Below are 114,490 nucleotides of genomic sequence, written 5' to 3' on the forward strand. Positions count from 1 at the left end.
GTACCAGCTGCCCATCGACATGATCGCCAGGATGGCCAGCACGGCCTTGGCGACCAGGTCACTCTGCGCCCACAGGGCGCCGATGCCGTAGGGGTTGTCGACCTTGGTTGTCGCGGCGGCTGCTGCTGCAGCCGGCACAGCGGCCGGCGCCGTGGGTGCCGGGGCCGCGACGCTGCCAGCCGACGGGTCCGCTGCCGGTGCGGTGGCGGCGGGTGCAACGGCGGGCGCGGGCTCCGGCGTGGCCTGGGCGTTGGCGGCGTGCGGCGCGGCGGTCAGGGACAGCGCCAGGACGAGCGGAGCGGCCACGGCCATCAGCTTCGCGAAAAAGGTCTTCATCATGAGGGTCTCCAAAAAACAAAACAGGGGCGACTCGAAGCGCCCGTCAGGCCGCACGCCAGCCGAGGGCCTTGCCCCATACGGCGTGCACGCTCGCGCCGGTGCCGCGCACCACGTGGTAGCGGTCGTAGGGGGCCGCGGTCATGCAGGCGTGGTGCGGAAGAATGCGCACGCGGCTGCCGATCGGCAGTGCGTCGAACATGGCCCGCAGGTCATCGTCGCCATCGCCATCGCCATCGCCATCGCCTTCGCAGGCAATCAGGCCGTGCTCCTGGTGCAGCTCGGCCACGCGCAATCCGGGCAGCGGCGTCGTGCCGTCCGCGCGACACACCAGCCCGAAGCCCAGGCCACCCCGAAACTCGGCGGCCGATTCATCCTTCGACAACGCGAGCGCGCCGGCATCGATGAGCACGCGGCGCGAACGCGGGTTGTGGCCGATCACGGTGGCCAGCACCGACAGCGCGATGTCCTCGATGCCGCAGATGCCGCGCGCGGCCTGGTCGAGGTCGAAGAAGGTGTAGACGCCGGGGCGCATCTCGGTCACACCGTCCAGCCGCTCGGCGCACACCGCCGTCGGCGTGGCGCCCACGCTGACGACGTCCACCGTGAAGCCGGCCGCGCGCAGGCACTCGGCCGCGCGCACCGCGCCGGCGCGCTCGGCTTCGGCGATGGCGCGGATCGAATCCAGCCCTTCGGCGTGGTAGCTGTGGCCGGCGTGGGTCAGCACGCCGGCCAGCGTCAGCGATCCGCTGCGCTGCACTTCGGCCGCGAGGGCGAGCAGTGCTTCTTCATCGTCGGGCGCAACGCCGCCCCGGCCGCCGCCGGTGTCGATCTCGATCAGCAGGCCGAAGCTCGCGCCGATGGCCCGCGCACGCGCGGCCGCTGCCTGCACCGCTTCGATGCAGTCCGCGAGCAGGGTCACGCGGGCACCGTGCACGCGCTGGATGCGATGCAGCGCATCGATCTTGCCGGCGCTGATGCCCACCGCGTAGGTCAGGTCCAGGAAATCGTAGCGCGCGAAGTAATCGGCCTCGGCCACGGTGGACACGGTGATGGCACCGCTGTGCCCGCGAGTGGCCAGGCGCGCCACCTCGGCCGACTTGGAGGTCTTCAGGTGCGGACGCAGTGCCACGCCGTGCCGCGCCGCGCGTTGCGCCATCGCCTCGCAGTTGCGTTCGAGAACCGTGCTGTCGAGCAGCAGTGCCGGCGTGGTGAGTTCGCCCAACGCCGTGTGCGCGAGTTGCGTCATCGGGTGCATCCAAGCTCCGCCATGATCCAGTCGACTTCTTCGGCGATGCGGTTCACGAAGGGCGGCAGCAGCACCAGCGTCATGTGCTCGGCACCTGCAACGGGGTGCAGGCGGCTTCGCGTCGACAGCGCCGCATACGCCTCTTGGTACTCGGGCCAGCGCCGCTGCACTTCGGCGCCTTCCTCGGCACCGGGCGGCAGCTTCTGCATGACCGTGGCCGACAGCACCACGAGCGGACGCGCGCCCAGGTCGGGCGACGCACCGGCCTGCCGGGCGACGTGCGGAAGCGCCACGACTTCCTTGACCATCGTGTCGATGGATTGCGGCGTGTAGTTCGCGGCCATCTGCCGCAGCACATGCGGCATGTCGGCAAAGATGGCCTGCGCCGGCGCAAACTCCGGCGGCGGCGGGCCACCGGCCTGGTACTCGGCGCGCTTGTTGCGCTCGGCCGCCAGGTGTTCCGGCGGCAGGCCCTTGAACAGCTCGAACTGGTCCCAGTGGCTGGCGTCGAGCATGACGGCACCGGCCACCTGTTCGGGGTACAGGCCGGTGTAGATGCGGTTGAGCAGGCCGCCGAGCGAATGGCCGATCAGCACGATCGGACCGGTGACCTCGGCCGCGGCCAGCAGGCCGTGCAGTTGCTGCGCGTTGCGCTTGCCGTCGAAGGGCGCGTCGTCGGCCTCGCTCCAGCCCATGCCCGCGCGGTCGTAGCTGATGACCGGGTATTTCGCCGACAGCACCTGCTGCAGGCGCGCGTAGATCGGCGAGGCGCAACCGCCGCCGGCTTCAATCACCAGCGTGGGCTGCTGCGCATTGGCCGGCGCGGGGCCGCTGCGCTGCAGGTGCATCTTGCGGCCGTCGACGGTGTACAGCTCGCCGGGCGCGGGCATCTGCCGCGATTCGCCTACGGGCTTGCTGCCGCGTCGGGGTTCTTCCACGCGCGGCCAGTAGTCGAGGTCGCGCACGCGGTACGGCAGGTTGGCGAAGTCGGTGCTCAGCGCAGCCGGCGTCGACACATAAAGCACCGACTTGGCGATCGGGCCGAACTCCGCATGAAAGTGCTGCGCCGACTTCACCACCACCAGCTTCTTGGCCGCCAGGTCGATGCCCAGGCCGGTGAAGAGATCGGTCCCGATGACCTGGTTGCGCTTGCTGATGAGCACGATGTCCACGCCGTTCGCCGCCTGCACCCACACGCAGGGGCCCATGGGCGTGTGGTTGCCCACGGCCAGGCCGCGCTGCGTGTGCGCGTCGTTCACGGCCTTGACGGTCACGTGCAGGTCGATGGGGTCGCCCGAGGCCGGGCCGCACTTGCCGCCCAGCCGCAGCTCGAAGCTGGCGCCGACGCCCGCGTCGCGGCAAAGCTGCACCGCGCCCAGGTCCCAGACGCCGCCGAAGGCCACGTCGGCGATACCGCGCTCGACGATCGCGCGCAGCACGAAGGTGCTGTCGCTGGTGGCGCCGCCGCCGGCGTTGTCGGCCGTGTCGGCAATGACCACCGGGCCGCCCGGCGTGGCCATGGCCCGGTCGAGCGTCTCGTCCAGAGGGAGCGAAGGCACGCCGGTCTGATGGCGCAGGTCCCAGAACTCGCGGCCCAGTTCATCGGCCAGCTTCGCGGCCAGCACGGGGTCGTTGTCCGTCACCACCCACAGCTTGGCGCCGGACTCGGGCACGTCGGCCCACGGGAAGCCATGGCCCAGCGACACCGAGAGCACGCCCGGCAGCTTCTCGCAGGCCTGCATGCGGCGCACGAAGCCGGCCATGGGTTCGCGCGTGGTGTGCCACTTGCCCACCATGCGGCAGTCGTGCACGGCGGTTACCGGCCGCACGCGGCCCTGCGCGGTGTCCACCACGATGCGCACCAGCTCCTGCAGGCGGTCGAGCGCGTCGGTGTGCGGATATTCCTTGTAGCAAATGATCGCGTCCGCTTCGTCCAGCATCTGCTGCGTGAAGTGGCAGTGCAGGTCGAGCGACACGCCGATGGTCACCTTCGGGCCGACCAGTGCGCGCACGCGCGCGATCAGGTCGCCTTCGCAATCGTCGTAGCCGTCGGCCACCATGGCGCCGTGCAGCACCAGGATCACGCCATCGACTGGGCCGGCGTCGCGCAGGTCGGCCAGGATCTCGTCGCGCAGGCTCTCGTACACCGGGCGCACGGTGCGCCCCAGCGGCTGCGCGAAGGCCAGCAGGCTCTCGACCATCTCGTGGCCTTCGGCGGCCAGTTGCTTGCGCACTTCCACCGCGAACATGCCGTAGCCGCTCGCGTCGCGCGTGCTGGAGTCGCCGCGGAAGATGCCGTATTCGTTGTAGCTGCCCCAGCCGGTGGGGGCGGAGACGAAGGTGTTGGTTTCGGTGGCGAACAGGGTGGTGAAGAACTTCATGCGCGTGACTCCTCGCGGGCAAGGTGAATGTTTCGGGTGCGCAAGGTGTCCAGCCGCAGTCCCACGACCCGGCCTGCCTTGCGCTCCACGTTGAGAACCGACTTGCCCATGCGGGCCAGCACCGGATTGGCGGAGGTGAGCACCATCACGTCGGCCGACAGCGGCGTGAGCGCGCACACGTGCTGGCCGTGGCGGCCTTGCACCGTGAGCAGCAGCGTGCCGTCGACCAGCGTCATCCGCGCGGTGGCGTCGAGGTCGGCGCTGGTGTAGTCGCCACAGAGCTGTTCGGCCAGCGACGCGGCATCGGGCGCGGTTGCGGGCAGGCGCTCGAAGCGGCGCGGCAGGCCGCCTTCATGCAGCACCAGCGTGTCGGGCGTGCGTTGCGGATCGATGTCGCTGGCGTCGATCACGAGGTCGTTGATCGGCAGGTCCTGCAGGCCCAGCCACAGCTTGCCTTCGCCGTGGTGCATCAGTTGCGGACCCGAGGCCTGCCACGACATGGCGAGCTTGCCGCCGGCGTCCGAAAAGCCGAGCACGCTGCCGGTGGACGGTGCGTGGTAGCGCTGGCCGACGAGCGCGGGGAAGTCGCTGGCCAGCGGGCGCACTTCACGCGGCGCGAGCGCGTCGGGCAGCAGCAGCTCGATCGCCTGCAGGGCCAGCGCCGACGGATTCACCGCGGCGCCGTTCGCCATGACGATGATGTCCAGCCCGTGGGCCGGCACGCTGATCATCTGCGACTGCGCACCGAGCACCGCGCCCGCGTGATGAATGATCTCGACCCCGCGGTAAGGGTGGCGCGCCAGCCCGTAGCCGTAGGTCACCTTCGAGCCTGAAGACAGCGTGGTGGGTTCGCTCAGCAGCGCCCAGCTTTTGGCGCTGCCCACGGTCTTCTCGCTGCCGCGCATGTGCGCGAGCCAGCGCAGCATGTCGTCCAGCGTCGACACCAGCGAGCCGCCGCCGTCGAGTTCGCACGGGTACACGCCGCGTTGCCATCCGCCGCCGGACGTGGGCATGTACAGGCCGGCCAGGCCGGGCACCACCTCGTGGTCGGTCGCCACCGAGGCGGTGTCGGGCATGCCGAGCGGCCCGAAGATGCGGGCCTTCAGGAAGTCGTTGAAGCTCTGTCCGCTCACGCGCTCGACGATCTTCGCCAGCAGGTGGTAGCCGCCGTTGCTGTAGACCATCTGCGTGCCGGGCTCGAAGTTCAGCTCGCTCTGGCGCGCCATGGCGGGCAGCCCCGGGCCAGGCTCGGTGAAGGTGAGGCCGTGCGCAATGGCCCACAGCTCGTCGTGGCCGCGCCAGCCGCTCGTGTGCGTCAGCAGGTGGCGCAGCGTGGGGCCGTTGGCGCTGAGCACCGGCATTTCGGGCAGGTGCTTGTGCAGGGCGTCCTCGACGTCGAGCAGGCCGTCTTCGGCCAGCAGCAGCACGGCCAGTGCGGTGAAGTGCTTGCTCGTCGATGCGATGCGCATGCGCGTGGTCGGCGTGTTGGCCACGCCCATTTCCAGGCTGGCCATGCCGACGGCGCGCCGGTACAGCAGGCGGCCGTGGCGTGCAATGCCGAGCACCATGCCGGGCGCATCGCCGCGGTTGAAGGGCGCCACCAGCGCGTCGATGGCGGCCAGCGCGGCCGCCTCGGCGGCAGCGGCGTCAGGTAAAGGGGGCGAAGGTTGTTGTGACATGAAAGGACAACGAAAGAGGGAGGGAGATGAACGAGGGAAAGATCAGGTGGGCCGCGCCGCGCGCATGAGGCGCACGAACGGGCCTTCGGTGATGCGCAGCACCATGGCGCCCATGACGCCGCCGATCAGCGTCGTGGCGACGATGGCCACCGCCAGTCCGTTGGGCACCGACTTGAGCGCGTCCGACAACATGCCGACCACCAGCGGGCCCAGCACGCCGAACGGCAGGCCGGCCACGGAGAGCAGTGCGATGGTGCGGGCGCGCAGGTGCGGCGGCGCCGCGTCCTGCAGCACGTTGGGCAGCAGCACCGCGCCGCTGATGAGCGGAATGACCAGCAGCGCCAGCAAGGTGAACGCGTCGGTCGCCGAACGCGTGAACAGCAGCAGCGACGACAGCAGCGCGGCCGTGAGGTTGCCCAGCATGATGATGCGCAGCGCGGCGGCCGGGCCCATGCGGGGCTGCACGTAGCGCATCGCCGCCACGCCCAGCAGGCCGCCGATCACCGTGCCGCAGAGAAAGGCGATCCCCATGCCTTGCCCCATCTGTGCCGGCGTGACGCCGTATTGGCGCGCCGCCATGATCGGCAGCCAGGTGCCGATCGAGCTCATGCCGATGCTTGCCAGGCCCGCGCCGACGACCAGGCCCGCGAAGGTGCGCCAGTGCAGGCGGATGTGGTCGCGAAAGCTGACGGTGCTGGCCGCGTCGTCCGCGTCGGTTTGGCTCGCTGCGGGTGCCGCATGGTGTGTCACCGAAGCGGCTGAAGAAACGGGCTCCGTGCCCCCGCGCCGCGTCCGACGGATCGACAGCACCAGCAGCGCCACCGGCAGGCCCGCCGACGCCATCACGAAGAAGGTCAGCCGCCACGGCTCCAGGTGCTGCATCGACGCGGGCAGCCAGTGCCGCAGGTCGTCGGTCAGGTGCACGACGGTGCCGCCGAGCAAGGCGCCGAGCGCGCTGCCGAAGATGGCCGACAGCGCGAACACCGCGTTGGCCAGCACCCGCTGCGCGCGCGGGAACAGGTCGGGAATCATGCTGTTGGTGATGGGGCCCAGGCCCGCTTCGCCCACGCCCAGGCCGATGGAGGCGATGAACAGCACGCCGTAGTCCATGGCGGTGCCGCGCATGGCGGTGGCGGCGCTCCACAGCACCACGCAGGCGGCCAGCACCACGCGCCGGTCATAGCGGTCGCTCAGCCACCCCAAGGGCAGCGTGGCGATGCCGGTGAACAGCACGATGCCCGCGCCCTGCAGCAGGCCCAGTTGCGTGTCGGAGAGCGACAGCGTGATGCGCATCGGCTCCGTCAGCAGCGTGAGGATGACCTTGTCGATCGAACCCAGCACCGTCGCGATGACCAGCACCGCCAGCGCGTACCAGGCGCTGGACGGTGCCTTGCGTGCCGTTTCCTGCGCGGCGGGGCTCGCCGCGTCCGGCGGCAACGCGGCCGCCAGCGGATTGACGCTCGACATCTCAGAACGGAACGTTGACGTTCAGGCCGATGGTGCGCGAGGGCGCCAGCGCCGCCTGCACCAGGTTCGGGTTCGCCGACAGGCCGGTTTCGATCGACAGGAAGCCGCGCTTGTTGGCCAGGTTGCGCACATAGGCCGAGACGCTGAAGCGCGGGAAGTCGATGCCCGCCTGCAGGTCGACCAGCGTGTAGGCCGGCATCTTGATGCTCGGAATGACCGCGCTGCCGGCGTAGCCCGCATCGCGCTTGCCGGTGTAGCGTGCGCTGATGCCGACGTACGCCGGGTGCTCGGCGATGCTGAAGTTGCGCGTCACGCCCAGCGTGGTCGCAAAGCGTGGCGTCTGCGGCAGGCGGGTGCCGGCCTTGGCGTCCAGGCCCTTGGCGTCCTCGGTCAGGCGTGCATCGATGAGCGCGGCGTTGGCGGTGAAGCGCCACTCCTTGCTGGGCTTCCAGTTGAGCGTGAGTTCGCCGCCCTTGATGCGGGCGCCACCGGCGTTGGTGACGAACACGAAGCCGCCGTTCTTGGTGGGCTGCTGCACGTCGCGCCATTCGATGTCGTAGAGCGCGGCCTCCAGCGACAGCTTGCGGTCCAGCAAGTCGGCCTTGTAGCCCAGCTCGTAGCTCCACAGCGAGTCGGACTTGAACATCGGCTGCACGATGTTGCGGTCGGTGTCGGCCTTCAGCGCGTTCGGGCCGCCGGGACGGTAGCCGCTCGCCGCGCGGAAGTACACGTTGCTGGTTTCCGACAGCGTGTACTTGGCCGCGGCCAGGTAGGTGGTGGGGCTTTCCGACGAGGTGCCGACGGCGTTGGAATCGACCGGGCCGACCAGCGTGCCGGACTGCTTGGTGTTGTAGCTCTGCTTGTTGCGCGCCAGCCGCACGCCGCCGGTGAACGACAGCGCGGGCGTCACGTTCCAGGTGACGTCGCCATAGATGGCCTCCTCTTGGTAGCGAGAAGACTGCGTCGAGTTCAGGAAGGTCTTGTTGCCCAGGCCGCCGTTCAGGTTCGCACTGAGGGTGCCGTCGTTGCTGCCGCGTTCGCGGTTCAGGTAGATGCCGGCCAGCCACTCGATGGTGGTGCCCGAGCGCGAGGTCAGTCGAAACTCCTGGCTGACGCGGTGCTGCTCCACCGTGCTGGCCAGCGGCACCGAAGAAGCCGACAGGCGCATCGCGGTCAGTGACGGCCCGTACAGGGCCGTGAGGTCGGCGGAGTTGTTGATCTTCACGTCCTGCGCGGAGGTGATCGAGTTCAGGCGTGCCCAGCCGAAGTCGTACTCCACGTCCAGGCCGAACAGTTGCGAGCGGTTGCGGTAGGGCTCGTGGCCGGACAACTGGCGCGTGCGCTCCAGCCCCCACGGGCGAAGGGTCCGCTTGTCGATGTCTTCGAAGCCCAGGCCCTGGCGATTCACGTCCTGCACCATGCCCGTCAGGCGCACCGTGAGTTCCTTCGTGGGCGTCAGCAGCAGCGAGACCCGGCCGCCGTCGGTGTGGCCGCGATCGATGTTGCTGCCCCATGCGGGACCGACGGCGTTGTAGCTGCCGCCGACCCGGTCGGTGAAGGCGGCGATGCGCACCGCCGCCACGTCTTCCTTGATCGGCACATTGAGCACCACGTTGCTCGAGTAGCCCTGGCCGCCGCCCTGGGTCCACGTGGTGCCGAATTTCACCGAGCCCGCGAACTCCATCGTGTCGGGCTGGTTGGTCACGTACTTGAGCACGCCGCTCATGGCGCCGGCGCCGTACAGCGTGCCCTGCGGGCCGCGCAGCACCTCGATGTGGTTCAGGTCGAGCATGCCCATGTCCAGCGGCGTGAAGCCGGCGAGCGCGCCCGACGAGCTCAGGCCCGTGGCCACGTCGTCCACATACACGCCGACGGTGGCGATGCCCTGCACCGGGCCGGTGGTCAGCCCGCGCATGGTCAGAATGCCGCCCACGCTGCCGCTGCTCGTGAGGCTCACGCCCGGCTGCTCGGCCACGTAGTCCGACAGGTTCTTGGCGCCGGCGCGTTCCAGCGTCTCGGCCTTCATCACATTCACCTGCATCGGCACTTCGCGCAGCGGCTCGCGGCGGCGCGTGGCGGTGACGGTGACGCTGTCGAGCGACTGCAGCTCATCGTTCGCCGGCCTGGGCGCGACGGCCACCGGCGCGCCGGCGTAGATCACGATCGCGCCGTCGTCGCCGCGGCGCGTGAGCAGCGGCGTGCCTTCCAGAATGCGCGACAGCGCCTCCTGCGGCGACAGCGCGCCCTTCACGCCGCGCGTGGCCATGCCCTTCACGTCGTCGACCTTGTAGAGCAGCTGCACGCCGCCCTGCGCGATGTACGCATCGAGCGCGGTCTTCAGGTCGCCTGCGCCGACGTCGAAGACGACCTGCTGCGCCTGCACTTGCGCCTGCGCATGCGCCAGCACGGGCAGGCCGCTCATCAGCGCCCACGTGCCGCCGATGACCCAGTGGCGAATCGCCACCGGCAGCACCACCGATGCGCGTTTCTTCTTCTTCTTCTGCTTCTTCTTGGAGGGCTGGCCGAGGCCTTGCTCGATTCGATTCATGGGTGTCTCCAGAGTGGTATTTGTTTTGGTATCCACTGAGACGAATGCCCGGTCACATTCCGGTAATAACCTAGTTTGAAATTCTTATTTCGTTGCCGCTGTCCTGCGCCGCGAGGCCGAAGCCCTGCTTGAGCAAGGCCACGAAACCGCTCATGTTGTTGGCATCGAAGCTGCCGCCGATGCGGATGCGCGCGATGGCCGGATCGGCAATCACCAGCTTGCGCGTGTTGTAGCGATTGAACTGCGCGGCCGCCTCGCCCAGCGAGGTCTGGTCGAACACGAGCCGGCCCTGGCGCCAGCTCAGTTCGTCGTCGATCTGCTTGGGCGCCTTCGACATCACCAGCACGCTGCCGGCACTGGCAACCGCCCCCTGGTTGCGCGTGAGCACGGTCGGCGCCACTTCCTTCGCGCCTTGGGCGGACGCGATCTGCACGCGCCCTTCTTCCACCGTCACGTTCACCTGGTCGCCCTGGCGCCGCACCAGGAAGCGCGTGCCCAGCACGGTGATGCGGCGGTCGCCGGCGATGACGACGAAGGGGTGGGCCTTGTCGTGCGCAATGTCGAAATAAGCCTCGCCGTCTTCCAGCCACACCTTGCGGCTGTTGCCGTTCACCACGGCACGCACATGCGTGGCGGTGTTCAGCGTGAGCACGGAGCCGTCGGACAGCGCCACCGATTGGCGCGCGCCCACGGCCGTGGCGTAGTGCTCGCCCTTCCAGTCCTGCGTGTAGCGCCAGCCCAGCCAACTGCAGGCAGCGGCCACGACCAGCATGCCGGCCGCGATGCGTTGCGTGGAAAAGCGCGGCAGCCGGTACGCCGGTGCCGCCCGCGGCGCGGATGCGGGCGCGGCTTCGGGCAGAGGAATGCGGATGGGAATGGGCGCCGGCTTGGCCGTGGCCGCACCCGTCAGCGGTGGCGGCGCGCGCAAAACGCCCAGCCGGTCGCTGCGCTGCCAGACGCTGGCAAGCCGCAGCCACGCCACGCGGTGCGCGATCGACTCGGCGATCCAGGCCTCCAGCTTCTGCTCGTCGGCCTCGGTCCATGCGCCGCTGTCGCGGCGCGCCAGCCAGTCGGCGGCGGCGGATTCAATGCGTTCGGCTTCTGTCATGTCGAAAGCCTCTTTTCGTTCTGCGCCCGGCCGAAGGCCTTGGTGTCCAGCTGCACGCCATCGGAAAGCAGCGCGTCCGCCAGCGCCCTCACGCCGCGCGACACCTGCCGCTCGACCGTGTCTTCGGTGATGCCCAGTTGCGTGGCCACCTCGCGCTGCGACAGGCCTTCGATCTTGCGCATCTCCACGACGCGGCGGCACTTGGAAGGCAGGGCATCGAGCGCCGTCTGCAGCAGCCGCAGCTCGCCGCGGCCCGAGGCATGGCGCTCGGGCGTGAGTTCGTCGGCGGAAAAGTCGAGCGCATCGAGGTCGGCAATGATCTCGATCGACACGATCTGCGCCCGCCGCGCGCGGTCGATCAGCAGGTTGCGCGCCGTGGCGAAGACGAAGGGCTTCACCAGCTCGGGCACGGCCTTGGCCGCTGACTCATAGATGCGCATGTAGACGTCCTGACGCAAGTCAGGTATTTCGGCGTCGTCGCGCCAGTTGCGGCGAAGAAACCGCGTGAGTGCGGCCTCCATGGGCAGCACTTCCCTGACGAACCAGTTGTCCAAATCACTGAGAACCAAAAAAGCGCTCCTGGGAATGGCCGGATGGGGTGGCGGCTCGTCGCCGGGATTGGCGACAGACACTGAGACGAACGGCCAGAAGATTTCCGGTAACGCACGGTGAGGAGCACCACGAAATTCTAGGCGGCACTGAAATGGGGCACCCCGTTACCGGAAAGCGCTGCCGCACTCGTCTCATGGGGGTAACAAGAAAAACCATCTCGCTGGAAATACACCTACATGAATCGATTCCGGAGGCAGACCCCCCTCCTCCACAAGGGAGCAGGCCGGCGCGCTGCCATCGCGCTCGGATGCGTACTGATGACCGGCCTGTCCTTCGCCAATACCCGGGATTTCGATGTTCGCAGCGGCGAACTCAGGCCCGCGCTCGACGCCTTCATCGCACAGTCCGGCGTGCAGCTCATCTACAAGATGGAAGACGTCAAGGACCTGTCGACACGCGGCGTGAAGGGAAAGATCGCGCCCGATGCGGCGCTGGACAAGTTGCTGGACGGCACCCGCCTGCATATCCGCCGCGGGCAGGACGGGGCCATGGTGCTCATCGCGGCGCCTGCCGCGAAGCCTGTGGCCATTCCGGTTGTGACGGACAGGAAGCCTTGAGGTTCTGGCAGGCGCCCGTGTTGTAGCGGTTCATGCCGGCGTGAGGCTGCAACAGGGATGCCGTTGAGCGTTTTGAGCGCCTTGGTGCCCGACGCGTGCAGACGCACGCCTCAATGGAAAAGTCCTGTCGCCTGGACTGCACAGGACTTGTGCGAGGCGGATTTTCAAATCCAAAGCTTGGCAGCGTAAGCGTGAAAAAGTGCTGGCAAGTTTGGCACCACTTTTTCCATCGCGGCCCTAGCATGCAATCGGCTTCTGAAGAGTGATTGGCGAGGAAGATGGAAAGGACGGCGGGAGACACCACGTCAACCTGAAACCCGCCCAAAGCATCCATCCTTCCATCGCACAAACTCTCTTCCCAGAAAGAACAGCCAATACATCAGAGGGATAGAACGTCCCTCGATTGATATCACGAACTCCATAAGACTCACCCAAGGCGCTCAGGGCAGAAATTTCTCTGAGTACGGCCGCGGGATGCTGGAGTACCGTGACCATGTTTCCGCGCTACTGGAGAAATTTTGATCGTTGAAAAAATAGGTGCGGCCGTGGCATCGGCCTATGCCTCCCTGTGTCTTGGCCTGATGCTCATGATTCCGATGAACAAATTTGAATGGATGCTGGACGAGCCGAGCGCACATACCGAAGGGCTGAGTTTTTGCGGATTGCCTCTCGACGACGGCATCAACCCCAGATCTCTTTCCCTGCTTTTTTTAGTACCTCTTTTTATATTTGGCGTCCTGCTGTCCGTTCGGCAACACAAGATTCACTACTCCCTTTGGATTGCCTTTGCGCTGCTGGCCATTTGGGCGTGGCGCTTCTTTATTTACTACCCTTTGTGCTGAATTTTTGTGCGCAGCAAGATCAGGGCGGTTTTCTTCATAGGGCAGATCGCTCACTGAGAGCCGTCGCAGACGCCCTCAGGCGCTGACCCCATCGGCCGCGCGCAAAAGCACATCTTCAAAGAACGCACCAATGGGCCGCTCCAGGTCCCGCACCTGCACTTCCAGCACCCAGATTCCATCGGCCGGCATGAAATCGGCCTCGGCCAGGCGGTGCTTGCCGTAGAGCGCATGCGGAAAATCCGAGACGCGGTGCCCGGCCGTCTCGCGCACGAGCGAGCAGCCGTGTTCACGCGCCAGCCCTTCCGCGAAGTCGTAGAGCGCGCTGCCGCTCAGGCCCTGCGCCCATGCCAGTTGGGCCTGCTCGAAGATGTCCCGCGCGGCCTGGGTGCAGCGTCGATGGTCGGGGTCGTCGCCCATCACGAAGGTGTCGCCGTAGTCGCCCTCGTAGCCGTCCCAGACGGGGCCCAGGTCGATGGTGAACAGGTCGTCCGCGCGCAGCTTCCGGTGCCGGTCCACCGGCTGGCGGGACGTGCATTGCGTGTCGGGGCCGAAGCGCACGTAGGTGGGATGCCAGTTGTAGGCGGCGCCCATCGCGCGCAGGTGGTTGTCCGCGATGGCGATGGCCTCGCCGGTGGTCATGCCGGGCACCATCAGCGCCGCGATCTGCGGCAATGCCTCCATGGAGCGCCTGCGCGCATCGAGGATGCCGTCGAGCGAAAAAGCCGCACCCACCTTCTCCCAGGGATGGCGCACGATGTACGGCGCCTTGCCCTGCGCCGCCTGTGAGGCCGGCAGGAATGCTTCGGATTGGAAGCGGTCCTTCGGCAGGCCCGCCGCCGTCAGCACTTCGCGCGCGCCACGAACCATGGCGGGGTTGCCGCAGGCGTAGACCATGGTGCGTTGCCAGTCGTGGCCCGCTGCGAGTGCTGCTTCCTGCACGTGCCGTGGCACTTCGGCCTCGGTTCCCTCGGTGTCTGAAGCACGCGCCGTGGACACCACCCGCGTCCAATGGAAGCAGGCATGGGCATCCTGCAGTTCGTCGAGCAAGTCGGATGCATAGCAGTCCTCCTCTCGGCCCACCCCCCAGTACAAACTGACGGTACGGAACGCAGCGCCGGCCAATGCAGTGGTCAGGATGGCGCTGATGCCAGCGAAGCCCGTGCCCGTGGCCAGCAGCACCAAGTGCTCGACCGGGTCAGGAGGTGCCTGCCAGGTGCAGGCGCCGTAAGGCCCGTCGAGTTCCAGCAGATCGCCCGGCTGGAGTTGCGCGAGCCCGTGGTCGGTGAATGCGCCGCCCGGAATCCGCCGGATATGAAACTCCAGCTGGTTCGCGTCGCCGGTCTGCGCCGGCAGGTTCGCGATGGAGAAGCTGCGGCGCTCGCCGTTGTCCAGCAGCAGCTGCGCATGCTGCCCGGGCTCGCACTGAAAGCGCTGGGCGCTCTGCACCTCGATCACCAGCCGCGTCACGCCGGGTGCCAGTGCATCGAGCGCAACGATCTTCGCGCCGTAGCGGGCCGCCGGACGGGCTGGACTGCGCCAATGCGCAAAGCGCAGGCTCAGGTCGCTGGTGGCGCGGCATTGGCACATCAGCAGCTCGTCATCGGCCACCTGGTAGGCGGCCTCGGACGGCGCGGCGATGCGCTCAAAGCCGCCTTCGAGCACCTGCGCGCGGCAGGAACCGCATTCGCCGCGCTTGCAGGAGAACGGCACGGCGACACCTTCGGCCAGCGCCGAGTCGAGGATGCTGCCCGCGGCGCCGAGCGGAAACCGGGGGCCGTCCGGTGTGACGGTGCAAAAGTGGATGGGCGAATCTGGCATGCGTGGGAATCTCGTGGTTGGTCTTTTCCGAAGACGGAACTTACCTAGAATGCGGCCTCATCCATAGAGCCATATCTGCAAATATGACCAGGCCACTTTCTCGCGCCTCGCAGTCACGCCGCACGCTGTCGAGCCTCGACCTCGCGGCGGAGCCGCTGCAGGAAGGCGAGCTGAAGCAGGTGTGGATCTATCGCCAGATCCGCGCCCGCATCCTCGAAGGGGTGCTGGCCAAGGGCGCGCGGCTGCCCTCCACCCGGCACCTGGCCGAGCGCTGGCAGGTGTCGCGCGCCACCGTCGACCTGGCCTACGACCAGTTGCGCAGCGAGGGCTACCTGGTCAGCACGGCGGGCTCGGGCACCCATGTCGCGGCGAAGGTGCCCGATCAGTTCTTCGATGCCGGCGCACGCGCGAGCGATTCACCGCGACGCCGCGCGTCCGGCATCGATGATGTGGCACCGCTCATCGCCAGCGCGGCCGGCGAGCCCTTCGTGGCCCGCATTGCCGACCCCGCGCTCTTTCCGATCGACCAGTGGCGCAAGGCGCTGCAGGCGGCCACGCGGCGTATCACGGCCGAACAACTGGGCGACTACGAACCCCTCGGGCTCGGCGCGCTGCGCACGCAGATCGCCAGCTACCTGGGCGTTGCGCGCGGCATCTCCTGCAACGCGGAGCAGATCGTCGTGCTCTCGGGCATTCGCCAGGGACTGGAGATGTGCGCGCGGCTCCTGCTCTCGCCCGAAGACAAGGCCATGGTGGAAGACCCAGGCTACCTTCATGCGGCCCCGATATTCAGCCGGCATGCGCGCGAGGTCATTCACGTGCCGATCGATGCGCACGGTTTTTCGGTGGACCATGCACGCCACCGCGCCGGTGTGCGGCTCGTGCACGTCACGCCCGCGCACCAGGCGCCCACCGGCGTCATGATGCCGGTCTCGCGGCGCCTGGCGCTGCTGGCGTGGGCCGAAGAAGCGGACTGCTGGCTGATCGAAGACGACTACGACAGCGAGTTCAGCTACGACAGCGCACCGCTGCCCGCACTGAAGAGCCTGGACGCGGCCGACCGCGTCATTCATTGCGGCAGCTTCAACAAGACGATGTTCGCCGGGTTGCGCATCGGCTATGCCGTGCTGCCCGAAAAACTCGTGCCCGAATTCCGCAAGGCCCGACACATCTCCGGGCGCTCCACCGGCGTGATCGAGCAAATGGCCCTGGCGAATTTTTTAGAGAGCGGCGCCTTTGCGCGGCATGTGCGCCGTGCACGCCTGGCCTATGCGCAACGCCGGGACATCGTGCTGCAGGCCCTGCGCGATGCGCTCGGTGCCGAACGGCTGTACGTCACCGGGGAGCATTCAGGCTTTCATCTGGTGTGGTGGCCGCCGCCGGGGACCGACGTGGCCGCGTTGCAAGAGGCGGCGGCTGAACACGGGCTGCGCTTTCAGGCCGTCTCGGATTTCTGCAAACGGGCGGTCCTGCCGCCCGGGCTGGTGATCGGCTACGCGGCGCTGGACGACGAGGCCTTGCGCCGATACATGGGACAGCTGGGCGAGCTGATCTCCCGCTTCTGAAGCAGCGCGCCTCGCGTTGCCTTCATCGCTTGCTAAAGAAAGCATCGATCTCGCGCGCGCAGACTTCGGGCACTTCGCGGTGCACGAAATGCCCCGCGTCGGCAAAGTCGATGCTGAAGTCGTCGAAGTACTCACCCAGCCTGTCGGCCCACTCGGGCTTGATCAGCGGATCGCGCTTTCCCCACAGGAAGCGCGAAGGCACGGTGATCTTCGGTGGCTCGGCAAGCGTGCCCTTCAGCCACTTGATGCGGTTTTCGGCCGAGCTGACATACCAGTCGAAGCCGCCCTGGATGTTGTCGTTGCGCATGAACATGTCCGCATAAATCTCCAGCATGTCGCTGAACACGGCCGGGTTGTCGCCGGACCAGTGATCGAGGAAATGCGACATGTAGAGCTTGCAGCTTTCGCGCGATGCGCCGACCAGGCTCGCTGCCCACGGCAGTTGCTGGAAATACTGGTACCAGACCTCGATCAGATGGTCGGGCTCGGCGTACCGCGCACCGAGCCCCGGGTACGGCGTGCAGAAATAGAACGCGCCCTTCAGCCGCTCGCCGTACTTGTGGCTGAACGCCTGCAGCACGTAGGCACCGAGGTCGCCGCCGACCATCCCGAATTTTTTCAAACCCAGTTGCTGCGTGAATGCCGCGATGTCGTCGGCATGCGTCTCGGCGCCTGCATTGCGGTCCGGCAAGGGACTGGGCTTGCCGGTGAAGCCGCAGCCGCGCAGGTCCGGAACGATCAGCTCGTAGCGGTCTTTGAGCAACTCCATCAGCGGCCGGTAGACCATCCAGAACTCGGGCCACCCATGCAGCAGGACCAGCGGCTCGCCCTTTCCGACGTGGGCGAAGTGCATGCGCAAACCGTTGGCCGGAACGCGATCGAATTGAATGCCGGAGGCGGCGGCTTCGCGCATGGCGTCATCTAGTGCAGACATGGTGTTCCTGTAGGTTGTCTCTGGAAGCGCGCCGCGTCGAGGCGGCACGAAACAACTCTAGGAAAGTGCTGGCGCAGCGTCCAAGACGAAAGAGATACGCCGGCAGACGCCCGGCGTATGGGCGCAGCCGCTCAGGACGCCGGCGCGTCGAGCGACTCGACAACCCGCACGAAGTGGGTCAGCGCAACGCTCGATTGATGCCTGCGCCACACCATCGTCATGGGCGAGGTCAGCACCTGCGGCTCGATGCTCATGAAACGCACGCCGCTGCGCCCCTGCTGGCAGACGCTGGCCGGCACGAAGGTGATGCCGACGCCCGCGGCCACGAGGCCGAGCGCGGTTTGCATGTTGGGCGCCTCCTGCCTGATTTCGAGCGCGACGCCGTGTGCGCCGAGTTCCTGCAGGATCAGGTCGGTGAGGCTGGGTTTCGGATGCCGCGGGTAGAGGATCGCGACCTGGCCCTGCAGATCGGCAATCGGTACCGTGGCCGCCGCTGCGAGCGCGTGCCGCGTGGGCACCGCGGCCATCAACGGTTCGGTGACCAGCAGCCGCTGCTCGATGCTGTCGTCCGCCGCAAGGCCGGGGCGTGAGAAGCCCACGTCGATCACACGCCTGGACAAGGCATCGGCAATTTCAGCCGCCAGCATTTCGCTGAACGCGAGTTCGACGCCCGGGCAGGCGTCGCGATACGCGTTGAGGATGTCCGGCAGCACGCTGTACATCGCGGACCCGGCGAAGCCGATGCTCAGCTTGCCGCTCTGGCCCCGGCCGATGCGCCGCACGTCTTCGACCGATGCGTCGAGCTGCGACATCACGGCGACCGTGCGTTCGAGCAGAAGCGCCCCGGCTTCGGTCAATCGCAGCGGGCGATTGTCCCGGTCGATCAGGTGCACGCCCAGCTCTTCTTCGAGCTGCCGAATCTGCTGGCTCAGCGGCGGTTGCGCGATGTGAAGGCGATCCGCCGCGCGGGTGAAGCTCAGCTCCTCGGCCACGGCACGAAAGTAGCGCAGGTGCCGCAATTCCAGGCGGGCGGACGGACCGCCTGAATGCGCGGGCCGCGAATCGTCCATTGGCGGGGTTCCTGTCGAAGCGTCGTCGCGCAATCCACTCTCCTTGCCGGGCGCTTGCGGCAGTTCAGGCATCGAGCGGCCAGCCCCGGGTTTCGGGAACAGACAACCGGCACGACGCAGACCCCGCGCCCGCGATCCGCGCAGGGTAGCAAAGCCATCGAACACGCGTGGCCTGCTGTCTCACGCTCTTCGTTCTTCGATTCGTCATCGCCCGCCGGAGATCGCGACGATGGCGGACGTGACGTACGCAGCCGACGGCGAGACCAGCCACCGCACGCCCTCCGCCACTTCCTGCGCCGTGCCCGCGCGGCCCATCGGAATGCCGGCCGCAAGACGCGCCGTGCGATCGGGCTTGCCGGCCGCCGCATGGAGTTCGGTCTCGATCAGGCCGGCCGCGACGGCGTTGACGCGGATGCCTTCGAGCGCGACCTCGCGCGCCAGGCCCAGCGTCAGCGTGTCGAGCGCGCCTTTGGTGGCCGCGTAGTGAACCCATTCACCACCACCGCCGATCTGCGCCGCACGGGAAGACACGTTGACGATCACGCCGCCGAGTCCGCCATGACGGGTCGACATGCGCCGCACGGCCTCGCGGCAACACAGGAAGGCGCCGATGACGTTGACGCCGAAGACCTGCTCGAGCATTTGCGCACCGGCTTCATCGACGCGAGCAAAGCCGCCCGTGATGCCGCCGTTGTTGACCAGCACGGTCGGCGCGCCGAAGTGCGCGTCCGTCGCGCGAAACAGGCGCAGCACGTCGGCCTCCTTCGAGACTTCCGCCTGCAGCGCAAGCGCACGGCCGCCGCGCGCCGCGATATCGGCGGCCGTGCGTTCGGCGGCGGCCGCATTGCCGGCATAGTTGACGACGACGGCATGGCCGTCCTGCGCCAGAGCGTGCGAGATCGCGGCGCCGATCCCGCGGCCGCCGCCGGTCACGATGGCCACCTTGTTCGATGCGGGCATGTCCTTCTCCATTCCTGAGTTGCGTTGCGTTGCGTTGCCACAGGCATGAGACGACTTTCGGCGCGGCGCGTCCAATAGCTTTGGCGTCAGAAACCATATGCGCGGCCCGCACCTGACGCCCGATGCCAGATGCGCGCCGTTGCCGCTTGCTAGGGCAGCGCCGCCGATTGCGCCTCAGGATCGATGCCGTACCGCGCGATGGCCTGGGCCGCAAGCTCGCTCGACACGACACCATCGTCGGCCAGTGCCTTCAATGCAGCGAGCGCGATGTGATGGCGGTCGACTTCGAAGAAGCCGCGCAGCGCCTCGCGCGTATCGGAGCGGCCGAATCCATCGGTGCCCAATACCGCGTAGCGCCGCGAAGTCACGAACGGGCGGATCTGGTCGGGCACGGTCTTCATGTAGTCGGTGGTTGCCACGACCGGACCGCTGCGTCCCGCAAAGGACTGCTCGACATGGCTCGTTCGCGCAGGGGCCGTGGGATGCAGCCGGTTCCATCGCTCGACCTCCAGCCCTTCGCGGCGCAGCTCCGAATAGCTCGTCACGCTCCAGATGTCCGAAGTGACACCGAAGTCCTTCTCCAGCAACTCGGCGGCGGCCAGCACCTCCTTCAGGATCGATCCGCTGCCCAGAAGCTGCACGTGAGGCTTGTTCGCCGAACCGCCGCCCTCGCGCAGGCAATACATGCCCTTGATGATTCCGGCCTCGGCACCGGCATCGGTGGGCATTCCCGGGTGCGCGGTCTTTTCATTCACGAGCGTCAGGTAGTAGAAGACGTCTTCTTCCTCCTGGTACATGCGGCGCAGTCCGTCCTGCACGATCACGGCGATCTCGTGGGCGTAGGCCGGGTCATAGGACACGCACGACGGAATGACGGACGAGAGCACATGGCTGTGGCCATCGTCGTGCTGCAGGCCTTCGCCCTCCAGCGTGGTGCGTCCCGAAGTCGCGCCCAGCAGGAAGCCGCGCGCGCGAATGTCGCCCGCCGCCCATGCCAGGTCGCCCACGCGCTGGAAGCCGAACATCGAGTAGTAGATGTAGAACGGGATGGTCGCGTACCCGTGCGTGCTGTACGACGTGCCAGCCGCGATCCATGAAGACATCGCACCTGACTCGTTGATGCCTTCCTGAAGGATCTGCCCCTTGCGGTCTTCGCGATAGACGCTCAACTGGTCCGCATCCTGCGGCGTGTAGAGCTGACCGACATGCGAGTAGATGCCGACCTGGCGGAACATGCCGTCCATGCCGAAAGTGCGCGACTCGTCGGGAACGATCGGCACGACGCGCGGGCCCAGTTGGGGGTCCTTCAGGAGCTGCGAAAGAATCCGCACGAACGCCATCGTCGACGAGAACTCGCGCCCTTCGCTGCTCTTCATGTGCGCGGCAAAGGCGGAGAGCGGCGGCACCGCGAGGCTCCCGACCCCGGGGCTGCGGGAAGGAATGAACCCGCCTGCGCGCTTCAGGCCGGCCTCGAAGTAGGCGAGTTCGGCGCTGCCTGCCGGCGGCTTGATGTACGGGATCTCTTCCAGCCTGTCGTCGGGCACGGGGATGCTGAAGCGGTCGCGGTAGGCGCGCACCGCCGGGTCGCCGAGTTTCTTGAGCTGGTGGTTGGTGTTGGCTGCTTCTCCGGCTGCCCCCATGCCGTAGCCCTTGACCGTCTTGGCCAGGATCACCGTGGGCTGGCCCGTGTGCTGCATTGCCGCCGAGTAGGCCGCGTACATCTTCAGCGGGTCGTGCCCTCCGCGACCCAGTGCGCCGATCTGCTCGTCGCTCATGTGCGCCACGCGCTGCAACAGGATCGGGTCGGCACCGAAGAAGTGTTCCCGAACATAGGCGCCCCCGCGTGCCTTGAACACCTGATATTCGCCGTCGATGCATTCCATCATTCGCCGCTGCAGGCGGCCATCGAAATCCTGTTCAAGGAGCCGGTCCCATCCGCCGCCCCAGATGACCTTGACGACGTTCCAGCCCGCGCCGCGGTACACGCTCTCCAGCTCCTGGATGATCTTCGCGTTGCCGCGAACCGGGCCGTCCAGGCGCTGCAGATTGCAGTTGACGACGAAGATCAGGTTGTCGAGTTTCTCGCGGCCGGCCATCGCGACCGCGGCCAGGGTTTCGGGCTGGTCCTGCTCGCCATCGCCCAGGAACCCCCAGACCTTCCGGCCTTGCGCGGGGATGAGTTCGCGGTCTTCCAGGTACCGCGTGAAGCGCGCCTGGTAGGCGGCCATCAGCGGGCCCAGCCCCATGGACACGGTCGGGAACTGCCAGAACCCGGGCATGGTCCGCGGATGGGGATACGAAGCCGGGCCGCCCGAGATCTCGCGGCGAAAGAGGTCCATCTGCGCTTCGGTGAAGCGGCCCTCCATGTAGGCGCGGGCGTAGATGCCGGGCGAAGAGTGGCCCTGGATGTAGACCATGTCGCCAAGAAAGCCCGGCGAGGCTGCGCGAAAGAAATGGCGATAGCCGGTTTCGTAGAGCGTCGTGGCGGATGCGTAGGTCGCGATATGGCCGCCGACGCCGGAATGCTTGCCGGCTCGCAGCACGAGCGCCATCGCGTTCCACCGCAGGTACGCATCGAGCCGCAGTTCCAGATCGACGTCGCCCGGGAATGCGACCTGCCCGGCCTTGGCGATGGTGTTGATGTACGGCGTGGTGCCCGGCGAGATGTACCCGCCACTTTCCGCGCGGTCCTGATTGATCAGGCAATCGAGCAGGAAGTGCATGCGCGGCCTGCCCTCATGGGCGAGCACCGCCTGCATGGATTCCATCCATTCCTGTGTTTCCTGGGGATCGGGGTCGCCGACGCGAAGTGTGTTGTCCATGGTTTGCTCCAGTTGATTTATGCGATCCCGCGGGATTGCCGGTCGGGATCTATTTTTCATATCGTGATTTTGTATCGCACGATATGCAAAGCAAGTTTAGGAGGCATCCGGCTTCATGGCAAGCACCGCCGAGTGCCTGCGACGCATCGGTCGAGTGCAAACACTTCACTTTTCGGAACGCGTGTGCACGCCTAAATTTCTCGCCATGGGGTGACTCACGTGGTCTCCCATCCCCTGATCAGGCGTCTCTTCTTCTCCATTCCGAAACACACAGCACTTCACCGAAAGACCTTCATGCGAATTCCCCGACCCATTGCCGCCGCCTCCTTTGCCGCGCTGCTCGCAGGCCCTCTGCATGCGGAAACCTACGAAGGCGTGACGCCGCAAGTCGGCGCACGCGACCGCGCCGTCGTGCAGGCCGAAGCCGTCGCCGCCACGCAGCAGCCCAACCCTACGCGGACGGCGCAAGCGCGCGCGCCGAAGCACCGAGCGGCACGGCGGACCGCATGGCCGTGCGCGCACAGGCCGTCGAGGCGGCCCACGCACGCAACCAGAACGTGGACCGCAAGGCCTTCTTCAGCAGCGAAGTGCCCACGCAATACCTGAACTGAAGCCGGCTTAGAAAAACAGAGGCCCGTGAATCCACGGGCCTCGTGCAAGCGCGACATCCATCCATCAATCCATCGATCAGTCCGCGCCTGCCGACGCGCCTTGCCAGCCCGCACCGAGCGCCTTGTACAAGGCGATGGTTTCCTGCACCTCGGCCAGCCGGCTGCGTGCCAGGGTGTCTTGCGCTTCATAGGCGGTGCGCTGCGCCACCAGCACCTTGAGATAACCGCTCAGGCCATGCCGATACAGGCGCGTGGCGCGGTCCAGCGCACGCTGGCTGTCGATGCTGCCGGCGCACAGCGACACCTGCCGCTCGCGCTCGGTGTGAAGGCCGACCAGCGCGTCCTCGACATCGCGAAAGGCCAACCGCACGCTGCGCTCGTAGGCCTGCCGATCGGCCTCGGCCACGGCGTTCGCCGCCACCACGCCCGCGCGCCTGTGCCCCCCGTCGTACAGGGTGTGGCTCGCATTCGCGGCCAGCGACCAGGCCACGCTCGCGCCGGAGAAAAGGTTGTGCAGCAGGCTCGCCGTGGTGCCCAGGCTCAGCGGAATGCTGAAGCGCGGAAACAGCTCTGCCGTCGCCACGCCGATCTGCGCGGTGGAGGCGGCAAGGCGCCGTTCGGCCGCGCGGATGTCGGGCCGGTTGCGCATGACATCCGAAGGCAATGTGGCAGGCAGATCCGCCGGCACCGCAAGCACGGGGCCGGGCTGCACGAGCACGGCTTTCAGGTCTTCGGGGAAGCCGCCCGCGAGCACGCCGATGGCGTGGCTCATGCGCGCGATCTCCGCGGTGAGCAGCGGCAAGCGGGCTTGTGCGGCCTCGCGCTCCGCGCGTGCCTGCGCCACCTCGAAGTCAGTGCCCAGGCCATGCTGGAACGCGCGCTCGGCCAGTTGCTGGCTGGCGGCCAGGTTGGCGACGTTGTCTTGCGCGATGACCATCCGCTGCTGCGCCGCGCGCAGCTGGGCGTAGTCGGAAGCCAGCTCGGCCAGCAGGCCGATGCGCACGGCGCGGCCCTCTTCCTCCACCGCATCGGCATGGGCATCGGCCGCTTCGATGGCGCGGCGCGTGCCGCCGAACACATCCGGCTCCCAGGCCGCATCGAGGCTTGCGCCGAAGGTGCGTGACTGACCGCCGGGCAGCCCGTCGATTCGCCGGCTGGCACGCCCCGCTTCGGCCTTGCCGCCGATGCCCACGGTCGGGCCCGCGCGGCTGGCCACCTGATCGCGGATCGCCAGGGCTTCGATGAGGCGCTGGCGTGCGATCGCCAGATCATGGTTGTTGGCCATCGCCTGCGCCACGAGGCTGTCGAGCTGCGCATCGTTGAAGCCGCTCCACCAGGTCTGCAACCAGCGCGCATCGGCTTGCGTCGTTGCGCTGCCAGTGCTTTCGGACCAGGCCGCCGGGTGAACCGTCTGCGGCCGAACGTAGTCGGGGCCGACCGTGGTGCATCCCGCAAGCGCGGCCGCGCAGGCCAGGGCCATCAATGAAAGAGAGTGCTTCATGTGTGGCCTACATCAGCGCATGGAGCCACGACGCGAGCCGCCCGCGCGCCACCCGGGGCTCGCCATGCGGCCCCACGTCCACGCTGCAGGTCATGCCGGCCGCGAGCAGCACGCCCTGTGGCACGGCATCGATCTTCACCTGCACCGGGATGCGCTGCGCGAGCCGCACCCAGCTGAAGCTGGGGCTGACACGCGGCAGGCCCTGCTCGTCGGGGCTGTCGTTCGCATCGGCGATGCCGCGCCCGATGCTGGTCACATGGCCCTGCAGCAGCGGCTCGTAGCCCATGAGCTTGACCTGCACCGGCGCGCCGGGTCGTATGTGCCGCAGCTTGGTCTCTTCGAAGTAGCCGGTGACGCGGAAGCTGCGTGCATCGAGCACCGCGATGCCGGGGCTGCCCGCCGTGGCGTAGTCGCCCTCGCGCAGGCGCAGGTGCGTGACATAGCCTTCCACGGGCGAGCGCAGCGTGGCGCGTGCAAGGTCCAGCCGCGCCAGCTCCCAGGCCGCCACGGCCTTGCTATGCTCCGCCTCGGCGATGGCGACCGCGCGGCCGGCACGCTGGATGTCTTCGCTCGCCACCAGGTCTTCGAGGCCCGCGCGGCGGCGCGCTTCCTGCGTGCGCTGGCGCAGCGTCTCGGCACTCACGCTGAGCTGTGCCTGCGCCTGTGCCACCGCAAGCTCGAAGCGCTGCGGATCGATGCGATAGAGAAGATCGCCCGCGTGCACGTACTGGTTGTCGCTGACCGCGACCTCGGCCACGGTGCCCGAGACTTCGGAGGCGATGCGCACCACATGCGCGTTGACGCGCCCGTCGCGCGTCCAGGGCTCCAGCACATAGGCGCGCCACAGCGCGGTCACGAGCACGATGACCAGCGCGACGATCAGCAAGGTCGAGAGGGAACGGAGCAAGGGCTTGAGGAATGGCTTGACGAACGTCATCGGGAAATCCGGGAACTAGACATAGAGAACGAGCAGGGACACCAGAACCAGCGAGAGCGAAAACTCGAACAGCGCGGGGTGCCACACATGGCGCAGCACGCCGCTGCGCGCAAGCGCGAAGCGCAAGCCCAGGAACAGCGGCACTGAAAGACAGGCGTAGATGAAGAACGGCGGCAGGTAGATGCCCGCAATGGCAATTTCGCTCAGCATGGCTTCGGCCTCGCAGGGGTGGATGTGAAGAAGGCCGTGTGGGTGTCGAGCAGATTCGCCACGTCCGCGAAGGCGGCCATCAGGCGTTGCAACGGCTGGCGATCGGCCGCATGCGCATCGGCCAGGCGCGCCAGCGCACGGGCGGTCGATCGCGCATGCAGCGCGGCCTTGGCGGGGCATGCGGCACGCCGGCGCATGAAGCGCAGGCCCTGGTGCACCGCTGCGCGGGCCACGGCAGGCACGGCGCTGCCGCGTATGCGCAGCAGCTCGCGCCCCAGGTGCAATGCAGCGAGCCCCTCGGCAATGGCCTGCGCCATGCGCGGCGGATCGGCCTTGAGCAGCGTGCCCACCTGCGCAAGGCGATGCTGCTGGCGATGCCGCCATGCCTTGGCCGCCGGCAGCCGGCCATGCAGCAGGCCCAGCGCCTCGTCGCGCATCCGATGGCGCAGCCGCACGATGTCTCGCGGCAGGTTGCGCGGCAGCACGACGCGAAAGGCCAGCAGCGTCACGAAGGTCGCGAGCACCCAGGCCAACGACTGGTTGAGAAAGAGCACCAGGTCCAGATGCATCGGATTGCCCGCACCCACCAGCGTGTTGACCGCCACCAGGTAGGCCAGGCCGGCCAGCGCCGTCTTTGGCACGCTGGTCGCGTAGATGCCGGGCAGCCACAACAGCGCCAGCACCACCACCAGCAGCGGGAAGCCGTCGATGTGCGGCAGCACGCCGAAGGCGCAGACCAGCGCGACGGGCACCGCGATCACCGTGCCCTTGATGAACTCGATCGCGCCCGCCGCCGGGTTGCCCGATGTGGCCAGCAGCGTGCAATAGGGCGCGAGCACCAGCAGCATCATGTCGCCCTGGTCCCACCCGGTGGCGATCCAGAACGCACCGGCGGCCACGATGGCCAACATGGCGCGCAGGCCGTTGTGCCAGGCGCTGCGGAAGTCGCGATGAAAGTGCACGGGTGCCTGGCCGCCGTGCAGGCCGGGCCGGGTGTGGTGCAGGCTCTCGATGCCGCGCAGCGCATCGAGGTAGTCGTCCAGTTGTTCGAGCAGGCGGTCGCCAGTGATGAGCAACGCGGCCTCCTGCGTTGCATCGGCAAGCGATGCCTGCGCCAGCCCTTCGGCGAACCGGCCGCGTGCGGCAAGCAGGATGCGGCGCGCCTCGGCCGCTCCGTTCGGGCCCGCTGGCAGCGCAGCGCTTGCATCGGCCCATGCCCGCTCCAGTGCCGGTTGCAAGGCGGCGAGTGCCGCGGCGCTGGCACTGCCCGCGGGCAACGGCGGCGCACCACCGACCAGCGCGCCGAACAACGCCACCATGCCTTCGCGCACGGCAGCGGCACGCTGGGCCAGGTCTTCGGACTCGGCCTTGCCCAGCGCCAGCAGATCGTCGATGCCGTAGATCTCGGTGAGCAGCGCGTGGTGCGCGGCATCGGGCGCCGTTGACGGTGGCGCTGCATGCCGCGAAGCCAGCCATTGCCCGGCCGCCGATGTGAGCCGTATCAGTTGCGCTTCAAGCCGCGCCCGCACGCCGCGCGAGGCCAGCAGCACCGACACCAGCCCCAGGCAGACCACGCCCACCACCACGGTCGAGCCGCGCCCGATCACATGCTCGAAGGTCAGCTCGGGATGCTGCATGGCACCGTAGGTCGCCAACCCGATGGTGTAGCCGGCCACCACGGCGCCCGAGCCGCGAAAGTGGCGCAGCAGCGTCATGCCGGCCACGCACAGGCCCAGCCACGCGCCGAAGCCGAGGATGAAGAGAAGCGGCATCTGCGCAAAGGCGGCCATGAGCACGAAGGCCATCAGCATCCCGACGACCGTGCCCAGGATGCGCCAGCTTCCCTTGCCGATCACCGCGCCCTGAACGGGGTTGATGACCAGCAGCACGGTCGATGCGGCCGAGTACGGCGTGTCGAGTTGCAGCAGGTAGGCCACGCCCAGCGCCAGCGCGGCGGCCAGCGTCGAGGTGAACACATAGCGGCCGCGCGGCGTGAAAAAATCGATGCGGGACAGCACCGCGGAATTGACCGCCAGTTCACGCACTTGCATTGCTCCTTGATGACTTCAAGGAGAGCAATTTAGGCAGTCGGCGTCATTCCGGAAAGTGAAGTCTTTGCACTTGTGAAGTGCGCCAAAGGCACGCGTTGGCAGCCGCTCAGGCCACCGGCGCGGCATCGGCCGAAGCGCACAGCGCGCGCACCGTGCGGCGCAGCCACTGGTGCGCGGGATCGCTCTGGAAGCGTGGGTGCCAGGCCTGCGTGATCAGCACCGTCTCCAGCGGAATCGGCAGGTCGAACATGCGCACGCGCTGCCCGCTGCGGATGGCGCCCAGCGCCAGGTGCTCCACGAACGGCAGGATCAGGTCGGACTCCGCCAACGCAAACACGGCCGCATACGGAGTCGGCACCACGAGCGACACATGCCGCCGCAGCCCCAGGTCTTCGAGCGCCGTGTCGATCGGCCCGCTCGACTTTCCGCGCCGCGACACGCCGATGTGCGGGTAGGCCGCGAAACGCTCGGGCGTGATCTCGTCGTCGAAGATCGGGTGCCCCTCACGGGCCATGCCGACGAAGGTGGTGGTGAAGAGCGACTGCACCCGGATCTCGGGCCCGAGCCGGCGCGATGCGCTGATGAACAGGTCGATGCGGCCGCTGCGCAGTGCCTCGTCGTCCACGTCGTCTTCCTCGGGCGCGAAGCGCAGCATGGCGCGCGGCATGTGGCGCTCCATCTCCTCCAGCAATCGGCCACTGTAGGCGCCCACGAAGATGTCGTTGGCGCGCACGTTGAAGCGCTTGTCCAGCGTCTTCAGGTCGACCTGCGTGCCCGGTGCCAGCACCTGCGTTGCCAGCTCGACCGCGCTGCGCACCTGGGCGCGCAGCGCCAATGCGCGCGGCGTGGGCACGAGCTTGCGCCCCGCCTGCACGAAGACCGGGTCGCCCACCGCCTCGCGGATGCGCCCGAGCGTGCGGCTCATCGCGGGCGGGCTCAGGTTCATGCGGCGGGCGGCGCCGACCACGCTGCCTTCTTCCAGCAGCACGTCGAGCGCGATCAGCAGGTTCAGGTCGGGTGAGGTCATTCGGTCGCCGTTCGTTCGTTGTCGATGGATGGGTACGCATCATGCAATCAGCAGGCCGCAGCCGTTTGCCGAACGCAGCAAAAGACCGGTGCGCCAGACGCAATCGATGGATGTGCCGCACGGCATTTACCGCGCCCGCACCGGCTCACACAATGAATTTCCCTCTCTCAGAAAACAACCGGGCATGAGCGCAAGAACGCTGCGTGCACCGGGGCCCCTTGGCCGCCATCCCCACGATTTCCCTGGAAATCACCCGATGCTTCGCTCTGCCCTCCTTCGTTCATTCAACACCCTTCCTTCGACGCCGCGCGCATTGCCGCTCGCCGTTGCCGTCGCGTGCGCTTTGCCGGCCATCGGCTTCGCACAAACACCCACGCTGTCCCCCGTCACGGTCCAAAGCCAAAGGGAAACCGGCAACAGCCCCGTCGAGGGCTTCGTCGCCGGCATCGCCCGCACCGGCACCAAGACCGACACGCCATTGGCCGAAGTGCCGCAGGCGATATCGGTGATCACGCGCGACCAAATGGACCAGCAGAACGTGCACAGCGTGGGCGACAGCCTGCGCTACACGCCCGGCGTGTACGCCGACTCGCGCATCGGCGGCGTGCTGGAGAGCGTGTTCATGCGCGGCTTCGGCGGCTTCGCGGCGGCGGCCATCAATCCGCAGTTTCTGGACGGACTGCCGCTGCCCAAGGGCGCGGGCTGGGCCGCGTCGGTGGTCGATCCTTCGACGCTGGAACGCATCGACGTGCTGCGCGGCCCGGCCTCGGTGCTCTACGGACAGGCCAGCCCCGGCGGCATCGTCAACATGGTGAGCAAGCGGCCGACGGCACAGCCTTTCCATGAGCTGACCATCGAGAGCGGCAACCGCGACCGGGCGCAGGCCTCGCTCGACATCAGCGGACCGCTCACCGACGACGGCACCTGGTCGTACCGCCTGAACGGCATGGCCCGCCGCGTCGACGAGCAGGTGGACCACTCGAAGCAGCAACGCTTCGTCATCGCGCCCACGCTGGAGTGGAAGCCCGACGCCGACACGCGCCTGACCCTGCTCGCCTCCCTGCAGAACGACCCTTCGAACAACTTCGCGGGCTGGCTGCCCGCCAAGGGCACGCTGCAGGCCAACCTGGCGGGCCGCATCTCCACCCGCTTCTTTGCGGGGCAACCCGACTACGACGACTACAGCCGCAAGCAGGCCATGCTCGGCTACGCGTTCGAGCATCGCTTCAACGACACCTGGACGGTGCGGCAGAACCTGCGCTACACGCGGCTCGATGTGGACTTCAAGGGCGTGGCGGTCAACTACTTCGCGCCCTTTGCATCGGGGCCGGGCCTGCTCGACCGGTCGGCCTCGTGGTCGCGCGAACGCGTGAACAGCCTTGCGCTGGACAACCAGGCACAGGCGAATTTCGAGACCGGCGCGCTGCGGCACACGGTACTTGCGGGCCTGTCGTACGAACGCTCCAGCGCGGACATGCACGCATCGGGCTTCGGACCGGTGCCGCCCATCGACTACCGCACGCCCAACTACAACCAGCCCTTCGGCATTCCGCCGCTTGCGCAGCACACGCGCCAGACGCCGGACCGCATCGGCCTCTATGCGCAAGACCAGATCCGCTGGGACCGCTGGGCCTTCACGCTCGGCGGACGGCAGGACCGAGCGCGCATGAACACGGACGACCGCCTGCGCGGCACGTCGACGCGAACGCAAGACCGCGCCTTCACCGGCCGGGTCGGCGCGGTCTACCTTTTCGACAACGGCATCTCGCCCTACGCCAGCTACTCGACGTCGTTCGAGCCGACACTAGGCACCGACCACGCGGGCAACGCGTTCCGGCCGACGAAGGCTCGGCAGGCGGAAGTCGGCATCAAGTACCAGCCGACGGGCTCCAACAGTTCCTTCGCGGTGTCGGCCTTCGACATCAGGCAGCGCAACGTGCTGACGACCGATCCATCGCATCCGTTCTACAGCGTGCAGACCGGCGCGGTCCGTTCACGCGGCATCGAACTCGAAGGCCGCGCCAGCCTCACGAATCACCTGGACCTGGTGGCCGCCTACACCTACCTGGACACCACCATCGCGAGCGACACCGACAACACCCTCGTGGGCAAGCGGCTGGCCGCCGTGCCGCGGCAACTCGCGTCGCTGTGGCTGAACTATGTGTTTGCCGATGGCAGCCTCGCCGGGCTCAGCATCGGCGGCGGCGTGCGTCACATCGGCCGCAGCGCGGGCGACAACGCCAACAGCTTCGGTGTTCCCGCGGTGACGCTGGTCGATCTGGCGCTCGGCTACGACCTGGGCGCCTACCGCCCGGCGTTGAAGGGATGGCGCGTGGCCGCCCACATCGGCAACCTGTTCGACAGGACCTATGTGTCGTCCTGCTTCTCGCAAGGCGGTTGCTTCTATGGCAATCGCCGGACGGTGACTGCCAGCGTGGGCTATCGCTGGTAGGGGCGTGCGGGGCGCGTGATCGCCCTACTGCGACCCGCCCCGGTGCTGGGAAAGAGACAGCGCCGCCAGCTTCTTCTTCGCGCTTTGCAGCAGGCCGAGCCGCTCGGTTGGCAACTGCGCCTTGGTGTCTCCTTGCGCGATGATCTCGAACGCCGAAGCGGCTGCCAGCTTTGCGGCGAGTGCGTCGCGGCTCGTCAGGCCGTTGAGCCTGGCCATCGAGATCACGTGGACCTGCAAATGGCGATGGAGGGTCTTCGACAGCTTCGTGCAGGCAGCCGTCATCGCAGCCTCGTCGGGCGTGATGGCGCCATGCACGATCAGGAGTTCGATGACGCTGTCGTCGTTCTCTCCCAGCACGAAGGCACGCACGACCGAGTTCTTGAACTTGGAGCGCAGCATGGCGCGGATCGGCTCGGCCGCGGCGAACGACTTCAGCGCGATGCTGCGCAGTTCGCGATAGAAGATGAACGACGGGTCCGCCTTGACGGTTTCGGGATCTTCCGCTTTTGCCTTCTGCTGCTTTGCGAGCATGCCGCTCTTGACGAGGTGTTCCAGCGTCTGATCGACCTCGCCGGGTTCCAGCTTCGTTCGCTGCGCCAACTCGCTCACCGAGAACGCGTGGTCGGGGTCTGCATACACGAGCTGCATGAGCTTTTGCACGGCGGGGGACAAGAGAAAATCTGCAGCACTCACGGGCGTTCCAACTCGTCTGGGTTTCTGGGAAGGGCCTGGATTATGAAGTTGAATGCCACGCCGTTGATGCGCGCCCGATCTCGTGCCGGGCCTGCTCGCGAGCGGGCTACCTCGTCACTCGCGGCCCCACGCCAGCCGGGCTTCGGTGGCGCGGAATCCAGTACGCCAGCACGCCCGCCGCCGCAAAGGCGATCAGCCCGGTCACGGCGATGCCCGCGGCAAGCGACAGGCCGCCCGCCAGCAGCGACAGCAGTGCCGGCCCGCACGAGGAGCCGATATCGGACATCAGCCGCCATATGCCGAGGAAGTGCGCGCGTCCGTGTCGCGGCGAATGGTCGGCGCCGAGCGTCATGATCATCCCCGAGCCGATGCCGTTGCCGAAGCCGATGGCCAGTGCGGCGAGCAGCAGCGTGAAGACGCCGGATGTCAGCGGCATCAACAACATGGCCAACCCCATGATCAGCATCGACGGCACCGCGACCCAGCGCCTGCCCTTCCTGTCCATCACCTTGCCCGCCGGATAGAACACCAGCATGTCGACACCACCGGCCAGGCCGTAGATCAGCGAAGCCACCGAGGGCGCCAGCATCAGGTGGTCGGCCCACAGCGGGATCACGGCCTGGCGCGAAGCGCGCACCGCGCTGACCAGGATCACGCCGACACCCAGCGTGAGGAACACACGGCGGTGATCGCGCAGCGTCGACAGGACCGAGGTCGAGGCGGGCGCGGCCTGCCCGGCCGGAACCGGCGGCGCTTCGAGGTCGGGGATGCGGGCTCCGATGGCCGCGGCCCCCATCACCGCCACGATGCCCACCACATAGGCCGCCGACAGGCCGAACATATGCACCGCGCCCGCCGCGAGAAAAGGCCCGGCGAACATGCCGATGCGCATGACGCCACCCAGCGTCGACAGTGCCCGCGCACGGTACTCGACGGGCACCGCCTCGGTCATGTAGCTCTGGCGCGCCAGGTTGTAGACCGCCTGCGACATGCCCACCATGAAGCAACCCGTGGCGAACAGGCCCAGGTGCGAAGTCAGCACGCACAGGAGCATGCCCAGGGCGCTCCACACGCCCGCCGCGACGATGGCCCAGCGCTCGCCCCATCGCATCGTGATCATCGAGGCGGGGATGTTGTTGAACAGCGAGCCGATGCCGATCATCGCGATCACCAGCGCGGCCATGGGCACGGAAGCGCCCAGGTCGCGCGCCGTCAACGGCACGATCGGCAGGATGGCGCCCTCGCCCAATCCGAACAGCAGCGAAGGCGCGAAAGCCGGTATGGCGATGCGCCACAAAGAGAACGAGGAAGCCGGGGACGAGGTCGAGGCAGCAGGCGGGGAAGACATGCGCGGAAAGAAGGGTTCGGGTTGTTGCCCCCACCCGCCGGGCGGACCAAGGCCCGGCGATTGTCTCGCCGATGCAGGATTTCTGCAGGACCTCAGGCCCGGAGCGACCGCGCCCCGCCGGTTGGCGCATGCCTGGTTCGCCCGAAGAGTGGCATGCAGCAAGACGGCAGGTATCGTTTCACGGAACTCCCGCACGGACTTCACGTCGACTTCACTTGTGTCGCGCACACTGCCTCTCGACAGCGGTTCGGCGCTGGTAGAGGCCAGGGAGAAAAAAACCGCTCAGGGATCCGCCTCGATGCCAACCGCTGTCACTCTTCAATCGCCAGCTTGCTCAAGCAGCAGGCCCGGCTGATCCAGCTAATCCAATATCAGCCCCAGGAAGTCCCTGGAACGCTGGCTCGCAGCGGCACCGAAGAAGTGATCGGGTGTCGCGTCCTCCACGATCACGCCGCCTTCCATGAAGATGATCCGGTCGGCGACGTCCTTCGCAAACTTGGTCTCGTGGGTCACCACGAGCATCGTCATTCCCTTGTCGGCCAGATCGCGCATCACCTTCAGCACCTCGCCGCGAAGCTCGGGGTCGAGGGCGGATGTCGGCTCGTCGAAAAGAATCACCTCGGGGCTCATGGCCAGCGCGCGGGCAATGGCCACGCGCTGCTTCTGCCCACCCGACAGGCGCCCGGGATATTCGTTCGCCTTGTCGAGCAGCCCGACCTGGGCCAGCAACTCGCGCCCGCGCGGCCGGGCTTCCGACTTTCGGATGCCCTGCACCGAGACCATGCCTTCGATCACGTTGTCGAGCGCCGTCATGTGCGCGAAGAGATTGAACGACTGGAACACCATCGCCGTCTTCTTCCTGATCTCGCGTATCTTGCGGCGCGCTTCGCCCGAAGGCTTGGGGCCGGCATCGGTGATCTCGATGCCGCACATGCGGATGCTGCCGCGATCGGGCATCTCCAGGAAATTCAGCGAACGGATCAGCGTCGTCTTGCCGGAGCCCGAGGGCCCCATGAGCACCACGACTTCGCCGCGCGCGACCGTGAAGTCGATCTGCTTGAGGACCTGGTTCGCGCAGAAGCTCTTCGCAAGGCCGCGAACCTGCACAGGAGGGTTGGAGGCGTCGTTCATGCGTAGCGCTTCGAGAGGTGGTTTTCGAGCCAGGTCTGCAGGATGGTGAGGATCTGGTTGATGAACCAGTAGATGGCGCCGACGATCAGGAACATCTCCATGTACCGGAAGGTGGTCGCGCCCATCTGTTCCCCCACGCGTGTGAGTTCCACGACGGTGACTGTCGAAGCCAGCGAGGTGTCTTTCATCAAACCGATGAGCCGGCTGCCCAGCGTCGGCAATGCGATGCGAAAGGCCTGCGGCAGCACGATGCGCAGCAGCGTCTTCCAGTAGCCCATGCCCATCGCCCATGCGGCCTCCCACTGGCCCTTGTCGACCGCCATGATCCCGGAGCGGAAGTTCTCGCTCAGGTAGGCGGCGGCAAACAGGGTCAGGGCAAGCAAGGCCGAGGGAACCGGCGGAATCACGATGCCGTAGCTCGGCAGTCCGAAGTAGATCAGCAGGATCTGGATCAGCAGCGGCGTGCCGCGAAATACCGACACGTACGAAAACGCGAACCAGCGCAACGGACGGAACGGCGAGATGCGCGCCAGGGCAATCAGGAGCCCCAGCACGCACCCAAGAAAGAAGGCCCCGAAGCCGAGGCCGAGCGTGACCAGCACGGCCTTCTCGAGCAGGGGCTGCGCCCTGAGAAACAGATCCATCATCGTGGGTTCCCCGGGTTCAACGCGCGGGCGCTTCTGTGCGGTGTGCGCTGTAGCCGGCGAGCGCTGCCCGCAGGTCGGCGATCAGCGCGTCCGTGTCTTCGAGCCCGATCGACAGGCGCACCACCGGCTGGTCGGTGACCGGAAACACGCGATCGGCCTGCAGCGGCGCGGGGTAGTACGCCGCCAGGCTGTGCACGCCGCCCCAGCTCGCGCCGATGACGAAGTGCCGGAGCGCATCGAAGAAACCGTTGAACGCGCCTTCGGGCGCGGGCTTGAGGATCAGGGAGAACAGGCAGCCGTTGGTGCGAAAGTCCCGCTTCCACAGGGCATGCCCGGGGTCCGATTCAAGAGGCGGATACAGAAGCCGCTCGACGGCAGGCTGCGCTTCGAGCCACTGTGCGATGCGCAATGTCGACGCGCTCTGCGCCGCCAGACGCAGCTTCATCGTCTCCAGGCCACGCAGCACAAGAAAGCAGTCGTCGGGGCTCACCTGCTGGCCGAGGATGCTCTGCGTCTCGCGCAGCACCTCGTAGTGGGCGTAGTCGTTCATGCTGATGCTGCCCATGAGCAGGTCGGAGTGCCCGCCCATGAACTTGGTCGCCGCCTCGATGCTGAAGTCCACGCCGTGCGCCAGCGGGCGAAACCCCAGCGGGCTGGCCCAGGTGTTGTCCATCATGGTGAGCACGCCGCGCCGCCTGGCCACGGCCGCGATGGCGGGCGTGTCCTGCATTTCCATGGTGACCGTGCCGGGCGACTCCATGCAGATCATTCGCGTGTTGGGCCGGATCAGCGCATCGATTTCCGCGCCGATGGCGGGCGCATAGAACTCGACATCGACGTTCATGCCGGCCAGCCATTTCTGCGCGAAGGTCTTCAGCGCCCCGTAGCAGGCGGCCGACACCAGCAGGTGATCGCCGCCCCGCACGAAGCCCATCACGGTGGTCATCAGCGCCGACTGGCCCGAGGGCGTCACCACGCAGTGCTTGCCGCCTTCGAGGTCGGCAATCCTGCGCTCCAGTCCGCGCGCCGTCGGCGTGCCGGTGATGCCGTAGCTGAAGCCGTCGGGCTGGCGGCCCTTGCGGTTGACGAAATCGTCGAAGGTGTTGAACACCACCGTCGATCCGCGCATCACGGGCGGCGACAGGCTCTCGAACTGAACATTAGTTGGGTCTATTGATTGCATTTAAGCTATTCGTCCAGGTTAGGCATGGCTGTTGGATGCGGCGAAGTATTCGCCTTCCCGCCTATCAGCTCAACAGTCTGGAAGACTCGCTCAATAAGCAGAGGTTATGGATGGAAAAGCGTGACATCGAGGTTTTCCGTGCGGTGATGCGCGCAGGCACGACGAGCCGGGCAGCCAACCTGCTGGGGGTGTCGCAGCCCGCCGTGAGCCAGTCCTTGCGCAAGTTCGAGATCGCCTGCGAGCTGCGCCTGTTCGAGCGGGTGCGCGGCCGGCTGGTGCCGACGCAGGAAGCTCTCGCATTGATGGTCGAGGTCGACCGCTACTTCACCGGCCTCGAAATGATCGAGCACCGCATTCGCAGCCTCAAGTCCTTCGGCCTGGGGCGCCTGGCCATCGGGTCGCTGCCGGCGCTGGGCACCGGCTTCATGCCGCGCGCGATTGCCGCGTTCGGGCTGCACAAGCGGCAGATCCAGTTGTCGTTCCAGGTGATGAGTTCGCGCGAGGTCTACCAGCAGGTGTCCGCCGGCCAGCTCGACTTCGGCCTGATGGCCGAGGAGCTGTCTGTCGCGAGCCTGGAGCATTCGCAGTTCTCCACCGTCTCGGGCGTCATCGTGATGAACGCGCAGCATCCGCTGGCGCGCAAGAAGGTGCTCGATGCCGACGACCTGGCGGCCCATCCCTTCATCGCGCTCAATCCGGAGGACGTGGGGCGGCGCGCGCTCGAACAGGCCCTTGCCGCCGAAGGCAGGACCTTGCGGCCGCTGATCGAAACCCCGTATTCGAATTCGGTCTGCGAATTCGCGCTGCAGGGCGTCGGCATGGGCATGGCCCATCCGGTGATGGCGCTCGACTACGTGGCGCGCGGCCTGCTGCTGAAGCCGACCACCTTCGACATTCCCTCCACGTCGCTGCTGGTCTTCCGCCCGGGAACGCCACTGTCGGACAACGCCAAGGAGTTGCTGCGCGTCATGCGCATCCAGCTGGATGCCGACATGAAGCGTGTGCGCGAAGCGCTCGGACAGAAGCTGCCCAGACGCTGACGGCACGCGGGTTGCTGCATAAGCTGTGCTTATCGAGCAACTACGAACGGCTGATTGTGGCAATACGGTGACGCCGACAAGATCGGCGCATTCACCCACTTCCATCGTCAGGACAGCGTTCATGAATCGAGCACCTCTTCGCCAGTTCTTCATTCGCGGTCTCGTTGCCGCATGCGCACTGGGCGCGGTCCTCGCCGCGCCTGCAGCAGCCTGGGCACAGCCGGGCGATACGCTGGCCCGTGCGCGCTCCGCCGGCGTGATCCGCATCGCCAACACGCAGGCGAGCCCGCCGTGGAGCATGCTGGACGACAAGAACCAGCCCGCCGGCTACGACGTCGAAGTGGCCAGGGAAGTGGCCAGGCGCATCGGCGTCGCCAAGGTCGATTTCGTGGCCGACCAGTTCAAGAACTTCGTCGAAGGGCTCAAGGCCGGCAAGTACGAACTGGTGATGAACGACCTCACGCCGACGGCGGAGCGCGAAAAGCAGGTCGACTTCAGCGTGGCCTATGGGCTGGAAGACTTTCGCGTCTTCGTGCGCGCCGCCAACGGCGACATCAAGGATCGTCCGGACCTGAAAGGCAAGCGCGTCGGCGTGACCGCGGGCACGAGCAACGAGTCGTGGTCGCGCGCGAATCTTCTGGGCTCTGAGATCGTCACCTACGACAACGGCGGCCTGGTCTTCAACGACCTGGCCATCGGCCGCATCGACGCCGTCATCAGCTCCCACTTCGGCGGCATGAAGTACGCCACGGTGAACAAGCTGCCGATCAAGGAAGTCGGCTCCATCCTCACCTATCAGTTGTCGGCCGCGGCCATGGCGAAGAACCAGCCCGCACTGCGCGAGGCCGTAAGCAAGGCGGTGAAAGACATGCACGCCGACGGCACGATCGACCGGCTGTCCAATCGCCTGCTCGGCGTGAGCTACCAGATGTCGGTGGAAGTCGCCAAGGCGGAAAAGCAATAAGGCGGCCTTGGGAACAGGTGACTGAAATGATCAAGAGAAGAGACTTCATCCACGCGGTGGGCATCGGGGCCGGTGCCATGCCGATCCTTGGCTTCGCGGCCAACGCCAGGCCCCGCATCGGTGTGATCGGCGCCGGCATCATCGGTGCGTCGATTGCCGCCTCCTTGGCGGAAGCGGGCGCGGATGTCGTGGTGTTCGAGAAGCAGGAACCGGCCTCGGGGGCGACGAAGGCCTCTCTGGCCTGGATCAACCCCAGCACGGTCAACACGCACTACCGGGACCTACGGCTGCAGAGCATGCAGGAATGGAAGCGCCTGGATGCGAAGCTGGGGCTGGGCGTGATCTGGGGTGGATCGGTGAGCTGGACGGACAGCGAAGAAAAGGCGAAGGACCTGAACAAGCGCGAGAGCGCACTTCAGGACACCGGGGCGCAGCCGAAGCACCTGACGGAAAGCGAGATCGCCGCACTCTGCCCGTACCTCGCGCCAGGCGACACAAGAGCCGGCTTCTACCTTCCCCACGATGGGCACATCGACCCCGTCGCGGTGACGAACAAGATCCTCGCCTATGCAAAGAAGAGAGGGGTGAAGCTGGTCTACCCGTGTTCCGTCGAGGCCCTTGTCATGGAAGGCTCTCGCGTGAAGGGCGTCAAGACCACCCAGGGCGCCTATGCGCTGGACTACGTGGTCTCAGCCTGCGGCGTAGACACGCCCGGCATGCTGGCCAGGGTCGGCCTGGACATCAAGATGCAGACGGCTCCTGGCGTGAAGATTCACACGAAGCCGATAGCGCCGGTGACGAAGATGGTCTACGACTTTTCCAGCGCACTGGAGTTCAAGCAGATGCCCAACGGCGAGGCCGTGGCCATCTATGTAGGCGGCCCGCCGAAGACGGCGACTCATGAGCCTGTCTACGCGGGAATACTCAAGAGTCATCCGACGGCGGAGCTGGCGAACATGCACGCGCAAAGCCTGAAGCTGAAGGTCGCGAAGTATTGGCCGGGGGTGCGCGACGCGGAGATCAAGAGCGTGACGGTCGGTTTCCGGCCGATGCCGATGGATGGCCTGCCGATGATCGGGAACGTGCCCGGCGTCGAAGGCATGTACGTCGTCGCGACGCACAGCGGTATCACGCTGGCACCCATCATCGGAAAGTACGCGGCGCAAGAGATCGTGGGAAGAGCCAGCATCGATATTCTTGGGAAATACCGCCCCGACAGGTTCGTATGAATTGCACGGCTGTGTTGTCGTTCGCCATCGACTTCCTTTCTTCGCCATGACCCAGGCACCCCTTCGCATCGCGGTCATCGGGGCCGGTGTCATCGGCCTGTCGGTCGCCAGATCGCTCTCGCTGCTGAACGCGCGGGTGTCGATCTTCGAGCGCACGCACATGGGTGCGGGCACCAGCAGCAAGACCTTCGCGTGGATCAACTCGAACGGCAAGAATCCCGACAGCTACCACGCGCTCAACTGCGCGGGCATGCGCGAGCACCTGGCCCTTCAGGAATCGGAAGAGGCCGAAGCCCGCTGGCTGGATGTGTGCGGCACCTACGAATGGGCCACCGACCCGCTGCAGCAGGAGCGGCTTGGCGCGCGGGCACTCGGGCTGCAGGCGCGCGACTATCCTGCGGCGCGCATTGCCCGCGCCGCATTGCAGGGCCGGATTCCCGAGTTGCGCATTCATCCGCGCAGCGGAGACATCTGGCACTTCCCCTCGGAGGCGGTGCTCTGCCCGTCCATGCTTCTTGCGCGCCTGTGGTCGGAAGCCCGCCAGCACGGGGCCACCCTGCAGGAGGGCGTCGACGTGCTGGACATCGACGAGCGGCCCGAGGGCGTGACGCTTCAACTCTCCGATGGGAACTCGTGGCGCGGCGACTACGTGGTCCTTGCGACCGGCCGATGGACACCGGCGCTGGCCGCCAGCCTCGGCGTGACGCTGGCAATGATCGACGCGAACCAGCCCAACAAGCGGGCATGCGGATTCCTCGGGCTGACCGCTGCGCTGTACGTTCGCTTGCGCGCCAACCTCATCACGCCGGAGATGAATGTTCGCCCGGATGGCGGCGGCAGGCTGCTGCTGCAGACGCCTGACCTCGACGATCGGGCGGACCCTGCGTATCAGGCTTCGGTGGACGGGCTCATCGGGCAGGAAATGCTGGCGCGGCTTCGGCGCACCTTTCACAACACCGCGCATGCACGGCTCGACAACCTGTCGGTGGGCCAGCGCTCGCGGCCCGCGGACGGATTGCCAGCCGTGGGATTCATCACGCCGCGACAACGCGCCTACGTGGTCGCGACCCACAGCGGCATGACGCTGGGGCCTGTGCTGGGACGACTGGTGGCCCAGGAACTCGTGCAGGAAAAGCGCGATGACTTGTTGGAGGACTACCAACCCGAGCGCCTGCTCAACAAGTCGGTGAGCGACTTCGCGCCCATCGCCACGCTGCACTACCCCGCTGCGCAGTAGCAGCTATCGGACGGCCGTCTCGGGTTGCGCGGGTCGTGGCCTATCGCGCCAGTTGCGCACGCGCCAGTCGCCCCAGGCGACGCACGCCGGCTTCGATGCGCTCGTCCCATGTGTGTCCGGCACTCAGGCGCAAGCAGTTGCCATAGCGGCGGCTTGCCGAGAACACGTCCCCGGGCGCAAAGCAGATGCCATGTTCGAGCGCTTCCTCGAACAGCGTGCGCGAGTCGAAATGCTTGGGGAGTTCGAGCCAGAGCATGAAGCCGCCGGTGGGCCGGCTCACCTTCGTCTCGGCAGGAAAGCTGGCTTCGATGGCCTTGACCATCCGCGTCAGGTTTTCTTCTAAAGCCCGCCGAACGCGGCGCAGATGCACGTCATAGGCGTTGCCTTCAAGGAACTGCGCAATCGCGAGTTGCGGCAGGACCGGGCTGCTCAGGCTGAAGGCCAGCTTTCGCTCCATCACGCACTGTGCGTACACACCGGGGGCGATCCAGCCGACCCGGTATCCGGGCGCAAGGCTCTTCGAGAAGGAGGCGCAGTAGATGATCTTGTTCTTTCCCCGGTCCAGCGCCATGAAGGGTTTGGGGCGCTCGCGGCCGAAGTGGACATCGCCGTACACGTCGTCTTCGATCAGCGGTATGGCGTGCCCCGCAAGCAGCGCGAGGAGCGCGCGTTTATCGACCTCGGCCATCACCGACCCCAGCGGGTTGCTGAAGCTGGACGAGAGCACGCAAGCCGCCACCGGCTCCTTGTCGAGCACGCGCGCCAGCGCAGTCACGTCGATGCCGCGAACCGGGTCGGTGGCGAGTTCCAGCGCCTTCAGCCCCAGAACCTCCAGCGTGTGCAGCAGGCCGAAGTAGGTGGGCGACTCGACGGCGATCGTGTCGCCGGGCTTGGCCACCGCGCCCAGCGCAAGCGTCAGCGCTTCCGTGCAACCGCTGGTGATAAGGATGTCGTCGGGCGACAGGGCATGGCCCATTCGCATCGACCGCCTGGCGATCTCGCGGCGCAGGGTTGCCTCGCCGCGCGGCGGGCTGTAGACGTTGTGGCGCGCGCCATGTTGACGCGCCACGCGTGCCAGCGTGAGATCGAGCCGCTTGGACTGCAGCACACCCGCATCGGGCACCGCACACCCCAACGGCACCAGCGAGGTGTTCGACGCGTGTTCGAGCAACGCGGCGACGGCACCGCTGATCGACACGGTCGACGCTCTCGTGCGCGCACGGGAAGTGGAAGGCAGCGCGAACGTCTTCTGGTGCGCACTCGATACATAGAAGCCCGACTGCGGCCGGGCCGTGAGGACCCCTCGGTCTTCGAGCAGGCGGTAGGCCTGCAGCACCGTCGCAATGCTGATCCGATGCTGCTCGCTGACGGTGCGCACGGACGGGACGCGCATGCCCGGGGACAACGCGCCCTTGTCGATCATGCCGACGATGAGGTCGGCCAGTTGTTCGTATCGATAGGGTGCGTGCGCTTCCATGATGGCGCTCATTCTCGGCCACGCGGGCGCCGTTCGACAAGCAAACTGTGATGGTCGAAATATCGAAAAACTGTGGCTGTTGCAGTTTGCGCCTGCTCGCTACGATCACCGGCAACAGGTAGAAAGCAGCGTGATGAAAGCCATTCAAGACAGTCCGGACGCCCCGCAGTGGCGCGGAAGATTTCCCTACAACGAGATCATTTCGCTTCTCGATGTGAACCGGCCGTTCAATCTTGCGGAAAGCACCTCGCAAGACCTGACCCTCGGCGAGCTTCTGGACTTTCCGGGCCTGGAGAACATCCGCGACCTGAAGCTGGGCTATGGCACGTCTGCCGGTTCGCTCGCGCTGCGGCAAGAGATCGCGAAGGCCTGCAAGGTCCCGGCGGAATACGTCCTCACGACACAGGGCACGGCGCTCGGCCTCTTCCTTCTTGCTTTCGAGGTCTGCCGCGCGGGCGACGAAGCCGTCCTGGCAACGCCTTGCTTTCCGCCGAGCCGCGACGGCCTCATCGGGGCCGGCGCGACCGTGCGGGAAGTCAAGCTCTCATTCGAGAACGGCTACCGGCTGGACCTGGCGCAGATCGAAGCACGCCTGACCCCGAAGACGAAGCTCGTGAGCATCGCTTCGCCGCAAAACCCCAGCGGTGTCCGGACGTCGCGTGCCGATGTCGAGCAACTCCTCGAACTGATGGGCAGGCTGTCGCCCGGCGCGCTGCTCTTTGTCGACGAGACCTATCGCGAGGCCTCCTATGGAGACGAGCAGATGGTCGAGAGCTTTGCGAGCCTCGACCCACGCATCGTCACCGGTGCGTCCGTCTCGAAGGCACTGGGCGCACCGGGGCTGCGAACCGGATGGCTCACGGTGGCCGATGCGGACCTGCGCGCGAGGCTCACGGTGGCGAAGATGAATACCGTGATCTCCGGCTCGGTGCTGGATGAAACGCTGGCCGCGGCGCTGCTGCGCAACAGGGAGCGGGTGCTCGAATCCCGGCGGCACCTGCTTGCGAATGCCCTGCACGCGCTGTCGGACTGGTGCCGGGCTGAACGCGGCCGCATCGAATGGATCAAGCCCGATGCCGGCGCACTGTGCTGCCTGCGGTTGCGCGCCGATGTGTTCGACGACGCGGCAGTCTCGCGCTTCTGGGCGTTGCTGCCGGCGCACGACCTGCAGCTTGCATCGGGCAAGTGGTTTGGTGAAGCCGATCGGGTGTTCCGGCTTGGCTTCGGGTATCTGCCGGCGGCAAGACTGAAGCCTGCGTTGGCTGCACTTTCGTCGAGCCTGGATGCGGCCTCCCGCTGACAAGACCGTGCGGCCTTTTCCTTGTTCAAGTGGAGTCAACGCATGAGAGTACGCATCGCCTACATCGAAGAGCCGCCCTTCTACTGGACGGGCCCGGATGGCGTTCCAACCGGCGCGGACCTTGAACTCGCCGATGTGGTGCTTCGTGCCATTGGCGTGTCGAGCATCGAGCACCACCTGACCTCGTTCGAAGAACTGCTGCCCGGTGTTCAGGAACGACGCTGGGACATGAATGTGCCGATCTTCGTGACACCCGAGCGGGCCAGGCTGGTCACGTTCAGCGAGCCGGTCTGGGCGCTCGGAGATGGGTTCCTCGTGGCCCGGGGCAATCCCAAGGCGCTGACAGGCTACAAGGCAGTCGCTGCGCGCGGCGATGCGCGGCTGGGCATCGTCGGCGGCACCGTACAGATCGATGCTGCAAAGTCCTCTGGAGCGGCCGACAGCCAGATCGTGCTGTTCAACGATCAGCCTTCGGCGGTGGCTGCGCTCTTGTCCGGCAAGGTCGACGCCTATGCCGCCACGGCCGTGGGCAACCGCGCGCTCGCCGTTGCCAACAAGGCGCTTGAGGCCGTTGCGCATGAGAAGAGCCCCGATGGGCGCGTCCCCACGGGGGGCTTTTCCTTCCACAAGGAAAACCGCGATCTGGTGCAAGCGGTGAACAAGCAGCTTCGTGCGTACCTCGGGACGGCCGACCATCGCACCCGAATGTCGAAGTACGGCATCGAGGCCAGCGAGATCGATGCTGTGATCGCAAACTAGCCAGGATCGGGCCCGGCCTTGAACATCAAGAACGTCGAAAGGAAGAAATGAAAAGATCCTACAAAGTGGTGGATGTGTTCACCTCCAGGCCTTTCATGGGCAACCCCGTCGCGGTGATCCTCGACGCCGAGGGGCTCGACACGCAGGAGATGCAAGCCATTGCCGGGTGGACCAACCTCTCCGAGACGACCTTCGTGCTTCCACCGTCGTCGCGGGATGCGGACTATCGGCTGCGGATATTCACGCCCCGCAATGAACTGCCGTTCGCGGGCCATCCAACGCTTGGCAGCGCTCACGCCATCCTCGAAGCCGGGCGCGCGACACCTCGTGACAACGGTCGGCTGGTTCAGGAGTGCGGCATGGGTCTGGTCGCGTTGACCGTCTCAGGCATTGGTGAAGAGCGTCGCCTGAGCTTCGAGCTGCCGCCAGCGCGGATCGACGCTTTGCGGGATGCGGACCTGAACGACCTGGAAGCCGCTGTCGGACGCCAACTGAAGCTGAAGGTCGAGCCGGGCATCGTGACCGTGGGCCCGGTCTGGATCATCGCGCAGCTTGAAGATGCGAACGCGGTGATCGGCCTGCAGCCGGACCTCGCGAAGCTGGCGGAACTGGAGCGGCGCCTGGGCGTCACGGGCCTCACGGTGTTCGGCCCTCACCCATCCGGAGATGCCGCAATCGAAGTGCGCACCTTCGCGCCCTCTTCCGGCGTGAATGAAGACCCCGTCTGCGGGAGCGGCAATGGCAGCGTGGCCGCGTTCCTGTGGGAGCGGGGCCTGTTGCCTTCCAGCGGCAAGGACTACATCGCCACCCAGGGGCGCTGCGTGGGCCGCAATGGCCGCATCGCGGTGAATGTCGATTCGAAGGGCGGTGTTCTCATCGGGGGTTCCTGCGTCACGTGCGTCGATGGCTCGATGCTGGGCTAGACAGCAGACCTCGCTGCCCGAAGCTGACGACGCGGCGCGCTGATTCCTGCGAACACCTGCTGGCCCGCGCTCTTCGCACAATGGTCCAGGGCCTGGCGCAGCGCGGTATCCACGCCTCGCAGTGACAGGCCATAGCGGGTCGCAACCTCGTCGCGCGTCATCTCGTCGATGCGCAAGGAAATGAGCACGGCACGGTGGCGCCGCGGCATGCGCTCCATCGCGCGATCGACCGCATGCAATTCCGAGCGGGCTTGCGCAATCGTCTCCGGACCGGGCGAGTGGTCGACGAGTTGTTCGAGAATGGCCTCGGCGTCGCCGCTGTACTGCCACGGCCGATCGGTGCGCAGGTAGTCGACGGCCACGTTGCATGCCACGCGCAGGATGTAGCGCTCGGGGCTCTGCACCGGCTCGCACACGACTGTCTCGCCCAGGCGCAGCCAGGTGTCATGCAGACAGTCGCTGGCCAGGTGCGCGCAGCCCACACGGTGCAACAGGCGTTGGCGCAGGCGCTCGTAGTTCGCGACAAGAAAATCCTGCAACGCGAAGCCGTGATGCGCCTGGCCGAGCGAACCCAGTGAACCAAGCGACAGGGAAAGCATGCCGGTGCCCTACCGAGCCTGTTGCAGGCGACGACGCTCTTCGTCCGTCAGGCGGGCCAGTTGCTTCGGATCGAAGCTGTCGCCCAGGCCCACGAGTTGCATCGGAAACGACGGATCGTAGGGATGCTTCGCACTCGCCTGCCGGGCTGAACTCGGCGGCGGGGAAGCTTCGGCGCCGTTCCTTGGAGCGGCCTCGTCACCGAAGCCCAATACCCGCACCGTGAACACCGATGGCAAGCTCTGCCGGGCCGCGGCGCGCTCGCGCTGCAGCACATCCTGCGCGGCGCTCGCGGCCTGCGACGCGGCGGCGCTCGCGTTGGTGAGCGCGCCCACGTTCACCGCCGCGATCACCGGAATGCCCACGGCCTGCCCTTTCACCTGGATGTTCTCGGCGTTCACCACGCGCAGCGCCGCAAGGTTCACGTTGCCCGACACGCGAATGCCGGCTTCGCCCGCGTCGATGGTGCCCAGCGGCGCGATCAGGTCCACGTCGCCCGGCGGAATCTCCGGAATCGGGTTCAGCGTGGCAATGCCGGCGCCGGTGTTCGGCGTGTTGGGCGACAGCGCCACATTGCCCACGTTGTCGTAGGCGCGCCGCTGCGGCGTGTAGACGATGGTGGTCTTGGCGCCGCGGCCCGCATTGATGTCGCCCTGCGCCGACCACGCCAGCACGTTGCCGCCGAAGGTGGTGAAGATGCGGCTCTGCCCCAGCAGCAGGCTGCCGCGTGTGTAGACGTTGATGTCGCCCTCGCCCTGCGTGAGCAGGCCCGAGCCTTCGCCCGGCGTGAAGCCGCCGTCCACGCCCACCACCGCGCGCCCGCCCGGCACCAGCAGGCTGATGTCGCCGCCGAAGTCGGTGTGCATGCCGGCGTCGAGCACCTTGTAGTACGGCAGGTCGGAGGCTGCACTGCCCATGGCCAGCCATTCGTCATAACGCATGTAGTTCTTGCCCGGCAAGGCCCGCTTGGTCGGCTGCGCGCTGCGCTGTTCGTAGTACAGGGCGCTGCTGAACATGGTCAGGTCGCCGGTGTAGTCGCGCGGGTTGCCCTGCGCATCGTGCGACGGCAGCAGCGTGGCGATGGCTTCGCGCCCGCGCAGGTAGCTGCCGCTGCGGCGGCTCTTCGGGTCGTTGTACTCGCGACCGCCGGCCTTCAGCTCGGCGTAGTACACGTTGCGCAGGAAGGCGCGTTGCTGCGGTGGCGGCAAGGCGTCGAAGAAGGCGCGCGCGTCCATCGTCTTCGCATCGAAGTGCAGGCCCAGGCCGTTGGCGCCGCCGAAGCGTTCGGTGAGCCAGTTGACCAGGTGCAGGCCGCTTTCCAGGCGGTACTCGCGCTCCAGCGTGCGGATGGCCGCGCCGCTGCCGGCGTTGCCGGTGCCGGAGCCCTGACGCGCTCCATCAAGCTCGGCCTGCTTGCTCGCCAGGTACGCGGGCGCACCCGCCTCGTCGCCGCCATAGCCGAACTCGCGTGCCAGCCATTGCGACAGCGTCAACCTGCCTTCGTAGGTGCGCAGCGCCTTGCCCGGCTGCTCGGCGAAGGACTGTTCGGCATTCGCCAGGTTCTTCGGATCGAGGTAGCGCGCGGCAAAGGCGGCCCAGTCGGCGCCTTCGCGGCCCGCTCCGGCGGTCACCGCAATGCCGGCGCCGCTGCGGCGGTCGCCCGGCACCACGCCGGGCCCGCGCGCCACCGAGCCGATGCTGCGCAACTCGGCCTTGTCGGCCATGTACACGTCGCGGCCCGCCGTGAGTTCGAGCTGGCCAGGGCCCGCCACGTAGAAGCTGCTGTAGCGGATGTCGCGGCCCGCCTCCACCACCGACACGTCGTCGATGTTGTTGTGCACGATCAGGTTGCCCGTGGAAAAGCCGCTCCCCAGCGAGGTCCACGGCCGGTACGGCGCATTGCTGTCGGCGGCCCGGGTGCGCGTCCAGCCCAAGCCATCGGCCGGCACGGTCTCGACGACGCCCAGCGGCGTACCGGCATTCACGATGTCGCGGCCGGCGCGGATCGCGACCGGGCCGCTGCCTTCATACCAGGTGTCGATCGGGCCGGAGAACTCCGCGCGCGAGATGATGGAGCCGGTGCGCAGGCCGACGATGTCTCCCTGCACCGCGTAGAAGCGCGACGGCGCCTGGCCCGTGACGCTGTAGCCCGACGCCGTGGGCGACACGAAGCTGAACAGCGGATAGCTCTGCTGGGTGGCATTGGGCGCGGTGTTGCCCGACACCAGCACCGAAGGCGCGATCGCATCGGGGTGCACGTTGGTGATGCGAAGCGGCCCGTACCAGACGGCCTGGCCCAGGCCGACAAAGCCCGGGTTGAAGGGCGTGGGCAGCATCGCCGGATCGACGCCCGAGGGCGTCACGGCGTAGCCGCTCGCGTAGATCGAATCGCCGGCCAGCAGTTCGAGTTGCGGCTTGCCCTGGCGCACGAACAGCGCGCCGACCGGTGTCGGTGCCAGCAGGATGCTGGTGCTCGACTTGACCGGCATGTCGCTTTTGTTGAACGCACCGGTCACGGCGTTGCCGTAGTAGAGGCTGCCGTTGGCCGCCGCCGCGCGCAGCACCGAGGGGTAGATGAAGCGGTCGCCGCTCGACACCTGGTCGCTCCGGCCGCGGTCGTCGGTCCAGGCCATGCCCGGTGTCAGGTTGCCGCCGGCCGAGAACAGGTCGACCGCCGTCGACGGCGTCCACAGCGAGAACCAGCCGATGCCGCCGCCGGCGAAATGCGAGCCGCCGGAGGAGAACGGCACGCCGCCGTTGAACTGGGGCACGCGCCCGGCATCGGTCACGGTACCGATCACCAGGTCGCCGCGCGCTTCCATGCGCAGGCCGCTGTCGCCCAGCACCAGCACCGGACCGCCGCCGGCAATGCCGGAGCTCGCCACGTTGACACGCAACGCGCGCGACTCCGTCGGGTCGGCCCGGTCGTAGCGCAGTTCGATGCCGCCCACCGAGCCCGCGTCCACGCGCAGCGCGCCGCGCAAGTTGGTGAAGGTGCCGTTCAGGTCCTGCCGCTGTTCGGTGCGGCGCAGGTCGCTCGCGGACTGGCTGCTGCCGTTGGGGGCGAAGCTGCGCGTCTCGGCCACGGGGTTGAGGCCACCGCCGATGCGGATGTCAAGGTCGCCACCGCCGGTGAGCACCAGCTCGCCGGCGGAAGTCACGCGGCCCGTGCTGCCCACGGCCAGGTTCAGGCCCTGGCTGCGCGAGACGTAGAGGGCGTTCCAGTCGCTGCGCATGTTGAGCATGCCGGCATTGCGGCCTGCCTCGAAGACCAGGTTGCCGCCGCCCAGCGTGCCGAAGCCGGTGAAGCCCGTCAGGTAGGGTGCGCTGTCGCCGAGGGCGCCGGCCACGTAGGTTCCGAAGTTGATCCACCAGGCCGTCGGGACGTCCTGGGCCACGGTGCCGCCGCCCTGGCGCCACAACCATTGCCCGACGGAGCTGGTGCCCGTCATCGCCCCGCGCATGCGCAGCGCGTCCGCGCGGACCAACACGGTGCCAGTGCCGATCTGGTCGCCCATGACGTCGCCCCCCGCGCGCAGCAGCAAGTTGCCGCCGTGCTCGGGGTACCACGCCTGGTAGAGGCTCTGGCTGCCGCTGCCGTCGATGAAGGGCGCGAGCGTGGTGCCCTGTGAGCCGAGCATGCTGCCGTCGGGCTGCTGGCCGCGCGGCAGGTTGTGGAGATCGGCCTTGCCCGGCGCGGCCAGCGAGGCCGAGGGTGTGCCGGCGGTGTAGACGCCATAGGGCGAGGTCATCAGGATGTCGCCGCCGGAGACCAGGTCGAGGTCGCCGGTGCCGGTGCGCAGCACGCTGAAGATCGGCTCGCGCAGCGACTTTTCTTCCAGCCGGGTCTGTGGCGGCTTCCCGGGCGCGGTCTGCACCAGCAGCGGGCCGACGCCGAAGTCGTTGAGTTCCAGGCCGCCCCAGCCCATGACCTCCTCGATCTGCGCCGGTGTCAACGCCTGGCCGGGATGGATGTCGAAGCCCATGCCTTGCTCGTTCCAGAGCGCCACGTCGGCATCGATCGCCCACATGAACTCGCCGGGCGTGGCGGTGCCGGGAATTTCAATACGGATGAAGTTGGAGCCGTAGTGCGTGTCGGACAGGCGAATGCCGGCCTTCGCATGCGGCTGCGTGAGGCGCGTGTCCGCCGCCGACAGGTCGGCCCCGCCGACCAGACGCAGGTCCCACGATTGCGAACCCTGCGCCAGCAGCGGCGCCAGTGCCCAGGTGCGGCCCTGGGTGCCGTCGGCGTTGCGCTCGCGCAGGTCGACGACGTCGATGCCGCCGGGCAGGCGCACCAGGGTTTCGCTGGGAATGACCGCGCCCTTGGCCAGTGCGAGCGGCCGCGCGAGCTGCACGCCGTTGATAGGCGCTCCCGGGAAGGCTTCGTCGCGGATGGCGCCGTCGGGGAAAGGCAGCGCCACGCCATGCGGCCAGGTCATGGCCGCCACGTTGGCGACGCTGTTCAGGCGGAAGCCCGCACCCAGGCGGGCACCGGCAGGCAAGGTCACGTCCGCCGCGAGCACCGTGCCCGCGGCATACAGCACGTTGCCGGCCGCATCCTGCACCGCGCCGCCGAGCACCGCGCCCTTGGCCAGCGCCAGCGGCTGGCTCAGCGTGGCCGCGGCGGGCAGCAAGGTGCCGCGCGCCAGGCTCATGGGCTGCATGGGCAGGTCGTAGTTCAGCACACGGCCCGACTGGAAGAAGGTGCCGGTGTCCAGCGTCACGCGCCCGCCTTTCGGCAGCACCACGTCGCCGCCCAGGGGGATGCGACCGCTGGGGAGCACCCAGCCCTTGTCGTCGGGCGTGACCGGCAGGCGCGCACCGTCGAAGCCGTCGCTCAGGCTGCCGAAGACGTCCAGCCGGCCCTTGGCGCGCAGCACCAGCGCACCGGCTTCGCCCGAGCCGGCGACGCCGGTGCGCGGCGTGTGGGGGTTGATGCCCTGGTAACGGTAGCGCGACAGGTCGATGTCGCCGTCCAGGTGCAGGTCGCCGTCGGCCGTGCGGCTCGCGATCTCGATGCCCGGGCGCAGATGGAAGGCGTCGCTGTACGCGCGCAGGCCCTGCAGCCGGGTGTTCATCAGGTTGCCGTTGGCCAGCGCGTTGGCCATGAAGGCCGTGCTGTCGGCGTGCTTGGCCTCCAGGTAGGCCTGCGTGACCGACTGGTAGCTGCGGCCGTCCACGCCGATGTCGGTGCCCACCGGCGCATCGTCGTAGCGCCAGAAGGCGTTGAGCATGATCGACCGCGCACCGTCGATGGTGATGCCGCCGGCCGCATCGATGCCGACGTCGTTGCCGGTCGCGCCGCCCAGGCGCGGCGCGTTGAGCGCGACGGTGCCGAACGCGCGGCCCGAGCTTCCCGCGCGCAGGTCCATGCGCACGCCGGGCTCGATGCGCAGGCGTCCGCTGCCCGCATCGATCTCGATCACCGCGCGGTTCGGTGCGTCGATGGCCTGGCCGTAGCTGTCCACGCGCAGCACGCTGCCATGCGCGTCGAGCACGGCGTTGCCGGCCAGCGTGACGCCGTTCTTCGCCGCCAGGCGGATGCTGCCCACCTGCTCGCCGCCGGCATCGACGGTGCCGGCCACGGTGAGCTGGCCGTTGTCCACCGACACATTGATCTCGCGTGCGCGCAGTTCGTTGCCCACTTGCAGGTCGCCCTGCTTGAGCTGGAAGCTGCGGCCACCGACCACACCGCCGTCGTTCAGGCGCTGGTTGAGGCCGGTGAAGTCGTCGATGTGCTGCGCGCGAATGTCGGCGCGGCCCGCCGCGTAGGGCACGTCGGTGCCGCCCGCGTCGTAGCGGCCGCTGCTGGCACCGCGCAAGGTGCCAGCGAGGGACACCGTGCCCGCGGCATCGCCCAGCGCCATGGCCACGATCTTGCCGGCGCGGTTCTCCACCGCCGACACGTCGATGGTCGAGCCCGCCGCCTGCGCGATGTTGCCTGCGCGGCTTTCGAGCAGCACGTCGCCGCCCCAGCTGTGCTTGGCGCTGTCGAAGAAATCGATGCGCCGGCCCGCCATGTCGACCTGCGCGCCCGCTCCCAGCAGCAGGTCGCCCTGCGCCGCGAGGCTGAGCTTGCCGCTGGGCAGCAGCACGGCGGTGTCCAGGCGCAGGCTGCCTTTGCGGCTGTCGAGCGACAGCTCCGCGCCCAGTGCGTCGGCCAGCGCCGCGTTGTCGGGCACGCCTGCACGGGCACCGGGGAAGGCCACCGCTTCGATGCTGCCGCCCGCCACCAGCTTGTTGACCGACCCCGCGCGGCCGGTGAGCAGCGGCGTGCGCAGGTGCAGCGTGCCGCCGCTGTAGCTGAAGTCGTTCAGCGTGTCGTCCCACGCACCGCGGCTCTGGTAGACCGACAGCGAGCCGCTGCGGTTGGCCGTGATGCGCTCGCTCGCGTTCAGGCTCACGTCGGCAAAGCCGAGCGTCGTGCGGTCGAAGGTGTGGACGGAGTCGACGCGCGCACCGGGGCCGAAGCCGAACTCGATGCGGCGCGCGTCGATGGCCAGGCTGCCGCTGCCCGTGCCCGCGCCGCCGGCCACCACGTTGCCGGCCGGCGTGGTCGCGCCGTTCCACACCAGCGTGTCGGTCTGGATGCGCGCGAGCGCGTCGGCACCGCCGTAGCCATAGATGGCGGGCGTGCCCAGCACCAGCCGCTCGACCGATGACCGGCCGGTGGCGGGGTCGATGGTGGACAGCGTGGTCGTGTCGTAGAAGTTGAGCGAATCGCGCACCGTGAGAACCAGGTTCTCCAGCGCGGGCGCGCCGGCCTCGGTGTCGCCGCGCAGCAGGCGGTCGAGCACGCGCTGGTTGAGCGTGAGGCCCGGCGGCAGCACGCCGCGCGTGGTGGCGTCGGCCAGCGACCGCTCGCTGCCCACGTTCACGCCGCCCACGGCCAGCACCAGGTTGCGCGTGCCGTAGCGCACCGCCTCGCCGAGGTCGAAGGCGTTGTCGGTCGCGGCCGTGATGGTGCCTTCGGAGTACAGGCGCGTGACCCCGGCGCACGGGGTGAGCGTGCAGGCGCCGATCCGGATCGCACCCGCGCCCTTGCCGTCGTCGTTGACCGGCAAGGTGGGCGCCAGCATGTCGAGCCAGCCGTTGGACACGGCCACCAGGCTGTTGGGGCCGGGCGCGAAGACGAAGCCGTCCTTCGAGTCATAGGCGGCCTTGCCGCGGCCCAGCGTGTTGATGCTCGCGCCCTGCTCCACGGTGATGCCGCCGGCGCGCGAACTGGTGATCAGAAAGACCTCCGCCGCGCGCAGTTCGCTGCCGGCGCGCAGCACGATGGCGCGCGACTGCGCCGTGGCATTGACCATGTTCGCCTGCTGCAGGCTGCCCTTCCTGTCGAGGTAGGACGCCGTGAGCTGGCCGCCGATGACCAGGCGCGCGGCGCCGATGGCGTTCAGCTCCGAGGCGTTGATCGACACGCCGGTGAAGCCCGGCGTGCGCGAAGCGCCGTCGGGCAGGATCTCGAAGTCGCTGCCGCCGCCGGCCGACACCGTGCTGCCGCGCCCGCCCTCGGCCGGCGCGGCCAGCACCGTGCCGGCAAAGCGCAGTTGCTGCGGCCGTCCGAGCGAGCCTTCTTGCGTGGGCGGCAACAGGTCCAGGCGCATCGACTTGGCGTCGCGCTCCAGCACCGCGCGCGGCACGCCTTCGCGCAGGGCCTGGGCTTGTGCGAAGGCGCTGTAGCCCATCTCGTTGTACTGCGAGTAGCTGCGCAGCATGTCGGCCGGCGTCAGGATCACCTGCGTGGGCATCGCATCGCGAAACGCCGTGCCGGCCGTGCCGAGCTGCCCCGATGCCGCCCACGACCCGTTGCGCATGGCGTTGGCGGTGCCCATGGCGCCCACGCTGGGCGCCAGCCCGTTCAGCTCGACGCGGAATGCACCCGGCATCAGCGCGTAGGTGGAAGGCAGCAGCGTGTAGGTGCCCGCGGGCAAACCAGGCACCCCCGCGCCGACGGTGATCTGGCGGCCCACGGCCGCGTTGCTTGCGCCCTTCTCCCCGTTCACCGGCGCATAGGCGGCTTGCATGCCCGGCACGATGGCGTACACCGGGTTGGTCGCAAGCCCCGGCAGCACGAAAGCGCGGCCGTCGGCGCTGCGCTGCATCAGCGGGTTCATGCGCGCATCGACCGAGCCGCCACGGCCCGGCAGGAAGGCCGTGCCCGTGAGTTCGCCGCCGCCGGACAGGTCGAGCACCGCGCCAGCGTGCACATCCACCGCATGGCCCACGAAGTTGAGCGACGGCTCCCAGCCCACGCCCTGGTACACCACGTCCTGGCCGTTGAAGACATAGTTCAGCCCGTCCGACGTGCCGCCATAAGGCATGCGCAGCCCGGCCGCACTGACCGACGTGACGCTGCCCGGCATCAGCTCGACAAGCCCGGTGTAGCCGCTGCCCGCTGCGGTGCCCAGCGTGATGCTGCCCAGCGGCGCGCGCAGCACGCCGGCCTGCACCACCTTGCCCGCCGCCAGCGTGAGCCGGCCGAACGCGCTTTGCGGCATGCCCGGCAATGCGTCGCCGATGCGCTCGATGGTGAGGGTGCGCTGGGGGTCGAACGCGGCCCGTATCGTGCCGAATTCAGGGCTCACGGTGCTGTAGCGTCCGACCAGCACGGTGCCGCTGTCGTTGCTGGCCGGATAGATCTGCGCCGCCGCGAGCGTCAGGTTGCCGGGCACATAGAGCCCGCCCCCGTCGTGGAAGCGGATGTCTCCCTGACTGGCCAGGCGCATGTCGTCGAAGGCAAGGCGCTCCACGGCCACCTTCTTGCCGGCGTTCAGGTAGATCAGGCCGCGGGTGCCGGTCGTGACGTCGCCGGCAATGTCGATCTGGTCGGCATCCACCCGCAGGCTGCTGCCCGCCGCCACCTTCGGAATGCCCAGTTCCCCACTGCCCTGGCCGTAGTTGCGCACGCCGGTCACGGGGTTGGGCATGAGCGTGTTGTCGACCTGCCGGTTGGCTGAACCGCCCAGGCGCACATAGGGCGCTGCGAGCACGATGCGGCTGTCGATGGGGGCGTTCTCGACCAGGCCCAGGCTGCTGCTGGTCAGGCGCAGGCTCTGGCCCAGCCGCAGTGCCACCGAGCCGTCGAAGCTCAGCACGCCGTTCACGCCCAGCGCCAGGTTGTCGAAGCCGCCGGCCTGGATGCGGTCCACGCCGATGCGCGCGCGGCCATACGTCAGCGCGGGATCGGCCGCGCCGGCCCGCAGGCCGGCCGCCAGCACGCCGTCTCCCTGCGTCTGTGCCAGCACCAGTTCACGCGTCTGGCGCACCGTGTCGGTCACGCTCGGGCCTGCGTAAGTGCCGTATGCGACCGGGCCGTAGAGCGGCGTCTCCAGCGTCAGGGCCAGCGTACCGCCGGCCGCGCCCGCGCCGCCCGAGGCGGCACGCATCTGGCCATCGAGGAACAGGCCGCGCGAAGAGGTCAGCGAGATCACGCCGCCCTGGCTGGGCGCTTCGACCGGCCCCACGCCCGGCTGGTACAGCGTGGCCGTGGCGCCCGAGGCGTCGAGCCGCGCACCGGGGCGCACCACCACGAAGGTGTCGGCCTGCGCCGACTTGCGGGTGTCCAGGTCGAAGGGCACGCCGATCTCGATGGTGCCGCCCGCGCTGACCTTGCCGTAGGCATGGCCCAGCGAGTCGGTGGCGGTGAAGGCCCGTCCGGACACGTCGAGTTCGGCGTGCTCGCCGATCCAGATCGAGCGGTTGTCGCCGCGGCCGCTGGCGGCGCCCGCCGGCCCGACCTCGTTGTAGGTCCCGCGCAAGACCGAGATGCGTCCGCCCGCGGCCTGCAGCAGCCCTTCGATGGTGGTTTGCGCATTGCCTTCAAGCGCAATGGTGCGGCCCGGATCGACCTGGATGCGCGCACCGGCTCCGATGGTCAGCGCCCCTTCCGCTTCCAGCGTCCCCGCCTTCAGCGACAGGTCGGCGCCGTCGCGCATCGTGAGCGTGCGACGAACCGCGTTCTCTTGCTGCAGCGGCGGCAGCCAGGTGCGCAGCGCCTGCGAGGTGTCGCCCCCGGTGGCCAGCATGCGGCCCGTTGCCGGGTCGAAGCGCAGCACCGGCATGACGACCTGCAGCTGCGTGCCATCGGCCACCGAGATGCCGTCGGGCGAGCTCACCGCGTAGCGGCTGAAGCCGCGCTGGAACAGGCCGGGGTCCAGCGCCAGAAACGGCGCCACCGCGACCGTGTCGGGCCACACCGTGCCGGCGGCAATGCGCGTGCCTGCAGGCACCGTGGTCGGGTATTTGGCCGCGGTGCCGGCCTTGTAGACGGTGGTCTGCTCGAAGGTCGGCAGGCCCCTCGGGAACACGTCGGCCGGCAACACATAGCCCGCGGGAATGTTGGAGATGACGACCAGGGTGCTGCCCGCCGGCACCACCTGGTTGGCGGCAATGAGCTTGCCCGAGGCCAGTTGCACGGTCGATGTGCTCACCCACGGGGCGGCAGTGATCACGGGGTTCTGCTCGGTCAACCGCGGCTGCGAGTCTTGCCGCACCACCTGTCCCGGCGCCAGCCTGTCGCTGGTGACGGAGAAATCCATCGGGATCAGCGCGCCCGCGCCAATCAGGTAGTCGTTGGCCAGGCGCAGCGGCTGCGCGCTGGCCAGCCCGCCCTGCAGCACCTTGTCGGCATCGGTCAGAACGCCGCCGATGCTGATGGTGGTGCCGTGCTCCACGCTCAGCTTGCCGCCGCCACGCACGCCGAAGCCGCGCAGCTCGCCATCCAGCGTCAGTGCGCCGGTGCCCAGGTTCTGGCTGGCGCCCAGCGTCACGTTGCCGCCCTTGCCGCCGCGCAGCGAACCGTCTTCCATCAGTGCCGCGCCGGAAGACACGTCGATCAGGCTGCCCGTGCCCAGCGCCACGCTGCCGGTGCTGCGCACCGACACGTTGCCGCCGTCCACGTAGGGCAGGCCTGCGATGTCGCTGCGGTCGATCTTCAGGTTGGTCCAGAGGCCGCGCGCGTCGAGCGTCACGCCGTCGGCCACCAGCGTCCGGTTGAGGTAGCCGCCGGGCGGCATCTTCTCGATCGGCTGCTCCAGCCAGGGCTGGGGCAAGGACGTGTGGCGCTCGATCATGTTGCCCAGCAGGATGCTGCCGCCGCGCGCCGTGAGGTCGGCATTGACCTTCACCTCGGTCGCGTGCAGCGCGAGCGTGCCGCCGTGGGCCACGCCCACCGCGCCGTCCACCTGGATGCTGCCCGCCGCGTACACGCGCAGTTCGCCCAGCCCCAGGCTGCCGAGCCAGCCGGCGTCGAGCAGCAGGCTCTTCGTGGCCGCTTCAGGCAGCGGCTGCGCGAGTGCCAGGTCGTCGGCCAGATGGCGCGCGTGCGTGCCGATCTCGACCTTCTCGACCATCGCGTCGGGGCTGTTGCGCAGGTTCTGCAGGGCCTTGTCGTAGTACGGCGTCAGCGCGCCGATGACGAGCCGGCCCTGCTTCGCCACGGCGGTCTGCGCCTGCAGGTAGCCGTCGATGCCGGCGTCGCGTGCGCGTTGCTGGCGCGGGCCCTGGAAGGCCGTGGTCGTGAGTTCGCCTTCGAGCACCGCGGCGCGGGTGGACACCACCAGCCGGCCGGCGTCGCGGCCCACGGTGTAGCCGCTCTCCAGCCGCTGCTGCGGTGCGATCAGCGGGTTGTAGAAGAAGTCGGTGGTCGCGTCGCCCCAGCGCTTGTGCGCCGACTCGAAGCCCTTGTACACGCCGTCGTACAGCAGGTCGCCCGGCGCCTTCGAGGCTTCGTAGAGGCGGCCGTCGCTGCCCTTCAGGTAGCTCTGGCGGATGTTGCCGGTCTGCACGTCGATGGTGCCGCCCGAGAGGTTGATGTTCGAGCCGCCCTGCGTCACGAGTTCGCCGCCGCCGAACTGCACCGTGCCGCCCTGCGCCGCCCATTCGCCGATGCCGTGGCCACTGGTGCCCAGGTAGCCGCCCACTTCGAGCAGGCCGCCGGCCGTGTACCAGCGGTCGCTGTCGTTGCCCTGCGTGCCCTTGGGCACGCGCACCAGCGTGCGCCGGTCGATCCACAGCTTGCTGTTGTTCAGCCGCTTGCTGTCGCGGTTGCCCGGTGCGTCGCGCTGCTCGTTGCCCTGCACGTCGACCTGCACGTTGTTGGCCTCCATGGCCACGCTGACGCCCACCGCGCCCGACACGTCGATGCGCGCGCCGCTGGCCACATGGCTGCGACGCACCGCATCGACCATCACCTGCCCGCCGGTGGCGAGCGTGAGCGATTCACCCTGGAAGTCGACGTTGCCGCCGCTGGCGATGCGCACCAGCGACTGGTCGCGGCGGTTGAACCCGTCGCCGCCGGTCTTGTCGCTGTCCACCAGGAGCGATTCGCGCTGCACGTCGAGCGCGGTGGCGGGGTCGGTGTCGAGCCGGATCGCGGTAATGCTGCCGGGCGCGAGCGTGACCGTGGCCGCGGCCTGCTTCCCGTCGGCCACCAGGTGGATGGTGCCGCGCGTGTGCACGGAGGTGGTCGCTTCCAGCACGCCCTCTTGCCTCACCTGGCGGCCGACCAGCGTGATGTCGCCGGTGGGCGCCTGCACGAGGCCGCTGTTGACCACGCGGCCGGCGGCCGAGTCGGGCAGGTACAGCGGCGTGACCACGTTGCCGCGCGTGCTGGAAGCCTGGTTGGTGTCGGTGCCCATGCCCTTGCGGATCACGAAGGCATCGCCGGCGGCCAGCACGGTCTGGCCCGAAGGCGTTTCGATGCGCCCTCGGTTGAGCGTCTCGCGGCCCGCGAGCAGCACGTAGCCGCCGCCCTCGGTCACGCTGGTGGGCTTGTGCGTGGCAATGCGCGCACCGGCCTCGACCGTCACGTCGGCCGTGGCCGCGCCGTGGGTGAAGCCGGTGGCCGTGGTCGCAAGGTCGTTGGCCAGCGTCGGAATGAAGGCCGAGCCCTGCGCGTCGCTGTACAGGCCCTTCTTGAACTGCGCGTCGCTGAGGCCGACGGCGGAGGCCACGAGGTTGCGCGTGTTCACCTGGCTGCTGCCGCTGAACACGATGCCGTTGCGGTTGACCACCAGCACCGTGCCGTCGGCCTGTATCTGCCCCTGGATCTGCGACGGCCGCGCCTTCGGGTCGTTCACGCGGTTGAGCACGGCCCAGCTCGGCTGCTGCTCGAACTTCACCGTGGTGTTCTTGCCGACGTTGAAGGTCTCCCAGTTCAGGGTGGCCTGCGCGCCGGTCTGCGCGATGGTGACCTGGGTCTGGCTGCCGTTCTGGCTTTGCACCGGCGCATTGGCATTGGCCCAGCCGGCGGTGAGGCTCGCGGTGTCGACCTTCAGGCCGCCTTCGGCCAGGCCCTCGGGCACGCCCTGGCCGCTCTCGAGCGCCGCGCGCCGCGCAGCTTCTTGCGCGGCCTGCTGCGCCGCGATGCCGCGCGCGGCCAGGTTCAGGTTGCCGATGGAGCGCTGCAGTTGTTCGGCCGCGCGCTGCTGCTGCGCCTGCGGGCTGGTGAGCATCGACGCGGGCATGCCGTTGGGCAGGCGGCCCGTGGCCACGGCCGTGTTCTGGATCGCGCCCTTGTCGTTGAACCATGCCGGGCTGAAGGCGCGCGGCTGCTGCGCATGCGCGGCGCCGACCACGCCGCCGGCCATCAGCGTCAGCGCGACGGCGCGCGCGACGGGTGCCATCCGGAAGAGACTGCCCTGGGTGGTTGTCGCTGGCCCGTGGTGGCTGCGTGCGCGTGTGTTCATGTGAAGTCTTGCCGATAGGTTTTGAGCGATGCCATCCGGCTGCCAGGCACATGCCGGCGCAGCCGCTTCGTGGAGGCGGCAAGCACGGCCCGCGAACCCGTCGCCTGCCCTGCCTGTCCCGCCCCCGATGCGCTAAGACGGAGCCAGCTTCTGCAAAACCGCAAACTATTTTTGAAGCGCCGTGTGGCGCTGTCTTGTCACGCGCGGCGCACCACGGCGCCGCGTGCACCGTGTCTTTGAACGGTCATGTTCGCGCGGGAAAAAACCGGCGCTTCGCTTCAGGCGAGGATGAGCAGGCCGCCGGGCAGCGCGCGCGCGCTCAGGTCGAAGTTGTGCTGGAGCTGCGCGAGCGCCGAGTCCAGCGCCTTGATGACGAAACGGCCGCTCACGCGGTTGTCCTGCACGCGCGTGTTCATCAGCACCACGCGGCCCGCGCGATAGCGGTTGATCTCGTCGATCACCTCGGCCAGCCGCGTGTTGTTGAACACCAGCTCGCCGCGTCGCCACGCCGCCGCATCGGCCACATCGACGCGGCCGATGCCGCTGAGCGCGGCGGCGTCGTACACCGCCTGCTGACCGGCCCCGAGTGCCTGCACGCCGGCCGGATGCTCCACCCGCACCGCGCCCTCGATGCAGGTCACGCAGACCTTGCCCGCGAGGTGCCGCACCTCGAAGCGCCCGGCCTCGGCCAGGCTGCGGCCCACGCCGGCCGCCACGCTGAACGCAGGGCTGCCCGCGCGCCGCCCTGATGGCATGTCGACGGCCGCTTCGCCCGCAAGCAGGTCGATGCCCACGGTGTTGCCATCCACCACCTGGCGGCGAATGCTGGTCTGCGTGTTCAGGGTGACGCCGACGCTGCCGGTCAGCGTCAGGGCCTGCTGCTCGCCCACCGCCGTGCGGACATCCGCGCTCCATTCGCCGGGCGAGTACAGCAGCCGCGCCGGCGGCTGGAACACAGCGACGCCGGCCACGGCGGCTGCCGTGCCCAGCGTCGCGCCCAGGAATGCACGGCGCTTCATCAGCCCCGGCCCCGCCAGCGTGCGCGCATGGAACTCGGCGGCCTGCGGGTTGGTGCGCAGCATTTCGCCCACCACAGGCTTCAGCGCAGTCCATCGCGCCTTCACTTCCCTAAAGGCTTCCTTGTGCGCCGGACTGGCGTTGAGCCAGCGGGTGAACGCCTGCGCGTCCCATGGCTTCACGTCCCCCGAGGAGAGCGTGCGCAGCCACACCCGCGCCTGCCTGTGCGGCAGGTCGGATGCGGCGTCACGGTCGTCGGGAGATTTCTGCATGTTCATCGGCTCGGTTCAGCGGGGTCCATGGGTCATGACGTTTTGACGCACCCCAAAACCGCAATCAATTTTTTTCATCGGCCATCCGCGTGTCGAGATATTCATGCGCGCGCCGGAGGTCCAGCTCCACCGTGCGCAGCGACACGCCCAACTGCCTGGCCACTTCTTTCTGCGCCATGCCCTCCCATCGCACCAGCACGATCACTTCGCGCTGGCGCTTGGGCAGGCGGTCGAGGTGCTTCATCAGCGCGCCGAGGTTCGAGCGCGCCTCGGCCACCTGCGCCGGCCCCGGCGCCGTGTCGGCCAGGTCGAGCAATGCGGCCACGTCGTCGTGCGGCAGGGACTGGCCGTGCCTGCGCTGGATGTCCACGGCCGCGTTGGCGGCCATGCGCATCAGGTACGCACGCGGGCTCTGTATGGGGCCTTCTTCATCTTCCCGGCTCTGCAGGCGCAGCCATGTGTCCTGCAGTGCGTCGCCCGCCAGGTCGGAGTTGCCGAGCACCCGCGTGAGGCGTCGCTTGAGCTCGCCGTAGCCTCGGGTCAGGTAGTCCAGCAGGACCGGCTGTGCCTTGTCCGACATGCTCAGGACACCGCAGCGTTGCGTGCCGCGCAAGCACTGCCGCGCTCGCTCGGCAGGATGAGCATCGTCATCGGCTGGAGCATTCCCGCAGGCGGGCGCGCGTCCATGCGCACACGGCCCAGGGCTTCGAGCATGGCGGTGTCGCGGCCTGTGTCGCCGGTCGATCCAAGCAGCTGGACCCGCTGAACGCTGCCGACCGCATCGACATGAAAGCGCAGCAAGGCGCGGTAGCGGCCCGGCGCCGTGCGGATGCCATCGCACAACGCCTGCCAGAGACGGGCCTGCACCAGGCCGGGATAGTCACCGGCACCAGCCCATGCGGCCGGGATGGAAGGCGCCGGCTGTTCGAGTACCTTCAATGCGAAAGCCTCGACCGGTCCGGTCCGGGTCCGCTCGGCCACCAGGCCGGTGCCTTCAAGGAGCATGGCCAGGGCCGCTTCGGGCGTGTAGCGGCCGCTAACGGCTGACGACACGCGCCCGGCAACGACTTCACTGCGGAACAGCGCGGCGCGCTCGGTGATCGACGCGTAGTGATTGAGCGCGGCCGCCAGAGGCTGCGCCGGGATGTCGAAGCTGAAGAACCGGCCAGTCATTTCCGGTGCGGGCGACTGATGCCGCGCGTCAGCGGAGATCGGCATGACCCCACCGTCTGCGGCCCACGCCGGGGCCACGAACATGCACACTGCCCACAGCACCACGCCGTGCCGGCTCAAAAGGAAGGCTGGCAGGCGCACCCGGAGCCACCCCCATCGCGATCCATCTGCCCGGCATCGCCATGAGCGGCATCGCTCCCGCAGCCACACCGAAGGGCGAATCGCAAAAGGCTGGATCGGCGTGGCAAAACTTGGGCACTGGTTGGAAGGCCGAGATGGTGGCAGTGCTGCGTGACCCCTTCGTTACACGTGGGGCGCGTGCGTGATGGTCCGGGGTGGAAGCCGGCGTTTGCGAAGGCCGGCTCGACGCCAGTCATGGCAGGCGCAGCAGACGCGTGTTCGAGGATCGAGACGGCCTCCAGGGCCTGTTCCGTGATGCTTCACCGTCGCGGATCGAACTGCTATAACCCGCGAGCGGCCAAGGGACGCCCATTCCGGGCAATCACCAAGGAGAAGAAACCATGGATATCTCGGTATTTACGGTAGCGATGCAAGACGCGGTGGGTCATCAGTTGCCCCGGCTTCTGGGAGCACTTGCCATCTTCGCGTTGGGGTGGTTGATTGCAGTGGCGGCGCGCGCCGCCATTCGCCGATTGTTGAATGCCACGCGCCTGAACGAGCGCATCAGCAGCAGCACGGGGTCCCGCGTCGACGCGGAGTCGCCGGTTGCCATCGTCGTGTTCTGGCTCGTGCTGCTGGCAGGCCTGGTTGCCGCCTTGGGCACGCTGGACCTTTCAACGCTGTCTTCTCCGCTGGCCACCATGCTGACCGACGTGCTGCGCTTCCTGCCGCGTGTCTTCGCAGCGGCCGTGCTGAGCCTGGTGGCCTGGGTGCTGGCCAGCCTGATCAAGCTGGGCGTGAACAAGGCATTGGACGCCACCAGCCTGGACGAAAAGCTGAGTGCCGAAGCCGGCATGGCCCCCATGGCCCAAAGCGTCGGCAACGTGATCTTCTGGCTCGTCATCCTGTTGTTCCTGCCGGCCATCCTCGGCGCCTTGCAGATGACGGGCCTGCTGGAGCCGGTGAAGAGCATGCTCGACAAGCTGCTGGCCATGGCGCCGAACATCCTCGCGGCCATCCTGATCGGCGTGATCGGCTGGGTGCTGGCCAAGGTGTTGCGGGGCCTTGTGACCAACCTGCTCGCCGCGGGCGGCATCGACAACATCAACAGCAAGATCGGCCTGGACGGCGGCTTTCGCCTCTCCAAGCTGGCGGGCACCGTCGTCTACATCCTGATCTTCGTGCCCTCGCTGATCAGCGCACTCGACGCGCTCAGGATCGAAGCCATCAGCGGCCCGGCGACGCGCATGCTTTCCCAGTTGCTGGAGGCGGTGCCGCACATCGTGGCGGCGGCAATCATCCTCACGCTGACCTGGTTCGTTGCGCGGTTCGCGAGCGAGCTGCTCAAGAAGCTGCTCGAGCAACTCGATGCGGACAGCCTCCCTGCCAAGATCGGATTGGGCCAGGCGCTCAGCGGCAGTTTTGCGCCTTCGCGACTGGCGTCGGGCTTGTTGATGTTCTTCGCCATGCTGTTCGCCGTGGTCGAGGCCGCCAACCAACTCGGGTTCGGCGAAATGCGCAGCATGCTCGGCACCTTCACGCGTTTCGGGGCCGACATCGTCCTGGGCAGCGTGATCATGCTGATCGGCTTCTGGCTTTCCAACGTCGCCTTCCAGGCGCTGAGCCGCGCGGAGAGTTCCTCCGGCCTTCTGGCCAACATCGCGCGCTTTGCCATCCTCGGGCTGGTGATTGCGATGGGCCTGCGTGCGATGGGCGTCGCCAACGAAATCGTCTTCCTGGCCTTTGGGCTGACGCTGGGCGCCGTCGCGGTGGCGGCGGCACTGGCTTTCGGCCTGGGTGGACGCGAAGCGGCCGGCAAGCTGCTGGACCACTGGGTGCAGAAGATCTCCGGGAAGTAGCAGGAAGAGCGAAAAGCGCAGCTGGCGGCCGGGTCTGCCGAGGAGCCATGGGGCCACGCAGGTGTGTCTTCGATCGTCGTTCTCTTGTCTGAAAGGTATAGCGCGATGAAAGTCAAAGTCCTCTGCTTCGGCGTCTCGCTGGACGGCTACGCTGCCGGCCCCAACCAGGATCTGCAAAACCCGCTCGGCGTCGGCGGGCCGGCGATCTTCGACTGGTTCTTTCCCACCCAAGTCTTCCAGCGGATGCACGGGGCATCGCAGACCGGCGAAACGGGTGTCGACAACCAGATCGCCGAGCGCGCCTTCGAGAACATCGGCGCGTGGATTCTGGGGCGCAACATGTTCGGCCCGGTGCGCGGCCCCTGGCCCGACGAAAGCTGGAAGGGCTGGTGGGGCGACGAGCCGCCCTATCACGTGCCCACCTTTGTCCTGACGCATCACGCGCGGCCCGTGCTGCACATGAAGGGCGGCACCGACTTTCATTTCGTCACGGACGGGATGGCGTCGGCGCTGGCGCAAGCGAAGGCGGCAGCGGGTGAGCGCGATATTCGCATCGGCGGCGGCGCGGCCACCGTGCGACAGTTCCTGCAGGCGCGCGTGGTCGACGAGCTTCACCTCGCCGTGCGGCCCGTGTTGATGGGGGCCGGCGAAAGCCTGTGGCACGGCCTGGACATGCGTGCATTGGGCTATGAGGTCGCCGAAGTGATACAGGGCGAGCGCGCCACGCATGTGATGGTGCGCAAGCAGGCGTAGGGCCTGTGTCGATAGAAAAGCCGTGTCGCGCCCGTTATCGGTCCGCCCAAGCATTCCTTGAACCGCAACTTGACCCGACTGCTTCTGGAATCAGAAGCACTTTCTCCTCGAACGCCACCTGAAGCTTCGGCTGATGACTGGAGAAGCGAAGCTGGCGGAGAGTGTGAGATTCGAACTCACGGACGCTTTCACGTCGGCAGTTTTCAAGACTGCTGGTTTAAACCACTCACCCAACTCTCCGGAGCCGACGATTCTAAGCCGCCGGCAAGACCTCAATCCTCATCGGGCAAGAACAGCGTCTGCAGGTCGCTCAGAAAATCCAGCCCGCGCTCGGTGGGCCACACGCGGAACAGGTCGCGCGCCAGGAGGCCCTTGCGCTCGGCCTCTTCCATGCCGCGCTGGATGGACGTCATCGCCAGCCCGGTGCGCTCGCTGAACTGCGGCAGCGTGAAGCCCGCCTTCAGTCTCAACGCATTGAGCATGAACTCGAACGGCAGGTCGGCCAGCGCCACTTCATCGCTTTGCGACACGGCCGCGCCGGCGCGCGCGTTCTCCATGTACAGGCGCGGCTCGCGATAGCGCACCTGCCGCACGATGCGGTGCGCAAAGCTCAGCTTGCTGTGCGCGCCCGCGCCAATGCCCAGGTAGTCGCCGAACTGCCAGTAGTTGAGGTTGTGCGCGCAGCCGTGGCCCTCGCGCGCATAGGCCGACACCTCGTAGCGCGACATGCCGTTGGCACCGGTGCGCTCGGTGATGCGGTCGAGCATCGCGTAGGCGATGTCGTCCTCGGGCAGCGTCGGCGGAAACTTCGCGAACCAGGTGTTGGGCTCGATGGTGAGGTGGTAGACCGAGATGTGCGGCGGCGCCAATGCCAGCGCCTGCGAGAGGTCGGCGTCAAGGTCTTCGAGCGTCTGGCCCGGCAGCGCATACATCAGGTCGAGGTTGAAGGTGTCGAAGGCGCTGGCGGCCTCTTCCAGCGCGGCGATGGCCTGGGCACGGTCGTGCACGCGGCCCAGTGCCTTCAGATGCTCGTCGTTGAAGCTCTGCACGCCCACCGACAGGCGCGTAACGCCTGCCGCGCGGTAGCCGCGAAAGCGGTTGCGCTCGAAGGTGCCGGGGTTGGCTTCGAGCGTGATCTCGCAATCGGGCGCGAGCTTCAGGCGCGCGCGCACGTCGCCCAGCAGGCGGTCGATGGCCTGCGGCGAGAACAGGCTCGGCGTGCCGCCGCCGATGAAGACCGTGTGGACGGTGCGGCCCCAGATGAGCGGCAACGCGGCATCGAGATCGGCCAGGAGCGCATCGATGTAGGCGGCCTCGGGAATGCCCTCTGCATCGGCGGCGCTGGTAGCGCGCCACTCGTGCGAGTTGAAGTCGCAGTACGGGCACTTGCGCAGGCACCACGGCAGGTGGATGTACAGCGACAGCGGCGGCAATGCAGACAGTTGCAACGGGCCGGGCCGCATCCAGTGCAGCACGTCGTTGGCCTGCGGCGCGCCCGAAGACTGCGCCGGCTGGATCGGGAAGATGGTGGCCATTACAGCCAGCGCTCGCGCATCAACGCCAGCATCGCCTGCGCGGCACGGCCACGGTGGCTGTTGGCGTTCTTGACCTCGGGCGGCAACTGGGCAAAGGTCTTGCCGAAGGCCGGCAGGTACATGACGGGGTCGAAGCCGAAGCCGTTGTCGCCGACGGGTGCCAGTGCGATCTCGCCGACCACGCGGCCGACGGCGATGAGCGGCTCGGGGTCGTCGTGGCTGCGCAGCGCAACCAGCGTGCTGACCAGCGCGGCGCGGCGGTTGACCACGCCGTCGAGCTGTTCGAGCAGAGCCTTCACGTTGTTGGCGTCGCCCTTGGCGTAGCCGAACTGCGTGGCGTAGAACGCAGTGTCGACACCCGGCAGGCCGCCAAAGGCATCGACGCACAGGCCGGCGTCATCGGCAATGGCCGGCAGGCCGGTAGCCGCGCTGGCATGGCGCGCCTTGGTCAGCGCGTTCTCTACAAAGGTACGGAAAGGTTCTTCAGCCTCGCCCACGCCCAGCGCCGATTGCGGCACCAGCGTGACGGCCAGCCCGGCAAACAGCTGCTGGAGTTCGGCGAGCTTGCCCGCATTGTTGGAAGCCAGAACCAGTTTCATAAGTCAAAGTGGCTGTGACGCACGTTCAGCGTGCGTCAGTAGCTATTAATTCGATAGCAATGCCTGCTGCTGCAGGATCACGAGGTCGCCGATGCCCTTTTCGGCCAGGCCGAGCAGAAGGTTCATTTCGTCGCGGGTGAAGGCCACGCCTTCGGCGGTGCCCTGTACTTCGACGAAGTGGCCGGCGCCGGTCATGACGACGTTCATGTCGGTATCGCAGGTCGAGTCTTCGGTGTACTCGAGGTCGAGCAGCGGCGTGCCGTCGACGATGCCCACCGAGATGGCGGCCACGTGGCCCTTGATGGGCGAGGCCTTGAGAGTGCCGGCGGCGATCAGCTTGTTGACCGCGTCCTGCGCGGCGACAAAGGCGCCGGTGATGGCGGCCGTGCGGGTGCCGCCGTCGGCCTGCAGCACGTCGCAGTCGAGGTGGATGGTGCGTTCGCCGAGCGCAGCCAGATCGAACACGGCGCGCATCGAACGGCCGATGAGGCGCTGGATTTCCTGCGTGCGGCCGGTCTGCTTGCCCTTGGCCGCCTCACGGCTGCTGCGGGTGTGGGTGGCGCGCGGCAGCATGCCGTATTCGGCCGTCACCCAGCCTTCGCCGCTGCCCTTCTTGTGCGGCGGCACCTTCTCTTCGACCGAGGCGGTGCACAGCACGCGGGTCTGGCCGAACTCGATGAGCACCGAGCCTTCGGCGTGGATGGTGAAACCGCGGGTGATGCGCACGGGGCGCAGCTGGTCGGCGGCACGGCCGCCGCTTCGTGTGAAAGCAGTCATTTTTTGGAAACTGGAAAGAAAAGAAAGAAAGGCGCGCTCAGGTCTTGCGCGCGGCCGAACGTCGGATGGCTTCGTTGATCTCGGCGATGGAGCGCTCGATGGCGTCTTCATCGAGGTCGTCGATCTCGCTGTCAGAGGGCATGCCGGCCTGGATGGTCGAGGCGAATACGCCGTCGGTGATGCTCTCGGTGGAAATGCCGTGGTCTTCGCCGGCGCTGTCGGGCATTTCCCATTCGAGCGCGATGAGGGTCACGTTGTCGCTGTGGGCGCCGCCCTTGCGCAGCGCCATTTCGGCGAGGTCGGGGGCCGCGTCGGACACCGGCTTGCCGGAGGAGAGCGTGTGCACGATCAGTGCGTCGTCGAGCACGCCCCAGACACCGTCGGAGCACAGCATGAGGCGGTCACCGCGCTGCAGTTGCAGCGGCGCCGAAATGTCGAACAGCGGCGTGGTCGGAGAGCCCAGGCAGGTCAGCAGCAGGTTGCGGTTGACCGGCGCGTCCGAGCCATGCGGCTTGGGACGCTCGGCATGCGAATGGTCGCGTGTGCGGGTCAGCAGGCGGCCGTCGCGCACGACATAAAGGCGCGAGTCGCCGCAATGCATCCACGTGGCGGTGGTGCCCTGGAGCACAGCCGCCACGACGGTGGTGCGCGGCGTGTCGAGCATGGCCTTGTGGCTGGCGTACCGCATGATCTGCTGGTGCGCGGCCATGGCCGATTCGGCCAGGAAGGCCTTCACGTCTTTCACGGTCGGGCGGGCTTCGCGCTGGTAGAGCGCGGCAATGGTCTGCAGCGCCAGTTGGGCCGCGACTTCACCTTCGGGGTGGCCACCCATGCCATCGGCCAGCACGAACAGGCCCGACTCCCGCGTGTAGCAATAGCCCATGCGGTCTTCGTTCTTGACACGGCCGCCCTTGCGGCTGACCTGGAAGACGGAAAATTTCATGTCGTCGTCATGCGGGGCGGGTTGTGGGCGCGACGGCCTTGGGCAGGCTCTTCTTGTCGAAGGAACGGATGTTGTCGATCGACAGGCGCACCTTCTCGCCGACCGTGAGCTTGGTGTAGCGGCGCTCGCCTTCGCGGCTCAGTTCCTTTTGCAACGCAAAGACCGATTGCGGGCGCGACAGCGGATCGAGCGACATGCACCACTCGACCACTTCGATCAGGTTGTCGGAGTACACGCCGCGCAGGCGCGACAGCGAAAGGCTGAGGCGGTCTTTCTCGATGCGCCGCGGCGCGTCGTTGGGCGGATAGCCCTGCATGCAGGCGTAGATGCAGGCGCCGATGGCGTAGATATCGGTCCAGGGGCCCATCGACGAATCGCGCCGGTACATCTCGGGGGCGGCGAAGCCGGGGGTGTACATCGGGCGGATGAAGATGCCTTCTTTGCTGAGCACTTCGCGCGCGGCGCCGAAATCGATCAGCACGGCGCGGTCGTCGTCGGTGACGAAGATGTTGGCCGGCTTGATGTCCAGGTGCAGCATCTTGTACTGGTGGACGATGCGCAGGCCGCGCAGGATTTCGTCGAACAGCGAACGGATGGTCGATTCGCGAAACACCTTCTGGCGCTTCAGGTCGCGCGCCGTGACCACGAAGTCCTGCAGGGTCGCGCCCTCCAGGTAGTTCATGACCATGTAGACGGTTTCGTTCTCGCGAAAGAAATTGAGCACGCTGACCACCGAGGCGTGCGATATCTGGGCGAGCGAACGACCTTCCTCGAAGAAGCTCTTGAGCCCCAGCCGGTAGAGGGAGAGTTTTTCGGGCGGAACCTGCGGATTCAGCTCGCCGGGCCCGCGGGTGGCCAGCGAAGATGGCAGGTATTCCTTGATGGCAACCTGCTGCCCGCTGGGGTCGATGGCGAGGTAGACGACACCAAAACCGCCTGCGGAAAGCCGGCGAACAACGCGGTAACCGCCAATGACCGTATCGGGCAACAGGGGCGAAGGCTTGACCTTTGACATAATCCGGGAGTTTCGCCCGAAGGCGATGGTGCGGCAAGCGAACGCCGTGCCGACGCCTCGGTGCATGCAAGCAAAACCACAGTGAGGCGCAATGCCAGTTTACAGCATGACCGGCTACGCCAGCGGCCAGAACGGGTCCGCAGGCAGCCACTCCGAAGCCGAAGCACGGCCTTCCGCCGCGGGCCGACTCGGGGTCGAAATCCGCTCGGTCAACAGCCGCTTCCTCGACCTGACTTTCAAGTTGCCGGAGGAACTGCGCCAGCATGAAACCGCGCTGCGCGAGTTGCTCACGGGCAAGCTCAAGCGCGGCAAGGTCGAAGTGCGCGCAGCCATCGAGAACACCGCCCAGGCGGGTGTCGTCGAGCCCTCCGTCAAGCTGCTCCAGCGGCTCAACGGCGTGCAGGACAGCATCAAGGCCTGGCTGCCCAGTGCCCGCGACCTCAGCGTGGCCGACGTGCTGCGCCTGGCCGGTGGCGACAGTGCCGCCCGCGGGGACTGGGGCGCCGACCTCGTCGAGGTCGCCGGCAAGGCGCTCGAAGGCCTGATGTCCGCCCGCCAGCGCGAAGGCGCCCGGCTGGCCAAGATGCTCGATGCGCATCTGGGCCAGTTGCGCACCCTGGTGCAACAGGCCGGGCCGCTCATCCCGCAGTTGGTCGAACAACAGCGCGCGCGCTTCCTGGAGCGCTGGCAGGAGGCCATGGGCCTGACCGCCGGCACGGGCGGCACGCTGCCCGAGGCGGCACAAGACCGCGCGCTGACCGAGGCCACGGCCTTCGCGATCCGCATCGACGTGGCCGAAGAGCTGACCCGCCTGAATTCGCACCTCGATGAGATCGAGCGGCTGCTCAAGAAGGGCGGCGAAATCGGCAAGCGCCTGGACTTCCTGATCCAGGAGCTGCACCGCGAGGCCAACACGCTGGGCTCCAAGTCGGCAGCCCTTGAGCTCACGCGGATCGGCGTGGACATGAAGGTCCTGATCGAGCAGATGCGCGAGCAGGTCCAGAACATCGAATGACGAGCGAAAGAATGGATTACCCCGGCAACATCTTCGTGGTCGCGGCGCCCAGCGGCGCCGGCAAATCGAGCTTGGTCAAGGCGCTCATGGAGCTCGACTCGGCCGTCCAACCCTCGGTTTCCCATACGACGCGGTCGCCGCGCGGACAGGAAAAGCACGGTCGCGAGTACTTTTTCGCCTCCCCTACCGAGTTCGACGCCCTGATCGCGGCGGATGGCTTCGTGGAATGGGCACACGTGCACGGCCACCGGTACGGCACCTCCAAGCGGGCCATCGAGGAGCGGATCGCCCAGGGGGCCGACGTGATCCTCGAAATTGATTTCCAGGGTGCACTGCAGATCCGCAAGACCTTTGCCAACGCGGTCATGATCTTCATCCTGCCACCCAGCTGGGAAGAACTGCGCTCCCGGCTCGAGCGGCGCGGCGAAGACAGCGCCTCGGTGATCGAATTGCGCCTGAAAAACGCGGCGGAAGAGATGGCCAGGGCGGGGGAATTCGACTTCGTTATAATCAACGAGTTATTTGAGCGCGCGCTTTTCGATCTCAAGGCGATCGTCCACGCTCAGCGGCTTCGGTATTCTGCACAGCGCCGTGCACGTGCCGACACTTTCGCCGCACTGAACATCCCCTGATTTTCCCGCTCACCGACCGAAAGACACTCATCATGGCCCGCATCACCGTCGAAGATTGCCTGCTGCAGATCCCGAACCGCTTCCAGCTCGTTCTGGCCGCCACCTACCGTGCGCGCATGCTGAGCCAAGGCCACGCGCCCAAGATCGAGAGCAAGAACAAGCCCGCCGTGACCGCCCTGCGCGAAATCGCCGAAGGCAAGATCGGCATCGAAATGCTCAAGAAGGTGCCGGGCTGATCTGACGCAGCCCTGCAACGAAAAGGCACCGCAAAGCGGTGCTTTTTTTATGTCTGGACGCGTCTATAGAGCGGTCACGCTAAAGTGGTAGCCATGAGCGCGGTCGCCAAACATCAGTCCCATGCCCCGACGGGCACGCCGAAGCCGAGTCCGGCGGCGCTGAACGCGGCCGCCGCAAGCTTTGCGGCATTGACGGCGCGCCTCGACTACCTGAGTCCCGAAGACACCGAACTGGTTCGCCGCGCCTACCGCTTCGCCGACGAAGCCCACCTGGGCCAGTTGCGCAACAGCGGCGAGCCGTACATCACCCACCCGATCGCCGTGGCGGCGCAATGCGCCGAATGGAAGCTCGATGCGCAGGCGCTGATGGCCGCGCTGCTCCACGACGCGATCGAAGATTGCGGCGTCACCAAACCCGAACTGATCGAGCGCTTCGGCGCACCGGTCGCCGAACTGGTCGACGGGCTCACCAAGCTCGACAAGCTGCAGTTCAACACCCGCGAAGAAAACCAGGCCGAGTCGTTCCGCAAGATGCTGCTGGCCATGGCGCGCGACGTGCGCGTCATCCTCGTCAAGCTGGCCGACCGTACGCACAACATGCGCACGCTGGCCGATGCGCCGCGTGAAAAATGGGCTCGCATTTCGCGCGAAACGCTCGAGATCTACGCCCCCATCGCGCACCGGCTCGGGCTGAACCAGACCTACCGCGAGTTGCAGGAGCTGTCGTTCCGGCACCTCAAGCCCTGGCGCTACGCCACGCTGTCCAAGGCCGTGGCCAAGGCGCGCGGGCGACGCCGCGACCTGATCCAGAAGGTGCAGAAAGAGGTCGAGACGGCCTTCTCGGCCGCCGGCATGACGCTGCGGATCGCGGGGCGCGAGAAAACGCTCTATTCCATCTACCGCAAGATGGAAGAAAAGCACCTGAGCTTTGCCCAGGTGACCGACATCTACGGCTTCCGCCTGATCGTGCCGAACGTGATCGCCTGCTACACCGGCCTGGGCATCCTTCACCAGATGTACAAGCCGCTGCCGGGCAAGTTCAAGGATCACATCGCCATCTCCAAGCTCAACGGCTACCAGTCGCTGCACACCACGCTGGTGGGCCCGGCCGGCGTGAGCGTCGAGTTCCAATTGCGGACCGAGGCGATGCACGTGGTGGCCGAATCCGGCGTGGCAGCGCACTGGCTCTACAAGGCCGCCGAGCCGAACGCGGCAAGCAACGACAGGCTGGGCACCAAGTGGCTGCAGTCGCTGCTCGACATCCAGGACGAAACACGCGACGCCGCCGAGTTCTGGGACCACGTCAAGGTCGACCTGTTTCCCGATGCGGTGTACGTCTTCACGCCCAAGAGCCAGATCATGGCGCTGCCGCGCGGCGCCACCGTGGTCGACTTCGCCTACGCGATCCACAGCAACATCGGCGACCACACCTCGGCCGCGCGCATCAACGGCGACCAGGTGCCGCTGCGCACCGAACTGAAGAACGGCGACGTGGTCGAAGTGATCACCGCACCGGTATCGACACCCAATCCGGCCTGGCTCGGGTTCGTGCGAACCGGCCGGGCGCGCTCAAAGATCCGCCACTACCTGAAGACCTTGGCGCATGCCGAATCCGAAGGCCTTGGCGAAAAACTGCTGGCACAGGCGCTGCGCGCCGAAGGCCTCGGCAAGCTGCCCGAGGAAGACGAAGAACATCAGTCGCTGTGGGAAAAGCTGCTGCGCTTCACCGGCAACCGCACCCGCTCCGAACTGCTGACCGACATCGGCCTGGGCAAGCGCATCGCAAGCATCGTCGCCAAGCGGCTGATGGCGCTGCTTTCCGAGCTGGGCGAACGGCCCGATGCGCTGCTGCTGAGCCGCGAGCGCTTCATCTCGCACGAAACCGTATCGCAAGGCGCGGTCACGCTCGATGGCAGCGAAAACTCATCGGTTCGTTTTGCGCTGTGCTGCCGCCCCATTCCCGGCGACCAGATCGTCGGCTACCTCGGACACGGCGAAGGCCTCGTTGTTCACACCGAGGATTGCGGCGTGGGCCAGCGCCTGCGCAACAAGGACAGCGAGCGCTTCTTCGCCGTCGAGTGGGCGGACGAACCCACGCGCGCCTTCGAGACCGGCGTGGTGATCACTGTGCGCAACGACAAGGGCGTGCTGGCGCGGGTCGCCGCCACGCTGGCCGACGCGGAAGCCGACATCACGCACGTGGAAATGGCGGACGAAACGCCGCAGGATTCGACCGACCTGCGCTTCGTGATTGCCGTGCGGGACCGCACGCATCTGGATGCCGTGTTGCGTGCCGCGCGGCGAACCGCGTCGGTGCTGACCGCGGCAAGGACGATTCCCGCCCCCTGAGCGAGCCGCGGCGCGCTATGCCGCAGCCGGACGTGGCGCTGGATAGCTCACCGAAAGAATCTCGACTTCGTGCGTGCCGCCGGGCGTCACCAGCTTCACCACATCGCCTTCACGCGACTTGAGCAGCGCCCGCGCGATCGGCGAAATCCAGCTGACTTGCGCCTTGGCGCTTTCGGCTTCGTCGATGCCGAGGATCGTGACGCTTCGCTCGTCGCCGGTCTCGTCCACATAGCGAACCGTGGCGCCGAAGAACACTTGGTCGCGGCCGTGATGCACCGACGGGTCGGTGATTTCGGCAATTTCAAGCCGCTTGGTGAGAAAGCGGATACGCCGGTCGATCTCTCGCAGGCGCTTCTTGCCGTAGAGGTAGTCGCCGTTCTCGGAGCGGTCGCCATTCTTGGCCGCCCAATGCACGGCCTCGACGACCTTGGGGCGCTCCTCGTCCATCAACTGCAGCAATTCGTCGCGCAGCCGGACGTAGCCTTCCGGGGTGATGTAGTTCTTGCTGCCCGCGGGCAATGCAGGCAAGGCGCCGCCATCTGCGCCGTCGTCGTCCCCGTCGTTGTCGGTTTCCTTGGTGAATGCCTTGCTCAACGCAGAACCCTCCAAATGAAAAAAGCCCGCAACTTTCGTTGCGGGCTTTCCTTGTAGTGGTGCGGCTGGCAGGAATTGAACCCACGACCCCTTGGTTCGTAGCCAAGTACTCTATCCAACTGAGCTACAGCCGCACAGCTTGCAATTATAGCCCGCTTTTTTCGACCTTCTTCAACCTGGCGGGTTGAATAGATGGGCGGGCACAAAAGAAAAATGCCCGAAGGACAAGTCCTTCGGGCATTTTCGTGAGGTGGTGCGGCTGGCAGGAATTGAACCCACGACCCCTTGGTTCGTAGCCAAGTACTCTATCCAACTGAGCTACAGCCGCTAAGCCTACGATTATAGCATCTTGCGCGCGACGGGCTGAAACAGTCACCGGCCGATGAAGGCGGCCACCCCGTCGCGAAACGCCTGGCTGCCATACACCTGCTCGATCAGGTCGTCGTCGTCCAGCCGCTGCTCGACGACGATGCGGCGGATGCTCTCCTTGACGGCCTTGTGCGTAACCGGCGACAACGCCATGAGCCGCTGTGCCAGCGCGTGGGCGGCGGCATCCAACTCGCCCGGGGCACATACCGCATGCACATAGCCGCAGCCCAGCGCTTCCTGTGCCGTCATGCAGTCGGCGAGCATCAGCATCCTTTTGACGCGCGGCACGCCCAGAGCGGCTTGCAGCCGCGCGATGTTTCGCGACGACAAGGTCGTTGGACAGCGTCTTCGCAATGGGCGCACCGAAACGCGATGCCTCGCTGCAGATCCGGAAATCGCAAGCCGTCGCCAGAGCAAGCCCCCCACCCACCGCCCACCCGTCAACTACCGCCACAGTAGGCACTGCGATGCGCTCGACCGCATCGATGACACGCTCCACGAAGGCCTCATAGGCGACACCGTCGCGGACCTCGCGAAAGTCCTTGTTGCGATTCCAGGTCGGTCACACGTTTCGATGCAGCGGCCACGGCCAGGTTCAGCCTGTCGGCGGCCCGCGAGATGCTGCCTTCCTCGGCGATGCACAGGACCAGTTGGACGGTGGTGGAGTCGAGCTTCATGCGGGGCATTCAATGGCACGGCGAGCGCATGCCGGGCTTCATGATGAGTCTGCCAGCCGTGTGATGCGGTGCGATACGGCGCTGGCAGGATGGGGCAAGGAAGCGGCCGAGCGTACACCGGCACCCGCAACGACCGAGCATCGCGTACCCCCACAACAATACGAAGAAGGTATAGAAATACATCTCGAATGAGTATTTCCAGATATGACGCCGCCTCCCTAGGATGCGCCCATAACTATCAGGAGACGAGACATATGAAGAGGATCACCACTCTGGTTCTGGTGTGGGCCGCCGCCCTTGAATGCAGCATGGGCACTGCGTTCGCACAAGGCGCGCCCTGGCCCCAGCGACCCATCAAGATCGTGACGCCGACGCCCGCCGGCGTGGGCTCCGACATCTTCGCGCGCAGCTATGCGGAGCAGCTCTCGCGGCTGCTGAAGGTGCCCGTGATCGTGGAGAACAAGCCGGGCGCGCTGGCGACCATCGGCACCGACGCGGTGGCCAAGGCAACGCCCGACGGCTACACCGTGCTGTTCTCGACGAGCAATCCCTTCACCATGACGCCGTTCCTGCTCTCCAAGCTTCCCTACAACCCGAAGGAAGACCTGGTGCCGGTGACGCAGGCGCTCAAAGGCGGCTCCTTCATCGTGGCGAACAACGCAGTGCCAGCACGCAACACGGACGAGCTGGTCGCGCTGGCCAGGCGCCAGCCGGGCCATGTGAGCTTCGCCTCCTATGGCTCTGGCAGCACCTCTCACCTGGGGTTCGAGCTGCTGCAGGAGGCCGCGTCCATCGAGATGCTGCACGTTCCCTACAAGCAGGGCGCCATGCCCGACGTGATCGGTGGACAGGTGATGCTGGGCTTCGAGCCCCCGATCTCGGCATTGCCCAACATCAAGGCGGGCCGGGTGAAGGCCCTGGCCTATACCGGCGGCCAGCGCAGCGCGGCACTGCCCGACGTGCCGACGGTTGCCGAGCGCTTTCCCGGTTTCGAAGTCTCGACCTGGCTGGGCTTCTGGGTGCCCGCGCGCACGCCCGACGCCATCGTCGAGCGCCTGAACCAGGCGATCAACACGGTCACGCGTTCGCCGCAGATGGCGCGGCAGATTGCCGATGCCGGCCTCGAGCCGATGTCGACGAACTCCAACGACACCCGCGCCATCATCGAACGCGAGGCCCAGACCATGGGCCGGCTGATCAAGGCCAAGGGCTTGCGCCTTGACTGACGGCGGGCTGCTCGCCCGCCACCGCCTTCCCGCTGCCGCCTGAGACAGCCGCGCGCCCTTGGCGCGCCCCCCACGCATTCCACTGCCGTCACGCATCCACGACCCTTGCACAGCGCAAGGGCCGCGGGACGGCGCACGCCATTTTTACAACCAGGAGACAAGAACCATGATCCGCCCCGCCCTCTTGATCGCCGCAGGCTGCATGGGCCTGCAAGGCCATGCGCTCGCACAGTCCACCGTGTCGGTCTTCGGCACGGTCGACCTCAACATCACCTCCGCGAAGTCCGGCAGCCGCTCGGTGACTTCCATGGACCAGGGTGGCAACATCTTCCCCAGCCGCCTGGGATTTCGCGGCACCGAGGACCTGGGCGGCGGCCTTGCCGCCGGCTTCTGGCTGGAGGCGGCGACACTGCCCGACACCGGCGAGTTCCAGGGCCTTGGCTGGCATCGGCGCTCCACGCTGAGCCTCTCGCACAACACCTTCGGCGAGCTTCGCCTGGGCCGCGACTACACGCCGAGCTTCTGGAACATTTCGCAGTTCTCTCCTTTCGGCACTGTGGGCGTCGGCGGCTCCAGCAACATCGTCGAGGGCTGGCCTTTCGGCCTGGGCGGCGCCAGGACACTGGCGCGCGCCAACAACTCGGTCGGCTATTTCCTGCCGCGCAACCTGGGCGGTGTGTATGGCCAGTTCATGGTTGCCATGCCGGAAGGCCAGAAGGGAATGAAGTACTACGGCGCGCGCCTGGGCTATGCATCGGGCCCGCTCGACATCGCAGCCAGCTACGGCCAGACACCCATCGAAGACCGGTACTACCGCAACGCGAGCCTCGGCGGCAGCTACGACTTCGGCCCCGCCAGGCTGTACGCGAACTACCTGATGCAGAAGGCCCCGCAGGACAAGCAGACCAACCTGCTGCTGGGCGTCAGCGTGCCGGTCGGCGCGGGCGTGATCAAGGCATCGGTCGCACGCTCGAACCGCTCGGGGCCAGGCGTGGACGCCGACGACGCAACCCAGTTGGCCATCGGCTATGTCCATTGGCTCAGCAAGCGCACCGCGCTCTATGGCACCTGGTCGAAGATCCGCAACCGGGGCAACGCCAGCTATGTGGTGACCGATGCGCTGAAAGATCCGGAGACGGGCGCGAACTCCCGCGGCCTCCAGATCGGGATCTCGCACAACTTCTGAAGCCGGCAAGGCCCGGCGATGCCGAGTGCCTCGCGCACCCGGCTTTCAGGAGAAATACGCGGGGTAGTCGGTGCCGTCGAGGCCGGGCACGACGGCCTTGCTCGGATCGTTGCCGTTGGCCTGCAGTTGGTCCGCCGCGTAGTCGGTCACGCAGCCGGCCAGCAGTTGGCGCGGGTCTTCGAGAATCACGCGCATGCGGGTGTTCAGGGCACGCCAGTCGTCGGGGCCGCCGATCGCCGGCATCTCGCTGACCTCGGTGGTGTCGGGCTGCAGCACGGGCCGGCCGCCGCGTCCGGGTGCGAAGCGCGGGTAGCCCTCGTACATCATCGGCCCCAGGTCGCTCATCGCCCGCGTGGCCCACCAGAGCTTGCGCATCGGCATCTCGTGCGCCGCCACGGCCTGCGTGTCGACGGGGTACGAGAAGGTCGGCGCCGGCGCATGCGGCGCGATGTACACGCGCTCCAGGGGGAGCGCATGGCGCGACGAGGCCAGGACCATCGAGCACACCGCGTTGGTGCTCCATGTCACGCCCGCCGTGGGCCGGCCCTGCTTGCCGACGATCAGCACCATCGCGTTCGGCCAATCGATGTCGTGGCGATCGAACCAGCCGATCACGCGGTGCCCGGTGTCCAGCCCGACGAGAAAGAAGGTCGCGATCATCACCTTGTTCATCGGCACCGTGGCGCCGGCTTCGCTGCCCGTGGCTTCGAGGCATTGCGTGCGCAGGTCCTCGGCGGTGAAGGTCTCGGGCGCGGCCAGCGCGCGCCGGATGCAGCGCTCGGTGAGTTCGCAGGCGTACTGCACCATGTTCGCGATGGCCACCTCGCGGCCGCGATAGGCCGGCACCGCGATCTCGTCGCGCCACAGGGCCACGCTGTTGGCCTCGCGCGCGGCCACCGTCACGGCCAGCAGGCGTTCGGCCTCGGAGCGCCACAGCGTGCCTTCAGGCTCGATCTCGCGCAGCCGCACCAGCGAAGCGAGCGCGGGGCCGAAGTGCGACACCGCCGCCAGCTCCTTGAAGCCGCGCGTCGTGAGCCGGTAGCCCTCGACCTCGGGCGGGCGCCCACGGCCGGGGAAGAGGAGGAAGTCCGCCGCGGTGGCAACGATCAGCGCGCCATCGGGCGCCGCCTCGGCCGTGGCGCGGGTCAGCTTCGCGCCGATGCTGTCGGCACTCGCGGTGTAGGTCTCGAACAGGCGGATGAACTCGGGGCTTTGAAAGTTCGGGTTCGTCATGGCCTGGCTCCTGCCTTCGCTTCGAGGCGATACACCTTGCTGGGCGTGCGAAAGCGGATGTCCGCGCCCAGGCTGTTGGCCACCACGAGGTAGCGCTGGCCGCCTTCGTCGAAGACACAGGCATCGGTGCCGCCGAAGGTCGGGAACTCGCGCTGCGGCACCAGTTGGCCGTCAACAAAACGGTAGCCCACCGAGGTCAGCGCAGTGATGGGTGCCTCGCGGCTGCCGAGCAGGAAGTTGATCTGGATCAGCTCGCCGCCGTTTGCATCTTCATGCCAGACGAACTCGCGGCCACCCGGCCCGCTGAGCGTCTGGTGCGCAACGAAGCGGTCGCCGTCCCATCGCAGCAGCACGGTGTCGTCATGCAGGCAGGCAAAGGCCAGCCACGCCTGGCCTTCGGCCTCGAAGAACTGGAAGGCGCGGCCGGTCTTGCCGTCGAGCAACTGGAAGTCTTCGAAGCGCTCACCACTCCAGCGCAGGATGCGCGACGGCGCCACGTGGTCTGCATACGCCAGGAAGCGCTGTCCGCCGATCTCGAAGAACGCGAAGTTGTAGCCCCACGCCGATTCGACTTGCTGGAACTCGGCGAAGCGCTCGCCGTTCCATTCATAGAGCACCGACTTCGAGGGATGGCGAGGCTGGCTGCCCTCCATCGTCACGCCCTGTGCGAGCGCCAGAAAGTGCCGCTTTCCGATGGCGAAGTGCTTCCACTGCTTGGCCGCGAAGGTCGGCACGCGCTGGAATTCGGTGAACGCGCCGCCCTTCAGCTCGAAGATGGTCGAGTGCACATTGAGTTCGTAGGGACCGGTGCCCGACTTCAGGCTCGCGGTGGCCAGGAAGGCACGGCCGTCGATCTCGAAGAACTCGGCGTCCTCGCCGCCCGGCACAGGCAGCCGCGCGTGCGGCACGAAGCCTTCGCCCTGCCAGCGGTAGACCAGTGCATCGATGTCGCTGTCGCCCACCGTGATCATCGCGGGCTGCCCCGGTACGTCGACGGCGAGTTGGGGAACCACGAGGTAGCGCGTACCGCCGTGAACGAAGGTTTCCGTGGCGCGCGCCCCGGAGGTGTCGAGGTCCTGGATGCTCTTCATGGGTGTGTCCCGTGTGTCGTGCATGCGCACCTTACTGCGAAAGCGGCGCAAAGCCGAACAGCCGCGCGGGGTTGTCCACGAGGATGCGCTGGCGGGCCCGCGCGTCGGGCACCCAGTGCGCGAGCAGGTTCAGCAGCTCGCCGGTGTCGCGCCCGCCCTCGGGAATGTGCGGCCAGTCGCTGCCCCAGATGGTGCGTGTGGGCAGCGCTTCGACGATCGCATGCGCGAGCGGGCGCAGCTTCTCGTAGTTGCCGTCCTTGGCCACGCGGTAAGGGCCCGAGAGCTTCATCCAGCCGCTCCCGTCGGCCAGCACCTTCAGCAACTGGTCGAAGTCTTGCCGCGTGAGGCCGTCGCTTTCGAGCATGTAGCCCATGTGGTCGATGACGAAGTCGGCCTCGATGTCGCCCAGGTAGGGAATCAGGTCGCGCACCACCCAGCCCGGTGTGTAGAACTGCAGATGCCAGCCGAGCGCTTTCGTCATGCGCACGCAGCGCTGGATGTACTGCACCAGCTCGGCGGTCGGCAGGCCCGAGCGCAGGAACAGGTCGAGCCGCAGCGCGCGCACGCCGCGGCGGTGCATGGCCTGCAGTGCGGCCTCGGTGATGGTCTCTTCGACCATCGCCACGCCGCGTGCACGCTCGCCCGCGCGGTCGAGCGCATCGAGCATGCAGCGGTTGTCGGTGCCATAGAAGCTGGGCTGCACGATCACGTAGCGGGACAGGCCCAGCGAGTCGCACATGGCATCGAGCTTGGTGAGCGGACCATCGGGCAAGGTGTAGTGCGGATGGTCCACGTGCGGGTAGCGGTCTTCGCTTTCGAACACATGCACATGGGCATCGCAGGCGCCCGCGGGCACGACGAAGGTGGGGCGCGCCAGCGTGTCGGCCGCGCGCATGGGTTTGGAGGTGAGGATCTGTGAACTCATGGTGTCGAAGAAAAGAAGATGAAAGAAATGAAAGAGAGCCCGATGAAGGCTCAGTCGAGCGAGATGCCGCCGGCGGCAATCAGCCGGCGGTTGCGCTCGAGTTCGGCGGCGATGGTGCGGTGCATCGCATCGCCGTCGGGTGCGACCGGCGCGAAGCCCTGCGCTTCGAGCGCCTTGCGTGTCTCGGGCCGGGCCAGCACCTCGCGCAGCGCCGTGGCAACCCGTTGCCGCGCAGCCGCCGGCACACCGGCCGGCAACACGATTCCGACCCAGGAGCGGTAGGTGTAGTTGCGCAGCGCGTTGATGCCGGTCTCCGCAAAGCTCGGCACCGCGGGCAACGCCGCCCAGCGGCTCGATGAGGTGGCGGCCAGCGCCCGCGCGCGCCCGTTCGCCACGAAGGGCACGATGGGCGAGGTGACGTAGGCCATCATGTCGACCTCGCCCGCAATCAATGCGTTCATCGCCTGCGCCTCGCCCTTGTAGGGCACGTGCCGCGCGGTGATGCCGAGCGTGCGCAGCAGCTCTTCCGTCTGCAGGTGCAGGCTGGTGCCGACGCCGAAGGAGGCATAGGTCAGCGCGCCGGGATGCGCCTTCGCATAGGCCACGAGCCCCGGCATGTCGGTCACGGGCAGGTCCGCGCGCACCGCGAGCACGCCGTCGTTGAAGGCGACGATGCCGAGCGGGTCGAAGTCCTTCAGCGGGTCATAGCCCGCCGCCTTGTCGACCACCGGATTGACCGATGCGATGGAGGGCGAAACCGCGATCAGCGTGCGGCCGTCGCGTGCGGCCCGCAGCGCCGCCTGCACGCCGATCTTGCCGGCCGCCCCGCCCTTGTTCTCGACCACGACCGCCTCGCCCAGCACGGAAGACAAGCCCTGCGCCACGACGCGCGCGACACGATCGATCGGGCCACCCGGCGGCGTCGGCACCACAAGGGTCGTCGCCCCTTGCGCGACCTGCGCGGGCACCGGGCCCGACAGGAGCACGCCGAGCAGCAGCACCAGCACGGCACCGGCGCGGCGCAGGGCTTCTTCAGCGCACGACCGCATCGCCGTTCTCCACACCGACCGAACTCAGCGCCTTCGCAACCCACTCGTGCATTGCGGCCAGCAGCAGGTCGGTGTCGATGCCGGTCATGAGGAACGGCGCCGCACCGCGGTGCACCAGTTCGGCCGAGTAGGCCGCATCGGCGATGCCGCCGATGGCGAGCGGCTTGCCCACGCGCAGGCAGGCGGTCAATGCGGCGTCGTGCGCCGCGCGCACCCGTGGATGCCTGAAGTCGCCGGCCACGCCCAGTTCGGCGCTCAGGTCGTTGGTGCCGATGCCCACGATGTCGATGCCCGGCACGGCGGCGATGCCTTCGATGTTCTCGATGCCGAGCGGACTTTCGATCAGCACCTTCAGCGCCGTGGCCCGGTTCATGGCCGCGTTGAAGTCCGGCGCGCTCATCTTGCGATAACCCACGTGCGGCAGCGTGCCGATGGCCGAGCGATGGCCCAGCGGCGGAAAACGGCAGGCGGCCACCAGGTCTTCGGCCTGCGCCACGGTCTCGATGCGCGGCGCGATGATGCCGCCCGCGCCGCCGTCGAGCAGCCGGCCGATCACGCCGTACTCGCGCTCGGGCACGCGCACGAAGGGCATCAGGCCGATGTCGAGCGCGGCGGCGCAGATCTGCGCGGCCGCGTCGATGGCGATGCTGCTGTGCTCCAGGTCCACCCAGATCGCATGGTGGCCGCTGGCCTTGGCGATGCGCGCGATGTCCGGCGTGCGCGAGCAGCGGACGCCGAGCGCGGCCACTGGCAGGCGCTGCAGCAGGCGGCTCACGACGAGGTTGGTGGATGCGGCCGAAGCCGTGTCTTGCGCCATGCGGGTCTTCCTTGTCTCTTGTTGTGCAGGTGTAGGCGGATGCTAGAGAATGACCCTCATATCCGGAAATACCGGATTCGGATGGCGTTCGATACTCTGGAGATATCGTGGAACTTCGACACCTGCGTTACTTCGTCGCCGTGGCGGAAGAACTCAACTTCACCCGCGCGGCCGAGCGCCTCTACATGGCGCAACCGCCGCTGAGCACGCAGATCCGCGGGCTGGAAGAAGAACTGGGCGTGCAGCTCTTCGAGCGCGACAAGCGCCGCGTGTACCTCACGCAGGCGGGGCGGCACTTCCTGGACCGGGCACGCACCATCCTCGCGTCGGTGCAAAGCGCGAAGGACGAGGTCCAGAGCGCGGCCGCCGGCGAGGTGGGCAAGCTCAACCTGGGCTTCACCGCGTCGTCGGTGCTCACGGCGGGGCTGCCGGCCGCCATTCGCAACTACCGCGCGGACTACCCCGCCGTCGAACTGCGGCTGCAGGAAATGGCCTCGATGCACCAGCTCGACGCCATCCACGCGCGCGAGCTCGACCTGGGCATCCTGCGCAAGCCGAACGTGAGCATTCCGATGGGCGTGACCATCGAGGAGTGGTATTCGGCGCCGCTGGTCGCGGCCATGCCGCAGCAGCACGTGCTCACGCGCGGCAAGGGCATCCACGTGCGCGAGCTGAAAGACGTGCCGCTGATCGTCTACCCGCGCGACGCCGGCATCGGGCTCTACTGGAAGGTGCAGGAGCTGTGCGCCAAGGCGGGCTTCCGGCCCGCGGTGATGCACGAGACGCGCGAAGCCTCGACCATGATCGGGCTGGTGGCCGCGGGCTTCGGCGTGGCGATCGTGCCGAGCGACACGCAGTGCATACAGCTCGAAGGCGTGCTGTACAGCCGCATCCTCGACAAGGACGCGGTGTCGAGCCTCTACCTCGGCTACCGCGATGCCGATGCCAACCCCCACCTGGACAGCCTGCTGCGATTGCTGCGCACCACGCCCACGGCCCACACGCCGGTGGGCCGCAAGAAGCCCTGACCGGTCAGGTCAGCGAATCAGGCGCGCTGGTTGCGGTGCGCGATCCAGCCCAGTGCCGCCGCCGCCAGGAGTGCCGGCACGGCCGCCAGCAGGAACAACTGGCTCCACGGCAGTTGCGCGCCCACGAGGAAGCCGCCCACCAGCGGCCCGACGATGGAGCCGATGCGGCCGATCGACATCGACAACCCCACGCCGGTCGCGCGCACGTTCGCCGGGTAGTAGTGCACGCACAGCGCGGGAATGTTCATCTGCCCGCCGATGATCAGCAGGCCGATGGCGAACACCAGGCAGAAGGCCGCGACCTCGCTGCCGACCAGGTGGAAGCCGAAGAACGGAACCAGCAGCGCACCCAGTCCGAGGCAGATCGCCACCGGGCCGAAGGGGCTGCGGCGTGCCACCACGAAGGACATGGCGAACGCGCCCGCCACGCCGCCCACATTGAGCATCACGCCGGCCAGCGCCGAGCGTTGGGGGCTCATGCCGCTCATCGAGAGCACGCTGGGCGTCCAGCTCAAAAGGAAGTAGCTCACCAGCAGGATCATGAAGGCGGCAAGGCTGATCAGCGCCGTGCCCAGGCCCCGGCCATCGGCCACCAGTTCGGCGATCGGGTGTTTGGTGCGGGCCACCGGCGCGTCGGCGCGCGAGGGGTCGCGCTCGGGCTCGGACACCGCGAACACCAGCGGCAGCATCGCCAGCGCGAGCACGCCGCCGCCGATGAAGATGCCGCGCCAGCCCACCTGCTGCATCAACGCCGCCGTGATGGCACCGCCGGCCACGGCGCCGATGGGAAAGCCCAGGAACATGCGCGAGACGGTCGCGCTGCGGCGCGCGGGCTGTGCATGCTCGGCGGCCAGCGCAGAGATGGTGGGGATCGCGCCGCCCAGGCCGATGCCCGAGAGAAAGCGCCACAGCATCAGTTGCTCGGGCGTGGCCGACCACGCGCTCAGCACGATGAAGCAGCCGGCCGAAAAAAGCGATGCCAGCAGCAGCTTGCGACGTCCGAAGCGGTCGGCCGCCGCACCCAATGCGATGGCGCCGACCACCGCGCCCGCGAAGCTCACCGCGAAGACCTTGCCGAAGGCGCCCGGCGGCATGCCCCATTCCGTCGAGATCAGCGGCGCGACGAAGGACAGCATCAGCGTGTCGTAGCCGTCGATCAGCGCCACCAGGAAGCAGACGATGAGCGCAAAGCGCGCGGTGCGCGAGGTCGCGCGGGGCGGGCTCGTCGCCCCGTCCATTGAGAGCGATAGCATTTTTTGTCTCCTGAATCGGAGCGATGCTAGGAGCCGTCAACGATATTCACAAATATCGCTTTCGAATGAATTTCGATACCTTTTCGATATTTTCATTTCTCGAAATCTGCGCGGCTTGCGGCCCGGTCTTTCCGGTCAGTCGTCGGAAAAGATCTCGCCGAACCCCTGGAAGGCCCAGCGCGCATCGCTGTGCGCATAGACCGCCGTGAATTCATTGTTGATGCCACGCGACCAGAAATGAAGGCCGAGCCGCCCGCGAAAAAGAATGATCTGCGCCAGGTCGGCATCGATCTCCCCGAGTGCTTCGACCATGCTGTCGATCAGCGGCAGCACGGCCTCCAGCGTTGGCATGACCTCGCGCTGAAGTGCCTGCAGATCGGCCGCATACACCTGCACCGTGAGTTCGCTGGATGTTCCGGCGTACAGGTCGCAGTCGAATTGCACGCGGCCTTCGGGGTCATGGCCATCACCCGCTTGAGAAAATCCCCGATGTCGAAGTTCGGCCAGGTAGTCCATGCGGCCAGTCTATCGCCGCCCTCTCCACCTGGCATCGGCATGCGCAACGCCCGATGGCCTACGGCAGCTTCGCGATCACCTTGATCTCGAACTGGAAGCCGTAGAGCCACGTCACGCCGATGCCGGTCAGCGTCGGGTGCGGCGCATCGCCCCAATACTCCGGCACCAGCTTCCATATTTTCTCGAAGTTCGTTTCCGGATCGACGATGAAGACGGTGACGTCGACCACGTCATCGAAGGTGCAGCCCGCCGCCTTCAGGATCGCATTCAGGTTGTCGAACGCGAGCCGCACCTGCGCCTGCAGCTCGGGCTCGGGCGAGCCGTCCTCGCGGCTGCCGACCTGGCCCGAGACGAACAGGAAGCCGTTGGAACGGATCGCTGGCGAATAGCGGTTCTTTTCATAGAGCGCCTGGCGCCCTGGCGGAAAAACGACGTCGCGCTTGGTCATGGATTGCCTTCTTCTTGAAGGGGTCGAAGCCGACCCCGGTGATAACGATGAAGGGACTTTAGGGAGCCGCGCCCGCCGGATAAACGGGCAAAGCCAACAATGACTGTTTGCAGAACCCAAACAATCATCTAGGGCCTGTTCACACTACACAAGGGGTCGCGAAGCTCGCCACAGCCCGCCCGTCAAGGCGCGTGACGCCGTGCGTGCGTCCGCACGCACAAGGAGCGCAACGCCGACGGGCGGGCTGTGGCGAGCTTCCCTGCGGGTTGCTTCTCCAAGGGGCCGTCTGCGGCGTTGCCCGCGCTTGCAAGGCTTCAGCCTTGCCGCGCCCGGGCGCCTTGCAGCCAGCCCCTTGGAGAAGCAACGCGACCCCTTGTGTAGTGTGAACAGGCCCTAACCCGCAGGAGCAGACATGGACCGTTTCGATGCAATGCAGGCCTTCGCCCGCGTGGTGGAAGCCGGCAGCTTCACCAAGGCGGCCGAGACGCTGCACATGAGCAAGACCAGCGTGACGCAACTGGTGCAGCAGCTCGAAGCACGGCTGCGCGTGAAGCTGCTCAATCGCACCACGCGCAAGGTCAACGTCACGGCCGACGGCGCGGCCTACTACGAGCGGGTGGTGCGCCTGCTGGCCGACATGGACGATGCGGAGACCAGCCTGTCCAGCGCGTCGGCGTTGCCCCGGGGCCGCCTGCGGGTGGACGTGCCCAGCCCGCTGGCCCGCATGATCCTGGTGCCGGCATTGCCGGCCTTCCACGCGCGCTACCCCGACATCCAGATCGACATGGGCGTGAGCGATCGCATGGTGGACGTGATCGGCGAGAACGTGGACTGCGTGGTGCGCGGCGGCGAACTCACCGACCAGTCGCTGATGGCGCGCCGCGTGGCCGACCTTCGACTGGGGGTGTACGCGGCACCGAGCTACATCGAGCGCGCCGGCACGCCCTCGCACCCGCGGGAGCTGGAGGACACGCACCACCGCATCGTGGGCTTCCTGTGGTCGCGCAGCGGCAAGGCCTTTCCGTACGCCATGCACAGCGGCAGCGAGCGCATCGAGGTGCAAGGGCGCCACGTGTTCTCGGTCGATGACGGCAATGCGTACCTCGCGGCCGGCCTTGCGGGTCTCGGCGTTCTCTGGCTACCGGACTACATGTCCGAACCGCATCGGGCGCGCGGCGAACTGGTGCCGCTGTTCGAGGGCTGGCGCCTCGATCCGATGCCGCTGTACGTGGCGTTTTCGCCGAACCGGCATGTCAGCGCCAAGTTGCGCGTGTTCATCGACTGGGTGGTCGAGCTGATGGCGCTGCATGCGCCTGTCGTCGTCCGGCGCGACGCGTGACCATTGCGAGGCGCTAACCCAGAACGTCATTCACCTGCTCATTGAATTCGGTCTGGCTGAGGGCTGCGCCGATCTCGCGCGGCAACGCATCGCGCGCCGAAAACACGCCGAGGATCTTCGCCCCCGCCACGAGCGGCAGATGGCGGAACCCGCGCTCGAGCATCAGCACCACGGCGTCGGACACCAGCGTCTCCGGCGGTATGCAGATCGGGTTCGGCGTCATGACCTCGCGCACGACCGTGCGATCGGGGTCGAGCCCCTTGGCCAGCACGCGGGTCATCAGGTCGCGCTCGGTCAGGATGCCCAGCAGGGTGTCCGGCAGCTCCATGACGAGCACGCTGCCACAGTTGGCGCGCGTCATCACGCATGCGGCGTCGCGCACGCTGGCCTGCGGGCCCAGGCTGAGCACATGCGTGCGCGAGATGGACTGAAAAACGGTGCGCTCGGCCATGATCCGCCCTCCGAAGGAGTCGTGAATGGTGCGCCTGGCGTTTGCTCAGCGCAAGGAGTTGTTGAGCCGCTCCAGCGCCTGGGCACCAGGGCAGAGCTGGGCCGGCCCCAGCGCGTTGAGCGGCCGGTCGCTGGTGTTCAGCGCCGTGTGCAGGTCGGTGGCCAGCGGATCGACGTAGAGCAGGCCCGTCACCACCTCGCCCATCTCGTGGTGCCGCTGCATGTACGCCATGGCGGCATAGCGGTCGCCGGGGTTGTAGTCGGGGTGCAGGCTGCGCAGGCGCAGCACCGTGCCGTCGTGCTGGCGAACGTCCATCACTTCGCCCGCTCCCAGGTCGACGGTGATTTCCTCCCGCCCGCTGATGAAGTCGATGCGGCTCACCGCCTCGTTGTGCTCGCGCACGTAGTCGTAGCTCTTGGTGCTGCCCGGGTGGTTGTTGAAGGCCACGCAGGGGCTGATCACGTCGATGAAGGCGGAGCCGCCGTGGCTGATCGCCCCCTTGATCAGCGGCACCAGCTGCGCCTTGTTGCCCGAAAAGCCGCGCCCCACGTAGCTGGCGCCCAACTGCAACGCCATGGCCACCAGGTCGAGCGGGTTGTCGGTGTTGACCACGCCCTTCTTGCTCTTGGAGCCTTGGTCGGCCGTGGCCGAGAACTGGCCCTTGGTCAGGCCATAGACCCCGTTGTTCTCCACGATATAGGCCATGCGCACACCGCGCCGCATGGCGTGCGCGAACTGGCCCAGGCCGATGGAAGCGGAATCCCCGTCGCCCGACACGCCCAGGTACAGCAGGTCGCGGTTGGCCAGGTTGGCGCCGGTCAGCACGCTGGGCATGCGGCCGTGCACGGTGTTGAAGCCGTGCGACGCGCCCAGAAAATAATCCGGCGTCTTGGAGCTGCAGCCGATGCCCGAGAGCTTGGCCACGCGGTGCGGCTCGATGTCCAGCTCCCAGCAGGCTTCGATGATGGCGGCGGAGATCGAGTCGTGGCCGCAACCGGCGCACAGCGTCGATATCTTTCCCTCGTAGTCGCGCCGCGTGTAGCCGACCTTGTTGGTGGCCAGCGTCGGATGGCGCAACCGGGGCTTGGCAAGGTAGGTCATGCGGATTCCTTGGTATCGGCGACGCGGGACGCCTGCGCGTGTGTCTGCGCCTGCGTCTGCTGCACATGCGCGCTGATGGCCTGGACGATGAAGCGCGCGGTGATGGGCGTGCCGTCGAAATGCAGCACCCGGATCAGCCGGGCGGGGTCGGCGTCCAGTTCATTGACCAGCAGGCTGCGCATCTGCGCGTCGCGGTTCTGCTCGACCACGAACACCTGCCTGTGCTGCGCCAGGAACTGCACCACGCTGTCCGGAAAGGGAAAGGCGCGCAGCCGCAGCGCGTCCAGATGGATGCCCTGTTCTTCCAGCGTGTCCAGCGCTTCGTGCATGGACGGGCTGGTCGATCCGAAATAGATCACGCCCAGGTCGGTCTTCTCGGCGGCCGGCCGCAGCACCGGCTGCGGCACCAGGGTGGCCGCGGTCGCGAACTTCTTCAGCAGCCGCTCCATGTTGTAGATGTAGTCCGGCCCGCGCTCCGAATACCGGGCGTAGGCGTCGCGTGTGGTGCCGCGCGTGAAGTAGCTGCCCTTGGTCGGGTGCGTGCCCGGCAGCGTGCGCCAGGGAATGCCGTCGCCGTCCACGTCCTTGTAGCGGCCGAAGTCGCGGCCCGCTTCCAGCTCTTCGGCGCTCATGACCTTGCCGCGGTCGTAGGCCGCGCTGTCGTCCCAGGCGAAGGGCTCGCACAGGCGCTGGTTCATGCCGATGTCCAGGTCGGTCATCAGGAACACGGGCGTCTGCAGCCGGTCGGCCAGGTCCAGCGCCGCCGCCGCATGCTCGAAGCACTCGTACGGATCTTCGGGAAACAGCAGCACGTGCTTGGTGTCGCCATGCGAGGCATAGGCGCAGCACAGGATGTCGGCCTGCTGGGTACGCGTGGGCATGCCGGTGGAGGGGCCGCCGCGCTGCACGTTGATCAGCGTGACGGGAATCTCGGCGAAGTAGGCCAGGCCGATGAACTCGGTCATCAGCGAAATGCCCGGCCCCGAGGTGGCCGTGAAGGCCCGTGCGCCGTTCCATCCGGCGCCGACCACCATGCCGATGGAGGCGAGTTCATCTTCCGCCTGCACGATGGCAAAGCGGTGCTGGCCGGTGGACGGGTCCACGCGGAACTTGGTGCAGTACTTCTGGAAAGCCTCGGCCACCGAGGACGACGGCGTGATCGGATACCAGGCCGCCACCGTGGCGCCGCCATACACGCAGCCCAGCGCCACGGCGCTGTTGCCGTCCACGAAGATGCGGTTGCCCACACGGTCGGCACGCCGCACCTGCAGGCCCACGGGTTCGCGCAGGTTCTCTCTTGCGAAGTCGCAGCCCAGGTGCAGCGCCTGCACGTTGGAGGCCAACAGCTTTTCCTTGCCCTTGTACTGTTCGCCGAACAGCTTCTCGACCACTTCCGGCTCGATGCCCAGCAGGATGGCCAGAGCGCCCACGTAGACGATGTTCTTGAAGAGCTGGCGCTGGCGCGGGTCCTGGTAGACGGCGTTGCAGATCTCGGTGAGCGGCATGCCGATCACGCGGATGTCGCTGCGGAATTTCGACGGCGGCAGCGGCCGCGTGCTGTCGTAGAAAAGGTAGCCGCCGGGCTCCAGCTCGGCCAGGTCGGCGTCCCAGGTCTGCGGGTTCATCGCCACCATCATGTCGGTGCCGCCGCGCCGGCCCAGGTGGCCCTGCTCGGTCACGCGCACCTCGTACCAGGTCGGCAGACCCTGGATGTTGCTGGGGAAGATGTTGCGCGGACTCACCGGCACGCCCATGCGCAGGATGGCCTTGGCGAACAGCTCGTTGGCCGAGGCCGAACCCGAGCCGTTGACGTTGGCGAACTTGATGACGAAGTCGTTGATGCCTTCGATCTGCGGAACGGCGCTCATGCGGCCACTCCCTGCCCCGCGGGCGTCATCTTCAGCAGGAACTTCTGCATGTCCCAGGCCCCCGTGGGGCAGCGCTCGGCGCACAGGCCGCAGTGCAGGCAGACGTCTTCGTCCTTGACCATGACGCGGCCCGTCTTGAGCCCGCCGGACACGTACAGGTCTTGCGTCAGGTTCAGCGCCGGCGCCTTGAGCCGGGGCCGCAGCTCAGCCTCTTCGCCGTTGTCGACGAAGCTGATGCAGTCCATCGGGCAGATGTCCACGCACGCATCGCACTCGATGCAGGCGGTCTCGGTGAACACGGTCTGCACGTCGCAGTTCAGGCAGCGCTCGGCTTCCTTGAAGGCGGTGGCGGCATCGAAGCCCAGCTCGACCTCGACGCGAATGCTGGCCAGTGCCGTCTCGGCCTTGGCCCATGGCACCTTGTAGCGCAGGTCGTTGGAGGTGTCGTTGTCGTAGCTCCACTCGTGGATGCCCATCTTCTGCGACACCAGGTTGGTCATGGGCGCGGGGCGAACATAGACCGGCTCGGCATGCAGCAGCTTGTCGATCGACACGGCCGCCTCGTGGCCATGGGCCACGGCCGTGATGATGTTCTTGGGGCCGAAGGCCGCATCGCCGCCGAAAAAGACGCGGGGCACGCTGGACTGGAAGGTGTTCTTGTCCAGCACCGGCAGGCCCGACTTGTCGAAGTCGATGCCGCAGTCGCGCTCGATCCAGGGGAAGGCGTTTTCCTGGCCCACCGCGACCAGCACTTCGTCGCATTCGAAGAAGGCGTCCGGCTCGCCGGTGGGCACCAGCGAACGGCGGCCCTTGTCGTCGTACGCGGCCCGCACGATCTCGAACAACATGCCCTTCAGCTTGCCCTCTTCATGCACGAAGGCCTTGGGCACGTGGAAGTTGATGATCGGAATGCCTTCGTGCTGGGCGTCTTCCTTTTCCCAGGGCGAGGCCTTCATCTCCTCGAAGCCGCTGCGCACGATGACCTTCACGTCGGTGCCCCCCAGTCGACGAGCCGACCTGCAGCAGTCCATGGCCGTGTTGCCACCGCCCAGCACGACCACGCGCTTGCCGATGCTGCTGATATGACCAAAAGAGACCGAGTTGAGCCAGTCGATGCCGATGTGGATGCTGGCCGCGGCCTCCTGCCGGCCGGGCATGTCCAGGTCGCGCCCGCGCGGCGCGCCGCAGCCGACGAAGATCGCGTCCCAGTCCTGCGCCATCAGCGCCGTCATCGAATCGATGCGCTCGCCGCTGCGGAACTCGACGCCCAGGTCCAGGATGTAGCCCGTCTCCTCGTCGATCACCGACTCGGGCAGGCGAAAGCGCGGGATCTGCGTGCGGATGAAACCGCCGGCCTTGGCCTCGCCGTCGAACACCGTCACCTCGTAGCCCAGCGGTGCCAGGTCGCGCGCGACAGTGAGCGAGGCCGGCCCCGCGCCGATGCAGGCAACGCGCTTGCCGTTCTTCGGTGCGAGCGTCGGCATGCGCGCGCGCACGTCGTCCTTCATGTCAGCGGCCACGCGCTTGAGCCGGCAGATCGCCACCGGTTCGGGATCCTGGGCGTTGCTTTCCTCCACCCGCCCGCGCCGGCAGGCCGGCTCGCAAGGCCGGTCGCAGGTGCGCCCCAGGATGCCGGGAAAGACGTTGGAGGCCCAGTTGATCATGTAGGCGTCGCTGTAGCGGCGCTGCGCGATCATGCGGATGTATTCAGGGACGGGCGTGTGCGCCGGACAGGCGTACTGGCAATCGACGACCTTGTGGAAGTAGGCCGGATTTGCGATGTTTGTTCGCTGCAATGCGTGTCTCCTGGACAAACGCCCGGGACCCCGGAGGGGCCCGACATGTGGCTTGGCGCCAGTATGCGCCGCACTGGTGCACGCACAGCCTTGGTGAAATCCCGCGGTGACGGGACCCTCGGGGCGAGATCCGGAAACGAAGGTGCGACCTCTGCGAGAGGCCCGGCGCACTGCGAACTATTTCTTGATGAAGTACCGGCTGGGCGCCTCGCCCAGCGCATGCCGGAACACCGTGGCAAAGGCGCTCGGGCTGCTGTAGCCCAGGTCCGCGGCCACGCGCGTGACCGGCTCGCCATGGCCCAGGCGAACCACCGCGGCAAGCAGGCAGGCTTGCTGGCGCCACTCGATGTAGCTCACGCCGGTGTGCTGGCGGAACTGCCGGGTGAACGTGCGGCGGCTCATGCCCGTGCGTGCGGCCATGTCGTCGATGCCGATCTCCAGCGAGGGGTTGATCAGCATCTCCCGGCAGGCTTGCGCAAGGCGTGGGTCGGTGGGCAGCGGGGCATTGAGCGACAGCGTCTTCATGTCCGCGATCTCGTGCAGCAAGAGATTCATCAGATGCGCATCGCGTCCGCCGAGCTTGTACAGCGCAGGCACATCGACGGCCTTCTCCAGCAACTGGCGCAGCAGCGGCGACACGTCGAGCACCCGGCAGTCGTCCGGCAGCCCCAGGCGTTGTGCCGCCTTGCTGCGGACATAGGTGTTGAGCATGGTCACCGCACCGCGCATCTGCATCGCGTGCTGCAGGCGGGCCGGCACCCAGATGGCACGTTGCGCCGGAACGACCCAGTTGCCTTTGTCGGTGAACACGGTGATCACTCCGCAGGCGGCGTACGCGAGCTGCCCACGCTCGTGGCTGTGCGAAGGAAACAGCTCGCCGTCCGGATAGTCGCGGGCCGTCACCACGGCATCGCGCGGTGTCTTCACGTAGGGATTGATGTCGATTTCTCGCATGGCCCGGATTTGACATCAATTGACCCACCATCGAAGGCGGGCCGGGTCGAAATCCAGCCAAATCACCTTGGCCGACGCCCTCCGCGCCGGCGCACCCGACGCGGAAATACCGACCATGCAAAAGAAACACCTGCTCCTGGCCATCCTCGTGACGGCCGTCTGGGGATTCAACTTTCCAATCACCAAGCTTGGCCTGGCCAGGGTCGACCCGCTGCTGCTCACGGCCATCCGCTTCACGCTGGCGGCCTTGCCCCTGGTGTTCATCGTCAAGCGCCCGCAGGTCGCCTTCGGATGGCTCGCGGCCTACGGGCTGATCTTCGGCGTGGCGATGTGGGCCTTGATCAACCTGGGCATCGCGTGGGGCGTGCCGCCGGGCAGCGCCGCCTTGCTGATCCAGTTCAGCGCCTTCTTCACGCTGGGCTGGGGCGTGCTGTTGTTCAAGGAAGGGTTGAGCCTGCCGCAGGTCGTCGGCCTCGTGCTGGCGGCGCTTGGATTGGTGGGCATCCTGTCGGGCCGTTCAGATGGAGCGACCCTGCTCGGCTTTTCCCTGGTCATGGTCAGCGCCGTGGCATGGAGCATTGGCAACATCGTCGTCAAGGTGTCCGGGGTACGCGAGATCTTCGCCTTCGTGGTCTGGGCCAGCCTGTTTCCGCCGATACCCCTGTTCCTGCTGACCTGGCTGTTCCACGGATCGGCGCCGTATCTCACGCTGCTCGATCATGTCGACGGCGTGGCCGTGTTTTCGCTGCTGTTCCAGGTCTACGGCGCCACTCACTTCTGCTACTGGGGGTGGAACCTGCTGCTGCGCGAATACCCGGTTTCGCGCGTGGCGCCGCTTTCACTTCTGATTCCGGTGTTCGGCATCGCCGGGTCCATCCTTATCTTCGGGCAGCAGCCCAGTGCTTCCGAGTGGACTTCGATTGCGCTGATCCTGGCTGCGCTGGCGGTCGGGCTGGTGAAGGGGCCGGCGGTTCTGGCCAGCAGGGCTGGGCAACGGGCATGAGTGGCTGCATCGCCCAAAGACGATCCACGAAGAAAGCAGCGTGATGCCTGCTTCTTCGAAGTATTTTCAAGGGGGAAGGGAACGTGGTGGTAGGCCGTGATGGGCTTGAACCATCGACCAACGGATTATGAGTCCGCTGCTCTAACCAACTGAGCTAACGGCCCACGCGGGCACGATTCTATTCGTGCCGCGCCACCCGCCCGCTCACTTGCGGTGGCTCAGCGCGTTGCCGATCAGCCGCGACGTGATGTCGACGATCTGGATCATGCGTTCGTAAGGCATGCGGGTCGGCCCGATCACGCCCAGCGTGCCGACCACCTGCCCATCGACCTCGTAGTTGGCGCTGACGATGGAGAGTTCCTCGAACGGCACCACCTGGCTCTCGCCGCCGATGAAGATGCGCACGCCTTCGGCCTTGCTCGACACGTCGAGCAGCCGCATGAGCTGCGCCTTCTGCTCGAAGAGTTCGAAGGCGCGGCGCAGTTGCCCCATGTCGCTGGAGAAATCGCTCACCGCGAGCAGGTTGCGCTCGCCGGAGATCACGACCTCGTCTTCCTGCGCCTCGGTCAGCACTTCGGAACTGACCTGCACCGCTGCCTGCATCAGCGCCGCGATCTCGCCGCGCAGTTTTTCGACCTCGGACTGCAGACGGTCGCGCACCTGCTCGATCGTCAGGCCCGCGTAGTGCGCATTGATGTAGTTGGAGGCCTCGACCAGCTGCGACTGCGAATAGTCGGCCTCCGGGAAGATCACCCGGTTCTGCACGTCGCCATCGGGCGACACGATGATCACCAGCAGCCGGTTTTCGGACAGCCGCAGGAACTCGATCTGCTTGAACACCGACGCGCGCCGGGGCGCCATCACGACACCCACGAACTGCGACAGGTTCGACAGCAGGTGGGCCGCGTTGGCAATCACCTTCTGCGGCTGGTCGGGCGCAAGGCTCGGCGTGCTCATCTGCTCGCGCTGGGCCGTCAACATGGTGTCGACAAAGAGGCGGTAGCCACGATGCGTTGGAATGCGGCCAGCCGACGTGTGCGGACTGGCAATCAGCCCCAGCGCCTCCAGGTCCGACATGACGTTGCGGATGGTCGCCGGCGACAGGTCCAGCCCCGAGGATCGCGAGAGCGTGCGTGACCCGACGGGTTGCCCGTCGGCGATGTAGCGCTCGACGAGCGTCTTGAGCAGCAACTTGGCACGGTCGTCCAGCATTGCAAGATTTTAGTGTTGTACTTCGAAAAGTTTGGGAAACAGAGGCGCATAGCCTAGCTCACCCGGCGAAGTCGCAAGCCGCCCCGGCCTCGACGTGTCACGCCAGCCCGCACGAGCGCAGAACGGACAGCCGTGGGGGACACCCCGAACATGAGTGCCACTTCTGCCAGAGTGAACCCTGCGGAATAAAGCACCCCCACGGTATCGGCCTCATCACCCGTCACCAGCGTACTGCGCCCAAACTGAACGCCACGCGCCATAGCTGCGACCCTGCCCGCTTGGCAGCGCTCTCGAATAATGGCTCGTTCAAGCTGTGCAACAGCACCCAGAATCTGCAGCACGAATTCACCCATCGCGGAAGACGTATCAATCGGCTCCGTGAGCGACTTAACTGCACACCCCGCGTGCTTCAGCCGGTCCAACAACTGCAGCAAATCTTTGAGACTTCGCGCCAGCCGGTCTAGCTTGTAAACCACCAGCGTACAGCCTGGACGCAACGACGCAAGCGCCCGGTGCAGCTCGGGCCGAGGTCCGATGCCGCTGGTCTTTTCGGAGTAAATCTCACGCACACCAGCACCACGCAATGCATCAAGCTGCATACGCGTTTCCTGATCGTTGGTGGACACCCGCGCATAACCTACAAGCATCGAAATCCTCTCAAACAAACCGCCAAAAGATGTATGTATTTGGCCGCTCAGCCGCTTAAACCCAAGCACTGACACTTGCCAGCCCCTGATCCGCTCCACAGAGGGCAATCTCTGTAGACTGCACATCAAAGGAGAGGGCCATGGGGATTCAGGACAGAGACTGGTATCGCGACGAGATGCGACGACGACAACGAGAAGAAGAAGCCGCAGAAAAAAGACGGAAATCCCCGCTGCGAGGGCTCATGGGGGTTCGCACGGTGAACCGAGGACAAGCACCAAAGCTATGGGGCGGAGACTGGCACTGGAGCATCCAACTGCTGGTATGGCTTGGCATCGTGGTACTCATGCTGATTGCTTGGCGACTGGTTCGATAGGCCGGGTACAGGGAGCACGAGCGACCTACCCCCGCAAGCGGGTCCCCGAACTTCCGGCTTTGCAGTAAGGGGGTGGCGTGGACCGGGGCACGTGCGGCGCTCCGGGCCGGTGCTCGGGTGGCCCCTCCCCGCAAGCGGGTCCCCTCCCTCCACTGCGCGCCGTCCCTGCGCTCACATGGTGCTGACACTGGACGCGGGAGGCGTTCCCTTCGGCATAGCCAGCACCACGGGGTCCTGCTTGGAACCCTGCGGCATGGCCGGTGCGTCGCACGTGATCGGCTTGGACTTGTCTTTCCACCGCAGCGTGCCCATGCATTCGGCCAACGGTTCCCACCGGTAGCCCGCGCGCACAAGCTGCTCGCTATTGGTATCCGCGATCCGCTGGCCGTTCATGCTGATCGCGAAATCGCACCTAGTGCGTTTGCCCAGCGTTATGCAGCCGGTCAGGTGCAGCCCCTTCGCTGCATAGGGCTCGGGCACCTCGTTGGGGTCTACAGGCTTCGCATCCGGGCCGCTGGCGAGCTTTTCCGCCCCTGCCGGGGGCGAGGTAGCCGCAACAGGCTTCGAGGCCTCCACGGGCGCGGAAATGGCCTCGCCGCGCGGCTGTGCTGGCGGCTTGTCCCCAGCAGGCCAGAAAGCGTAAATACAGGCCACCAGGGTGACGGCGTAGAAGGCCCACGAGAAGCGCTTGAACTTCACCAGCATCGGGGAGACGTCATCGGCCTTTTGCTCGGCGACGGCCATGCCCTGCGTGTGGCTGCGCCAGAGCTTGAAGTACTGAGCCTGATAGGTACGCTCGCTCACCGACACCTCGCCGCCGCCGACACCATCGAGAACCTTGCGGATGTAGCCATTGGGCTTGCCAAGGGCTACGGCCTTGCGGACCTTGTAGCAGACCTGCACGAGGTCTCGAATCGCTCGACTGATCTTGTTGCTCGACTGGGTGATCAGCAGCACATCGGCGTTGTAGTGCCGGTGCATCGAGAACCACTCTTCGACGCCGATGCTCGTGCGGCCCACGGGCATGCAGAAGTGGCATTCGTCCACCACGTACAGCGGGCCGAAGCCATCGGCATGACGCCATGTGCTGGCGAAGTCCTCCGGGTTGGCAAAGGCCCGCTCCGACCACTCGGGGACACGACGCATGGGCACGGGCGTACCGTCTTCCGCAGAGCGTGGCGCGGGCCGCTGCGCAAGCGTCTTCTCCCGTAGCTCAATCAAGGCCGGCCAGCTCGCATCGATTGCCGCGAAGTGCTCAACGTTAAGCGGCAAATTGGTGATCACCATGCGCCCACGCATGAGCGCCTGCAGCACGTGGAACACCACGGCCTCGTAGCTCTTTCCAGCACCAGGAGCACCGAGCAAAAGGTTGATCATGATCCAAGCCTCGTAAAAGGAATGAGCTGCAGCACAAGGCGAATCGCGATAGCCGCAGTGATGATGGAAATGGCGGTGCCGACGCCGAGCAGACTGAGCACATTCAGAATTTCAGCGGGCAGCGTTCCAGCACTGCTGGCGTAGCTCTGCAACCCACTCACATCGAGCGCGCTGATGGCGGAAACTGCGACCTTGAGCACTTGCTCGAAGAGCCAGGAGAAGGCGTCTTTGCAGACCAGCCAGATGGCAACGAAGACCGCAGCCCAAAGCGCGCCGATCCACGTGAGTACCGCCGCGATCTTGGCGAACAGCATGCTGAAGGCTGCTGCCATGTCAACCTCCGAAGACCAGAGCGCGAGCCAGTAGCAAGGCACTGGCAATGACGATCAACCGCGCCCAGTCCCACACCTCGCACGGTGGCGCGATGTTGCGCGTGCCGTAGCTGGCCCACTGGGCGAAGGTCAGATCAATGTTCATGGTTGGGCATGAGCCACCAGAGCCAACCTGTGGCATGAGCTGGCTGGTCAACTGAGACAGCGAGGTGTTCTTGAGCTTGTCTTTCTGATCGCGCCACACGCCCTCAAGACCATCGGGATATTTCGCCTCGTAGAGCTTGGGAAGCCCAGGCAGCGCGGTATCAACAGGAGCAGGTTCTTCAGGCTTCTGTTCGTCTCCAGGAGCCGTCGTGTCGGTCGTGGACTCGGTGACGGTGCCGTCCTGCTTCTTCGTTTCCGTCTTTGTCTGCGTGCCGGTATTCGTGACCGTCGAGCCGTTGTAGGTGTAGTTGTTGGTGACAGTCGAAATCTTGGTGCTGTTGTCAATGTTGTTGACCGTGGTGGTAGTCGGTCCTGCAACTGCGGCAGGCCCGGACACCGAGATGCTTCCAATCGGTAGCTTGCTTGCCTGACCCGCCGCATCCAACTCGGGAACGATCATTGGAGACACCGGGGTGTTCTTCATGTACGGGGCAATGTCATCCATCGACGCGGGCAACCAACCGGTCCGAACGTCCGTTGTCTGCTGCAACGCCGCTGTGACCTGCTCTACCGAGTTGTTGGCCCTCTTGATCATGCGAATGCAAAAGGGCGCGCTCCAAGACTGACTTTGGACCGTATGTGTTCCCCAAGAAGCATTGGCGGTGTCGGTTAGATATGTCTGCACAGCAGGGGCAAACAAGCACGCATCTGAGCCACTGTTCCAGTAGCCAAGATCGATAGAGGAACCGCTCGTAAGTCGCCATCGGTATTGCACATTGGAGCGCTCCAGTTCCTTCGTCTCAGGATTGATGCGCCCGCCTGCATTCGCAAGCCACTGCATGGCAATTGGCGCCGCAATCGTCGCACCCGCGCAGACAGCCGCTCCGACGACCCCGCCCTTGATACAGGAAAGGGCCGACAGCGCAGCAGGAATGAGCATGTCCTTTGAAATCTCACCCACGACGCCCACCGGCACGCCCTTGCCGTTCACATCGACCTTTGCGTCGGCGCCCACCTTGACACCACCAGAAGGAGAAGACGCAACGCCATAGTTGCCTGCTTGTTGCCAGCCACCGCCAGGGGTCAACGCAGACGGCGCGCTGGTGACGATAGGAGTACCGTTTGAAGCGCTGGATATGGTTGTAGATTTTCCCTTGCCACTCGCCACAAAGTCAGGGATGCCACGGGCATGCGCCTTTGGCATTGCAATGAACACAGACGCCACGGCGAACGCGACGATGTGAAGCCGAAAATTGGTGTTCATTGCGATGCCCTCAAGCCGAGAACAAAGCAAGCAGCACTCATCCCGCCGAGCATGGCCACAAGGCCGAAGAACAACGCAATGAGTGCTCCGCTTGCCATGATCGATCAGACCTTGCTGATGATGCGCTTGGCGAGGCTCGGGCCCTTGAAGACCAGGGCAATCGCCACGATCACCAGGGCGGCGGCGCCGACCTTCGTTGCCACGCCCGACAGATCGACGGCATCGAGTGCCGCGCCGATACCGTCGCCGCCTGCGGCTTGCGCGTGGCCGACCATCAGGAAGGGCGCCGTCATGACGGCCACTGCCACCTTTGCGCCGAACTTGCGAGCCACATTACGAGTGTTGTTGAACATGAAATTTCTCCAGAAAAAATGCCCCGGTGCGAGGGCTGAAGTTGCACCCGTCAGGCCACGGCGCATCACTGCGTTGGTGGCCTGACAGTCGCAAAACCTCTTCATACTTTCTTGATCAAACCGAGCGCGAGCCCAAGCACGTAGCCGAGCAGGAAGCCCATCAACACGAATCCGAAGCCCCACGATGCAACCTTGGCGATCTCCACCGGCGTGATGCCGAATTGCGCGGGGTCGAGGATTTCCGCCGTGGTGCTCCACTGCTGTGCGTCGAGCGGACACGGCGTTGCGTCGGAGGTGCAGACCAGGAAGCGCATCAGACGGGTGGGAACACGTCATCGACGGTCTGAGGACCGTGGCAGTGTGGGCAGACGATCTGCGAATCACTGAACTCGTGGTCTTCAAACTCGGACCAACCAACGTCTGCACCGCAATGGATGCATTCGCCGACCGGATCGAACTCTTCATCTTCCATAGCTGCCCCTTTCAATGCACGGTTGCGGGCGCGTCGTGCACCCAGGAGAAAGGCCCTGCGGCCTCGATCTGTCGCGGAGTGGTCCGCACGCGGATAAAGCTCTGAAAACCGCCGCCTGTTGGTGCGAATTCAGATTCGAGAAGCTGGCCGGTCTCAGCATTGAGATAGCCGCCGCCCTCCGCAGGTCGGAAGCGGTCGGAGACCGAAGCATTGCCCTGCACATACGCAGGCCACAGAACCCAGCGCTTGAAAGCAGCGCCAGGAGCATCCAAGCCCCCGATGCCGTAGATGCGTGCTCCATGTGGGAAGCCTCCAATGCTCTTTGAATCGGGTTTGCTGGCGTACTTCATGAGGTACGCGACGGGGGCCGTGGCCTTGAGCGTGTTGGTCATGCCGTGGGGCCACCAGCCGCGTTTGTCGGCGGGGGGCATGCTCACCCCTGCCGGAAGGAAAAACACAGCGTGGTAGTGCAGAACACCGCGCTTCTGCATCTCCCCCACCCAGACGTATCGAAGGCGTTCACCCGGGCACCGCTTCGCGAACCACTTGCGCACGGCGCGGATGTAGTCGGAGACATGACGGGGTTGCCAGTACGCATGCGTGGCGACTCGGGCGGGATGCACAGGGCCGAGGTCAGCAAGCTTGTTTTCCAGCTTGCGCAGGTCATAGGTCAACGTGACCATGACGTTGTTATCGGCACGGCCTTCGCCAAGATTCAGCAGACACTTCGAGCCAACGCCGACACCTTTGCGAAGGCGAGTTACACGGGCTTGCGCCCGGTCGATGGTGATGCACTGCTCAACCCAACGCATAGCCGTTGGGAGAGCAGCAAAACCACTTGTTGATACTGAGACAAGCCCGCGCGCTGCGCGCGCTTCTGCGGTCTGCATATCGCGCGCGGTTTGACGCTGCGAGAACACGCGCAGCGCCTCCATGGAGGACGCACGAGCGGCGTTGACTTCGGCTTGACGTGCGCCAAGGTAGCTCATGCGCAAGCTTTCGCGACTTCGACCAGCCAGGCAGCGAGTGCAGGCGGCGTGCGTTCACGCTCGGGACGGCCCATGCGCTCCACTGTCGTGACCGTGGGCGCGTCGAGCAAGTACGGCACTTCAGGCAGCGGGCCGACAACGTAGATGCACGACTTCTTGGGCGCGCGATGGCCCCACCAGCTCTGAAGCACCGGCACGAGGATGCCGCCGTGCTGGTCGCGAACGCCAGGCGAGAGACAACCGGACTCGCGCCAGAGCTTCGAGTTGAACGGATGTTCCAGCACACCACCGCACTCGCGGACCTTCTGCATTGCCCAGATCGCCAGCTCGCGTTCACCGTCGCGTGGCTTCGCGAAGTGCGCGAGGTTGGCCCACGTGCGGCACGGCGGATGAAAGACGCCAGGGCAACCACCCTGCCAGCTCAGCGCGTTGCGCTCGTAGTCGTAGCAGTCGCAACCGAGGTCAGCGTAGTGGGTCGTCTTGCGGACGAACAGCGCAGCAACAGCAGTCATACCGTGGCCTCGATCAAGGCCGATGCCTGCACGCGCAGGCTTTCAGCCAGGTTGCGCTCGTAGGGCGACAGCGAGCGCTGTGCGCCACCGTCGAGGCCTTCGAGCCAGTAGCGAAGGCGCAGGAAGTTGCGGGCGTAGGCGCTCATTTCCACGACCTCACTTCGCGGCGAATGTCGATCACGAGCCACCAGACGACCGCCATGCACATGGCGACGTTGACGACCAGCCAGGGCCACGGCGAGACTTGAACTTCGGTCACAGCGATTCGCCCGAGACAGGCACGCCGTTCGCCGTATAGCTCAGATCGATTGCGATCTGGCCCGCGTCGGCGGTCACTTCGATGGTGATGCCGTCGAGACCATCCTCTTGCGCGCCGCGCAGAAGGGCCAGCACGGCACCTTCCAGCACAGCGAGCCGAGCGGCTTGCATCGCGTCATGCGATTGCATGGCTTCAGCTCTGCGAGGGCTTCGGATCGCGCTTCAGCGGCACGAGGCGCGCGGACACGGCGAGGTTGCCGCTTCGGTCCGGGTACAGGCTGGAAGGGGCCAGCGTGTAATCGCCGACCGGATGGAACAGCGCAGCGCCGTCCTTGTCCTTTTCGAGAATGATCTCGATTTTCGTGGGGTACGGATCGGGCTGACCGTCACGACCAACGAAGTGCATCCACACCGCTTGGAAGTTCAGGCTGTAAGGCTTGCCGGTGGCTTTGGCGTTGCCGCTTTGGTTGCGGACTTCGGTCGACGTTACCGAGATACGGATCATGGAAGCTCCTGTAAAAAACTTAACTGGTTGTTAAGTAAATGAATGATGAAGGACGGCTTAACAGGTCGTCAAGCTTTTTCTTAACAGGGTGTGATGAAATGCCGGGTTAAAGGAGCCCCGCAATGCAGACAACCATGCAACTCTTCGAGAGAGCGCTCAGCCACCACAAGCAGGCTGAGTGGGCACGCCTGTTGAACCTCACAGAAGCGGCGATCTCGCAGGCAAAAAAACGAGGCCGACTCAGCCCAACAATGGCCGGAAGCATTGCCACACAACTAGGTGAGAATCCAACCCAATGGATAGCTATCGCTGCAATCGAAGCAGAGCCCGAATCACCCGCGAAGAAGGCGCTCATGAGAGCCCTCAACCTCGCAAAGTTGTAATTTGTGAATGACTTCTCGCTTTCGTCACGTCGCCCTGATCGGCAAATACCAGGCATCCGGCGCCCGCGCGCAAGCGGATGCACGCGACGGCGTGATGGAGAGCATCGGCACCTTCCTGGAATCGCAGGGCTGCAAGGTGTTCGTCGAGCGCTCGACATGCGCGGAAGAAGCCGATGACGGCGCCCCGGCCCATCCGCGCTACGAGGCGCTGTCGGTAGAAGAAATAGGCCAGCGCTGCGACCTGGGCCTGGTGGTTGGCGGCGACGGCACCATGTTGGGCATCGGCCGGCAGCTCGCCAGCTACGGCATTCCGCTGATCGGCATCAACCGGGGCCGGCTCGGCTTCATTACCGACATTCCGCTGGACAACTACCAGGCCACGCTGATCCCGATGCTGGCCGGTGAATATGAGGAAGACCACCGCAGCCTGATGCATGCGCAGGTCATGCGCGACGGCGTGTCGGTGTTCGACACGCTCGCCATGAACGACGTGGTGGTCAATCGCGGCGCCACTTCCGGCATGGTCGAGCTGCGCGTGTCGGTGGGCCGCCATTTCGTGGCCAATCAGCGCGCCGACGGCCTGATCATCGCCACGCCCACGGGCTCGACCGCCTATGCGCTCTCGGCCGGCGGTCCGTTGCTCCATCCGGCGGTGCCGGGCTGGGTGCTGGTGCCGATCGCACCGCACACGTTGTCGAACCGCCCCGTGCTGCTGCCCGATGCCGACGAAATCGTGATCGAGCTGGTGGGCGGGCGCGACGCCAGCGCCAATTTCGACATGCAGTCACTGGCCTCGCTCGTGATCGGCGATCGCGTGGTGGTGCGCCGCTCCGACTTCCGGGTGCGCTTCCTGCACCCGCGCGGCTGGAGTTATTTCGACACGCTGCGCAAGAAACTTCATTGGAACGAAGGGGGCTCCTGACATGGCGCTGCGACGCATCGCACTGCGCGACTTCGTGATCGTGCGATCACTTGAACTCGACTTGTCCGCCGGCTTCACAGTACTGACCGGCGAAACCGGCGCCGGCAAATCCATCCTGATCGACGCGCTGCAACTGGCGCTCGGCAACCGCGCCGACGCCGGCGCGGTGCGCGAAGGCGCCGAACGGCTCGACGTGACCGCCGAGTTCGACGCGGACCCGGCCCTCGAAGCGTGGCTTGACGAAGGCGGCTTTGAAGCCGGCGACGCGCTGCTGCTGCGCCGCACGGTCGACCTGCAGGGCCGCAGCCGCGGCTGGATCAACGGCAGCCCGGCCACGGCCACGCAGTTGCGCGAGCTTGGCGACCGCCTGCTGGACATCCACGGCCAGCACGCCTGGCAAAGCCTGACGCGGCCCGAGGCCGTGCGCGGCCTGCTCGACGCCTACGCGGGCATTCGCACCGACGCGCTCGACGCCGCCTGGCACGGCTGGCGGCAGGCGCTTTCCGCGCTGGAACACGCGCGCTCGGCACAAGACTCGCTGCAGCGCGAACGCGAGCGGCTTCAATGGCAGATCGCAGAAGTCGCCAAGCTGGCGCCGGGTGTCGACGAGTGGGAAGAACTCTCGACCAACCACTCGCGCATCTCGAACGCGCAGGCCCTGATCGACGCGGCGCAAGGCGCCAGCCAGGCGCTGGAAGACGACGACAACGGCGCGCTGTCCGCGCTCTCGCGCGCGGCGACGCTGCTACAGAACTGCGAACACATCGAGCCCGAATTCCGCACGCTGGGCGAGGTGCTTGCCTCCTGCGTGGCGCAAGCGTCGGACGCAGCCCATTCGCTGCACGGCTACCTGCGCAACGCCGAAGCCGATCCGCAAAGCCTGGCCGAGCTGGACGAACGCATGGGCCTGTGGATGTCGCTTGCGCGCCGCTACAAGCGCACGCCGGCCGAACTGCCGGCGCTGCTGGCCGGCTGGCAGTCCGAGCTGCAGGCCCTGGACGCGCAAAGCGATCTCGAAGGCCTGGAGCGCATCGAGCAGAACGCCCAGCAGACCTACATGAAAGAGGCCAAGGCGCTCGGCAAGGCCCGCAAGCAGGCCGCGCCGCGTCTGGCCCAGGCCGTCACGCAGGCCATGCAAGGCCTTGGCATGCAGGGCGGGCGCTTCGAGGTCGAGCTGCAGCCGCTGGCGCAGCCCGGTCGCGCCGGCCTGGAAGACGTGGCCTTTCTCGTGGCCGGCCACACCGGCAGCACGCCGCGCGCCATCGGCAAGGTGGCATCGGGCGGCGAGCTGTCGCGCATCGCGCTGGCCATCGCAGTGACGACCAGCCAGCTCGGTGCCGCGCAGACACTGATCTTCGACGAGGTCGATGCGGGCGTCGGCGGGGCCGTGGCCGAAACCGTGGGCCGCCTGATGAAGCAACTGGGCCGCGACCGGCAGGTGCTCGCCGTGACCCACCTGCCCCAGGTGGCCGCCTGCGCCGACCATCACCTCGTGGTGGCCAAGCGCCAGACGGCCGCGGCCGGCAAGGACGGTCCGCGCACCGAGAGCGGCGTTTCGCGGCTCGACGACGACAACCGCGCCAAGGAAATCGCCCGCATGCTGGGCGGTGAAAAAGTCTCGCAGACCTCGCTCGCGCACGCGCGCGAAATGCTCGGCCACAAGACCTCGGCGACCGCGCCATGAACCTCGACCTCGTACTCATCACCGGCATGTCCGGCTCCGGCAAGTCGGTGGCCCTGCATGCGCTGGAAGACGCGGGCTACTACTGCGTCGACAACCTGCCGCCCGAGCTGCTGACATCCTTCATCGCGTTGCAGCACGAACAGCAGGCCACGCGCGTGGCCATTGCGATGGACGTGCGCAGCGGCGTGTCGCTGCCGATCGTTCCGCAACAGCTCGAAGCGCTGCGGCGTGACGGCATCTCGCTGCGTTCGCTGTTCCTCGACGCGACCACCGACGCCCTGCTGCGCCGCTACTCGGAAACCCGCCGCCGCCATCCGCTCTCGCGCCAGGAAGGCCGCACCGACGTGCCCGACCAGCACCGCGTGCTCACGCAGGCCATCGAACTCGAACGCGAGCTGCTGGGCGACCTGCGCGACGGTGCCGACGTGATCGACACCAGCCTGATACGGCCCGCCCAGTTGCAGAGCTACATCAAGGCCCTGATCTCCGCGCCGCAAAGCGCGCTGACGCTGGTGTTCGAGTCATTCGCCTTCAAGCGCGGCGTGCCACTCGACGCGGACTATGTGTTCGACGTGCGCATGCTGCCCAACCCGCACTACGTGCCCGCGCTGCGCCCGCTCACGGGCCGCGACGAACCGGTGATCGAATGGCTGCGCGAGCATGACGACGTGGCGCGCATGTACGACGACATCGAGCAGTTCCTGTCCCATTGGCTCGATGCGCTGGCGCGCGACCATCGCAGCTACGTCACGGTGGCGATCGGCTGCACCGGCGGGCAGCACCGGTCGGTATTCCTGGTCGAGCAACTGGCGCGTTCTTTCGGCGCGCGCTGGGGCGCACTCAAGCGCCATCGCGAACTCGACGCGAACTGATCGATCAGCTCGCGCCGTTTTCCAGCAGCTTGCGCACCGGCGCAGGCAAGCCCAACCGGCCCCATTCCTCGGCATCGACCCAGCGCGCAGCCTCGCCTTGCGGCTGGCTGCCCTGGAGCAGCACGGGATGCAGGTGCAGGTCCTTGTGGGTCAGCACATGCACGAAGGCCGGCAGGTCTTGCGCACTGCGCTGCGCGGCGGGCGGCAACGCGGCAAGCAGATCGTCGCGACTGTCGAACACCGGCAGGCAATAAAGACCCGCCCAGATGCCTTTCGATGGCCGCTTCTCAAGCCACACGCGGCCTTCTTCATCGCGGGCCAGCAGCACCCAGAGCGACTGGGCACTGCGCTTGAGCTTGCGCGTCTTGACGGGATAGCGCTCCGGCGCGCCTTCTCGCAGACCCACGCAGGTCTTGTCGACCGGGCAGATCATGCAGCTCGGCTTACGCGGCAGGCAGACCGTGGCGCCCAGGTCCATCAGCCCCTGCGTGTAGTGCGCGATCGCCTCACGTTGTTCGGCGGGTGGGAGCAGTTGCGTCGCCAGGTCCCACAGTGCGCGCTCCTGTGCCGATGAAGACATGTCGCCGCCGAAGCCGAGCACGCGCGTGAGCACGCGCTTCACATTGCCATCGAGGATCGCGACGCGCTCGCCGAAGCAGAAGGCAGCGATTGCGGCGGCGGTGGAACGGCCGATACCAGGCAAGGTCACCAGCTCGACGGCGGTGCGCGGAAACTCGCCGCCGAATCGGGCGACGATGTCCTGCGCGCACCGGTGCATGTTGCGCGCGCGGCTGTAGTAGCCAAGGCCGCTCCAGAGGCCGAACACCTCGTCCTCGGTGCCCGCGGCAAGCGCACCCACATCGGGAAAGCGTTCGAGAAAACGCGCGAAGTAGCCGAGCACCGTCGAGACCTGCGTCTGCTGGAGCATCACCTCCGACAGCCATACGCGATACGGGTCGCGGGTGTTCTGCCAGGGCAGCTCGCTGCGCCCGTGGCTGCGCTGCCAGCTCACGACCTGAGCGGCGAAGTCCGGTGGCAGTTTCGAAGAAGTGACATCCGCCGCGGGGGCGGAACGTTCAAGCCGCACGCAACTCGCCGGCAGCGGCCGCGCCAGCCTGCGGCTTTCCCTGCTGCGTGATCAGCGACGTGAAATCGTGCAGGCGGTGATGAAGCTCGGCCAGGTTGCTTTCCTGCGCGGCGAGTTCGATCAGCCGCTCATCCAGATTGCCCGCGGCGCTCTGGATGCGCTCGATCGCCTCGATGCGCTTGCTGAAGTTGCGCCGGCGCTCCTTGAGCTGCGCATCGATCTGCGCGCTCGCGCCCTTGCTCCAGCGCTCGACCTCCGTCATGGCGGCTTCGTTGACCAACCGCAGCCGGCTGGCCAGCGCGCGAACCAGCTTGTCGCAGAAGTCGGCCTGCGCGAGCTTCAGCAGGTTGCCCACGCCCAGGTAGTGGATGTGGCTGCGCTCGATCTGGCTCAGCTCCTGCTCGAAGCCCGTGAGATCGGGCTCGGCCGGCGCCTGCAGGGTGAAGCCCTGCTCGGCATTGAGCTGGCGGAAAGTGGCGTGCAGCATCGACTGGATCTCGGCCGTGGTGGCCTGCACTTCGCGCAGGTTGTTGCGCAGCGAATCGAAAGTCTCCGCATACACCTTGCGCACGTTGAACTTGACGCCGGGGCGCTTGAGCGCAACCGACAGCCGCACCATGTCGGCCTTGAGCGCGGTACGGCCGAGCACCGCATACACCTCGCGCAGCAGCTTGCCCTGCACCGAGCGCAGCGCCAGGATGCGGGTGTTGCTGCCTTCGAACTCCGCGTGCTCCTGGTCGATGCGCGCGCGCATGTGCCGGATCACCGAAACGTTCTTGCCGCGCAGCCCCTGCAGTTCGAGCGCCTGCTCGGACAGGTCGCGCTGGCGCACCTTCAGGATGCGTTCGGCCTCGGCGCGCAACGCGGTCATGCCGGCGTCGACGGCGAGCCGCAACATGGTCTCGCGCTTGCCGAGCACGCCTTCGCCCAGCAGGGCTTCGAGCGCCGGCAGTCGGCTGGCTTCGAGCAAGGCGCCGTCGCGCTGGATCTTGGCCTGCAGCCCCTTTTGCGCGGAAACCGGCAGCACCTGGGCGAGCGGCACTTCGAGCAGGCGGGCCGCGCTGTCGCGCTGTCGCTCGATCTGCTGCGCGATCTGTGCGGGCGTGCTCAGCGTGTCCCACATGGTGTCGATCTTGTTGAGCACCACGAAGCGCGTGTTGTTGCCTTCGTCCTCGGTGATCAGGTGCTCGCGCCAGATCGACAGATCGGAGCGCGTCACGCCGGTTTCGGCGCCGAGGATGAAGACGACGGCATGCGCCTGGGGAATCAGGCTCACCGTCAGTTCGGGTTCGGCGCCGATCGCGTTCAGGCCGGGGGTGTCGAGAATCACAAGCCCCTGCTCCAGCAGCGGATGGGGCATGTTCAGCACGGCATGGCGCCAGCGAGGAATTTCGACGCGGCCTTCGGCGTTCTGCACCGGGTTGTCGTCGGGCGTGTCGTCGTTCCAGAAGCCCAGGGTGCGCGCTTCTTCCTTCTCGACCCACAGCACTTCGGCCACCTTGCTCATCGCCTGCGCCAGTTGCTCGGCATTGCCGACGTCGATGGCGATTTCGGTCCAGCGCGTGGACTTTTCACGCCAGTGGGCCAGCGAGTGGGGCTCCAGGCGGGTTTCGATCGGCAGCAGGCGCAGCTTGGGCGCCAGCGCGGCGTCGTAGCCCAGCTCGGTCGGGCACATCGTGGTCCGGCCCGCGCTCGCGGGCATGATGCGCCGCCCATAGCCGGCAAAAAAGATCGCGTTGATCAGCTCCGACTTGCCGCGCGAGAACTCGGCCACGAACGCGACCATGACCTTGCTGGTGCGGATTTGCGTCTCGAGCCCGCGCAAGCGCTCGGCCACGGCCTGGTCGAGCAGCTCGTTCTCGGTCAGCCAGCGGGACAGCCACTGCAGCCGGTGCGCGAAATTGCTTCGCCAGGCACCGTGCTGATCGAGTTGTTGGTTGAAGGAGCGGCTCAAGGGAAATATGTAAGAAACAATTTACAAATATAGCATCGCAGGTCGTGTCGCGACCGTTTGCGGGGTATACGTGGAGGGCGCCCGACAGCTACTACTTCTGGCAATTGGGGCAGTAGTAGGTGGAGCGCTGCCCCTGGCGCAGCAGCCGGATCGGCGTTGCACAAACCCGACAGGGCTCGCCGGCCCGGCCGTAAACGGTCGCTTCCAACTGGAAATAGCCGCCCTGCCCGTCCACGTTCGAGAAGTCGCGCAACGTGCTGCCGCCCTTTTCCACCGCCCGGGCCAGTATTTCGCGCACCGCCGCATGCAGCCTGGCGGCCCGTGGCCGGGTGATGCGCGCGGCCGAGAGCGTCGGCCGGATGCCGGCCTGGAACAGCGCTTCGGACGCATAGATGTTGCCCACGCCCACCACCACGTCGCCGGCAAGCAGCACCAGCTTGATGGCCGCCTTGCGCTTCTTGAGGCCGGCATGGAACGCATCGAGGTCGAAGTCGTCGCCCAGCGGCTCCATGCCCAGGCCGCCGAGCAGCTTGGTGGCCCAGGGGGCTTCTTCGTGGTCCACGTAGACCACGGCGCCGAAGCGGCGCGGATCGTTCAGCCGTAAGGTGCCGCGATCGGTGACCAGGTCGAAGTGATCGTGCGCGCCGGGCGGCGGCAACACCGCGTCGAAACGCAGGCTGCCCGACATGCCCAGGTGCAGCAGCAGGATGCCGCGATCGAGATCGATCAACAGGTATTTGCCGCGGCGCCGCACCTGGAGCACACGCCGTCCGACCAGCGTTTCAGGCGACACCATCAACGCCCAGCGCAAGGGTTTGCCGACGCGCACGGCGTCGATGTGGGCACCCGCAATACGGTCGGCAATGCCGCGCCGGGTGACTTCGACTTCGGGTAACTCAGGCATGAAAAGTAAAGCTCCGGCGTTCTGCGGCGTTGACGAAGCCCCACGCGGCGCTCGTTCAAATGGCTGGATTATTATGGCCAGATGAATCTATCGCCCCGCCGACACCGCCTTGCGGCGGCCGCGTCTCTTGCCCTTCTGGCCTGCGCGGCTCACGCGCAATCTTCTTCGGATACTGCCGCCCCCACCACCCCGGCGCCGGTCATCGAGCGCTCTGCGCCACCGAGGCCAGCCACCCGGCCCAAGGCGGCGGCAAGCAAGCAGGCCAGCGACCCCATTCCCCAACCGTCGGCACTGACGGCCGACCTGTTCTACGAAATCCTGATGGGCGAGATGACCGCCCGTTCCGGCGACCCCGGTTCCGGCTATGCGCTGGTGCTCGACGCCGCCCGGCGGTTGCGCGACGGCAAGCTGTTCCAGCGCGCGGTCGAGATCGCGCTGCAGTCGCGCTCCGGCGATGCAGCGCTCGCCGCGGCCCGCGCCTGGCAGGAAGCACTGCCCACTTCACGCGATGCCCGCCGCATCGAATTGCAGATCCTGATCGCGCTGAACCGCATCAGCGAAACGGTCGAGCCGCTGCGCGCCGAAGTGGCGGCCACCTCGCAGATCGAGCGTCCGCTGCTGATGGCGGTGATCGCACGCAACTACTCTCGCGCCTCGGACAAGAAGCTGGCCGCCTCGGTGGTCGAGCAAGCCCTGGTCGACGAACTCAAGAGCCCGACCACAGGCGGACTGGCATGGGCCACCGTCGGCCGGCTGCGCCTCAATGCGGGCGACGCTTCCGGCGCGCTGGATGCTGCGCGCAAGGGCCAGGACGTCGATCCGACATCCGACGCGCCGGCTGCGCTGGCGCTTGAAATGATCGATCCCGGCCAGCCGCTCGCCGAGCCGATCGTGACGCGTTACCTGAACAACAACCCCAAGGCCTCGCCCGACCTGCGCATTGCCTATGCCCGCGTGCTGGTCGAGAACCGGCGCTTTGGCGACGCCACCACGCAACTCCAGGCAGTGACCTCGTCGCGGCCCGAACTCGCCGAGCCGTGGCTGCTGCTGGGCAGCCTGCAGATGCAGGCCAAGCAGGACGCAGCGGCCGAAGCCTCGATCAAACGCTTCGTCGACCTGTCGGGCAGTCAGGGCAAGGATGCGGGCGACGCTGCCGAACGCAAACGCGGCGTGTCGCAGGCCTACCTCGCCCTCGCGCAACTGGCGGAACGACGCAAGGATTTCACGGCCGCCGAGCGCTGGCTGGCCCGTGTCGACGGCCCTGACGAACTGGTGGCCGCACAGAGCCGCCGCGCGGGCCTGCTGGCACGCCAGGGCAAGCTGGCGCAGGCACGCGAAGTCATTCGCAACCTGCCCGAGCGCACGGCCGATGACAAGAAGCAGAAGTTCCTCGCCGAAGTGCAGTTGCTGCGCGACGCCAAGCAATACCAGGCCGCCTACGACATGCTGGCCCAGGCCTCCACGGCCGCGCCGGATGACAGCGACCTGGTCTACGACCAGGCCATGATTGCGGAGAAGCTCAACCGCCTCGACGACATGGAACGGCTGCTGCGCCGGCTGATGCAGCTCAAGCCCGACAACCAGAACGCGTACAACGCGCTGGGCTATTCGTTCGCGGATCGCAAGATCCGGCTCGACGAGGCACGCACGCTGATCCAGAAGGCGGTGCAACTGGCGCCTGAAGACCCGTTCATCGCCGACAGCCTGGGCTGGGTCGAGTTCCGGCTCGGCAACACGGCCGAGGCCATCCGCATCCTGGAAGCCGCCTACAAGACGCGCCCCGATCCCGAGATCGGCGCGCATTTCGGCGAAGTCCTGTGGAGCATTGGCCAGAAGGACCGTGCGGTCACGATCTGGAAAGAAGCCCTGCTGAGCGACGCCGAGAACGAGACGCTGCAGGAAACGCTCAAGCGCTTGCGGGTCAAGCCATGACCTTCGCTGGCGGGGCGCAGAACGGCCGCCGTGCCGTTCTGTCCATGGGCGCAGCGGCTTTTCTTTTGATGGCGGGTTGCGCCCAGTTGTCGGGCGGCTCGTCGACACCGAAGACGTCGGACAGCTGGAGCGGCCGCATGTCGCTGCGCATCGAAACCGAACCGGTGCAGACTTTTGCTGCGCTGTTCGAATTGCGCGGCTCGGCCGAAGCAGGCGATCTCACACTCACGACGCCCATCGGCAGCACGCTGGCGCAACTGCACTGGACGCCGGGCGAAGCCCTGCTCAAGGACGGCAACAACACCCGACGCTTCGACTCCGTCGATGCCCTCGTCGAAGCGGCCACTGGCGCCGCCATTCCGGTCGGTGCGCTGTTCGGATGGCTGGAAGGCCGCAACGAGCCCGTGCCCGGCTGGAAACCCGACCTGGCACAACTCGGCAGCGGACGCCTGCAGGCCGTGCGTGAATCCCCCGGCCCCAGGGCCGATCTGCGCATCGTGTTCGAGCGGTCATGAAGGCGATCTACGACCTTCCCGCGCCGGCCAAGCTCAACCTCTTCCTGCACATCACCGGCCGGCGCGACGACGGCTACCACCTGTTGCAATCGGTCTTCATGCTGATCGACTGGTGCGACACGCTGCATGTGGAGCTTCGTCGCGATGGCCAACTGAGCCGCGAAGACCTCACGACCGAGTTGCCGGCCGACGACCTGATCCTGCGCGCCGCGCGTGCGCTGCAGGCGTTTGCCGCGCCGAGCCAGGGCGCTCACATCTCGGTCGCCAAGCATGTGCCGGCGCAAGCGGGCATGGGCGGCGGCTCTTCGGACGCCGCCACCTGCCTGCTGGCGCTGAATCGCCTGTGGGGCCTGAACCTGCCCCTTGCACGCCTGGCGCACATCGGGCTGAAGCTGGGTGCCGACGTTCCTTTTTTCCTCGCGGGCCGCAATGCATGGGTCGAAGGCATCGGCGAGGAAATTCGTCCGGTTACACTCCCTCCTGCGCACTTCGCGGTGGTCAAACCACCCGAAGGACTTGATACCCGATTAATTTTTTCGTCGCCCGATCTTGAACGTGCAACTCCTGTTGCTATAATCTCGGGCTTTGCTGCAGATAGCGAACAGCTTGAAGCTCCAAACTTGGGAAACCAGGTTTTCGACTTCGGCCACAACGATCTACAGCCGGTTGCTCAGCGGCTTTGCCCCGCGGTCACCGACGCCATCGAATGGCTCGGCGCCCAAGGATTGAAAGCCCGGATGACCGGCTCCGGAAGTTCAGTGTTCGCAAAGATGCCGCAAGAGACGCAAGAAGCGGAACTGCTCGAAGCCCCCGAAGGCTGGCAGGTTCGTCAATGCAGCAATTTGGCTGTTCATCCTCTCTGGGGGTGGGCAACCTGAAGATAGTCGGACCGTTTGTTCGGTTCGACGCGACATATATCGGTTGGTGGTGAAAACCATCGACCCGTGTAGGGGAGTCGCCAAGCTGGTTAAGGCACTGGATTTTGATTCCAGCATGCAAAGGTTCGAATCCTTTCTCCCCTGCCAAATCTTCAAGAACTGCGGCCCAACGGCCGCAGTCTTCTTTTGCAGCCCACCCGCTGCAATAATCGGCGGCTCACCGGCCGCCACGCATCAGAAACCTTTTGGCGGCTTCCTCAGCCAATTCGCACTGCCGGGACGCGCTCATGCAGGCTAATCACCCTGATTTCATGGTTTTCACCGGTAACGCCAATCCTGGCCTTGCCGCAGAAATCGCGCACAACCTCGGCACCTCGCTGGGCGCCGCACGCGTCGGTCGCTTCTCCGATGGCGAAGTCACCGTCGAGATCAACCAGAACGTCCGGGCGCGCGATGTGTTCGTGGTGCAGTCGACCTGCGCACCGACCAACGAAAACCTGATGGAACTGCTGATCATGGTCGACGCGCTCAAGCGCGCTTCGGCCGAGCGGATCAGCGCCGTGATTCCCTATTTCGGATATGCCCGCCAGGACCGCCGCCCGCGTTCGAGCCGCGTGCCGATCTCGGCCAAGGTGGTGGCCAACCTGCTGGAAACCGTCGGCGTCGAGCGCGTGCTCACGATGGATCTTCACGCCGACCAGATCCAGGGCTTCTTCGACATTCCGGTCGACAACATCTACGC

Annotated in this window: 92 protein-coding genes, 5 tRNA genes and 4 pseudogenes (1 of these 101 cut by a window edge); 31 read left to right on the forward strand and 70 right to left on the reverse strand. The window is 66.9% G+C overall.

The window, feature by feature from the left end:
• From ACSFB7_RS31795 to ACSFB7_RS31835, 9 genes and pseudogenes are all read right to left on the reverse strand, one after another.
• Positions 1–336, reverse strand: a pseudogene (locus tag ACSFB7_RS31795) (MotA/TolQ/ExbB proton channel family protein); the annotation flags it as partial.
• A 46-nt stretch (positions 337–382) separates the two neighbouring features.
• On the reverse strand, positions 383–1,585 hold the full coding sequence (locus ACSFB7_RS31800) for an alanine racemase (protein ID WP_435476332.1): 1,203 nt from the start codon (positions 1,583–1,585) through the stop codon (positions 383–385).
• Positions 1,582–2,475 carry an alpha/beta fold hydrolase gene (locus ACSFB7_RS31805; protein ID WP_435476454.1) on the reverse strand — a complete coding sequence of 298 codons (894 nt, stop codon included), beginning with the start codon at positions 2,473–2,475 and terminating at the stop codon, positions 1,582–1,584. Before ACSFB7_RS31805 ends, ACSFB7_RS31800 begins: the two co-directional genes overlap by 4 nt.
• A gap of 51 nt (positions 2,476–2,526) precedes the next feature.
• A pseudogene (locus tag ACSFB7_RS31810) lies at positions 2,527–3,966 on the reverse strand (M81 family metallopeptidase); the annotation flags it as partial.
• Positions 3,963–5,645 carry a serine hydrolase domain-containing protein gene (locus ACSFB7_RS31815; protein ID WP_435476334.1) on the reverse strand — a complete coding sequence of 561 codons (1,683 nt, stop codon included), beginning with the start codon at positions 5,643–5,645 and terminating at the stop codon, positions 3,963–3,965. The pseudogene ACSFB7_RS31810 and the gene ACSFB7_RS31815, both read right to left, overlap by 4 nt.
• A gap of 42 nt (positions 5,646–5,687) precedes the next feature.
• Positions 5,688–7,112, reverse strand: a complete 1,425-nt coding sequence (locus ACSFB7_RS31820; protein ID WP_435476335.1) for an MFS transporter — start codon at positions 7,110–7,112, stop codon at positions 5,688–5,690.
• A gap of 1 nt (position 7,113) precedes the next feature.
• Positions 7,114–9,660: a TonB-dependent receptor gene (locus tag ACSFB7_RS31825; RefSeq protein ID WP_435476336.1), complete on the reverse strand. Its 2,547-nt coding sequence runs from the start codon at positions 9,658–9,660 to the stop codon at positions 7,114–7,116.
• Between the two features lie 70 nt (positions 9,661–9,730).
• The gene (locus ACSFB7_RS31830; RefSeq protein ID WP_435476337.1) at positions 9,731–10,768 is read right to left on the reverse strand and encodes a FecR family protein; all 1,038 of its coding nucleotides are present in this window, start codon (positions 10,766–10,768) and stop codon (positions 9,731–9,733) included.
• Positions 10,765–11,289, reverse strand: coding sequence for an RNA polymerase sigma factor (locus ACSFB7_RS31835; protein WP_435476338.1), 525 nt, complete (start codon positions 11,287–11,289; stop codon positions 10,765–10,767). Before ACSFB7_RS31835 ends, ACSFB7_RS31830 begins: the two co-directional genes overlap by 4 nt.
• Positions 11,290–11,637: 348 nt before the next feature.
• On the opposite strand from ACSFB7_RS31835, the gene ACSFB7_RS31840 reads away from it, so the two are divergent.
• Positions 11,638–11,937, forward strand: a complete 300-nt coding sequence (locus ACSFB7_RS31840; protein ID WP_435476339.1) for an STN domain-containing protein — start codon at positions 11,638–11,640, stop codon at positions 11,935–11,937.
• A 518-nt stretch (positions 11,938–12,455) separates the two neighbouring features.
• Positions 12,456–12,779 carry a DUF2645 family protein gene (locus tag ACSFB7_RS31845; protein ID WP_435476340.1) on the forward strand — a complete coding sequence of 108 codons (324 nt, stop codon included), beginning with the start codon at positions 12,456–12,458 and terminating at the stop codon, positions 12,777–12,779.
• A 75-nt stretch (positions 12,780–12,854) separates the two neighbouring features.
• On the opposite strand, the gene ACSFB7_RS31850 is transcribed toward ACSFB7_RS31845, so the two are convergent.
• Positions 12,855–14,597 carry an NAD(P)H dependent flavin oxidoreductase family protein gene (locus tag ACSFB7_RS31850; protein WP_435476341.1) on the reverse strand — a complete coding sequence of 581 codons (1,743 nt, stop codon included), beginning with the start codon at positions 14,595–14,597 and terminating at the stop codon, positions 12,855–12,857.
• Between the two features lie 83 nt (positions 14,598–14,680).
• Here ACSFB7_RS31850 and pdxR point away from each other — a divergent pair, with 83 nt between their 5' ends.
• A complete protein-coding gene (pdxR, locus tag ACSFB7_RS31855) occupies positions 14,681–16,162 on the forward strand; it encodes a MocR-like pyridoxine biosynthesis transcription factor PdxR (protein WP_435476342.1) in 1,482 nt (493 codons plus the stop codon).
• A 22-nt stretch (positions 16,163–16,184) separates the two neighbouring features.
• On the opposite strand, the gene ACSFB7_RS31860 is transcribed toward pdxR, so the two are convergent.
• The 9 genes from ACSFB7_RS31860 to ACSFB7_RS31900 form a co-directional block, all read right to left on the reverse strand.
• On the reverse strand, positions 16,185–17,096 hold the full coding sequence (locus ACSFB7_RS31860; protein ID WP_435476343.1) for an alpha/beta fold hydrolase: 912 nt from the start codon (positions 17,094–17,096) through the stop codon (positions 16,185–16,187).
• Between the two features lie 131 nt (positions 17,097–17,227).
• Positions 17,228–18,166 (reverse strand): LysR substrate-binding domain-containing protein, encoded by a 939-nt coding sequence (locus tag ACSFB7_RS31865; protein WP_435476344.1) that lies wholly within the window; start codon positions 18,164–18,166, stop codon positions 17,228–17,230.
• Between the two features lie 204 nt (positions 18,167–18,370).
• On the reverse strand, positions 18,371–19,126 hold the full coding sequence (locus tag ACSFB7_RS31870; RefSeq protein WP_435476345.1) for an SDR family oxidoreductase: 756 nt from the start codon (positions 19,124–19,126) through the stop codon (positions 18,371–18,373).
• 149 nt (positions 19,127–19,275) lie between these two features.
• Positions 19,276–21,948: a pyruvate dehydrogenase (acetyl-transferring), homodimeric type gene (gene aceE, locus ACSFB7_RS31875; RefSeq protein ID WP_435476346.1), complete on the reverse strand. Its 2,673-nt coding sequence runs from the start codon at positions 21,946–21,948 to the stop codon at positions 19,276–19,278.
• A 687-nt stretch (positions 21,949–22,635) separates the two neighbouring features.
• Positions 22,636–24,060, reverse strand: coding sequence for an efflux transporter outer membrane subunit (locus tag ACSFB7_RS31880; RefSeq protein WP_435476347.1), 1,425 nt, complete (start codon positions 24,058–24,060; stop codon positions 22,636–22,638).
• 7 nt (positions 24,061–24,067) lie between these two features.
• Positions 24,068–24,997, reverse strand: a complete 930-nt coding sequence (locus tag ACSFB7_RS31885) for an HlyD family secretion protein (RefSeq protein ID WP_435476348.1) — start codon at positions 24,995–24,997, stop codon at positions 24,068–24,070.
• Between the two features lie 15 nt (positions 24,998–25,012).
• Positions 25,013–25,207, reverse strand: a complete 195-nt coding sequence (locus ACSFB7_RS31890; RefSeq protein WP_435476349.1) for a DUF1656 domain-containing protein — start codon at positions 25,205–25,207, stop codon at positions 25,013–25,015.
• Complete coding sequence (locus ACSFB7_RS31895; protein ID WP_435476350.1) at positions 25,201–27,258, reverse strand: FUSC family protein; 2,058 nt, start codon at positions 27,256–27,258, stop codon at positions 25,201–25,203. Before ACSFB7_RS31895 ends, ACSFB7_RS31890 begins: the two co-directional genes overlap by 7 nt.
• 106 nt (positions 27,259–27,364) lie before the next feature.
• A complete protein-coding gene (locus tag ACSFB7_RS31900; protein ID WP_435476351.1) occupies positions 27,365–28,285 on the reverse strand; it encodes a LysR family transcriptional regulator in 921 nt (306 codons plus the stop codon).
• Between the two features lie 256 nt (positions 28,286–28,541).
• On the opposite strand from ACSFB7_RS31900, the gene ACSFB7_RS31905 reads away from it, so the two are divergent.
• Entirely contained in the window at positions 28,542–30,737 is a 2,196-nt protein-coding gene (locus ACSFB7_RS31905; protein ID WP_435476352.1) for a TonB-dependent siderophore receptor, read from the forward strand.
• A gap of 24 nt (positions 30,738–30,761) precedes the next feature.
• On the opposite strand, the gene ACSFB7_RS31910 is transcribed toward ACSFB7_RS31905, so the two are convergent.
• The 5 genes from ACSFB7_RS31910 to metC all read right to left on the reverse strand — a co-directional run bounded on the left by ACSFB7_RS31910 (position 30,762) and on the right by metC (position 35,739).
• Positions 30,762–31,430: a hypothetical protein gene (locus tag ACSFB7_RS31910; protein ID WP_435476353.1), complete on the reverse strand. Its 669-nt coding sequence runs from the start codon at positions 31,428–31,430 to the stop codon at positions 30,762–30,764.
• A gap of 106 nt (positions 31,431–31,536) precedes the next feature.
• Positions 31,537–32,778, reverse strand: a complete 1,242-nt coding sequence (locus tag ACSFB7_RS31915) for an MFS transporter (protein WP_435476354.1) — start codon at positions 32,776–32,778, stop codon at positions 31,537–31,539.
• Positions 32,779–33,138: 360 nt separating this feature from the next.
• On the reverse strand, positions 33,139–33,909 hold the full coding sequence (locus tag ACSFB7_RS31920; protein WP_435476355.1) for an amino acid ABC transporter ATP-binding protein: 771 nt from the start codon (positions 33,907–33,909) through the stop codon (positions 33,139–33,141).
• Entirely contained in the window at positions 33,906–34,556 is a 651-nt protein-coding gene (locus ACSFB7_RS31925; RefSeq protein WP_435476356.1) for an amino acid ABC transporter permease, read from the reverse strand. Before ACSFB7_RS31925 ends, ACSFB7_RS31920 begins: the two co-directional genes overlap by 4 nt.
• Positions 34,557–34,572: 16 nt before the next feature.
• Positions 34,573–35,739 carry a cystathionine beta-lyase gene (gene metC, locus ACSFB7_RS31930; protein ID WP_435476357.1) on the reverse strand — a complete coding sequence of 389 codons (1,167 nt, stop codon included), beginning with the start codon at positions 35,737–35,739 and terminating at the stop codon, positions 34,573–34,575.
• 110 nt (positions 35,740–35,849) lie between these two features.
• Here metC and ACSFB7_RS31935 point away from each other — a divergent pair, with 110 nt between their 5' ends.
• From ACSFB7_RS31935 to ACSFB7_RS31950, 4 genes are all read left to right on the forward strand, one after another.
• Complete coding sequence (locus ACSFB7_RS31935; protein ID WP_435476358.1) at positions 35,850–36,779, forward strand: LysR substrate-binding domain-containing protein; 930 nt, start codon at positions 35,850–35,852, stop codon at positions 36,777–36,779.
• Positions 36,780–36,900: 121 nt separating this feature from the next.
• Positions 36,901–37,743: a transporter substrate-binding domain-containing protein gene (locus ACSFB7_RS31940; protein ID WP_435476359.1), complete on the forward strand. Its 843-nt coding sequence runs from the start codon at positions 36,901–36,903 to the stop codon at positions 37,741–37,743.
• Positions 37,744–37,769: 26 nt separating this feature from the next.
• Positions 37,770–38,972 carry an NAD(P)/FAD-dependent oxidoreductase gene (locus tag ACSFB7_RS31945; RefSeq protein WP_435476455.1) on the forward strand — a complete coding sequence of 401 codons (1,203 nt, stop codon included), beginning with the start codon at positions 37,770–37,772 and terminating at the stop codon, positions 38,970–38,972.
• A gap of 46 nt (positions 38,973–39,018) precedes the next feature.
• A complete protein-coding gene (locus ACSFB7_RS31950) occupies positions 39,019–40,209 on the forward strand; it encodes an NAD(P)/FAD-dependent oxidoreductase (protein WP_435476360.1) in 1,191 nt (396 codons plus the stop codon).
• A 40-nt stretch (positions 40,210–40,249) separates the two neighbouring features.
• On the opposite strand, the gene ACSFB7_RS31955 is transcribed toward ACSFB7_RS31950, so the two are convergent.
• Entirely contained in the window at positions 40,250–41,686 is a 1,437-nt protein-coding gene (locus tag ACSFB7_RS31955) for an aminotransferase-like domain-containing protein (RefSeq protein ID WP_435476361.1), read from the reverse strand.
• On the opposite strand from ACSFB7_RS31955, the gene ACSFB7_RS31960 reads away from it, so the two are divergent.
• The 3 genes from ACSFB7_RS31960 to ACSFB7_RS31970 are packed head-to-tail and all read left to right on the forward strand — an operon-like array spanning position 41,685 to position 44,668.
• Positions 41,685–42,986 carry a pyridoxal phosphate-dependent aminotransferase gene (locus tag ACSFB7_RS31960; RefSeq protein ID WP_435476362.1) on the forward strand — a complete coding sequence of 434 codons (1,302 nt, stop codon included), beginning with the start codon at positions 41,685–41,687 and terminating at the stop codon, positions 42,984–42,986. The genes ACSFB7_RS31955 and ACSFB7_RS31960 overlap by 2 nt on opposite strands.
• Positions 42,987–43,028: 42 nt before the next feature.
• Positions 43,029–43,745 (forward strand): transporter substrate-binding domain-containing protein, encoded by a 717-nt coding sequence (locus ACSFB7_RS31965; protein WP_435476363.1) that lies wholly within the window; start codon positions 43,029–43,031, stop codon positions 43,743–43,745.
• 47 nt (positions 43,746–43,792) lie between these two features.
• A complete protein-coding gene (locus ACSFB7_RS31970; RefSeq protein WP_435476364.1) occupies positions 43,793–44,668 on the forward strand; it encodes a PhzF family phenazine biosynthesis protein in 876 nt (291 codons plus the stop codon).
• Here the strand turns inward: ACSFB7_RS31970 and ACSFB7_RS31975 are convergent.
• The 5 genes from ACSFB7_RS31975 to ACSFB7_RS31995 form a co-directional block, all read right to left on the reverse strand.
• On the reverse strand, positions 44,665–45,267 hold the full coding sequence (locus tag ACSFB7_RS31975) for an RNA polymerase sigma factor (RefSeq protein WP_435476365.1): 603 nt from the start codon (positions 45,265–45,267) through the stop codon (positions 44,665–44,667). The two genes, ACSFB7_RS31970 and ACSFB7_RS31975, sit on opposite strands and share 4 nt — an antisense overlap.
• A 9-nt stretch (positions 45,268–45,276) precedes the next feature.
• Positions 45,277–58,959 carry a filamentous haemagglutinin family protein gene (locus tag ACSFB7_RS31980; RefSeq protein ID WP_435476366.1) on the reverse strand — a complete coding sequence of 4,561 codons (13,683 nt, stop codon included), beginning with the start codon at positions 58,957–58,959 and terminating at the stop codon, positions 45,277–45,279.
• 278 nt (positions 58,960–59,237) lie between these two features.
• A complete protein-coding gene (locus ACSFB7_RS31985; RefSeq protein WP_435476367.1) occupies positions 59,238–60,248 on the reverse strand; it encodes a FecR family protein in 1,011 nt (336 codons plus the stop codon).
• 64 nt (positions 60,249–60,312) lie between these two features.
• Entirely contained in the window at positions 60,313–60,828 is a 516-nt protein-coding gene (locus ACSFB7_RS31990; RefSeq protein WP_062472341.1) for an RNA polymerase sigma factor, read from the reverse strand.
• A 2-nt stretch (positions 60,829–60,830) separates the two neighbouring features.
• The gene (locus tag ACSFB7_RS31995) at positions 60,831–61,466 is read right to left on the reverse strand and encodes a TonB family protein (RefSeq protein ID WP_435476368.1); all 636 of its coding nucleotides are present in this window, start codon (positions 61,464–61,466) and stop codon (positions 60,831–60,833) included.
• 476 nt (positions 61,467–61,942) lie between these two features.
• Between ACSFB7_RS31995 and ACSFB7_RS32000 the strand changes: the two genes are divergently transcribed.
• Positions 61,943–63,400 (forward strand): mechanosensitive ion channel, encoded by a 1,458-nt coding sequence (locus ACSFB7_RS32000; protein WP_435476369.1) that lies wholly within the window; start codon positions 61,943–61,945, stop codon positions 63,398–63,400.
• Positions 63,401–63,505: 105 nt separating this feature from the next.
• Positions 63,506–64,153, forward strand: a complete 648-nt coding sequence (locus tag ACSFB7_RS32005) for a dihydrofolate reductase family protein (protein WP_435476370.1) — start codon at positions 63,506–63,508, stop codon at positions 64,151–64,153.
• 152 nt (positions 64,154–64,305) lie between these two features.
• Here the strand turns inward: ACSFB7_RS32005 and ACSFB7_RS32010 are convergent.
• The 6 genes from ACSFB7_RS32010 to ACSFB7_RS32035 all read right to left on the reverse strand — a co-directional run bounded on the left by ACSFB7_RS32010 (position 64,306) and on the right by ACSFB7_RS32035 (position 69,022).
• Positions 64,306–64,393 (reverse strand) — tRNA-Ser (locus tag ACSFB7_RS32010).
• Between the two features lie 32 nt (positions 64,394–64,425).
• Positions 64,426–65,688: a radical SAM family heme chaperone HemW gene (gene hemW, locus ACSFB7_RS32015; protein ID WP_435476371.1), complete on the reverse strand. Its 1,263-nt coding sequence runs from the start codon at positions 65,686–65,688 to the stop codon at positions 64,426–64,428.
• Complete coding sequence (locus ACSFB7_RS32020) at positions 65,688–66,287, reverse strand: non-canonical purine NTP pyrophosphatase (protein ID WP_435476372.1); 600 nt, start codon at positions 66,285–66,287, stop codon at positions 65,688–65,690. The genes hemW and ACSFB7_RS32020 overlap by 1 nt, the downstream gene beginning before the upstream one ends.
• A gap of 45 nt (positions 66,288–66,332) precedes the next feature.
• The gene (gene rph, locus ACSFB7_RS32025) at positions 66,333–67,064 is read right to left on the reverse strand and encodes a ribonuclease PH (RefSeq protein ID WP_187112043.1); all 732 of its coding nucleotides are present in this window, start codon (positions 67,062–67,064) and stop codon (positions 66,333–66,335) included.
• A gap of 37 nt (positions 67,065–67,101) precedes the next feature.
• The gene (locus tag ACSFB7_RS32030) at positions 67,102–68,007 is read right to left on the reverse strand and encodes a PP2C family protein-serine/threonine phosphatase (RefSeq protein ID WP_435476373.1); all 906 of its coding nucleotides are present in this window, start codon (positions 68,005–68,007) and stop codon (positions 67,102–67,104) included.
• A gap of 7 nt (positions 68,008–68,014) precedes the next feature.
• Positions 68,015–69,022 (reverse strand): serine/threonine protein kinase, encoded by a 1,008-nt coding sequence (locus ACSFB7_RS32035; protein WP_187112045.1) that lies wholly within the window; start codon positions 69,020–69,022, stop codon positions 68,015–68,017.
• Between the two features lie 91 nt (positions 69,023–69,113).
• On the opposite strand from ACSFB7_RS32035, the gene ACSFB7_RS32040 reads away from it, so the two are divergent.
• From ACSFB7_RS32040 to ACSFB7_RS32055, 4 genes are all read left to right on the forward strand, one after another.
• Complete coding sequence (locus ACSFB7_RS32040) at positions 69,114–70,037, forward strand: YicC/YloC family endoribonuclease (RefSeq protein WP_435476374.1); 924 nt, start codon at positions 69,114–69,116, stop codon at positions 70,035–70,037.
• Between the two features lie 11 nt (positions 70,038–70,048).
• Complete coding sequence (gmk, locus tag ACSFB7_RS32045; RefSeq protein WP_093059689.1) at positions 70,049–70,669, forward strand: guanylate kinase; 621 nt, start codon at positions 70,049–70,051, stop codon at positions 70,667–70,669.
• Positions 70,670–70,701: 32 nt separating this feature from the next.
• On the forward strand, positions 70,702–70,905 hold the full coding sequence (gene rpoZ, locus ACSFB7_RS32050; RefSeq protein WP_021009011.1) for a DNA-directed RNA polymerase subunit omega: 204 nt from the start codon (positions 70,702–70,704) through the stop codon (positions 70,903–70,905).
• 93 nt (positions 70,906–70,998) lie between these two features.
• On the forward strand, positions 70,999–73,254 hold the full coding sequence (locus ACSFB7_RS32055; protein WP_435476375.1) for a RelA/SpoT family protein: 2,256 nt from the start codon (positions 70,999–71,001) through the stop codon (positions 73,252–73,254).
• A gap of 15 nt (positions 73,255–73,269) precedes the next feature.
• Here the strand turns inward: ACSFB7_RS32055 and greB are convergent, their stop codons facing one another.
• The 5 genes and pseudogenes from greB to ACSFB7_RS32080 all read right to left on the reverse strand — a co-directional run.
• Positions 73,270–73,848: a transcription elongation factor GreB gene (gene greB / locus ACSFB7_RS32060; protein WP_435476376.1), complete on the reverse strand. Its 579-nt coding sequence runs from the start codon at positions 73,846–73,848 to the stop codon at positions 73,270–73,272.
• A gap of 57 nt (positions 73,849–73,905) precedes the next feature.
• A tRNA-Arg gene (locus tag ACSFB7_RS32065) sits at positions 73,906–73,982 on the reverse strand.
• 117 nt (positions 73,983–74,099) lie between these two features.
• Positions 74,100–74,176 (reverse strand) — tRNA-Arg (locus ACSFB7_RS32070).
• Between the two features lie 44 nt (positions 74,177–74,220).
• Positions 74,221–74,761 (reverse strand): annotated as a pseudogene (locus ACSFB7_RS32075) (enoyl-CoA hydratase-related protein); the annotation flags it as partial.
• Positions 74,757–74,894: pseudogene (locus ACSFB7_RS32080) on the reverse strand (helix-turn-helix domain-containing protein); the annotation flags it as partial. The pseudogenes ACSFB7_RS32080 and ACSFB7_RS32075, both read right to left, overlap by 5 nt.
• 254 nt (positions 74,895–75,148) lie before the next feature.
• Between ACSFB7_RS32080 and ACSFB7_RS32085 the strand changes: the two are divergent.
• Positions 75,149–76,120: a Bug family tripartite tricarboxylate transporter substrate binding protein gene (locus ACSFB7_RS32085; RefSeq protein ID WP_435476377.1), complete on the forward strand. Its 972-nt coding sequence runs from the start codon at positions 75,149–75,151 to the stop codon at positions 76,118–76,120.
• A 166-nt stretch (positions 76,121–76,286) separates the two neighbouring features.
• Positions 76,287–77,306 carry a porin gene (locus tag ACSFB7_RS32090; RefSeq protein ID WP_435476378.1) on the forward strand — a complete coding sequence of 340 codons (1,020 nt, stop codon included), beginning with the start codon at positions 76,287–76,289 and terminating at the stop codon, positions 77,304–77,306.
• Between the two features lie 45 nt (positions 77,307–77,351).
• Here the strand turns inward: ACSFB7_RS32090 and ACSFB7_RS32095 are convergent, their stop codons facing one another.
• The 5 genes from ACSFB7_RS32095 to ACSFB7_RS32115 are packed head-to-tail and all read right to left on the reverse strand — an operon-like array spanning position 77,352 to position 82,421.
• Entirely contained in the window at positions 77,352–78,539 is a 1,188-nt protein-coding gene (locus ACSFB7_RS32095; RefSeq protein WP_435476379.1) for a DUF5624 domain-containing protein, read from the reverse strand.
• Positions 78,536–79,630 carry a hypothetical protein gene (locus ACSFB7_RS32100; RefSeq protein ID WP_435476380.1) on the reverse strand — a complete coding sequence of 365 codons (1,095 nt, stop codon included), beginning with the start codon at positions 79,628–79,630 and terminating at the stop codon, positions 78,536–78,538. The genes ACSFB7_RS32095 and ACSFB7_RS32100 overlap by 4 nt, the downstream gene beginning before the upstream one ends.
• 31 nt (positions 79,631–79,661) lie before the next feature.
• Positions 79,662–80,555: an amidohydrolase family protein gene (locus ACSFB7_RS32105; RefSeq protein WP_435476381.1), complete on the reverse strand. Its 894-nt coding sequence runs from the start codon at positions 80,553–80,555 to the stop codon at positions 79,662–79,664.
• Positions 80,556–80,605: 50 nt separating this feature from the next.
• Positions 80,606–81,604 carry a Bug family tripartite tricarboxylate transporter substrate binding protein gene (locus ACSFB7_RS32110; RefSeq protein WP_435476382.1) on the reverse strand — a complete coding sequence of 333 codons (999 nt, stop codon included), beginning with the start codon at positions 81,602–81,604 and terminating at the stop codon, positions 80,606–80,608.
• Positions 81,588–82,421: an HpcH/HpaI aldolase family protein gene (locus tag ACSFB7_RS32115; RefSeq protein WP_435476383.1), complete on the reverse strand. Its 834-nt coding sequence runs from the start codon at positions 82,419–82,421 to the stop codon at positions 81,588–81,590. The genes ACSFB7_RS32110 and ACSFB7_RS32115 overlap by 17 nt, the downstream gene beginning before the upstream one ends.
• Positions 82,422–82,528: 107 nt before the next feature.
• Between ACSFB7_RS32115 and ACSFB7_RS32120 the strand changes: the two genes are divergently transcribed.
• Complete coding sequence (locus ACSFB7_RS32120) at positions 82,529–83,449, forward strand: LysR substrate-binding domain-containing protein (protein WP_435476384.1); 921 nt, start codon at positions 82,529–82,531, stop codon at positions 83,447–83,449.
• Between the two features lie 17 nt (positions 83,450–83,466).
• Here the strand turns inward: ACSFB7_RS32120 and ACSFB7_RS32125 are convergent, their stop codons facing one another.
• The 3 genes from ACSFB7_RS32125 to ACSFB7_RS32135 form a co-directional block, all read right to left on the reverse strand.
• Complete coding sequence (locus ACSFB7_RS32125) at positions 83,467–84,702, reverse strand: MFS transporter (protein WP_435476385.1); 1,236 nt, start codon at positions 84,700–84,702, stop codon at positions 83,467–83,469.
• Positions 84,703–84,837: 135 nt separating this feature from the next.
• Positions 84,838–85,218: a hypothetical protein gene (locus tag ACSFB7_RS32130; RefSeq protein ID WP_435476386.1), complete on the reverse strand. Its 381-nt coding sequence runs from the start codon at positions 85,216–85,218 to the stop codon at positions 84,838–84,840.
• A gap of 58 nt (positions 85,219–85,276) precedes the next feature.
• Positions 85,277–85,666, reverse strand: coding sequence for a RidA family protein (locus ACSFB7_RS32135; protein ID WP_435476387.1), 390 nt, complete (start codon positions 85,664–85,666; stop codon positions 85,277–85,279).
• Positions 85,667–86,078: 412 nt separating this feature from the next.
• Here ACSFB7_RS32135 and ACSFB7_RS32140 point away from each other — a divergent pair, with 412 nt between their 5' ends.
• On the forward strand, positions 86,079–87,005 hold the full coding sequence (locus ACSFB7_RS32140) for a LysR family transcriptional regulator (RefSeq protein ID WP_435476388.1): 927 nt from the start codon (positions 86,079–86,081) through the stop codon (positions 87,003–87,005).
• Positions 87,006–87,018: 13 nt separating this feature from the next.
• On the opposite strand, the gene ACSFB7_RS32145 is transcribed toward ACSFB7_RS32140, so the two are convergent.
• From ACSFB7_RS32145 to ACSFB7_RS32165, 5 genes are all read right to left on the reverse strand, one after another.
• Positions 87,019–87,456: a CBS domain-containing protein gene (locus ACSFB7_RS32145; protein ID WP_435476389.1), complete on the reverse strand. Its 438-nt coding sequence runs from the start codon at positions 87,454–87,456 to the stop codon at positions 87,019–87,021.
• Positions 87,457–87,501: 45 nt separating this feature from the next.
• The gene (locus tag ACSFB7_RS32150; protein WP_435476390.1) at positions 87,502–88,557 is read right to left on the reverse strand and encodes a 2-oxoacid:ferredoxin oxidoreductase subunit beta; all 1,056 of its coding nucleotides are present in this window, start codon (positions 88,555–88,557) and stop codon (positions 87,502–87,504) included.
• Positions 88,554–90,425, reverse strand: a complete 1,872-nt coding sequence (locus tag ACSFB7_RS32155) for a 2-oxoacid:acceptor oxidoreductase subunit alpha (RefSeq protein WP_435476391.1) — start codon at positions 90,423–90,425, stop codon at positions 88,554–88,556. Before ACSFB7_RS32155 ends, ACSFB7_RS32150 begins: the two co-directional genes overlap by 4 nt.
• Positions 90,422–92,221 carry an FAD-dependent oxidoreductase gene (locus ACSFB7_RS32160; protein WP_435476392.1) on the reverse strand — a complete coding sequence of 600 codons (1,800 nt, stop codon included), beginning with the start codon at positions 92,219–92,221 and terminating at the stop codon, positions 90,422–90,424. The genes ACSFB7_RS32155 and ACSFB7_RS32160 overlap by 4 nt, the downstream gene beginning before the upstream one ends.
• 177 nt (positions 92,222–92,398) lie before the next feature.
• Positions 92,399–93,175, reverse strand: coding sequence for an AraC family ligand binding domain-containing protein (locus ACSFB7_RS32165; protein ID WP_435476393.1), 777 nt, complete (start codon positions 93,173–93,175; stop codon positions 92,399–92,401).
• A gap of 115 nt (positions 93,176–93,290) precedes the next feature.
• Between ACSFB7_RS32165 and ACSFB7_RS32170 the strand changes: the two genes are divergently transcribed.
• The gene (locus ACSFB7_RS32170) at positions 93,291–94,178 is read left to right on the forward strand and encodes an EamA family transporter (protein ID WP_435476394.1); all 888 of its coding nucleotides are present in this window, start codon (positions 93,291–93,293) and stop codon (positions 94,176–94,178) included.
• Between the two features lie 87 nt (positions 94,179–94,265).
• On the opposite strand, the gene ACSFB7_RS32175 is transcribed toward ACSFB7_RS32170, so the two are convergent.
• The 13 genes from ACSFB7_RS32175 to ACSFB7_RS32235 form a co-directional block, all read right to left on the reverse strand.
• Positions 94,266–94,342: transfer RNA gene (locus tag ACSFB7_RS32175), tRNA-Ile, on the reverse strand.
• Between the two features lie 40 nt (positions 94,343–94,382).
• Complete coding sequence (hrcA, locus tag ACSFB7_RS32180; RefSeq protein WP_435476395.1) at positions 94,383–95,390, reverse strand: heat-inducible transcriptional repressor HrcA; 1,008 nt, start codon at positions 95,388–95,390, stop codon at positions 94,383–94,385.
• 53 nt (positions 95,391–95,443) lie between these two features.
• A complete protein-coding gene (locus ACSFB7_RS32185; protein ID WP_435476396.1) occupies positions 95,444–96,037 on the reverse strand; it encodes a recombinase family protein in 594 nt (197 codons plus the stop codon).
• Positions 96,038–96,582: 545 nt separating this feature from the next.
• A complete protein-coding gene (locus ACSFB7_RS32190; RefSeq protein ID WP_435476397.1) occupies positions 96,583–97,788 on the reverse strand; it encodes a zonular occludens toxin domain-containing protein in 1,206 nt (401 codons plus the stop codon).
• The gene (locus tag ACSFB7_RS32195) at positions 97,785–98,120 is read right to left on the reverse strand and encodes a DUF2523 family protein (protein WP_435476398.1); all 336 of its coding nucleotides are present in this window, start codon (positions 98,118–98,120) and stop codon (positions 97,785–97,787) included. The genes ACSFB7_RS32190 and ACSFB7_RS32195 overlap by 4 nt, the downstream gene beginning before the upstream one ends.
• Position 98,121: 1 nt before the next feature.
• Positions 98,122–99,528, reverse strand: coding sequence for a hypothetical protein (locus tag ACSFB7_RS32200; protein WP_435476399.1), 1,407 nt, complete (start codon positions 99,526–99,528; stop codon positions 98,122–98,124).
• A 104-nt stretch (positions 99,529–99,632) separates the two neighbouring features.
• The gene (locus tag ACSFB7_RS32205) at positions 99,633–99,881 is read right to left on the reverse strand and encodes a hypothetical protein (RefSeq protein ID WP_435476400.1); all 249 of its coding nucleotides are present in this window, start codon (positions 99,879–99,881) and stop codon (positions 99,633–99,635) included.
• Positions 99,882–99,982: 101 nt separating this feature from the next.
• Complete coding sequence (locus ACSFB7_RS32210) at positions 99,983–100,195, reverse strand: hypothetical protein (RefSeq protein WP_435476401.1); 213 nt, start codon at positions 100,193–100,195, stop codon at positions 99,983–99,985.
• A 169-nt stretch (positions 100,196–100,364) separates the two neighbouring features.
• Complete coding sequence (locus ACSFB7_RS32215) at positions 100,365–101,342, reverse strand: rolling circle replication-associated protein (protein ID WP_435476402.1); 978 nt, start codon at positions 101,340–101,342, stop codon at positions 100,365–100,367.
• A complete protein-coding gene (locus ACSFB7_RS32220) occupies positions 101,339–101,854 on the reverse strand; it encodes a hypothetical protein (RefSeq protein ID WP_435476403.1) in 516 nt (171 codons plus the stop codon). Before ACSFB7_RS32220 ends, ACSFB7_RS32215 begins: the two co-directional genes overlap by 4 nt.
• On the reverse strand, positions 101,851–102,000 hold the full coding sequence (locus tag ACSFB7_RS32225) for a hypothetical protein (RefSeq protein ID WP_435476404.1): 150 nt from the start codon (positions 101,998–102,000) through the stop codon (positions 101,851–101,853). Before ACSFB7_RS32225 ends, ACSFB7_RS32220 begins: the two co-directional genes overlap by 4 nt.
• Before the next feature lie 109 nt (positions 102,001–102,109).
• Positions 102,110–102,301 (reverse strand): hypothetical protein, encoded by a 192-nt coding sequence (locus ACSFB7_RS32230; protein WP_435476405.1) that lies wholly within the window; start codon positions 102,299–102,301, stop codon positions 102,110–102,112.
• 4 nt (positions 102,302–102,305) lie between these two features.
• On the reverse strand, positions 102,306–102,617 hold the full coding sequence (locus ACSFB7_RS32235) for a single-stranded DNA-binding protein (protein ID WP_435476406.1): 312 nt from the start codon (positions 102,615–102,617) through the stop codon (positions 102,306–102,308).
• Positions 102,618–102,739: 122 nt separating this feature from the next.
• Between ACSFB7_RS32235 and ACSFB7_RS32240 the strand changes: the two genes are divergently transcribed.
• Genes ACSFB7_RS32240 through rapZ form a run of 4 tightly spaced genes read left to right on the forward strand, consistent with a single transcriptional unit; the run spans position 102,740 to position 106,478 of the window.
• Positions 102,740–103,000, forward strand: coding sequence for a hypothetical protein (locus ACSFB7_RS32240; RefSeq protein WP_435476407.1), 261 nt, complete (start codon positions 102,740–102,742; stop codon positions 102,998–103,000).
• A gap of 7 nt (positions 103,001–103,007) precedes the next feature.
• A complete protein-coding gene (locus tag ACSFB7_RS32245; RefSeq protein ID WP_435476408.1) occupies positions 103,008–103,922 on the forward strand; it encodes an NAD kinase in 915 nt (304 codons plus the stop codon).
• A gap of 1 nt (position 103,923) precedes the next feature.
• Positions 103,924–105,606, forward strand: a complete 1,683-nt coding sequence (gene recN / locus ACSFB7_RS32250) for a DNA repair protein RecN (protein ID WP_435476409.1) — start codon at positions 103,924–103,926, stop codon at positions 105,604–105,606.
• Positions 105,603–106,478 carry an RNase adapter RapZ gene (rapZ, locus tag ACSFB7_RS32255; RefSeq protein WP_435476410.1) on the forward strand — a complete coding sequence of 292 codons (876 nt, stop codon included), beginning with the start codon at positions 105,603–105,605 and terminating at the stop codon, positions 106,476–106,478. The genes recN and rapZ overlap by 4 nt, the downstream gene beginning before the upstream one ends.
• 4 nt (positions 106,479–106,482) lie before the next feature.
• Here rapZ and mutY read toward each other — a convergent pair whose 3' ends face one another.
• The 3 genes from mutY to mutM form a co-directional block, all read right to left on the reverse strand.
• Positions 106,483–107,517, reverse strand: a complete 1,035-nt coding sequence (gene mutY, locus ACSFB7_RS32260) for an A/G-specific adenine glycosylase (RefSeq protein WP_435476456.1) — start codon at positions 107,515–107,517, stop codon at positions 106,483–106,485.
• A gap of 37 nt (positions 107,518–107,554) precedes the next feature.
• Positions 107,555–109,519, reverse strand: a complete 1,965-nt coding sequence (locus ACSFB7_RS32265; RefSeq protein ID WP_435476411.1) for a dynamin family protein — start codon at positions 109,517–109,519, stop codon at positions 107,555–107,557.
• 91 nt (positions 109,520–109,610) lie between these two features.
• Complete coding sequence (mutM, locus tag ACSFB7_RS32270; RefSeq protein ID WP_435476412.1) at positions 109,611–110,423, reverse strand: bifunctional DNA-formamidopyrimidine glycosylase/DNA-(apurinic or apyrimidinic site) lyase; 813 nt, start codon at positions 110,421–110,423, stop codon at positions 109,611–109,613.
• A gap of 81 nt (positions 110,424–110,504) precedes the next feature.
• Here mutM and ACSFB7_RS32275 point away from each other — a divergent pair, with 81 nt between their 5' ends.
• The 5 genes from ACSFB7_RS32275 to ACSFB7_RS32295 form a co-directional block, all read left to right on the forward strand.
• A complete protein-coding gene (locus tag ACSFB7_RS32275) occupies positions 110,505–112,355 on the forward strand; it encodes a tetratricopeptide repeat protein (RefSeq protein WP_435476413.1) in 1,851 nt (616 codons plus the stop codon).
• Positions 112,352–112,870 carry a lipoprotein insertase outer membrane protein LolB gene (locus ACSFB7_RS32280; protein WP_435476414.1) on the forward strand — a complete coding sequence of 173 codons (519 nt, stop codon included), beginning with the start codon at positions 112,352–112,354 and terminating at the stop codon, positions 112,868–112,870. Before ACSFB7_RS32275 ends, ACSFB7_RS32280 begins: the two co-directional genes overlap by 4 nt.
• Positions 112,867–113,748, forward strand: a complete 882-nt coding sequence (ispE, locus tag ACSFB7_RS32285; protein ID WP_435476415.1) for a 4-(cytidine 5'-diphospho)-2-C-methyl-D-erythritol kinase — start codon at positions 112,867–112,869, stop codon at positions 113,746–113,748. The genes ACSFB7_RS32280 and ispE overlap by 4 nt, the downstream gene beginning before the upstream one ends.
• 70 nt (positions 113,749–113,818) lie before the next feature.
• Positions 113,819–113,895: transfer RNA gene (locus ACSFB7_RS32290), tRNA-Gln, on the forward strand.
• Positions 113,896–114,035: 140 nt separating this feature from the next.
• Positions 114,036–114,490: the 5' portion of a ribose-phosphate pyrophosphokinase gene (locus ACSFB7_RS32295; protein WP_093132507.1), read on the forward strand. 520 nt of this gene lie beyond the right edge of the window; 455 of the gene's 975 nt are visible here — the first part of the coding sequence; it begins with the start codon at positions 114,036–114,038; its stop codon lies beyond the right edge, outside the window.

This window comes from Variovorax raffinosi (assembly GCF_051216615.1).
Classification (GTDB): Bacteria; Pseudomonadota; Gammaproteobacteria; order Burkholderiales; family Burkholderiaceae_C; genus Variovorax.

Bases quoted from the DNA above. Each gene is read 5' to 3' on its own strand.
- ACSFB7_RS32220 (WP_435476403.1), bottom strand. From the start codon at position 101,854: ATGACTGCTGTTGCTGCGCTGTTCGTCCGCAAGACGACCCACTACGCT.
- ACSFB7_RS31800 (WP_435476332.1), bottom strand. From the start codon at position 1,585: ATGACGCAACTCGCGCACACGGCGTTGGGCGAACTCACCACGCCGGCA.
- ACSFB7_RS31945 (WP_435476455.1), top strand. From the start codon at position 37,770: ATGATCAAGAGAAGAGACTTCATCCACGCGGTGGGCATCGGGGCCGGT.
- ACSFB7_RS32095 (WP_435476379.1), bottom strand. From the start codon at position 78,539: ATGACGAACCCGAACTTTCAAAGCCCCGAGTTCATCCGCCTGTTCGAG.
- ACSFB7_RS31915 (WP_435476354.1), bottom strand. From the start codon at position 32,778: ATGTCTTCCCCGCCTGCTGCCTCGACCTCGTCCCCGGCTTCCTCGTTC.
- ACSFB7_RS32240 (WP_435476407.1), top strand. From the start codon at position 102,740: ATGCAGACAACCATGCAACTCTTCGAGAGAGCGCTCAGCCACCACAAG.
- ACSFB7_RS32205 (WP_435476400.1), bottom strand. From the start codon at position 99,881: ATGTTCAACAACACTCGTAATGTGGCTCGCAAGTTCGGCGCAAAGGTG.
- ACSFB7_RS32135 (WP_435476387.1), bottom strand. From the start codon at position 85,666: ATGACCAAGCGCGACGTCGTTTTTCCGCCAGGGCGCCAGGCGCTCTAT.
- ACSFB7_RS31995 (WP_435476368.1), bottom strand. From the start codon at position 61,466: ATGCCGATCTCCGCTGACGCGCGGCATCAGTCGCCCGCACCGGAAATG.
- ACSFB7_RS32235 (WP_435476406.1), bottom strand. From the start codon at position 102,617: ATGATCCGTATCTCGGTAACGTCGACCGAAGTCCGCAACCAAAGCGGC.
- ispE (WP_435476415.1), top strand. From the start codon at position 112,867: ATGAAGGCGATCTACGACCTTCCCGCGCCGGCCAAGCTCAACCTCTTC.
- gmk (WP_093059689.1), top strand. From the start codon at position 70,049: ATGGATTACCCCGGCAACATCTTCGTGGTCGCGGCGCCCAGCGGCGCC.
- ACSFB7_RS32090 (WP_435476378.1), top strand. From the start codon at position 76,287: ATGATCCGCCCCGCCCTCTTGATCGCCGCAGGCTGCATGGGCCTGCAA.
- ACSFB7_RS32100 (WP_435476380.1), bottom strand. From the start codon at position 79,630: ATGAAGAGCATCCAGGACCTCGACACCTCCGGGGCGCGCGCCACGGAA.
- ACSFB7_RS31805 (WP_435476454.1), bottom strand. From the start codon at position 2,475: ATGCCCGCGCCCGGCGAGCTGTACACCGTCGACGGCCGCAAGATGCAC.
- ACSFB7_RS32145 (WP_435476389.1), bottom strand. From the start codon at position 87,456: ATGGCCGAGCGCACCGTTTTTCAGTCCATCTCGCGCACGCATGTGCTC.
- ACSFB7_RS32280 (WP_435476414.1), top strand. From the start codon at position 112,352: ATGACCTTCGCTGGCGGGGCGCAGAACGGCCGCCGTGCCGTTCTGTCC.
- ACSFB7_RS31835 (WP_435476338.1), bottom strand. From the start codon at position 11,289: ATGGAGGCCGCACTCACGCGGTTTCTTCGCCGCAACTGGCGCGACGAC.
- ACSFB7_RS32210 (WP_435476401.1), bottom strand. From the start codon at position 100,195: ATGCGCTTCCTGGTCTGCACCTCCGACGCAACGCCGTGTCCGCTCGAC.
- ACSFB7_RS32110 (WP_435476382.1), bottom strand. From the start codon at position 81,604: ATGCGGTCGTGCGCTGAAGAAGCCCTGCGCCGCGCCGGTGCCGTGCTG.
- ACSFB7_RS31920 (WP_435476355.1), bottom strand. From the start codon at position 33,909: ATGAACGACGCCTCCAACCCTCCTGTGCAGGTTCGCGGCCTTGCGAAG.
- ACSFB7_RS32055 (WP_435476375.1), top strand. From the start codon at position 70,999: ATGAGCGCGGTCGCCAAACATCAGTCCCATGCCCCGACGGGCACGCCG.
- ACSFB7_RS32005 (WP_435476370.1), top strand. From the start codon at position 63,506: ATGAAAGTCAAAGTCCTCTGCTTCGGCGTCTCGCTGGACGGCTACGCT.
- ACSFB7_RS31840 (WP_435476339.1), top strand. From the start codon at position 11,638: ATGACCGGCCTGTCCTTCGCCAATACCCGGGATTTCGATGTTCGCAGC.
- rapZ (WP_435476410.1), top strand. From the start codon at position 105,603: ATGAACCTCGACCTCGTACTCATCACCGGCATGTCCGGCTCCGGCAAG.
- ACSFB7_RS32225 (WP_435476404.1), bottom strand. From the start codon at position 102,000: ATGAGCGCCTACGCCCGCAACTTCCTGCGCCTTCGCTACTGGCTCGAA.
- metC (WP_435476357.1), bottom strand. From the start codon at position 35,739: ATGCAATCAATAGACCCAACTAATGTTCAGTTCGAGAGCCTGTCGCCG.
- ACSFB7_RS32115 (WP_435476383.1), bottom strand. From the start codon at position 82,421: ATGGCGCAAGACACGGCTTCGGCCGCATCCACCAACCTCGTCGTGAGC.
- ACSFB7_RS31935 (WP_435476358.1), top strand. From the start codon at position 35,850: ATGGAAAAGCGTGACATCGAGGTTTTCCGTGCGGTGATGCGCGCAGGC.
- ACSFB7_RS32035 (WP_187112045.1), bottom strand. From the start codon at position 69,022: ATGTCAAAGGTCAAGCCTTCGCCCCTGTTGCCCGATACGGTCATTGGC.
- ACSFB7_RS32150 (WP_435476390.1), bottom strand. From the start codon at position 88,557: ATGACCTACCTTGCCAAGCCCCGGTTGCGCCATCCGACGCTGGCCACC.
- ACSFB7_RS31970 (WP_435476364.1), top strand. From the start codon at position 43,793: ATGAAAAGATCCTACAAAGTGGTGGATGTGTTCACCTCCAGGCCTTTC.
- ACSFB7_RS31905 (WP_435476352.1), top strand. From the start codon at position 28,542: ATGCTTCGCTCTGCCCTCCTTCGTTCATTCAACACCCTTCCTTCGACG.
- recN (WP_435476409.1), top strand. From the start codon at position 103,924: ATGGCGCTGCGACGCATCGCACTGCGCGACTTCGTGATCGTGCGATCA.
- ACSFB7_RS32000 (WP_435476369.1), top strand. From the start codon at position 61,943: ATGGATATCTCGGTATTTACGGTAGCGATGCAAGACGCGGTGGGTCAT.
- hemW (WP_435476371.1), bottom strand. From the start codon at position 65,688: ATGGCCACCATCTTCCCGATCCAGCCGGCGCAGTCTTCGGGCGCGCCG.
- ACSFB7_RS31980 (WP_435476366.1), bottom strand. From the start codon at position 58,959: ATGAACACACGCGCACGCAGCCACCACGGGCCAGCGACAACCACCCAG.
- ACSFB7_RS31870 (WP_435476345.1), bottom strand. From the start codon at position 19,126: ATGCCCGCATCGAACAAGGTGGCCATCGTGACCGGCGGCGGCCGCGGG.
- ACSFB7_RS31830 (WP_435476337.1), bottom strand. From the start codon at position 10,768: ATGACAGAAGCCGAACGCATTGAATCCGCCGCCGCCGACTGGCTGGCG.
- ACSFB7_RS32190 (WP_435476397.1), bottom strand. From the start codon at position 97,788: ATGATCAACCTTTTGCTCGGTGCTCCTGGTGCTGGAAAGAGCTACGAG.
- ACSFB7_RS32125 (WP_435476385.1), bottom strand. From the start codon at position 84,702: ATGCTATCGCTCTCAATGGACGGGGCGACGAGCCCGCCCCGCGCGACC.
- ACSFB7_RS32105 (WP_435476381.1), bottom strand. From the start codon at position 80,555: ATGAGTTCACAGATCCTCACCTCCAAACCCATGCGCGCGGCCGACACG.
- ACSFB7_RS31850 (WP_435476341.1), bottom strand. From the start codon at position 14,597: ATGCCAGATTCGCCCATCCACTTTTGCACCGTCACACCGGACGGCCCC.
- ACSFB7_RS31950 (WP_435476360.1), top strand. From the start codon at position 39,019: ATGACCCAGGCACCCCTTCGCATCGCGGTCATCGGGGCCGGTGTCATC.
- ACSFB7_RS31990 (WP_062472341.1), bottom strand. From the start codon at position 60,828: ATGTCGGACAAGGCACAGCCGGTCCTGCTGGACTACCTGACCCGAGGC.
- ACSFB7_RS31865 (WP_435476344.1), bottom strand. From the start codon at position 18,166: ATGGACGATTCGCGGCCCGCGCATTCAGGCGGTCCGTCCGCCCGCCTG.
- ACSFB7_RS31880 (WP_435476347.1), bottom strand. From the start codon at position 24,060: ATGAAGCACTCTCTTTCATTGATGGCCCTGGCCTGCGCGGCCGCGCTT.
- ACSFB7_RS31965 (WP_435476363.1), top strand. From the start codon at position 43,029: ATGAGAGTACGCATCGCCTACATCGAAGAGCCGCCCTTCTACTGGACG.
- ACSFB7_RS31815 (WP_435476334.1), bottom strand. From the start codon at position 5,645: ATGTCACAACAACCTTCGCCCCCTTTACCTGACGCCGCTGCCGCCGAG.
- ACSFB7_RS31825 (WP_435476336.1), bottom strand. From the start codon at position 9,660: ATGAATCGAATCGAGCAAGGCCTCGGCCAGCCCTCCAAGAAGAAGCAG.
- ACSFB7_RS32085 (WP_435476377.1), top strand. From the start codon at position 75,149: ATGAAGAGGATCACCACTCTGGTTCTGGTGTGGGCCGCCGCCCTTGAA.
- ACSFB7_RS32020 (WP_435476372.1), bottom strand. From the start codon at position 66,287: ATGAAACTGGTTCTGGCTTCCAACAATGCGGGCAAGCTCGCCGAACTC.
- ACSFB7_RS32275 (WP_435476413.1), top strand. From the start codon at position 110,505: ATGAATCTATCGCCCCGCCGACACCGCCTTGCGGCGGCCGCGTCTCTT.
- ACSFB7_RS31985 (WP_435476367.1), bottom strand. From the start codon at position 60,248: ATGCAGAAATCTCCCGACGACCGTGACGCCGCATCCGACCTGCCGCAC.
- ACSFB7_RS31960 (WP_435476362.1), top strand. From the start codon at position 41,685: ATGATGGCGCTCATTCTCGGCCACGCGGGCGCCGTTCGACAAGCAAAC.
- ACSFB7_RS32215 (WP_435476402.1), bottom strand. From the start codon at position 101,342: ATGAGCTACCTTGGCGCACGTCAAGCCGAAGTCAACGCCGCTCGTGCG.
- ACSFB7_RS32140 (WP_435476388.1), top strand. From the start codon at position 86,079: ATGGACCGTTTCGATGCAATGCAGGCCTTCGCCCGCGTGGTGGAAGCC.
- aceE (WP_435476346.1), bottom strand. From the start codon at position 21,948: ATGGACAACACACTTCGCGTCGGCGACCCCGATCCCCAGGAAACACAG.
- ACSFB7_RS32165 (WP_435476393.1), bottom strand. From the start codon at position 93,175: ATGCGAGAAATCGACATCAATCCCTACGTGAAGACACCGCGCGATGCC.
- ACSFB7_RS31925 (WP_435476356.1), bottom strand. From the start codon at position 34,556: ATGATGGATCTGTTTCTCAGGGCGCAGCCCCTGCTCGAGAAGGCCGTG.
- ACSFB7_RS31890 (WP_435476349.1), bottom strand. From the start codon at position 25,207: ATGCTGAGCGAAATTGCCATTGCGGGCATCTACCTGCCGCCGTTCTTC.
- ACSFB7_RS32170 (WP_435476394.1), top strand. From the start codon at position 93,291: ATGCAAAAGAAACACCTGCTCCTGGCCATCCTCGTGACGGCCGTCTGG.
- ACSFB7_RS32200 (WP_435476399.1), bottom strand. From the start codon at position 99,528: ATGAACACCAATTTTCGGCTTCACATCGTCGCGTTCGCCGTGGCGTCT.
- ACSFB7_RS32030 (WP_435476373.1), bottom strand. From the start codon at position 68,007: ATGAAATTTTCCGTCTTCCAGGTCAGCCGCAAGGGCGGCCGTGTCAAG.
- rph (WP_187112043.1), bottom strand. From the start codon at position 67,064: ATGACTGCTTTCACACGAAGCGGCGGCCGTGCCGCCGACCAGCTGCGC.
- ACSFB7_RS31955 (WP_435476361.1), bottom strand. From the start codon at position 41,686: ATGGAAGCGCACGCACCCTATCGATACGAACAACTGGCCGACCTCATC.
- pdxR (WP_435476342.1), top strand. From the start codon at position 14,681: ATGACCAGGCCACTTTCTCGCGCCTCGCAGTCACGCCGCACGCTGTCG.
- hrcA (WP_435476395.1), bottom strand. From the start codon at position 95,390: ATGCTGGACGACCGTGCCAAGTTGCTGCTCAAGACGCTCGTCGAGCGC.
- rpoZ (WP_021009011.1), top strand. From the start codon at position 70,702: ATGGCCCGCATCACCGTCGAAGATTGCCTGCTGCAGATCCCGAACCGC.
- ACSFB7_RS32130 (WP_435476386.1), bottom strand. From the start codon at position 85,218: ATGGACTACCTGGCCGAACTTCGACATCGGGGATTTTCTCAAGCGGGT.
- ACSFB7_RS31820 (WP_435476335.1), bottom strand. From the start codon at position 7,112: ATGTCGAGCGTCAATCCGCTGGCGGCCGCGTTGCCGCCGGACGCGGCG.
- ACSFB7_RS32195 (WP_435476398.1), bottom strand. From the start codon at position 98,120: ATGGCAGCAGCCTTCAGCATGCTGTTCGCCAAGATCGCGGCGGTACTC.
- mutM (WP_435476412.1), bottom strand. From the start codon at position 110,423: ATGCCTGAGTTACCCGAAGTCGAAGTCACCCGGCGCGGCATTGCCGAC.
- ACSFB7_RS31895 (WP_435476350.1), bottom strand. From the start codon at position 27,258: ATGCAAGTGCGTGAACTGGCGGTCAATTCCGCGGTGCTGTCCCGCATC.
- ACSFB7_RS31900 (WP_435476351.1), bottom strand. From the start codon at position 28,285: ATGACCTCACCCGACCTGAACCTGCTGATCGCGCTCGACGTGCTGCTG.
- ACSFB7_RS31860 (WP_435476343.1), bottom strand. From the start codon at position 17,096: ATGTCTGCACTAGATGACGCCATGCGCGAAGCCGCCGCCTCCGGCATT.
- ACSFB7_RS32185 (WP_435476396.1), bottom strand. From the start codon at position 96,037: ATGCTTGTAGGTTATGCGCGGGTGTCCACCAACGATCAGGAAACGCGT.
- ACSFB7_RS32245 (WP_435476408.1), top strand. From the start codon at position 103,008: ATGACTTCTCGCTTTCGTCACGTCGCCCTGATCGGCAAATACCAGGCA.
- ACSFB7_RS31940 (WP_435476359.1), top strand. From the start codon at position 36,901: ATGAATCGAGCACCTCTTCGCCAGTTCTTCATTCGCGGTCTCGTTGCC.
- ACSFB7_RS31885 (WP_435476348.1), bottom strand. From the start codon at position 24,997: ATGACGTTCGTCAAGCCATTCCTCAAGCCCTTGCTCCGTTCCCTCTCG.
- ACSFB7_RS32155 (WP_435476391.1), bottom strand. From the start codon at position 90,425: ATGAGCGCCGTTCCGCAGATCGAAGGCATCAACGACTTCGTCATCAAG.
- ACSFB7_RS32040 (WP_435476374.1), top strand. From the start codon at position 69,114: ATGCCAGTTTACAGCATGACCGGCTACGCCAGCGGCCAGAACGGGTCC.
- ACSFB7_RS31975 (WP_435476365.1), bottom strand. From the start codon at position 45,267: ATGCTTTCCCTGTCGCTTGGTTCACTGGGTTCGCTCGGCCAGGCGCAT.
- ACSFB7_RS32230 (WP_435476405.1), bottom strand. From the start codon at position 102,301: ATGCAATCGCATGACGCGATGCAAGCCGCTCGGCTCGCTGTGCTGGAA.